This is a genomic window from Micromonospora sp. NPDC048169 (genome assembly GCF_040652815.1).
Lineage (GTDB): Bacteria > Actinomycetota > Actinomycetes > Mycobacteriales > Micromonosporaceae > Micromonospora.
The window spans coordinates 1-115,343 of record NZ_JBEZMS010000001.1 but is presented as its reverse complement, the minus strand read 5'-3'; the positions used below and the strand labels follow the sequence as shown (position 1 = coordinate 115,343).

General features: G+C 73.7%; 100 protein-coding genes and 1 pseudogene (1 of these 101 running past the window's edge). 50 read left to right on the top strand and 51 right to left on the bottom strand.

Annotated elements, in window-relative coordinates; translation table 11 throughout:
* Both AB0D28_RS00505 and AB0D28_RS00500 read right to left on the bottom strand, forming a co-directional pair.
* Positions 1-359, bottom strand: partial view of a pyridoxamine 5'-phosphate oxidase family protein gene (locus tag AB0D28_RS00505; protein ID WP_357380676.1) — the 5' portion only. Its footprint begins 145 nt before the window's first position; the window shows 359 of its 504 coding nt (coding positions 1-359); it begins with the start codon at positions 357-359; its stop codon lies beyond the left edge, outside the window.
* Positions 360-418: 59 nt separating this feature from the next.
* A complete protein-coding gene (locus AB0D28_RS00500) occupies positions 419-922 on the bottom strand; it encodes a polyadenylate-specific 3'-exoribonuclease AS (protein WP_357380674.1) in 504 nt (167 codons plus the stop codon).
* A 246-nt stretch (positions 923-1,168) separates the two neighbouring features.
* On the opposite strand from AB0D28_RS00500, the gene AB0D28_RS00495 reads away from it, so the two are divergent.
* Entirely contained in the window at positions 1,169-1,861 is a 693-nt protein-coding gene (locus AB0D28_RS00495; protein WP_013287664.1) for a Crp/Fnr family transcriptional regulator, read from the top strand.
* Between the two features lie 64 nt (positions 1,862-1,925).
* Here the strand turns inward: AB0D28_RS00495 and AB0D28_RS00490 are convergent, their stop codons facing one another.
* Positions 1,926-2,114, bottom strand: coding sequence for a hypothetical protein (locus AB0D28_RS00490; RefSeq protein ID WP_357380671.1), 189 nt, complete (start codon positions 2,112-2,114; stop codon positions 1,926-1,928).
* Between the two features lie 193 nt (positions 2,115-2,307).
* Between AB0D28_RS00490 and AB0D28_RS00485 the strand changes: the two genes are divergently transcribed.
* The 3 genes from AB0D28_RS00485 (at position 2,308) to AB0D28_RS00475 (ending at position 8,557) form a co-directional block, all read left to right on the top strand.
* Entirely contained in the window at positions 2,308-5,775 is a 3,468-nt protein-coding gene (locus tag AB0D28_RS00485) for an adenylate/guanylate cyclase domain-containing protein (protein ID WP_357381160.1), read from the top strand.
* Between the two features lie 348 nt (positions 5,776-6,123).
* Positions 6,124-6,963 carry a DUF308 domain-containing protein gene (locus AB0D28_RS00480; protein WP_357380669.1) on the top strand — a complete coding sequence of 280 codons (840 nt, stop codon included), beginning with the start codon at positions 6,124-6,126 and terminating at the stop codon, positions 6,961-6,963.
* Between the two features lie 175 nt (positions 6,964-7,138).
* On the top strand, positions 7,139-8,557 hold the full coding sequence (locus AB0D28_RS00475) for a trehalose-6-phosphate synthase (protein WP_357380667.1): 1,419 nt from the start codon (positions 7,139-7,141) through the stop codon (positions 8,555-8,557).
* 14 nt (positions 8,558-8,571) lie between these two features.
* On the opposite strand, the gene AB0D28_RS00470 is transcribed toward AB0D28_RS00475, so the two are convergent.
* From AB0D28_RS00470 to AB0D28_RS00445, 6 genes are all read right to left on the bottom strand, one after another.
* Positions 8,572-9,396, bottom strand: coding sequence for an alpha/beta fold hydrolase (locus tag AB0D28_RS00470; protein ID WP_357380665.1), 825 nt, complete (start codon positions 9,394-9,396; stop codon positions 8,572-8,574).
* Positions 9,393-10,805: an NAD(P)-binding domain-containing protein gene (locus tag AB0D28_RS00465; RefSeq protein WP_357380663.1), complete on the bottom strand. Its 1,413-nt coding sequence runs from the start codon at positions 10,803-10,805 to the stop codon at positions 9,393-9,395. The genes AB0D28_RS00470 and AB0D28_RS00465 overlap by 4 nt, the downstream gene beginning before the upstream one ends.
* A 362-nt stretch (positions 10,806-11,167) precedes the next feature.
* Complete coding sequence (locus AB0D28_RS00460) at positions 11,168-11,866, bottom strand: endonuclease/exonuclease/phosphatase family protein (protein WP_357380661.1); 699 nt, start codon at positions 11,864-11,866, stop codon at positions 11,168-11,170.
* A gap of 1 nt (position 11,867) precedes the next feature.
* Positions 11,868-12,815 carry an ROK family glucokinase gene (locus tag AB0D28_RS00455; RefSeq protein ID WP_357380658.1) on the bottom strand — a complete coding sequence of 316 codons (948 nt, stop codon included), beginning with the start codon at positions 12,813-12,815 and terminating at the stop codon, positions 11,868-11,870.
* A 73-nt stretch (positions 12,816-12,888) separates the two neighbouring features.
* A complete protein-coding gene (locus tag AB0D28_RS00450; RefSeq protein WP_357380656.1) occupies positions 12,889-13,518 on the bottom strand; it encodes a hypothetical protein in 630 nt (209 codons plus the stop codon).
* Between the two features lie 40 nt (positions 13,519-13,558).
* Positions 13,559-14,014, bottom strand: coding sequence for an SRPBCC family protein (locus tag AB0D28_RS00445; protein ID WP_357380654.1), 456 nt, complete (start codon positions 14,012-14,014; stop codon positions 13,559-13,561).
* 165 nt (positions 14,015-14,179) lie between these two features.
* Here AB0D28_RS00445 and AB0D28_RS00440 point away from each other — a divergent pair, with 165 nt between their 5' ends.
* The 5 genes from AB0D28_RS00440 (at position 14,180) to AB0D28_RS00420 (ending at position 21,128) form a co-directional block, all read left to right on the top strand.
* Positions 14,180-15,982 carry an AMP-dependent synthetase/ligase gene (locus tag AB0D28_RS00440; protein WP_357380652.1) on the top strand — a complete coding sequence of 601 codons (1,803 nt, stop codon included), beginning with the start codon at positions 14,180-14,182 and terminating at the stop codon, positions 15,980-15,982.
* A 14-nt stretch (positions 15,983-15,996) separates the two neighbouring features.
* Positions 15,997-17,691 carry a GAF domain-containing sensor histidine kinase gene (locus AB0D28_RS00435; protein ID WP_357380650.1) on the top strand — a complete coding sequence of 565 codons (1,695 nt, stop codon included), beginning with the start codon at positions 15,997-15,999 and terminating at the stop codon, positions 17,689-17,691.
* A gap of 7 nt (positions 17,692-17,698) precedes the next feature.
* Positions 17,699-18,367, top strand: a complete 669-nt coding sequence (locus AB0D28_RS00430; RefSeq protein ID WP_013287678.1) for a response regulator transcription factor — start codon at positions 17,699-17,701, stop codon at positions 18,365-18,367.
* Positions 18,368-18,562: 195 nt separating this feature from the next.
* Complete coding sequence (locus tag AB0D28_RS00425; RefSeq protein ID WP_357380647.1) at positions 18,563-19,375, top strand: SAM-dependent methyltransferase; 813 nt, start codon at positions 18,563-18,565, stop codon at positions 19,373-19,375.
* Positions 19,376-19,451: 76 nt separating this feature from the next.
* On the top strand, positions 19,452-21,128 hold the full coding sequence (locus tag AB0D28_RS00420) for a bifunctional diguanylate cyclase/phosphodiesterase (protein ID WP_357381158.1): 1,677 nt from the start codon (positions 19,452-19,454) through the stop codon (positions 21,126-21,128).
* A 94-nt stretch (positions 21,129-21,222) separates the two neighbouring features.
* On the opposite strand, the gene AB0D28_RS00415 is transcribed toward AB0D28_RS00420, so the two are convergent.
* From AB0D28_RS00415 to AB0D28_RS00405, 3 genes are all read right to left on the bottom strand, one after another.
* Positions 21,223-22,347 carry a glycosyltransferase family 4 protein gene (locus tag AB0D28_RS00415; RefSeq protein ID WP_357380645.1) on the bottom strand — a complete coding sequence of 375 codons (1,125 nt, stop codon included), beginning with the start codon at positions 22,345-22,347 and terminating at the stop codon, positions 21,223-21,225.
* The gene (locus tag AB0D28_RS00410) at positions 22,344-23,603 is read right to left on the bottom strand and encodes a M48 family metallopeptidase (RefSeq protein WP_357380643.1); all 1,260 of its coding nucleotides are present in this window, start codon (positions 23,601-23,603) and stop codon (positions 22,344-22,346) included. Before AB0D28_RS00410 ends, AB0D28_RS00415 begins: the two co-directional genes overlap by 4 nt.
* Before the next feature lie 93 nt (positions 23,604-23,696).
* Positions 23,697-24,767, bottom strand: coding sequence for a hypothetical protein (locus tag AB0D28_RS00405; RefSeq protein ID WP_357380641.1), 1,071 nt, complete (start codon positions 24,765-24,767; stop codon positions 23,697-23,699).
* 224 nt (positions 24,768-24,991) lie between these two features.
* Between AB0D28_RS00405 and AB0D28_RS00400 the strand changes: the two genes are divergently transcribed.
* Positions 24,992-25,249 carry a hypothetical protein gene (locus AB0D28_RS00400; RefSeq protein WP_357380639.1) on the top strand — a complete coding sequence of 86 codons (258 nt, stop codon included), beginning with the start codon at positions 24,992-24,994 and terminating at the stop codon, positions 25,247-25,249.
* 53 nt (positions 25,250-25,302) lie between these two features.
* On the opposite strand, the gene AB0D28_RS00395 is transcribed toward AB0D28_RS00400, so the two are convergent.
* Together AB0D28_RS00395 and AB0D28_RS00390 are read right to left on the bottom strand one after the other, a co-directional pair.
* Complete coding sequence (locus tag AB0D28_RS00395) at positions 25,303-25,542, bottom strand: hypothetical protein (RefSeq protein ID WP_357380637.1); 240 nt, start codon at positions 25,540-25,542, stop codon at positions 25,303-25,305.
* A 213-nt stretch (positions 25,543-25,755) separates the two neighbouring features.
* Positions 25,756-27,153: an NYN domain-containing protein gene (locus tag AB0D28_RS00390; protein WP_357380636.1), complete on the bottom strand. Its 1,398-nt coding sequence runs from the start codon at positions 27,151-27,153 to the stop codon at positions 25,756-25,758.
* A gap of 127 nt (positions 27,154-27,280) precedes the next feature.
* Here AB0D28_RS00390 and AB0D28_RS00385 point away from each other — a divergent pair, with 127 nt between their 5' ends.
* From AB0D28_RS00385 to AB0D28_RS00365, 5 genes are all read left to right on the top strand, one after another.
* Complete coding sequence (locus AB0D28_RS00385) at positions 27,281-29,035, top strand: DEDD exonuclease domain-containing protein (RefSeq protein ID WP_357380633.1); 1,755 nt, start codon at positions 27,281-27,283, stop codon at positions 29,033-29,035.
* A gap of 129 nt (positions 29,036-29,164) precedes the next feature.
* On the top strand, positions 29,165-30,952 hold the full coding sequence (locus AB0D28_RS00380; RefSeq protein ID WP_357381156.1) for an HD domain-containing protein: 1,788 nt from the start codon (positions 29,165-29,167) through the stop codon (positions 30,950-30,952).
* Between the two features lie 39 nt (positions 30,953-30,991).
* Positions 30,992-31,519 carry an NUDIX domain-containing protein gene (locus tag AB0D28_RS00375; protein WP_357380631.1) on the top strand — a complete coding sequence of 176 codons (528 nt, stop codon included), beginning with the start codon at positions 30,992-30,994 and terminating at the stop codon, positions 31,517-31,519.
* Complete coding sequence (locus AB0D28_RS00370; protein WP_357380629.1) at positions 31,516-32,394, top strand: sugar phosphate nucleotidyltransferase; 879 nt, start codon at positions 31,516-31,518, stop codon at positions 32,392-32,394. The genes AB0D28_RS00375 and AB0D28_RS00370 overlap by 4 nt, the downstream gene beginning before the upstream one ends.
* Before the next feature lie 52 nt (positions 32,395-32,446).
* Positions 32,447-32,734: an Lrp/AsnC ligand binding domain-containing protein gene (locus AB0D28_RS00365; RefSeq protein WP_354869952.1), complete on the top strand. Its 288-nt coding sequence runs from the start codon at positions 32,447-32,449 to the stop codon at positions 32,732-32,734.
* A gap of 62 nt (positions 32,735-32,796) precedes the next feature.
* On the opposite strand, the gene AB0D28_RS00360 is transcribed toward AB0D28_RS00365, so the two are convergent.
* The 5 genes from AB0D28_RS00360 to AB0D28_RS00340 form a co-directional block, all read right to left on the bottom strand.
* Entirely contained in the window at positions 32,797-33,465 is a 669-nt protein-coding gene (locus AB0D28_RS00360; RefSeq protein ID WP_357380627.1) for a DUF4142 domain-containing protein, read from the bottom strand.
* A gap of 210 nt (positions 33,466-33,675) precedes the next feature.
* Positions 33,676-35,307, bottom strand: coding sequence for a cytochrome b N-terminal domain-containing protein (locus tag AB0D28_RS00355; RefSeq protein WP_357380625.1), 1,632 nt, complete (start codon positions 35,305-35,307; stop codon positions 33,676-33,678).
* Positions 35,304-36,392 carry a Rieske 2Fe-2S domain-containing protein gene (locus AB0D28_RS00350; protein ID WP_357380623.1) on the bottom strand — a complete coding sequence of 363 codons (1,089 nt, stop codon included), beginning with the start codon at positions 36,390-36,392 and terminating at the stop codon, positions 35,304-35,306. The genes AB0D28_RS00355 and AB0D28_RS00350 overlap by 4 nt, the downstream gene beginning before the upstream one ends.
* A 67-nt stretch (positions 36,393-36,459) precedes the next feature.
* Positions 36,460-37,293, bottom strand: coding sequence for a cytochrome c (locus AB0D28_RS00345; protein ID WP_269704829.1), 834 nt, complete (start codon positions 37,291-37,293; stop codon positions 36,460-36,462).
* A 72-nt stretch (positions 37,294-37,365) separates the two neighbouring features.
* The gene (locus tag AB0D28_RS00340) at positions 37,366-37,965 is read right to left on the bottom strand and encodes a heme-copper oxidase subunit III (RefSeq protein ID WP_013287694.1); all 600 of its coding nucleotides are present in this window, start codon (positions 37,963-37,965) and stop codon (positions 37,366-37,368) included.
* A 126-nt stretch (positions 37,966-38,091) separates the two neighbouring features.
* On the opposite strand from AB0D28_RS00340, the gene AB0D28_RS00335 reads away from it, so the two are divergent.
* The 4 genes from AB0D28_RS00335 to AB0D28_RS00320 all read left to right on the top strand — a co-directional run bounded on the left by AB0D28_RS00335 (position 38,092) and on the right by AB0D28_RS00320 (position 41,013).
* Positions 38,092-39,027: a cytochrome c oxidase assembly protein gene (locus tag AB0D28_RS00335; protein WP_357381154.1), complete on the top strand. Its 936-nt coding sequence runs from the start codon at positions 38,092-38,094 to the stop codon at positions 39,025-39,027.
* A gap of 104 nt (positions 39,028-39,131) precedes the next feature.
* Complete coding sequence (locus AB0D28_RS00330; RefSeq protein ID WP_357380620.1) at positions 39,132-39,530, top strand: hypothetical protein; 399 nt, start codon at positions 39,132-39,134, stop codon at positions 39,528-39,530.
* Between the two features lie 78 nt (positions 39,531-39,608).
* Positions 39,609-40,655: an anthranilate phosphoribosyltransferase gene (gene trpD, locus AB0D28_RS00325; protein WP_357380618.1), complete on the top strand. Its 1,047-nt coding sequence runs from the start codon at positions 39,609-39,611 to the stop codon at positions 40,653-40,655.
* A 148-nt stretch (positions 40,656-40,803) separates the two neighbouring features.
* Positions 40,804-41,013 (top strand): hypothetical protein, encoded by a 210-nt coding sequence (locus AB0D28_RS00320; RefSeq protein ID WP_357380616.1) that lies wholly within the window; start codon positions 40,804-40,806, stop codon positions 41,011-41,013.
* 440 nt (positions 41,014-41,453) lie between these two features.
* On the opposite strand, the gene AB0D28_RS00315 is transcribed toward AB0D28_RS00320, so the two are convergent.
* Both AB0D28_RS00315 and coxB read right to left on the bottom strand, forming a co-directional pair.
* A complete protein-coding gene (locus AB0D28_RS00315) occupies positions 41,454-41,882 on the bottom strand; it encodes a cytochrome c oxidase subunit 4 (protein ID WP_357380614.1) in 429 nt (142 codons plus the stop codon).
* 10 nt (positions 41,883-41,892) lie between these two features.
* Positions 41,893-42,864: a cytochrome c oxidase subunit II gene (coxB, locus tag AB0D28_RS00310; protein ID WP_357380612.1), complete on the bottom strand. Its 972-nt coding sequence runs from the start codon at positions 42,862-42,864 to the stop codon at positions 41,893-41,895.
* A gap of 171 nt (positions 42,865-43,035) precedes the next feature.
* Between coxB and AB0D28_RS00305 the strand changes: the two genes are divergently transcribed.
* Together AB0D28_RS00305 and AB0D28_RS00300 are read left to right on the top strand one after the other, a co-directional pair.
* On the top strand, positions 43,036-44,187 hold the full coding sequence (locus tag AB0D28_RS00305; protein ID WP_357380610.1) for an aminotransferase class V-fold PLP-dependent enzyme: 1,152 nt from the start codon (positions 43,036-43,038) through the stop codon (positions 44,185-44,187).
* Positions 44,188-44,301: 114 nt separating this feature from the next.
* Complete coding sequence (locus tag AB0D28_RS00300) at positions 44,302-44,520, top strand: sulfurtransferase TusA family protein (RefSeq protein ID WP_073831489.1); 219 nt, start codon at positions 44,302-44,304, stop codon at positions 44,518-44,520.
* A 65-nt stretch (positions 44,521-44,585) separates the two neighbouring features.
* On the opposite strand, the gene AB0D28_RS00295 is transcribed toward AB0D28_RS00300, so the two are convergent.
* From AB0D28_RS00295 to AB0D28_RS00280, 4 genes are all read right to left on the bottom strand, one after another.
* Positions 44,586-45,128, bottom strand: coding sequence for an ATP-binding protein (locus tag AB0D28_RS00295; protein ID WP_357380608.1), 543 nt, complete (start codon positions 45,126-45,128; stop codon positions 44,586-44,588).
* Complete coding sequence (locus AB0D28_RS00290; protein ID WP_357380605.1) at positions 45,125-46,099, bottom strand: carbohydrate kinase family protein; 975 nt, start codon at positions 46,097-46,099, stop codon at positions 45,125-45,127. The genes AB0D28_RS00295 and AB0D28_RS00290 overlap by 4 nt, the downstream gene beginning before the upstream one ends.
* Before the next feature lie 178 nt (positions 46,100-46,277).
* Positions 46,278-46,646, bottom strand: coding sequence for an iron-sulfur cluster insertion protein ErpA (erpA, locus tag AB0D28_RS00285; protein ID WP_269704820.1), 369 nt, complete (start codon positions 46,644-46,646; stop codon positions 46,278-46,280).
* Positions 46,647-46,785: 139 nt separating this feature from the next.
* Positions 46,786-47,946, bottom strand: coding sequence for a glycerate kinase (locus AB0D28_RS00280; protein WP_357380603.1), 1,161 nt, complete (start codon positions 47,944-47,946; stop codon positions 46,786-46,788).
* Between the two features lie 44 nt (positions 47,947-47,990).
* Here AB0D28_RS00280 and nadA point away from each other — a divergent pair, with 44 nt between their 5' ends.
* From nadA to AB0D28_RS00265, 3 genes are all read left to right on the top strand, one after another.
* On the top strand, positions 47,991-49,166 hold the full coding sequence (gene nadA / locus AB0D28_RS00275) for a quinolinate synthase NadA (RefSeq protein ID WP_357380601.1): 1,176 nt from the start codon (positions 47,991-47,993) through the stop codon (positions 49,164-49,166).
* Positions 49,167-49,380: 214 nt separating this feature from the next.
* Positions 49,381-50,736, top strand: coding sequence for a UDP-N-acetylglucosamine 1-carboxyvinyltransferase (gene murA / locus AB0D28_RS00270; RefSeq protein ID WP_357380599.1), 1,356 nt, complete (start codon positions 49,381-49,383; stop codon positions 50,734-50,736).
* Positions 50,737-50,816: 80 nt separating this feature from the next.
* Positions 50,817-51,425 (top strand): DUF3043 domain-containing protein, encoded by a 609-nt coding sequence (locus tag AB0D28_RS00265; protein WP_357380596.1) that lies wholly within the window; start codon positions 50,817-50,819, stop codon positions 51,423-51,425.
* A 53-nt stretch (positions 51,426-51,478) separates the two neighbouring features.
* Here the strand turns inward: AB0D28_RS00265 and AB0D28_RS00260 are convergent, their stop codons facing one another.
* Positions 51,479-51,787 (bottom strand): AzlD domain-containing protein, encoded by a 309-nt coding sequence (locus AB0D28_RS00260; protein ID WP_357381152.1) that lies wholly within the window; start codon positions 51,785-51,787, stop codon positions 51,479-51,481.
* A complete protein-coding gene (locus tag AB0D28_RS00255; RefSeq protein WP_357380594.1) occupies positions 51,781-52,653 on the bottom strand; it encodes an AzlC family ABC transporter permease in 873 nt (290 codons plus the stop codon). Before AB0D28_RS00255 ends, AB0D28_RS00260 begins: the two co-directional genes overlap by 7 nt.
* A 67-nt stretch (positions 52,654-52,720) precedes the next feature.
* Here AB0D28_RS00255 and AB0D28_RS00250 point away from each other — a divergent pair, with 67 nt between their 5' ends.
* Entirely contained in the window at positions 52,721-53,281 is a 561-nt protein-coding gene (locus tag AB0D28_RS00250; RefSeq protein ID WP_357380592.1) for an XRE family transcriptional regulator, read from the top strand.
* Here AB0D28_RS00250 and AB0D28_RS00245 read toward each other — a convergent pair.
* From AB0D28_RS00245 to AB0D28_RS00230, 4 genes are all read right to left on the bottom strand, one after another.
* A complete protein-coding gene (locus tag AB0D28_RS00245) occupies positions 53,265-54,251 on the bottom strand; it encodes an ATP-binding cassette domain-containing protein (RefSeq protein ID WP_357380590.1) in 987 nt (328 codons plus the stop codon). The two genes, AB0D28_RS00250 and AB0D28_RS00245, sit on opposite strands and share 17 nt — an antisense overlap.
* Positions 54,248-55,048: an ABC-2 family transporter protein gene (locus tag AB0D28_RS00240; protein WP_357381150.1), complete on the bottom strand. Its 801-nt coding sequence runs from the start codon at positions 55,046-55,048 to the stop codon at positions 54,248-54,250. The genes AB0D28_RS00245 and AB0D28_RS00240 overlap by 4 nt, the downstream gene beginning before the upstream one ends.
* Positions 55,049-55,076: 28 nt before the next feature.
* Positions 55,077-55,928 carry an ABC-2 family transporter protein gene (locus tag AB0D28_RS00235; RefSeq protein WP_357380588.1) on the bottom strand — a complete coding sequence of 284 codons (852 nt, stop codon included), beginning with the start codon at positions 55,926-55,928 and terminating at the stop codon, positions 55,077-55,079.
* A gap of 2,422 nt (positions 55,929-58,350) precedes the next feature.
* Complete coding sequence (locus AB0D28_RS00230) at positions 58,351-58,590, bottom strand: hypothetical protein (protein ID WP_357380586.1); 240 nt, start codon at positions 58,588-58,590, stop codon at positions 58,351-58,353.
* Positions 58,591-59,449: 859 nt separating this feature from the next.
* Between AB0D28_RS00230 and AB0D28_RS00225 the strand changes: the two genes are divergently transcribed.
* Both AB0D28_RS00225 and AB0D28_RS00220 read left to right on the top strand, forming a co-directional pair.
* Positions 59,450-61,105 (top strand): WG repeat-containing protein, encoded by a 1,656-nt coding sequence (locus AB0D28_RS00225; protein WP_357380584.1) that lies wholly within the window; start codon positions 59,450-59,452, stop codon positions 61,103-61,105.
* Positions 61,106-61,129: 24 nt separating this feature from the next.
* The gene (locus AB0D28_RS00220; RefSeq protein ID WP_357380582.1) at positions 61,130-62,128 is read left to right on the top strand and encodes an aldo/keto reductase family protein; all 999 of its coding nucleotides are present in this window, start codon (positions 61,130-61,132) and stop codon (positions 62,126-62,128) included.
* A gap of 52 nt (positions 62,129-62,180) precedes the next feature.
* On the opposite strand, the gene AB0D28_RS00215 is transcribed toward AB0D28_RS00220, so the two are convergent.
* Complete coding sequence (locus AB0D28_RS00215) at positions 62,181-62,975, bottom strand: site-2 protease family protein (RefSeq protein WP_357380580.1); 795 nt, start codon at positions 62,973-62,975, stop codon at positions 62,181-62,183.
* Positions 62,972-63,172, bottom strand: a complete 201-nt coding sequence (locus AB0D28_RS00210) for a hypothetical protein (RefSeq protein WP_120568738.1) — start codon at positions 63,170-63,172, stop codon at positions 62,972-62,974. Before AB0D28_RS00210 ends, AB0D28_RS00215 begins: the two co-directional genes overlap by 4 nt.
* A gap of 175 nt (positions 63,173-63,347) precedes the next feature.
* Between AB0D28_RS00210 and AB0D28_RS00205 the strand changes: the two genes are divergently transcribed.
* The 4 genes from AB0D28_RS00205 to AB0D28_RS00190 all read left to right on the top strand — a co-directional run bounded on the left by AB0D28_RS00205 (position 63,348) and on the right by AB0D28_RS00190 (position 67,653).
* On the top strand, positions 63,348-63,557 hold the full coding sequence (locus AB0D28_RS00205) for a hypothetical protein (protein WP_030500114.1): 210 nt from the start codon (positions 63,348-63,350) through the stop codon (positions 63,555-63,557).
* Between the two features lie 48 nt (positions 63,558-63,605).
* A complete protein-coding gene (locus AB0D28_RS00200) occupies positions 63,606-65,537 on the top strand; it encodes a bifunctional adenosylcobinamide kinase/adenosylcobinamide-phosphate guanylyltransferase (protein ID WP_357380577.1) in 1,932 nt (643 codons plus the stop codon).
* Complete coding sequence (gene cobS / locus AB0D28_RS00195) at positions 65,527-66,300, top strand: adenosylcobinamide-GDP ribazoletransferase (protein WP_357380575.1); 774 nt, start codon at positions 65,527-65,529, stop codon at positions 66,298-66,300. Before AB0D28_RS00200 ends, cobS begins: the two co-directional genes overlap by 11 nt.
* 63 nt (positions 66,301-66,363) lie before the next feature.
* Positions 66,364-67,653: a DUF2314 domain-containing protein gene (locus AB0D28_RS00190; protein ID WP_357380573.1), complete on the top strand. Its 1,290-nt coding sequence runs from the start codon at positions 66,364-66,366 to the stop codon at positions 67,651-67,653.
* A gap of 10 nt (positions 67,654-67,663) precedes the next feature.
* Here AB0D28_RS00190 and gcvT read toward each other — a convergent pair whose 3' ends face one another.
* Positions 67,664-68,788 carry a glycine cleavage system aminomethyltransferase GcvT gene (gene gcvT, locus AB0D28_RS00185; RefSeq protein ID WP_357380571.1) on the bottom strand — a complete coding sequence of 375 codons (1,125 nt, stop codon included), beginning with the start codon at positions 68,786-68,788 and terminating at the stop codon, positions 67,664-67,666.
* A gap of 166 nt (positions 68,789-68,954) precedes the next feature.
* On the opposite strand from gcvT, the gene AB0D28_RS00180 reads away from it, so the two are divergent.
* Positions 68,955-70,523 carry a leucyl aminopeptidase gene (locus AB0D28_RS00180; RefSeq protein ID WP_357380569.1) on the top strand — a complete coding sequence of 523 codons (1,569 nt, stop codon included), beginning with the start codon at positions 68,955-68,957 and terminating at the stop codon, positions 70,521-70,523.
* 64 nt (positions 70,524-70,587) lie between these two features.
* On the opposite strand, the gene AB0D28_RS00175 is transcribed toward AB0D28_RS00180, so the two are convergent.
* Positions 70,588-70,917, bottom strand: coding sequence for a hypothetical protein (locus AB0D28_RS00175; protein WP_013287729.1), 330 nt, complete (start codon positions 70,915-70,917; stop codon positions 70,588-70,590).
* Between the two features lie 177 nt (positions 70,918-71,094).
* Between AB0D28_RS00175 and lpdA the strand changes: the two genes are divergently transcribed.
* The 6 genes from lpdA (at position 71,095) to AB0D28_RS00145 (ending at position 78,963) form a co-directional block, all read left to right on the top strand.
* Positions 71,095-72,486: a dihydrolipoyl dehydrogenase gene (lpdA, locus tag AB0D28_RS00170; protein ID WP_357380567.1), complete on the top strand. Its 1,392-nt coding sequence runs from the start codon at positions 71,095-71,097 to the stop codon at positions 72,484-72,486.
* Between the two features lie 66 nt (positions 72,487-72,552).
* Positions 72,553-74,406: a 2-oxoglutarate dehydrogenase, E2 component, dihydrolipoamide succinyltransferase gene (gene sucB / locus AB0D28_RS00165; RefSeq protein WP_357380565.1), complete on the top strand. Its 1,854-nt coding sequence runs from the start codon at positions 72,553-72,555 to the stop codon at positions 74,404-74,406.
* Between the two features lie 129 nt (positions 74,407-74,535).
* Entirely contained in the window at positions 74,536-75,861 is a 1,326-nt protein-coding gene (locus AB0D28_RS00160; RefSeq protein ID WP_357380563.1) for a low temperature requirement protein A, read from the top strand.
* Between the two features lie 139 nt (positions 75,862-76,000).
* The gene (locus AB0D28_RS00155) at positions 76,001-76,948 is read left to right on the top strand and encodes an LLM class flavin-dependent oxidoreductase (RefSeq protein WP_357380561.1); all 948 of its coding nucleotides are present in this window, start codon (positions 76,001-76,003) and stop codon (positions 76,946-76,948) included.
* Between the two features lie 12 nt (positions 76,949-76,960).
* Positions 76,961-77,971 carry an aldo/keto reductase gene (locus AB0D28_RS00150; RefSeq protein ID WP_357380559.1) on the top strand — a complete coding sequence of 337 codons (1,011 nt, stop codon included), beginning with the start codon at positions 76,961-76,963 and terminating at the stop codon, positions 77,969-77,971.
* A 92-nt stretch (positions 77,972-78,063) separates the two neighbouring features.
* Positions 78,064-78,963 carry a TIGR01777 family oxidoreductase gene (locus AB0D28_RS00145; protein ID WP_357380557.1) on the top strand — a complete coding sequence of 300 codons (900 nt, stop codon included), beginning with the start codon at positions 78,064-78,066 and terminating at the stop codon, positions 78,961-78,963.
* A 22-nt stretch (positions 78,964-78,985) separates the two neighbouring features.
* On the opposite strand, the gene AB0D28_RS00140 is transcribed toward AB0D28_RS00145, so the two are convergent.
* Positions 78,986-80,227, bottom strand: coding sequence for a PHB depolymerase family esterase (locus tag AB0D28_RS00140; protein ID WP_357380555.1), 1,242 nt, complete (start codon positions 80,225-80,227; stop codon positions 78,986-78,988).
* Between the two features lie 173 nt (positions 80,228-80,400).
* Here AB0D28_RS00140 and AB0D28_RS00135 point away from each other — a divergent pair, with 173 nt between their 5' ends.
* Genes AB0D28_RS00135 through AB0D28_RS00125 form a run of 3 tightly spaced genes read left to right on the top strand, consistent with a single transcriptional unit; the run spans position 80,401 to position 83,305 of the window.
* Positions 80,401-82,212: a DUF2079 domain-containing protein gene (locus AB0D28_RS00135; RefSeq protein ID WP_357380553.1), complete on the top strand. Its 1,812-nt coding sequence runs from the start codon at positions 80,401-80,403 to the stop codon at positions 82,210-82,212.
* A 52-nt stretch (positions 82,213-82,264) separates the two neighbouring features.
* A complete protein-coding gene (lipB, locus tag AB0D28_RS00130; RefSeq protein ID WP_357380551.1) occupies positions 82,265-82,906 on the top strand; it encodes a lipoyl(octanoyl) transferase LipB in 642 nt (213 codons plus the stop codon).
* A gap of 6 nt (positions 82,907-82,912) precedes the next feature.
* Positions 82,913-83,305: a VOC family protein gene (locus AB0D28_RS00125; RefSeq protein WP_357380549.1), complete on the top strand. Its 393-nt coding sequence runs from the start codon at positions 82,913-82,915 to the stop codon at positions 83,303-83,305.
* Between the two features lie 458 nt (positions 83,306-83,763).
* On the opposite strand, the gene aspS is transcribed toward AB0D28_RS00125, so the two are convergent.
* Positions 83,764-85,050 (bottom strand): aspartate--tRNA(Asn) ligase, encoded by a 1,287-nt coding sequence (gene aspS / locus AB0D28_RS00120; protein ID WP_357380547.1) that lies wholly within the window; start codon positions 85,048-85,050, stop codon positions 83,764-83,766.
* Between the two features lie 356 nt (positions 85,051-85,406).
* On the opposite strand from aspS, the gene lipA reads away from it, so the two are divergent.
* Complete coding sequence (gene lipA / locus AB0D28_RS00115; RefSeq protein ID WP_357380545.1) at positions 85,407-86,453, top strand: lipoyl synthase; 1,047 nt, start codon at positions 85,407-85,409, stop codon at positions 86,451-86,453.
* 107 nt (positions 86,454-86,560) lie between these two features.
* Positions 86,561-88,147 carry a DUF423 domain-containing protein gene (locus AB0D28_RS00110; RefSeq protein WP_357381148.1) on the top strand — a complete coding sequence of 529 codons (1,587 nt, stop codon included), beginning with the start codon at positions 86,561-86,563 and terminating at the stop codon, positions 88,145-88,147.
* Here the strand turns inward: AB0D28_RS00110 and AB0D28_RS00105 are convergent.
* On the bottom strand, positions 88,129-91,053 hold the full coding sequence (locus AB0D28_RS00105; RefSeq protein ID WP_357380543.1) for an AAA family ATPase: 2,925 nt from the start codon (positions 91,051-91,053) through the stop codon (positions 88,129-88,131). The genes AB0D28_RS00110 and AB0D28_RS00105 overlap by 19 nt on opposite strands.
* 152 nt (positions 91,054-91,205) lie before the next feature.
* Positions 91,206-91,376 carry a hypothetical protein gene (locus tag AB0D28_RS00100; RefSeq protein WP_354869832.1) on the bottom strand — a complete coding sequence of 57 codons (171 nt, stop codon included), beginning with the start codon at positions 91,374-91,376 and terminating at the stop codon, positions 91,206-91,208.
* A 212-nt stretch (positions 91,377-91,588) separates the two neighbouring features.
* On the opposite strand from AB0D28_RS00100, the gene AB0D28_RS00095 reads away from it, so the two are divergent.
* Positions 91,589-92,278, top strand: coding sequence for a DUF4191 domain-containing protein (locus tag AB0D28_RS00095; RefSeq protein WP_357380540.1), 690 nt, complete (start codon positions 91,589-91,591; stop codon positions 92,276-92,278).
* Positions 92,279-92,339: 61 nt separating this feature from the next.
* Here the strand turns inward: AB0D28_RS00095 and AB0D28_RS00090 are convergent, their stop codons facing one another.
* The gene (locus tag AB0D28_RS00090; protein ID WP_354870294.1) at positions 92,340-92,717 is read right to left on the bottom strand and encodes an RDD family protein; all 378 of its coding nucleotides are present in this window, start codon (positions 92,715-92,717) and stop codon (positions 92,340-92,342) included.
* Between the two features lie 207 nt (positions 92,718-92,924).
* Here AB0D28_RS00090 and glnA (AB0D28_RS00085) point away from each other — a divergent pair, with 207 nt between their 5' ends.
* Positions 92,925-94,349 carry a type I glutamate--ammonia ligase gene (gene glnA, locus AB0D28_RS00085; protein ID WP_013287749.1) on the top strand — a complete coding sequence of 475 codons (1,425 nt, stop codon included), beginning with the start codon at positions 92,925-92,927 and terminating at the stop codon, positions 94,347-94,349.
* Positions 94,350-94,409: 60 nt separating this feature from the next.
* Here glnA (AB0D28_RS00085) and mptB (AB0D28_RS00080) read toward each other — a convergent pair whose 3' ends face one another.
* Positions 94,410-95,894 (bottom strand): polyprenol phosphomannose-dependent alpha 1,6 mannosyltransferase MptB, encoded by a 1,485-nt coding sequence (gene mptB / locus AB0D28_RS00080; protein WP_357380538.1) that lies wholly within the window; start codon positions 95,892-95,894, stop codon positions 94,410-94,412.
* 11 nt (positions 95,895-95,905) lie between these two features.
* Positions 95,906-97,342, bottom strand: coding sequence for a polyprenol phosphomannose-dependent alpha 1,6 mannosyltransferase MptB (mptB, locus tag AB0D28_RS00075; protein WP_357381146.1), 1,437 nt, complete (start codon positions 97,340-97,342; stop codon positions 95,906-95,908).
* Between the two features lie 12 nt (positions 97,343-97,354).
* On the opposite strand from mptB (AB0D28_RS00075), the gene AB0D28_RS00070 reads away from it, so the two are divergent.
* Complete coding sequence (locus AB0D28_RS00070) at positions 97,355-99,148, top strand: hypothetical protein (RefSeq protein WP_357380536.1); 1,794 nt, start codon at positions 97,355-97,357, stop codon at positions 99,146-99,148.
* 211 nt (positions 99,149-99,359) lie between these two features.
* On the opposite strand, the gene AB0D28_RS00065 is transcribed toward AB0D28_RS00070, so the two are convergent.
* Together AB0D28_RS00065 and AB0D28_RS00060 are read right to left on the bottom strand one after the other, a co-directional pair.
* On the bottom strand, positions 99,360-102,383 hold the full coding sequence (locus AB0D28_RS00065) for a bifunctional [glutamine synthetase] adenylyltransferase/[glutamine synthetase]-adenylyl-L-tyrosine phosphorylase (protein WP_357380534.1): 3,024 nt from the start codon (positions 102,381-102,383) through the stop codon (positions 99,360-99,362).
* A gap of 2 nt (positions 102,384-102,385) precedes the next feature.
* Positions 102,386-103,153 (bottom strand): type 1 glutamine amidotransferase, encoded by a 768-nt coding sequence (locus AB0D28_RS00060; RefSeq protein WP_357380532.1) that lies wholly within the window; start codon positions 103,151-103,153, stop codon positions 102,386-102,388.
* 59 nt (positions 103,154-103,212) lie between these two features.
* Here AB0D28_RS00060 and AB0D28_RS00055 point away from each other — a divergent pair, with 59 nt between their 5' ends.
* On the top strand, positions 103,213-104,142 hold the full coding sequence (locus AB0D28_RS00055; RefSeq protein WP_357381143.1) for an LD-carboxypeptidase: 930 nt from the start codon (positions 103,213-103,215) through the stop codon (positions 104,140-104,142).
* A 67-nt stretch (positions 104,143-104,209) separates the two neighbouring features.
* On the opposite strand, the gene AB0D28_RS00050 is transcribed toward AB0D28_RS00055, so the two are convergent.
* A complete protein-coding gene (locus AB0D28_RS00050) occupies positions 104,210-105,103 on the bottom strand; it encodes a virginiamycin B lyase (protein ID WP_357380530.1) in 894 nt (297 codons plus the stop codon).
* Between the two features lie 181 nt (positions 105,104-105,284).
* Between AB0D28_RS00050 and AB0D28_RS00045 the strand changes: the two genes are divergently transcribed.
* Positions 105,285-105,818: a hypothetical protein gene (locus AB0D28_RS00045; protein WP_357380528.1), complete on the top strand. Its 534-nt coding sequence runs from the start codon at positions 105,285-105,287 to the stop codon at positions 105,816-105,818.
* A gap of 128 nt (positions 105,819-105,946) precedes the next feature.
* Here the strand turns inward: AB0D28_RS00045 and AB0D28_RS00040 are convergent, their stop codons facing one another.
* The 5 genes from AB0D28_RS00040 to glnA (AB0D28_RS00020) form a co-directional block, all read right to left on the bottom strand.
* Complete coding sequence (locus tag AB0D28_RS00040) at positions 105,947-108,979, bottom strand: carbohydrate binding domain-containing protein (protein ID WP_357380526.1); 3,033 nt, start codon at positions 108,977-108,979, stop codon at positions 105,947-105,949.
* A 206-nt stretch (positions 108,980-109,185) separates the two neighbouring features.
* The gene (locus AB0D28_RS00035; RefSeq protein WP_357380524.1) at positions 109,186-109,548 is read right to left on the bottom strand and encodes a VOC family protein; all 363 of its coding nucleotides are present in this window, start codon (positions 109,546-109,548) and stop codon (positions 109,186-109,188) included.
* Positions 109,549-109,670: 122 nt separating this feature from the next.
* Entirely contained in the window at positions 109,671-110,363 is a 693-nt protein-coding gene (locus tag AB0D28_RS00030; protein ID WP_357380522.1) for a WYL domain-containing protein, read from the bottom strand.
* A 32-nt stretch (positions 110,364-110,395) separates the two neighbouring features.
* A complete protein-coding gene (locus AB0D28_RS00025; protein WP_357380520.1) occupies positions 110,396-110,821 on the bottom strand; it encodes a DUF350 domain-containing protein in 426 nt (141 codons plus the stop codon).
* Between the two features lie 80 nt (positions 110,822-110,901).
* Positions 110,902-112,251, bottom strand: a complete 1,350-nt coding sequence (gene glnA, locus AB0D28_RS00020; protein ID WP_357380518.1) for a type I glutamate--ammonia ligase — start codon at positions 112,249-112,251, stop codon at positions 110,902-110,904.
* Between the two features lie 205 nt (positions 112,252-112,456).
* Here glnA (AB0D28_RS00020) and AB0D28_RS00015 point away from each other — a divergent pair, with 205 nt between their 5' ends.
* Positions 112,457-114,217 carry an NAD+ synthase gene (locus AB0D28_RS00015; protein ID WP_357380516.1) on the top strand — a complete coding sequence of 587 codons (1,761 nt, stop codon included), beginning with the start codon at positions 112,457-112,459 and terminating at the stop codon, positions 114,215-114,217.
* A gap of 118 nt (positions 114,218-114,335) precedes the next feature.
* Positions 114,336-115,181, top strand: coding sequence for a 3-methyl-2-oxobutanoate hydroxymethyltransferase (panB, locus tag AB0D28_RS00010; protein WP_047891539.1), 846 nt, complete (start codon positions 114,336-114,338; stop codon positions 115,179-115,181).
* Between the two features lie 62 nt (positions 115,182-115,243).
* Here panB and AB0D28_RS00005 read toward each other — a convergent pair.
* Positions 115,244-115,343: pseudogene (locus AB0D28_RS00005) on the bottom strand (IS5/IS1182 family transposase); the annotation flags it as partial.

Sequence of the window (115,343 nt, the reverse complement as noted above, 5' to 3'; positions counted from 1 at the left end):
CCGGGCGTGTCCAGCCCGTCCGGGAACCACGCCTTCAGCAACGGGTTCCACAGCTTCTTCGCCCGCTCGGCGTCCCACTCCTCCGTGGCGGTGCCGGCCACGGAGACCCAGGCGTGGTGCCGCTGGTCGGAGAAACCCACGTTCACCTGCGGGTTCACCCGGATCTGCCGCACCTTCGCCGAGTCGGCGTACGCGAAGAACCACAGGTCGCCGTCGAACTCCGCCTCCTGCAACCCCATCGGGCGGCTGACCAGACGCCCGTCCACGCCGGTGGTGGTGAGCAGGCAGATCCGGGCGTCCCGGATCAGTTCGGTGACCCGGCGACGGGCGTCCGCGGCGTTTGTCGGCTCCTTGCTCATGGGGCACTCCTGTCCTCGGATCGGCGTAGCTGCCGCTCCGGTGCCCTGGGCGGAACCGGTCAAACCTCCCGCGCGGTCATCGCCCGCCACCGCGCCAGGTTGTGCCGCGCGTCGACGAGCGCGTCGTGCCGGTCGGCCTCGGCGTCCGGCAGCCGGGGACGTCCCCGGTCGTCCCAGAGCTGACGCAGCTCCTTGGTGAAGCGGGGGATCTCCCGGGGCAGCGCCGGCATCGCGCCCCAGAGCTGGGCCAGCACGACGTGGTCGTACGCGGCGTACCAGGCCCACAGCTCCAGCTGCTCACCCGGCCGGTCCCGCACCGGCGCCAGCAGGAACTCGTGCAGGTCGTCACGGATGCGCTCGCGGGAGCGCCAGGCCCGGTCGGCCGGCGAGGGGAGCTTGTCCAGCACGTTGCGCCGCACCCAGGGCACCGCCCGGGAGTCGTCGAACTCGGTGGAGACCGCGTAGAACTCGCGGCCGTACTCGTCGACGACGCCGATCGACACCAGGTCGACGATGCGGCCGTCCTCGATGAATTCGCAGTCGTAGAAATAGCGGTAGACCATCGCACCCATCCTCGCCCATCGGTCGCGCGGACCGGTCGCCGGGGCGTCCGCCGAGGTCGGCGGCGTGCCGGCGGCGACCGGGCATGGTCACGGAAGTGTTTCCGGGGGTGTACAGCACGCGACGGGAGCGTCATGATCTGATGTGTACCGCCGTCGGGCGCCGAACCGGTTGAGCTGCTTCGTACCGGGACTGAGAGCTTCACCCGGTGTGCGAGTCGTGACTTCTGACCGGGGAGGGGTTGAGCCGTGGAGTCTCGCCTGCCGGAGCCGGGTGACGCGCTCACGGGTGTGGAGATGTTCGCCGGGCTTGAGCCGGAGGTGCGGCAGCGTGTCATCGCTGCGGCCGTACCGCGCACCTACCGCAAGGGCCAACTGCTCTTCGTCGAGAACGACCCCGGCGAGTCGTTGATCGTGCTGCGCCGCGGCGCGGTGGCGGTGTTCCGCACCGCCCCCACCGGTGAGCGCGCGGTGCTGTCGGTGATCCGACCGCCGGACGTGCTCGGCGAGGTGTCCCTGTTGGACGCCTCCACCCGCTCGGCGTCGGCCGAGGCGATCGAGGACTGTGCCGCGCTGGCGCTGTCCCGGCCCGCGTTCATGGAGCTCGTGCACTCCAACCCGCGCATCCTGGACGCGGTGATGCGCTCGCTGGGCCAGTTGATCCGCCGGCTCACCGAGCAGAACGCCGACCACGTCTTCCTCGACCTGCCCGGCCGGGTCGCGAAGACGCTGGTCCGGCTGGCCGGTGAGAGCCAGGCCCCGATGATCACGATCGAGCTGAACCAGAGCCAGCTCGCCGAGATGGCCGGCGGTTCCCGGCAGAGCGTCAACCAGGCCATCGGCTCGTTCGCCAGCCGGGGCTGGCTGCGTACCGAGGGACGCCGCATCGTGGTCACCGACGTGGCCGCGCTGCGCCGCCGGGCCGGCATGAACGACCGCTGACACGACGACGGCGGGGGCCGGCGGTCGTCCCGCCGGCCCCCGCCGCGTTCGTCGTACGCCCCGGTCAGTCGTCGTCGGTGTCGGCCGGGGGCGCGGTGGGCCCGGGGCCGATCTTCGACGGGTCGGTCTTCTTCGGCGGCGTGGTCGTGGTGGTCGTGGTCTCGGTCGATCCGCTACCGGCGGGCTGCTCCACCATGCCTTTTTCCTCCAGTTCGGCGAGCGTGACGGCGTCCACGTCGACAGTGTCGCCCACGGCCCACACCGTCCCCCGTGGATCGGTCCATGAGGTGGACAGCCGGACGTGCACGGCAAACTCCCTGTCGAAAGGACTTCCTGCTAGGGGAGACTAGACCCGGCCGAACAGCCGTGACGTCCCGCCGACCCGTCGGGTACCCGACTGCGCGGCCGCGCGGGACACTGGGGACCTCACGCGTACGGAGCCGGACATCGACCTCACCTGTGGACACTGCGCCCGGACCGCCGGGCCGGACGACCGCTTCTGCGGCGGGTGCGGGCGCCCGCTCGCGGCGGCCTGCCCGGGCTGTGGGCACGCCAACGACACCGGCGCCAACTTCTGCACCAACTGCGGGCAGCCGCTGCGCGACCACACCGTCGCGGTGCAGGAGGACCGCCGTCAGGTCAGCGTGCTCTTCATCGACATCGTCGACTTCACCACGTACGCCGAGCGGGCCGACCCGGAGCAGGCCCGCGGCCTGCAACAGGCCTACTTCTCCACCGTGCGCCGGCTGGTGCACCAGTACGGCGGCGTGGTGGAGAAGTACATCGGCGACGCCGTCATGGCGTTGTTCGGCGCGCCGGTGGCCACCGACAACGACGCGCTACGTTGCGTCCGCGCCGGGCTGGAGCTGCAACGCAGCCTGGCCAAGCAGCCGGCCGGACCGCATCCGCCACTCGGGTTCCGCGTCGGCATCGCCACCGGCGAGGCCCTGGTCGACCTGGCCGCGGCCCGCGACGGCGGCCAGGCGTTCGTCACCGGCGACGTGGTGAACACCGCCAGCCGGTTGCAGGGGCTGGCCCCGGTCGGCGGCGTGGTGGTCGACGAGAGCACCTGGGCGGCCACCCGGCGCGAGATGGAGTACGACGACCAGCCGCCGGTGACGTTGCGCGGCCGGTCCACGGTGAGCCGGATCTGGCTGGCCGTGCGGGCCCGGCCCCGGCGCGACGGGCAGACCGCCGAGCTGACCCCGATGGTCGACCGCGACCACGAGCGCGGCCTGCTGGTCAGCGCGTTGCACCGCACGCTGACCGAGCGCACCTCGCAGCTGCTCACCGTCTTCGGCCCGGCCGGGGTGGGCAAGAGCCGGCTGCTGCGCGAGCTGGCCCGGCACGCCGCCAGCCTGCCCGGCACGCACGTCACCTGGCTGACCGGCCAGTGCCCGCCGTTCGGCGAGAACGTCACCTACGCGGCGCTGGCCGACATCGTCCGGGGCTGGGCCGGGCTGACCGGCGTCGACGACCCGGCCACCGTCCGGGAACGGCTGCGCGAGCGGCTGGGCCGCCTCGCCGACCCGCACGCGGTACGGCTGGCCGAGGCGCTGGGCCCGCTCGTCGGCGTCTCCGGCGAACGGCTCACCTCGGCCGAGACCGAGGCGGCGTGGCGGCGTTTCCTGCTCACGCTGGCCACGACCGGCCCCACAGTGCTCGTCTTCGAGGACATGCACTGGGCCGACGAGGCGATGCTGTCCTTCGTCGAGCAGCTCGGCGCGGCGGCCCGCAACGTGCCGCTGCTCGTCGTCGCGACCGCCCGCCCGGAGCTGCGCGAGCGGCACCCCGCCTGGACCGGCACGATCAGCGGGGCGATGTCCATCTCGGTGCCGCCGATGCACGACGGGGACATCGACACGCTCTACTCGCTGCTGCTCGGCCAGGCCACGCTGCCGCAGGACGCACGGGCACCGCTGATCGAGTTCGCCGACGGCAACCCGCTCTACGCCCAGGAGTACGCGCGGATGCTGCTCGACGGCGGCCTGGCGGAGCGGACGGCCCCGCTCACGCTCGTCGACCCGTCCGGGGGCGCCGGGATGCCGCGTACCGTGCAGGCGGTCATCGCCAACCGGCTGGACCTGCTCGACCCGGCCGACCGCGCGGTGCTCCAGGCCGCCTCGGTGGTCGGCGTGCAGTTCTGGGCGGCGCCGGTGGCGCTGGCGCTCGGCCGCCCGGTGGAGTGGGTCGAGCGCGCGTTGCATCGCCTCCAGCGCCGTGACCTCGTCTACGAGCTGCCCGTCTCGACGATGCCCGACCAGGCGGAGTACCGGTTCCGGCACGTGCTGGTCCGGGACGTCTGCTATCAGCGGCTGCCCCGGGCCGAGCGGGTCGGCCGGCACCAGCGCACCGCCGACTGGCTGGAGCAGCTCGCCGACGGCCGGCAGCACGACCGGGCCGAGGTGCTGGCCAACCACAGATGGACGGCGCACGAGATCGCCCGCACCGTCGGGCTGGATCAGACCGCGCACGCCGGCGCGACCCGGTCCGCGCTGCACCGGGCCGCGCGCCGGGCGTACGAGCTGCACGCGCTGGAGACCGCGGCGACGCTGGTGGACCGCGCGCTGAGCGTGGAGTGCGGTCCGGACCCGGCACTGGAGCTGTTCCGGGCCGAGCTGGCGTTCTACCGGGACCGGGACGGCTTCCTCGACGGCGGCGGGACGGCGCTGCTCACCGACCTGGCCGGCCGGCTGGCCGACACCGGTGACCGGCAGGGCGCGGCGAAGGCGTGGCGGCTGCTGGCCACGGCGGCCTTCGCCCGGGCCGACCGCTCGGAGCTGATGCGCTGCCTGGACCGGGCCATCAGGCTGCACGCCACGCTGCCGGACAGCGAGGACAAGGTGGGCGTGCTGCTGGAGCTGGCCCGGGCGCACATGCTCGACGCGGAGACCGAGCCGGCGTGCATCGCCGCCCGCACCGCGGCCGAGCTGGCCGAGCGGCTGGGGATGCGGGAGGCCCGGGCGAACGCGCGCATCACGCTCGCCGTGGTCCGTTACCAGGCCGGCGCCGAGGAGGCGTACGCCGAGCTGGCCGAGGTGACCGAGGAGTGCCGGGTGGAGCGGCTGACCGGCCGTAGCCGCGCGGTGCAGAACCTGGCCTGGGTGCTGCAGGAGGAGGGCGACCTGGCCGGCTCGGCCCGGCTTGTCGACGAGCAGCGGTCACTGGACCTCGCCGGCGAGCACGCCCTGACGGTGAACTTCAGCGACCAGTGGGCCCGGTCGTACTACAGCGGGGACTGGACGGCGGCGCTGCGGATGGCCGAGGGGTCGACGCGGCGCCCGACCGACGAGTGGGACATGCACATCGTGGCCGTGTCCGGCTGGATCCGGGCGCTCAGCGACGACCCGGCCGGTCCGGGCACCGGCGAGGACCTGGTGGACCAGGCGCTCGTCGCGGCCCGGCGCAGCGGCTTCCAGCGGGTGCTGCGCTCCACGCTGGCGCACGCCGCGCTCTGCCGCGCGGTGCAGGGCCGCCGGGAGGAGGCGATGGCGCTGCTGACCGAGCTGGACGAGGACTGGCGGCAGACCCGGATGATCCCGTTCGCCGAGTGGGTGCCGGCGATCGGCCACGTCGCCGCGCTGCTCGGCGGCGACGCCGCGGTGCTGGTGCGCGACCTGCTGGCGAGGTCGCCGCGCACCACCCGCTGGGCGCGCTCGGCCGGGCGGTCGGCCGAGGCGGCCCTGGCCCGGGACGACGGCGACGCCGCGCGGGCGGGCCGGCTGCTCACCGCAGCGGCCGAGGGGTACGCGGAGATGACCGACGTGACCGACCAGATGATCGCGTCCGCGCTGGCTGTCGTGCCGCTGACCGAGGCGGATCCGCCGGCCGGCGCGGCGACGCTGGACCGGGTACGCGCGTTCGCCGGCCGGCACGCCGCAGCGGGCCTGCTGCGGATCGCCGGGGCGACCTGAGCCGGAGCGGCCTGCGGATCCGGCCGGGACCGGTGAGCGGGCCCTTGAGTCCCCTTACCGGGGAAGTATTCGGCTTTGGCGATGAATGTGACTTTTCGCTTGACGATCAGCGGAGTGAGGAGGGCATCCGAGGAAAAGAGGTGGCTGCTGGCCAGTACAGCACCGGCCTCCGTCCCGTGTCGGTGGCGGCGGACGGGTCGCCGCACGGCCCCGGAGCGCCGTCGGTGCCGGCGGGACACCGGGAAGAGAGCACGAACGACGAGCGGCACGCCACAACGCACTCCCGGAACCGGGTGCCGACGTGTCACGATTCAGGGCACGGGCAGGGATCGGCGAAGGGGGTGTCCGTTGTCAGGGGGCGGGCCCCGTCGGGGACGACGGGACAACGGGCTCGACGCGGCCGAGTACGCGGTCGCGGGCGACGTCGATCCACGCGTCGGCGAGCACCTGCTCGACGTGCTCGCCGCCGGTGGCATCGCGGCCTACCTCCAGCCCTCGGCCGACCTGAATCCGGTGACCCGCACCACCACCGTCCCGGCCCGCCCGGTCGACCGGCTCTACGTCGACAGGTCGCACCTGACCACCGCCCGCGACTACCTCACCCAGCTCGCCGACGAGGGCGGGGGTGACGCGCCGCGCGCCGACGAGCCGGACATCGAGGCCGAGTGGGCGAAGATCGTCGCCGGTTTCCACACCGCGCCGAGCGCCGGCAGCCACCCCTGGCCCGCCGCGGAGGACGTGGACGACCCGCCCGCGCCGGGCACCGTCGCCGGTGGCCGGGCCGAGGAGCCCGCCGGCCCGACCGCCACCGACGTACGCCGGCTGCCGTACGCGGCCGACGTCTCCGGCGTCTCGCTCAGCCGGGACCGGCACGACGAGCCCTCGCTGCTCGACGGCCTGGACACGTTCGGCGCGAACCTGCCCGACGAGGCGTCGGACGAGGAGCACTACACCCCGCCCCCGCCGCCCCCGCTGCCCCGCTTCTCCAAGTACGCGGTGCTCGGCGTGGCCTGCATCGTGCTCGGCTTCCTGCTGTTCCTCTCCCCCACCGTGGTGTCGCTGGTCGACCCGCAGGTGGTGACGCTGCTCGGCTTCACCGGCATCCTGGCCGGTTTCGTGATGCTGATCTGGCGGCTGCGTCCGGGCGACCGGGACGACCACGACCCGGACGACGGCGCGGTCGTCTGACCGCCGCGTCGCCGGGCGCTGCCCGGATGCCGGGACGCCGGGGGCCCTGGGCCGGGGCGTAACAAGCGTGTAACTTACAGTCAGTAGGAATAGGCTGAACGTCACGTCCCGCACCGGCTGTCCGGCTTGCGTCTCCTTCCGGGTCGCCGGTCCCCTGCTGAGCGGATTGCCCGAGATGCGACAGAGCCCCCTCGTGGTGGTGGCCAACCGCCTCCCCATCGACGACAGCGTGGCGCCCGACGGCGCCTTCGAGTGGCGCCGCAGCCCCGGCGGCCTGGTGAGTGCCCTGCACCCGCTGCTGCGGCACACGCCCGCGACCTGGGTGGGCTGGGCCGGCGGCACCGGCCCCGCACCCGAACTGCCGGACGTGGACGGCGTCCGGATGCACACGGTGCCGCTGAGCGCCGAGGACTTCCGCGACCACTACGAGGGCTTCGCCAACGCCACCCTCTGGCCGCTCTACCACGACGCCGTCGAACAGCCGGAGTACCACCGCCGCTGGTGGGAGGCGTACCAGCGGGTCAACCAGCGCTTCGCCGAGGCGGCGGCCCGGGTGGCCGAGCCGGGCGGTCTGGTCTGGGTGCAGGACTACCACCTCCAACTGGTGCCCGGCCTGCTCCGCGAGCTACGCCCCGACCTGCGGATCGGGTTCTTCCTGCACGTGCCGTTCCCGCCGCCGGAACTGTTCATGCAGTTGCCCCGCCGGGCCGAGTTGCTCCGCGGCATGCTCGGCGCCGACCTGGTCGGCTTCCAGCGGGCCCAGGCCGCGCACAACTTCGCCCAGCTCGCCACCAAGGTGCTCGGCCTGCCCGCCACCGACCGGCGGATCGGCGTGGACGGCCGGGTGGTGCGCGTGGGCGCCTTCCCGGTCGCCATCGACACCGCCGAGATGTCCGCGCTCGCGTCACGTCCCGAGGTCGCCGAGCGGGCCCGCCGGCTCCGGCAGGACCTCGGCCAGCCGGAGCAGGTGATCCTCAGCGTCGACCGGATGGACTACACGAAGGGCATCGAGCAGCGCCTCAAGGCGTACCGCGAGCTGCTCGCCAACGGCGACATCAAGGTCCGCGACACGGTGCTGGTCCAGGTGGCGGTGCCCAGCCGCGACCGGGTGGCGCAGTACCAGATCCTGCGCGACCGGGTGGAGCACCAGGTCGGCCGGATCAACGGCGAGTTCGGCCGGGTCGGCGAGCCAGCGATCCACTACCTCACCCAGCCGTTCGACCGTGCCGAGCTGGTGGCGCTCTACCGGGTCGCGGACGTGATGGCGGTGACGCCGCTGCGCGACGGCATGAACCTGGTCGCGAAGGAGTACGTGGCGGCCCGGGTCGACGGCACCGGCGCGCTGCTGCTGAGCGAGTTCGCCGGCGCCGCCGCCGAGCTGGAGCAGGCGTACCTGGTCAACCCGCACGACCTCGACGGCCTCAAGCAGGGGTTGCTGGCCGCGTTGCGCGCCGGTCCGGAGGACGTGACGGCCCGGATGCGCGCGATGCGCGAACACCTGGCCCACAACGACATCCACGCCTGGGCGGCGTCCTACCTCAGCGCGCTGGAGGAGAGCGGAACGCTCGTCGGCCGCCGCCCCGCCACCAGGTGACCGGCGCCCGGCGCTCACCCGCTGGTGGGCGCCGGGTCCTTCTCCAGCCAGTCCAGGATGGCGTCGATCGGCTCCCGCCAGCGGGCGTCGAGCATCAGGTCGTGGCCCATGCCGGGGAACAGCAGCGGCGCCGAGGCGTACCGCCGGGCCGCCTTGGTCAGCGCCGTCGCCGGCAGCACCCGGTCGTCCGGGCTGCCGAGCACCAGCACCGGTGGCCGGCCCACCGCGGGCTCCGGTGACCGGCCGGTCAGCAGCTGCCACTGCGCCCGCCGCCCGGCGCGGCCCAGCCGGGCCAGGTGCCGCCGCGCGTCGGCGTCCGGCAGCTCCGGGCTGAACAACTGCCGCCGGTTGAGCCGCAGCCCGCCGCCGAACACCGCCGGCACCGTGCCGACCGGGTTGCGCCGCAACGCCGTACCGAACGTCGCCCAGCCGCCGAGCACCGGCGCCACCAGCACCGCGGCCCGCGCCGGGTAGCGGGCCAGCGCGTGCGCCACGACCCGGGCGCCGGCGCCGTGCCCCACCAGCACCGCCTGCCGCGGCAGGCTCGCCGCCACCTGCGTCACATCATGGGTGTACGAGCGCAGCGTCGCCTCCGGCGCCGGCTCGCTGCCGCCGTGCCCGCGCAGGCTCAGCGCGTACGCCGGGAAGCCGCGACCGGCGGCATGCCCCAGCCAGTGCTCGGCGAACGCCCACGCGCCGTGCCCGAACCCGGGCACGAACAGCAGCGGCGGCTTCGCCTCCTCCCGGTCCGGTACGGCGGCGAGCACCTCGCGGCGGGCGGGCCGCTCCGGGCGGGCCCACTCCCACGACCGGACCACCCGCACCCGCTCGGTCGTCATTTGGAGCCCTCCAGCTCGTGCAGCGCCCGCTGGAGCGCGCGCAGGTAGTCGGCGTGCCCGACCTCGAACCAGTGCCGGGTGCTGTCCTTGACCTTCGCCGAGTACCGCTCACCGAGGCCGGCCCGGACCCTGCCGTCGAACGCGGCGGCCCGCTCCGGCCGGGTGGCGCGCAGCGTGAGCAGCCGGGCGAACAGCACGCTCTGCCAGTGCGAGATCGCGAAGATGCCGGAGTCCGGCTGCACCAGGCCGACCACGGCGAGCGTGGGATGACCGGCGGTGAACGCGTTGAGCCACAGCCGGGGCCGCCCGGAGCCGTCCTCGTCGCCGAGCACCCGGCCCTTGAGGAACTCGAAGCGCGGCAGGTAGCCGGTGGCGAAGACGACAAGCTCCGGGTCGATGCGCCGGCCGTCGGTCAGCTCCACCGCGCGGTCGTCGAACCGGGCCACGTCCGGCACCGGGGTGACCTCGCCGTGGCCGACGTAGTAGACGAGCTGGCTGTTGGCGATCGGGTGCGTCTCGTAGACCCGGTGGTCCGGCTTGGGCATGCCGAACCGGGTCAGGTCGCCGACGGTCAGCCGCAGCGTCCAGTGGTAGAGCCACTGCCGCACCCGCAGCGGCACCCGCAACGCCAGCAGCGTGTCGTTGACCTGGTCGGCGGGGCGGCCGAGGACGTACTTCGGGGCGTACCAGTAGCCACGTCTTGTGGAGTGCCAGCACTGCGACGCCTGCTGGGCGGCCTCCACCGCGATGTCGCAGCCGGTGTTGCCGGCGCCGACCACGAGCACCCGCTTGCCGCGCAACTGAGCCGGGTCCTTGTAGGACGAGGCGTGCATGACCTCGCCGCGGAACTCCTCAAGCCCTTCGTAGCGAGGCAGCTTCGGCGACCAGTTGTGGCCGTTGGCGAGCACCACGGCGGCGTACCGGGAGGTGCGCTCGGGGCCGTAGCCGCCGGTGCTGCGCGTGGTCACGTCCCAGCGGTCCCCCTCGACCGGCTCGACGCGGACCACCTCGGTGCCGAACCAGATGTGCTGGCGCAGGTCGAAGTGGTCGGCGTACCGCTCGAAATAGGACAGCAGCTGACTGTGGTGCGGGTAGTCCGGCCAGTCGTCGGGCATCGGGAAGTCGGGGAACTGGGTGAACGGCCGGGACGAGATCAGGTGCGTGCTGGCGTACACCGGACTGCGGTCGTGCCGCCAGTTCCAGGCGCCGCCGACACCCGTCTCCCGCTCGTAGCAGTCCACGCCGAAGCCGGCCTCGCGCAGGTTCTTGACGGCGGTCAGACCGCTGGCGCCGGCGCCGATGACGCAGACCGTTTCGCCCCGGTCGGAGACCGGGCGCTCGTCACGGCTCGGTGCGACCGTCCGGTCCGGATCGGGGCGGCCGGGGTCGGGGTCGGTGGAGGAGGACACCGCGAAATCCTGCCGAGAATGCCCGCCGTTGTCCAGCCACCGATTCGGCACCGCCCGCCCGCCCGGTGCCGTTGACAGAGCGTCACCGCAGAGCCGGTGACCGAGCGTGAGTGGACCGGCCGCGCCGAAGGCGTACACTCGTCGGCCCTTTGCTCTGCCGCCACTGACGCAGCACCGTCTTTAGCTGCGCGGATGTCTCGCGGCCGTCTGGCCGGACGCGACCCGCCGGTCACGGCGGGTAGCTGGTGCGTATGTGGCGGCAGAGCAAAGGCGGCGAAGCGGTACGCCTTCCGGCAGCCGATCACCTGACTGTGCGTAACGGCAGTCGCCCCGGCTGGGGCGCGCTCGGCGGTCCGCGCCGGTCAGGCGGTGGGCAGCAGCAGGTCGACCAGGACCGGGAAGTGGTCGCTGGCGCGGCGGGTCAGCGGTGTGTCCACCACGTCGTAATCCACGACGGTGATCCGGGGGTCGACGAACAGCGCGTCGATGCGGCGACGCGGGTCGGCGCAGGAGAACGTGTGCCGGTCGGCCCGGTCGGCGGCGAGCGCCGTGTCGGTCAGCCCTTCGGCGAGGGTCTGCCAGGCCGGGCCGTCCGGGCCCTCGTTGAGGTCCGCGCCGGCCACCACGGGCAGCGTGGACGCGGCCAGCTCCCGCTTGAACGCCGCCGCCTGGGCGGGCCGTTCGGCCGGGTCGGTGGACAGGTGCGAGCCGGCCAGCAGCACCTCGACGCCGCCGACGCGGCACTGCGCGTACGCGGCGCCGCGCATGTGCCGCCCGGGCGTCAGCGGGTACTGCTGGCACCTGGTGTCGGTGACCCGCACCCGCAGGCTGGTCAGCAGCACGTTGCCCAGCGACGGCAGGCCACCGGCGGCCACCACCATGCCGAACGACTCGGCCAACGCGGCGCACTTCTGCCGCCACCGGAACCGGCGCGGTCCCTCCTGGACGATCACCACGTCCGGCGCCGCCGTCCGGACCACCTCGGCCAGGGCGGCGGTGTCGTCGCGCTGGCTGTGGATGTTGTACGACACCACCCGCAGCGGCACACCCGCGTCAGTCATGTCAGATCCGCCGGGCCAGGTCGGCGGCGCCGATGACGCCTGCGGTGTTGCCCAGCTCGGCCGGGCGCACCTCGGCGACGGGCAGGCGGCTGCGCTGGGCCAGTGCGTCGGCGAACGACCGCCGGGTCGGGCCGAGCAGCAGGTCACCGGCGTCGATCACGCCGCCGCCCACCACCAGCACCTGCGGGTCGAGGATCTGCGCCATGTCGGCGAGGCTGGTGCCGAGCCAGCGGCCGACCTGGGCGAACGCCTCGGTGGAGACCGGGTCGCCGCCCTTGGCCGCGGCGGTCACCATCGGGCCGGTGATCGTCTCGGCCTCGCCTCCGGCCAGCTCCAGCAACGCGGTGGCCCGGTGCGGCTCCTGCCGGGCGGCGGCGCGTGCGAAGCGGACCAGGGCGCTGCCGCTGGCGTACTGCTCGATGCAGCCCAGCCGGCCGCAGCCGCACTGGTGGCCGTCCGGCACGGTGAGCATGTGGCCCAGTTCGGCGGCGATGCCGTTGGCGCCGCGGACCAGGTCACCGCCGAGCACGATGCCGCCGCCCACGCCGGTGCCGATGGTGAACATGACCATCGAGTCGTCGGCGTCGCGGGCCGCGCCGTAGCGGAACTCCGCCCAGGCGGCCACGTTCCCGTCGTTCTCCACGATCACCGGCAGGCCGGTGGCGTCGCCGACGTACGTGCGCAGCGGCTCGTCCCGCCAGGCCAGGTTCGGCGCGAACAGCACTGTGGAGCGGGAGGCGTCGATCCAGCCGGCGGCGCCGATGCCGACCGCCTCCACGGCGTGACCGGCGGCCAGCTCGGTGACCACCTCGATGATGACGTCGCGGGTCTTCGCCACGTCGTCGGCGGGGGTGTCCCGTCGCGTCTGCACGAGTACCGTGCCGGCGTCGTCCACGACACCGCCGGCCACCTTCGTGCCACCGACGTCGACTCCGATGGTCAGCGTCACCGCTGCCACTCCCCTCTGCTGTGCTGCCCGCGAACCGGCCGAACCGGCCGTACGGTCCCGGGATGTCCGGTGGTCAGGCCCCGTCGCCTGGTGCGTCCGCGCCCACCTCGCCGGACGCCCGCGAGGCGGGCACCACGGGACGGCCGGCCGGTGACCGGCTCGTGTCCGGCTCCGGCGGCCCGGCGGCGTCGGCACCCGAATCGGCCGCGCCCTCCCCCCGGGTGGCGGCGGACCACACGTCCTGCTCGGGTGCCGGCTGAGAATCATGCCCGGTACGGGTCGCCTCGCGCCACACGTGGTCCCCGGATCCGGCCGGAGCGGCAGGGCCGTCGTCGGCCGTTCGCTCCGGCTCGGCCGGGTTGAACGCGCGCAGCAGGCTGGCCACCCCGGCCGCCAGGTCCCCGGCGCCGGTGGCGAGCCGCTCGGTGAATTCCGGACTCGGGTCGCGCAACGCGGCGATACCGCGACAGACAGGACAGACACAGCATTCCGGGGAGCCGGTGGCGAAACCAGCACTGCCGGACGGCTCCGGGGCGGGACCGGCGCCGGGCGGGGTGTGACCGAGGACACCGGAGAGGATCCCACCGAGCGGACCCCAGGCGCCGGAGCCGGGTGCGGCGGCGGCCAGCTTCGCACCGGCGAGCAGGGTGGCGACGAGGCGCTCGGCCTCTTCCCGGGCCGAACCCGGATCAGTGGTGCCCATGGTTCGGCTCCTTCAGCGTGACTACCGGGACGACGATCGGTCAGTGCGCCGCACCGGGTGCTTCTACCCGGCGCTTGAGCTGCTTCAACGCCGCGTCCATGATCATTTTCTCGGCCTTGCGGCGGAACATGCCGAGCATCGCCACGGACAGCTCCACCTCGAGCGTGTACGTCACCGTGGTCGTCCCGTCCGGGTTGCCCACCAGATCGTACGAGCCGCGCTGGGAGCGCTGCATCTTCGACGGGGCGACCAGGTGCCACTCGATCCGGGAGATGTCCTCGGCGTACTCGTAGGCCAGCACGTACTCGTCGGCCATCACGCCCGCGTCGAGGGTGAACCGGACCTGGCTGGCGTAGCCGTCCTCGTACTCCTCGATCACCTCGGCCCGGCGTACCGCCTCGGCCCACTCGGGATAGCTCGGGAAGTCGCAGATGACGGCCGCCACCCGGTCCGGTGACGCGCCGACGATGATCGACTGGGTGGAGGAGTCCGCCATGGGGGGAGGCTACCCGGCCGCGTCCCGGCCGGTCCCGCTCCACCCGCCGGACGGCGTCCCACCAGCCGGGCGGGCAACCTCCCTGGCAGACCCCCCGGGGTGTGCGGGTAGGTTTCGACAGAGCCGACCAGGCCGGCCCCGCCGGTAGAGCACGAGGGAGTGCAGGTGCGCGAGTTCTCCGTCCCGCCGATCGTCACCGTCGGCGACGCGGCCAACCTGACCGACCCGGTCTGGGAAAACGCCGAGGTCGCCCCGGACACCGTGCAGTTCGTCCGCCCCGGCGCGGGGACGGCGGTGCGCGAGGAGGTGACCTGCCGCCAGTTCCGCGACGAGGTGGTGGCGCTGGCGCAGGGCCTGATCGCCGCGGGTGTCTCCCCCGGTGACCGGGTCGGCCTGATGAGCCGCACCCGCTACGAGTGGACGCTGTTCGACTACGCGATCTGGGCGGCCGGCGCGGTGACCGTGCCGATCTACGAGACGTCCAGCGCCGAGCAGGCCGCCTGGATCCTCGGCGACTCCGGCGCCGTCGCCGTGGTGGTGGAGAGCACCGCGCACGCCACCCTGGTCGCCGGTGTCCGGGACCGGCTGCCGGACCTGCGCGAGGTCTGGCAGATCGAGCTGGGCGCGGTCGACGAGCTGGTCGCCTCCGGCGCGTCGGTGGACCCGGCCGAGGTGGCGACCCGCCGCTCGCTGCTCAAGGCCGACGACGTCGCCACGATCATCTACACCAGCGGCACCACCGGCCGGCCCAAGGGCTGCGTGCTGACCCACCGCAACATCTACACCGACATCGCCAACGCGGTGCCGGTGCTGCCGAACCTGTTCCGGCAGGGCGCCTCGACGCTGCTGTTCCTGCCGCTCGCGCACGCCTTCGCCCGGCTCATCCAGGTCGGCGTGGTGCACGCCCGCGCCACCATGGCGCACTGCGCGGACACCAAGAACCTGGTCGCCGAGCTCCAGGACTTCAAGCCGACGTTCGTGCTCTCCGTACCCCGGGTCTTCGAGAAGGTCTACAACGGCGCGCGGCAGAAGGCCGAGGCCGAGGGAAAGGGCAAGATCTTCGACCGGGCGGAGAAGGTCGCCATCGCGTGGAGCGAGGCGCAGGAGCTGCCCGGCGGCCCCGGCCTGGGCCTGCGCGCGCAGCACGCCCTCTTCGACAAGCTGGTCTACCGCAAGCTGCGGGCGGCGATGGGCGGCCGGTGCCGCGACGCCATCTCCGGCGGCGCACCGCTCGGCGCGCGGCTCGGGCACTTCTTCCGCGGCGTCGGGGTGACCATCTGCGAGGGGTACGGGCTCACCGAGACCTCGCCGGCCGCCGCCGCCAACCTGCCCACCGGCACCCGGATCGGCACCGTCGGCCGGCCGCTGCCCGGCGTCACCATCCGGATCGACGACGACGGCGAGGTCCTGATCGCCGGCGACATCGTCTTCCAGGGCTACTGGCACAACGACGCGGCCACCGCCGAGGCGATCACCACCGACGGCTGGTTCCGCACCGGCGACCTCGGGCATCTCGACGACGACGGCTACCTGAGCATCACCGGCCGCAAGAAGGAGATCATTGTGACCGCCGGCGGCAAGAACGTCGCCCCGGCGGTGCTGGAGGACCAGGTACGGGCGCACCCGCTGATCAGCCAGTGCGTGGTGGTCGGCGACCGGCAGCCGTTCATCGCCGCCCTGGTCACCATCGACGAGGAGGCGCTGCCGAAGTGGCTGGCCGGGCATGGGCTCCCGGAGACCACCAGCATCGCCGAGCTGCGCGATGACGCGGCGCTTCGCGCCGAGGTGCAGTCCGCGATCGACCAGGCCAACCAGGCGGTCTCCAAGGCCGAGGCGATCAAGGTGTTCCGGATCCTGCCGCAGGACTTCACCGAGACCACCGGTGAGCTGACCCCGTCGTTGAAGGTCAAGCGTCAGGTCGTGCACAAGACGTACGCCTCGGAGATCGCCGAGATCTACCGGGGCTGACTACCATCCGTCACGTGCCCGCCTCCACATCCCGCCAGCCGTCGACGCAGCCCCTCGCGGTAGCGGCTCGCGCGGTCCTCCTCGCGCTGGTCGCCGCCCTGACCCTGTTCGCCACCCGTGACGCCGCCCAGCTCTGGTGGATCGCGCTGCTGGGCGTCGCGGGCCTGCCCGCCGTGCTCGCACCGCAACACCGGCTGCTCGCCCCGTTCAGCCGCTTCGCCGAGGTGGTGGTGCTCGGGCTGGCCGCCAGCCAGGTCGCCGCCGACACCCACCTCACCGGCGTGACCGGCGGGCTGGGCGCCTCGGCGGTGCTGCCGTACCTCGCCGTGCCGGTCACCGTGACCGCGCTGAGCCGCCGGTTCCGCGAGGGCGCCGCGCTGCTCGTGGTCGCGGCGGCGACGCTGCTGGCCAGTGCCGCGTTCACCAAGGTCGACGGCGGGCCGCAGCTCGGCCAGGTCGGCTACCTCGCGGTCTGCGCCCAGTGGCTGATCCTGGCCGGGCTCGGCCTCTACACCGCGGGCACGCTCCAGCGCGTCATGCGGGTGCGCGGCGAGGGCAAACCCCAGCCGTACGCCGAGGCGACCCGACTGCTCACCCAGCTCCGTACGGTGGCCCGGCAGTTGCCCGGCGCGACCCTGGACCCGGGTGGCATCTCCGAGCACCTGCTGGAGGAGCTGCGGGTGGTGGCCAAGACCGACCGGGGCGCGGTGCTGTCCGCCAGCGGCGGCGGCCGGCTCGTGGTGCTCGCGCAGATCGGCGCGGACCGGGTGGACTGGGAGACCACGCTCGACGCCGACTCGGCCATCGCCGACGCCTGGGCCAGCCAGCAGCCGACCGTCTCGTCGCGCTCGCAGGCCCGGTCGCGGCGCTCCGGCGAGGTGTCCGCGCTGATCGTCCCGCTGGTGGCGGGCGTACGCACTGTCGGCCTGGTGGTGATCGAGGCGGACACCGCCGCCGCGTACCCGCCGCCGGTGGTGTCCCGGGTGACGGCGCTGACCGGCCCGGCGGCGCTGCGGCTGGAGGCGGCGCTGCTCTTCGACGAGGTGCGCTCGCTGGCCACGAACGAGGAGCGGCAGCGGCTGGCCCGGGAGATCCACGACGGGGTCGCCCAGGAGCTGGTCATGGTGGGCTACGGCATCGACAACGCGCTGGCCACCGTGCACGAGGACGCGGACGAGACCGCCGACTCGCTGCGTACGCTGCGCCAGGAGGTCACCCGGGTGATCACCGAGCTGCGGCTGAGCCTGTTCGAGCTGCGCAGCGAGGTGGACCGGCACGGCGGCCTGGCCGCCGCCATCGCCGAGTACGCCCGCACCGTCGGCGCCTCCGGTGGCCTGCGGGTGCACCTGTCACTCGACGAGTCCACCGCCCGGCTGCCCGCCGCCACCGAGGCCGAGTTGCTGCGGATCGCGCAGGAGGCGGTGACGAACGCCCGCAAGCACGCCGGCGCCTCGAACCTGTGGGTCACATGCGAGGTGGATCCCCCGTTCGCCCGAATCGAAGTGTCGGATGACGGTCACGGCATCGGTGACCAGCGCCCGGACGGGCACTATGGCCTTGCGATCATGGCGGAGAGGGCGGAACGTATCCGAGGCCGGTTGGAGATCAGGCCGCGGCAGCCGAGTGGGACGACTGTGGCGGTGGTGCTCGGTTCGTCGCCCCGGCGCGATAAGGTGCGCGGCAGCGCCGCAGCAGCAGAAGGGGAGTAACCCGAGGATGACCAGCAGTCCGACACCGGCCACCCGTACCAAGGTTCTCCTGGTCGACGACCACGACCTCATCCGCAAGGGGCTGCGTCACGCGTTCGAGCGCGACCGTCAGTTCGAGGTCGTGGGCGAGGCCGCCACCGCCGCGGAGGGCGTGCGCCAGGCCGGCGCGCTCCAGCCCGACGTGGTGATCATGGATCTGCGCCTGCCCGACGGCAGCGGCCTGGAGGCCACCCGCGCCCTGCGCAAGTCCAGCGCGTCAATGGGCATCGTCGTGCTCACCATGTACGCCGGCGACGACCAGCTCTTCGGCGCCCTGGAGGCGGGTGCGAGCGCGTTCGTGCCGAAGACCGCCCCGGCCGACGAGGTGGTGGCCGCCGCCCGGCACGCCGCCTCCTCCCCCAGCGCGTTCACCGCCGCCGACCTGGCCGAGGCGATGAAGCGCCGGCTGGCGCCGTCCGGCCCGCAGCTGTCCCCCCGCGAGGGCCAGGTGCTGCGCCTGCTCGCCGACGGCATGAGCGTGGCCGGCATCGCCAAGCAGCTGTTCGTCAGCGAGTCGACGGCCAAGACCCACATCTCCAAGCTCTACGAGAAGCTGGGCGCGGCCAACCGGGCGCAGGCGCTGATGACCGCGCTGCGGCTGGGGCTGCTGGAGGCCCCGGACGCCCCGAAGTTCTGACGCACCGCCGCGAGAGGCCCCGTCCGCCACGGACGCGGGCCTCTCGCGGCGTTCACGCCATGCGTGGTCGCGTACGGTGAACGGCCGGACGCGTAGCGACGGCGGTCTTTGCACCGCGACGGCGGAGGGGCAGAATACCCGGGTGGTCCACGCGGCGGCGGGGACCGCGTGTCGCCGACACCCGAGGGGCAGGACATGCAGCGGCCGGACTGGGCACCCGAGACGATCGACATCGAGCGCCCCAGCGTCGCCCGGATGTACGACTACTACCTCGGCGGCTCGCACAACTTCGCGGCCGACCGGGCGGCCGCCCGCGCGATGGTGGAGGCGGTGCCGGAGGCGCCGCTGATGGCCCAGGCCAACCGCGCGTTCCTGCGCCGGGCGGTGCAATACCTGGCCCAGGCCGGCGTCCGCCAGTTCCTGGACATCGGCTCGGGCATCCCGACCGTCGGCAACGTGCACGAGATCGCCCAGCGGATCGATCCGGAGTCGCGCGTGGTCTACGTCGACGTGGATCCGGTGGCGGTGGCGCACAGCCAGGAGATCCTGGCCGGCAACGGGAACGCCGCCGTGCTCCAGGAGGATCTGCGCAGGCCGGAGGCGATCCTGGCGCACCCGGAGGTCACCCGGCTGCTGGACTTCACCGAGCCGGTCGCCGTGATGATCGTGGCGGTGCTGCACTTCATCCCGGACGCCGACCGCCCCGAGGAGATCCTCCGGACGCTGCGCTCGGCGCTGGCGCCCGGCAGTCACCTGGTGCTCTCCCAGGCGAGCGAGGACGGCCGCGCCGGCACCGGCGAGCGGGCCGAGGCGGAACGGGTCTACCGACGCACCGACAGCCGGCTCTGGATCCGCAGCCGGGCCGAGCTGACCGCGCTGTTCGACGGCTTCGAGCTGGTCGACCCGGGCGTGGTGTGGGTGCCGCAGTGGCGGCCGGACTCCCCCGACCAGGCGGAGAACGCCGAGCGGGCCGTCTTCATGGGCGGGGTGGGGCGGCTCGGTGCGTGACGACGCGGCCCCCTGCCGCCCGGGCGTCTTCGCCCGGGCCTGGGCCAAGGCGGTCTCCGGCACCAGCTACCTGCCGATGACCCAGTCGCAGCTCGAGGAGATGCTGCAACGGCTCACCGAGCGGCTGGCCGAGGCGCTGCTGGCCGAGCCGTTCGACCTGCGGATCGGCCAGCAGGTCGGCGCGGAGCTGGTGCAGGCGCACATCGCCTCCGCGGAAGGGCTGGGCCGCACCGTCGAGGTGATCCAGCTGCGCCTGGTCCGCGACCTCGACCTGGTCGTCGACGACGTCGAGGACCGGATGGCGCGGCTGCTCGCCACGGTGGCCACCGGGTACGCCCGCGCCCTGCGCGACCGCACGCTCGACGAGCAGGAGTCCATCCGCCGGGCCGCCATGATGGCCCGGGCGCAGGCGGAACGGGCACTGCGCGACAGCGAGGCCCGGTTCCGGCACCAGGCCACCCACGACCCGCTCACCGGCCTGCCGAACCGCACGCTGTTCACCGAACGGCTGACCGACGCGATCACCGCGCCCGGGCGGGGCGCCGACCGGGTCGGTGTCTGCTTCCTCGACCTGGACCGGTTCAAGGTCGTCAACGACTCCCTCGGCCACCAGGTCGGCGACTCACTGCTGGTGACGGTGGCCCAGCGTCTGCACCGGGCGCTCGGTGAACACCTGGTGGCCCGGCTCGGCGGCGACGAGTTCGTGATCCTCGTGGAACGCACCGCCGGCACCGACGACGCGGTGAAGGTCGCCGAGGCGGCGCTGGCGACGGTACGCGAGCCGGCGCTCGTCGAGGGCCACGAGCTGACCGTGTCCGCGAGCATCGGCATCGTGGAGCGGCCGGTCGCGGGCACCTCGCCGATGGATCTGATGCGCGCGGCCGACAGCACGCTGCACTGGGCCAAGGCCGCCGGCGGGGCCCGCTGGTCGTTGTTCGACGCCGACCGCAACCGCCGGGAGCTGGCCCGGTACGCGCTGTCCGCGGCGATTCCCGCCGCGCTGGACCGGGGCGAGTTCTACCTCGACTACCAGCCGCTGACGTCGTTGCGGGACGGGCGGGTGCTCGGCATGGAGGCGCTGGTGCGCTGGCGTCACCCGGAGCTGGGTGTGCTGCGGCCGGACAGCTTCATCCCGCTGGCCGAGGAGACCGGGTTGATCGTCCGGCTCGGCAGCTGGGTGCTGGCCGAGGCGTGCCGCGAGGCGGGCAGCTGGCCGGGCGTGGACGGGGACGCGCCGTTCGTCAGCGTCAACCTCGCCGTCCGGCAGTTGCACCGCAGCGACCTGGTGACCGAGGTACGCGGCGTGCTCGGGCACACCGGCCTGCCGCCGCACCGCCTGCAACTGGAGATCACCGAGAGCACCATGATGAGCACTGTGGTCGAGCCGGTGCGGGCCCTGCGGGTGCTCCGCGACCTCGGTGTCCGGATCGCCATAGACGACTTCGGCACCGGGTACTGCAACCTCGCGTACCTGCGGGACCTGCCGGTCGACGAGTTGAAGGTGGCGGGCGAGTTCGTGACCGGCCTGCGCGCGCCGGGCAGCCGCACCGACGAGCGGATCCTCGCCTCGCTCGTCTCGCTGGCCCACGCGCTGGACCTCACCGTCACCGCCGAGGGCGTGGAGACGGCCGACCAGGCCGACCGGCTGCGCGCGATCGGCTGCGACGCCGGTCAGGGCTGGCACTTCGGCCGTCCCGGCGCGGCCGCGCCGCACCTGGGCCGGGTACCCGCCCACGTAGACGCCGCCTCCTGACCCGGCCGGCGCCGCTCCTGACCGGCCGGCCCGCCGCCTGATCCGGCCCGCGCCGCCTGATCCAGCCGGCGCGCGGGATCCGGCCAGCGCGCGGTCAGCCGGCCAGCAGGGCGGCCATCCGCTGCGCCTGCGTCTCCCAGCGCCATTCCCGCTCCACCCAGGCACGGCCGGCGGCGCCGAACTGCCGGGCCAGATCCCGGTCGGCGAGCAGCGTGGCCACCCGGTCGGCGAGCTGCGCCACGTCCCGGCCGCCGACGACGTACCCGGTCTCCCCCTCGCGGACCGCGTCCGGGGCGCCACCGGAGTCGCCGGCCACCACCGGCAGTCCGGTAGCGCTCGCCTCCAGGTAGACGATCCCGAGACCCTCCACGTCCAGGCCCCGGTTGCGGGTGCGGCACGGCATCGCGTAGACGTCTCCGGCCGCGTAGTGGGCGGGCAGCTCGGCCGAGGGCACCGACCCGGTGAAGACCACGTCGCGTTCCAGCCCGGTCTGCCGGGCCAGCTTCTCCAGCGTCGAGCGGTACGGTCCGCCGCCGACCACGAGCAGCGCGGCGTCGGGCACCCGGCGGCGGATCGCCGGCAGCGCGCGGATCAGCATGTCCTGGCCCTTGCGGGGCACCAGCCGTGACACGCACACCACCACCGGGCGGTCGGCCAGCCCGAGCCGCGATCGGACCTGCCGGCCGTCGACGTCCGGGTGGTAGGTGTCCACGTCCACGCCGGGTGCGAGCCGCCGCAGCTCGGTCAGCCCGTCCAGCACGCGGGCCAGCCGCTCCCGGGTGTACTCGCCGAGGTAGGTGGTCACGTCCACGCCCCGGCCGATCCGGCGCAGCGCCGACCGGGCGCCGGGCAGCGCCGCCCAGCCGACCTCGTGCCCGTGGGTCAGCGCCACCGCCCGGCGGATCCCGGCCCGCCGCCGCAGGCCCGCGGCGAGCAGCCCCAGCGGGGCCGCCGCGCCGAACCAGACGGTGTCGCAGTCGTACGCGCGGGCCAGCCGCGCCGCCCGCCGGGCGATCAGCGGGGTGGGCAGCAGCACCCGGGTCCGCTCCCGGACCACCTCGAACGGCTGGTCGGCGTCGAACTTCTCCGCACCGCGCCAGCTCGACGCGTACACCACGACCGAGCCGGGCGGCTGGCGCACCGCCAGGTTGTGGACGAACGACTGGATGCCGCCGGGGCGCGGCGGGAAGTCGTTGGTGATCAGCAAGGTGCGGCTCATCGGCCGTGCTCCCTGGCGTAGGCGCGGGCGGCGGCCATCCGCTCCACGGTGGACGGGTGGGTCGCCGACCAGAGGCGCTCCCAGCGCGGCGGGTCGGGGTCGGCCAGGTTGACCCCGGCCAGCCGCCGCTGCATCGCCTCGAACGTCGCGGGGTCGCCGGTGAGCGCCAGCGCGTGGGCGTCGGCCCGGGACTCGATCCGGCGGGAGACGAGCGCCTGTGCCGGCGTGGCGAGCAGGCCGGCGACCGTGACCAGCGCGATCAGCAGCGGGAACGCCCGGGGCTGGGCGATCGAGTCGACGCCCGCGAGCCGCAGCAGCGGCGTCCAGGACCCGATCAGGTAGAGCGCCACCACCGCGGCGGCGGCACCGAGCGCGCCGAGCAGCGTGCCGGTCCACACGTCCCGGTCCTTGGCGTGCCCCAGCTCGTGGGCGACCACGCTGGTCACCTCCGCCGGCTCGGCCTCGCGCAGCAGCGTGTCGTAGACGACCACCCGGCGCGTCGGGCCGAGCCCGGAGACGTAGGCGTTCACCGCGCTGGTACGCCGGGACGCGTCGGCGACGAGCACGTCGCGCACCGGCACGCCGTCCCGGGCGGCCATCGCGGTCAGCTCGCTGCGCAGCGGGCCCGGCTCCATCGGGGTGAACCGGTTGAACACCGGCTCGACGAGCACCGGCAGCACGAACGACAGCACCACCACGAGGACGGCCGCGCCGGCCGCGCCGAACGCCCACCACCAGCGCGGGGCGAGCCGGACCACGGTGTAGAAGCCGAGCAGGACCAACGCGCCGATCACCGCGCTGACCGCGTACGACTTGAGCAGGTCGACCGCCCAGCCACCCCAGCTCTGGGTGCTCAGCCCGTAGCGAACCAGCACGGTACGGCGCCAGGCCGCGAACGGCAGCGTGAGCAGGTCGGCGAGGAACATGACGGCCAGCCCGCCGAGCACCGCCTGCGCGACCCAGTGCCCGCCGAAGGGCCGGCCGACCAGTTCGACCAGGCGGCCGCCCAGCGGGGTCAGCCCGAGCAGCAGCGCCACCACCAGCCCGACCGCGAGCGCCGACCAGGCCGCCGGACGCAGCGCGCCGTGGAACTCCCGGCCCCGGGCCACCTGCCCGGCCGGAAGGTCCCGCAGCGCCGCGAGCTGGTCGGCCCGGGGCGCCGGCGGCCGGCTCCACGGCACCAGCAGCACCACCGCCACGAGCAGCGCGACCGCCAGGCCGCCCAGGGTCAGCAGCGCCCAGGCACGCGGGGTCACCGAATCACCCCGCCGTGGTACCCCGTCCGCGTCATGCCGCTCCCCTCCCGCCGTGACCGCCCATCATATTGACCGGCGGCGCACCGCCCCGCCTCAGTCCCGACGGGCGTGCGCCGCCGCCGCGACGAAGGCCGCCGCCGCATGGATCACCACGAGTCCCGCGACGGCCCAGACGGGTGTGGGGGCGCCGGCGCAGATGAGGCCCACGGTGACGGGGATTCCCAGCAGCACCAGAAGGATCGCGCCGCCGAGGTAGCCGCTGCGCGGTGGGTCGTACCGGGCGCGGTCCACCGCTGCGGCCGGAACGAGGTCGGCCTTGGCTTCCAGGTATGCGCTTGCCCGCGCAAGCTGTGAAGCCCTGCGGCCGGCCTCGGCGCGTACACGGGCGAATTCATCCCCGTACGCCGCGAGACCGGTGTGCTGAGGATCGACCGCGTACCAGCCGGTGTGCTGGGCGAGGTCGTAGGCGGCACGGATCTGGGCGGCGAGTGTCTGCCATTCCCTGACGCCGGTCCGTGTTCCGAGTTCGGAGAGCCGGTTCAGGACGACGGTGAGATCCGCGTCGCCACGGTTGCCGGCCGGGATCGGGTCGTTGGTGAAGAGCAGGACGAGCCGCCTCAGGTAATCGGTGAGATCGGCCCAGCACTCCGCCGCGTTCCGCCCGTTCTTCTCCGTCGCCGTCGGCAGCTCCTCGTCGAGTTCGGCCAGCAGTGGCTCGGCTTTGAGCAGAGCGAGCCGGCGCTGTTCCAACTGCCTGACGCCAATGGCACGCAGCAGTGTCTCCGCGTCCGCGGCCGCCTCCCTCAGCGCCGCGCGGTCCGGCGACTCACCGCGTTTGGGGAGCAGGTCCTGCCGCCCCGCCGCTTCCAGGTGCAGGTAGGCCAGTCCCCACCTGAGATTCCACTCTTCTTCGTCACCGCCGCAGTACTTGGCCACGGCCACCACGACGGCACGCGACTTGAGCACCTCACCCCGGCAGGCACCTGCCACGCCCTCGACAGAGCGGTAGATCGCCCGGGCGACCTCGTCGAACGACCGGTCGCCCACCAACGCGCGGAGGTCTTCCGCGAGCACTCGCAGGTGCGGATCGAGACCCGCGCGGTCGAGTGGCTTGCGCGGGCGCCCGCGCTTCCCGCCGTGCTGCACCGCCATCTGCTGACCCATCGAGGCAGGAGGAACGGATGCCCTGTCGGCCTCAGGCTACGCGCGGGAGCAATCGGCCGGCGTTCCGGAGCGCCGGCCGCCGCTCCGTGGAAAATTCCTGACCTGCGCTTTCTGCGCGCTCGCGCAGGCGTGGAAAAAGCTCGGCTCTCAGCCCGTCCGGCTGCGGCTACAACCGAATCACACCCCCCGAGCGGCGGGGCAGAGGACTCTCGAAAGGTAAGGCCATGAGCACGGACCGGACGCTGCACCGCAGCCGCCATCTCGACGTGATCGTCTTCCTGGCCGTTCTGGCCACCGGCATCCTGCTGACTCTCATCGGCACCCCGACCAGCGACCTGGTGACGATCGCCACCGCCCTCTCCGGGCTCTATCACACCTGGAACACCAGGCGGCTCGCCCCGCTTCCGTCGGCGAAGCAGACCCGAGACCGGACGGTGCCGGCTGACCCGAAGGGGCCGCGGCCGGACCCGCGCCGACGGTGACCCGCGGACCCTCGCCTCGGCGTACGCGGCGGCGGCAGCGGGCAGCGGGCGTGTCAGGCGATCCGGCGACGGCCGGGACGGCGGGGTGCCGGCGCCCGTGTCGCGGCGGGCACGGGCGCCGCGACCGGCGCGGGTGGCAGCACCTCGACCTCGAATCCGGCCCGGGCGAACACCTCGATCGCCCGGTGCTCGGCCGGACCCAGGTCGGCCGGGTCGGAGTCGAGCAGTGCGGTCACCAGGCAGCCGGAGCAGCCGGCGCCGCGGTTGCCGCAGGTGTCGCAGTCGATCAGCATCAACGCCTCCTGACGGGTCGCCGGTGGCGGTCGGGGAAGGAGCCACCACCGTCGGTCACCACGACGCTAACGCTCGGGTACGACAGAACCGGACAACGAGGCAGCAGCCGCCGCGAACACGAACCAGTACACCGAAGTGGCGCGATCGGCACGCACGCGACCCCGCCACCGCACCGAGCTGGAGCCGATCAGGCAGCGGGAGGAGGAGCGGGCTCAGGACCGGGCGAGGCGCCGCAGCAGCGAGTCGGCGCCCAGCGGGTACGCGCCGTGCCGGCGTACCCCGTCGGCGACCTCGCGGTCGGAGGACACCACGACCACCGGCCGCCCGGACGGCTCGGCACGCACCAGACGGCGGATCAGCTCGTCGGCGGTCTCGCCCTTGCGGGAGAACAGCACCCGCACGCCGCGCGGCGCCGGGGGCAGGCCGTGCATCCGCTCCGCACCGTCGAAGACGACAGTGACCTCGTCCCCGGTCTGCGCGGCGATCCCGCCCAGCCCGGTGATCAGCCGCTTGCGCTGCTGCTCCAGCGACATCTCGCCGAAGCCGCGCTTCGTCACGTTGTAGCCGTCCACCACCAGGTGCGCCCGCGGCAGCGCGAGCAACTGGTCGAGGCGGGCCGGGTCGTCGGTGTCGCGGGCCCGCGTCGACGGCCCGGCCGGCGCGGTGCCCGGCTGCTCGGCGAACGCGTCGGCGACGAAGTCGGCCGGGAGCTTGTCCACCGGGTCGAGCGCCAGCTCCCGGCGCAGCCCCACGGCGGCCTGACCGATGGTCTCCAGCAGCAGCCACAGCCGCGCGTCGTCGACCGAGCGGGCCTCCTTGGCGCTGGCCCGGGCCACCCCGGCGGCGGCCTCCGCCTCGGCCAGCCGGGCCCGGGCGCGGCGCAGCTCGGCGTCCGCGTCGGCGGCGGCGCGGGCCGCCCGCCCCCGCTCGGTGGCGAGCAGCTCGGTGGCCTTGCGCTCGCGGGCCTGGGTCTCCCGCAGGGTACGTGTCAACTGGCGGGCCTCCTCGCGGAGCTGACCCAGCTCCTCCCGGACCCGGGCCAGCTCGTCGCGCAGCTTCTCCGCCTCGACCCGGGCCACGGCCCGGTCGTGCTCAGCGCGGGCGGCCCGCTGCTCGGCCTCGCGGACCAGCTCGGCCACGACCGCGCTGTCGGCCTCGGCGCGTACCGCCTCGCCGCTGGCCTCGATCAGTTCCCGCCAGCCCCGGGGCCGGGCCAGGTAGGCCAGGGCGGCCACCTCGACCGGGTCGGCGGCGGCCGGCGCGGTGCCCTCGACCACCGCAGCGCCCAGGTCACCGGCGTCGGCGAGCACCCGGGCGGTGATCCGCTGCCGGAACAGCGGGTCGGCGGTGAGCTGGGCGGCGATCGCTGGCGCGCCGAGGCGGGCCCGGCGGTTGGGGGCGAACTTCGCGACCCGCCGCAGTGGCACCGGCACCTCGTCGGCGGGCAGGCCGGGCAGCACGGCGGCGGTGAGCGTGACGATCCGCTGCCGGACCGGCTCGGGCAGCACGGGCTCGGGTTCGGCAGCGGGCGGTGTGCCCTCGTCAGCGGGCACGCCGACCACCGGCTCCTCCGCGGAGGAGTGGTCGTCGTACGGCTCGGTGAGGGGCATGAGGCAAGTCTCCCACCCCGAACGGGCCCACCGCCCGGTGAGTGAGCCGATCTCTCATCGTACCCCCGTGGTATCTCCTGGGGCCGCAGTGACAGGAGTGTCGGACCGTGCCGCTAGCGTCCCGCGGGTGACACGAGCGGAGTACGTCCAGGAGTCGCTGGCCGGCCTGGACCCGGCGGGCAGCGGTGTCGACCCGGCGCTGCCGCTCTACGCGACCACCTTCGTCGTGGTCGACCTGGAGACCACCGGGGGCGCGCCCGACGGCGGCGGGATCACCGAGATCGGCGCGGTGAAGGTCCGTGGCGGGGAGGAGCTGGGCGTGCTCGCCACACTCGTCAACCCGGGCGTGCCGATCCCGCCGTTCATCACCGTGCTCACCGGCATCACCCAGGCCATGCTGCTGCCCGCCCCGCCGATCGAGCAGGTGCTGCCGAGTTTCCTGGAGTTCATCAGCGACGCCGTGCTCGTCGCCCACAACGCGCCGTACGACGTGGGTTTCCTCAAGGCGGCCTGCGCGAAGCACGGCTACCGCTGGCCCAACCCCCGGGTGCTGGACACGGCCGCGCTGGCCCGGCGGGTGCTCACCCGCGACGAGGTGCCCAACCGCAAGCTGGGCACGCTCGCCGCCTACTTCCGCACCGCCACCCAGCCCAACCACCGGGCGCTGGACGACGCAAAGGCCACCGTCGACGTGCTGCACGGGCTGATCGGCCGCCTCGGCGGGCACCGGGTCGACACGGTCGGCGAGGCGATCGAGTTCGCCCGCGCGGTCACCCCGACCCAGCGCCGCAAGCGGCACCTCGCCGACGGGCTGCCCAAGGTGCCGGGCGTCTACATCTTCCGGGCCGCCGACGACCGGCCGCTCTACGTCGGCACGTCCGGCGACATCGCCACCCGGGTCCGCAGCTACTTCACCGCCGCCGAGAAGCGGGCCCGGATCTCCGAGATGCTCGCCGCAGCCGAACGGGTGGAGGCGGTCGAGTGCGCCCACTCACTGGAGGCGGAGGTCCGCGAGCTGCGGCTGATCGCGGCGCACGCGCCGCCGTACAACCGCCGGTCGAAGTATCCGGAGCGCCAGGTGTGGCTGAAGCTCACCGACGAGGCGTACCCCCGGTTGTCGATCGTGCGCGACATCGCGCCCACCGACACGGCCTACCTGGGGCCGTTCCGGTCCCGGCAGGCCGCGGAGCTGGCCGCCGCCGGCTTCCACGACGCGGTGCCGCTGCGGCAGTGCACGCACCGGCTCTCCCGGCGCACCACCCTGCCGGCCTGCGCGCTGGCCGAGCTGGGTCGCTGCCCGGCGCCCTGCGAGCACCGGATCACCCCCGAGGAGTACGACGACCGCGCGGCGACCCCGTTCCGCACCGCCACCAGCGACGACCCCGGTGTGGTGGTGGACGCGCTGCTCGCCCGCATCGAGGTGCTGTCGGCCGCCCAGCGCTACGAGGAGGCGGCGGTGGTACGCGGCCGGCTGGTGGCGGTGCTGCGCGCGGCGGTCCGGATGCAGCGGCTGGCCGCGTTGACAGGCATCGCCGAGCTGGCCGCCGCCCGCCCGGCCGCCCGGGGCGGCTGGGAGCTGGCGCTGGTGCGGCACGGCCGGCTCGCCGGGGCCGGGGTGTCCCCGCCCGGTGTCCACCCGCGACCCACGATCACCGCGATCCGGGCCACCGCCGAGACGGTGCTGCCCGGGCACGGTCCGGTGCCGGCCGCGACCGCCGAGGAGACCGAGCGGATCCTGTCCTGGTTGGAGCGACCGGAGACAAGGCTGGTCGAGACGACCGCCGGATGGGCCTCGCCGGTGGCCGGCGCGGGGCGTTTCCGCGACCTGCTGGCGAAGGCGGAGGGTGGCGGATCCGCCAAACTCTCGACCGAACGCTCATGACCAACTGACCGATCGGACTACCTCGCCTCCCTTAGTCTGTTAAAGGAGTGCAGACCTGCCCGATTCGCGGGCTCTGCTCCCGGCCGCCGGTTCCCGGTGGCCGAGGGCCGGGGTGAGGAGGTGTCCCAGGTGGACGTCGACGCCGGACACGGCGCCGCCCTGGGTGGCGCGCTCCCGACCCAGGGCGAGTTGCCGCTCACCCGCCGCCTGCGTTCCCTGCTCACCTGGCCCACCGCTGACGGCGACCCGGTCACCACACTGGTCCGCGCCCATCGCGGCATCCATTCGAGCGCCGACGCCTCGGTGCTGCGCCGGGCCTACACGATCGCCGAGAACATGCACCGCGGCCAGTTCCGCAAGAGCGGCGAGCCGTACATCACCCATCCGCTGGCGGTGGCGCAGATCTGCGCCGACCTCGGCATGGACACCATCACGCTGGTCGCCGCCCTGCTGCACGACACGGTGGAGGACACCCGCTACACGCTCCAGGCGCTCCAGGAGGACTTCGGCCGCGAGGTCGCCCACCTGGTCGACGGCGTGACCAAGTTCGACAAGGCGTTCTACGGCAAGGCCGCCGAGGCGGAGACCGTCCGCAAGATGATCGTGGCGGCCGGCAAGGACGTCCGGGTGCTGGTGATCAAGCTGGCCGACCGGCTGCACAACATGCGTACGCTCGGCGTCCGTTCGGCGGCGTCCCGGGAGCGGATCGCCCGCAAGACCCAGGAGGTGCTGGTCCCGCTCTGTGACCGGCTGGGCATCCAGACGCTCAAGCGCGAGCTGGACGACGTGGTGCTGCTGCACCTGCGGCCGGAGGAGCACGCGCGGATCGCCCGGTTCGTGCACGACCGGCCCGGCTGGGACGCCTACCTCGCCGACGTGGTGGCCCGCACCCGGGTGGCGCTGCGCCGCAACCGGGTCGACGCCGAGGTCTCCCCCCGCCCCCGGCACCTCTACTCGATCTGGAAGGACACCGTCGCCGGCGACCACGCCGCCCCGTACGACCTGCCCCGCATCGCGATCGTGGTGGACGGTCCGGCGACCGACTGCTATGCCGCGCTGGGCGCCGTGCACGGGCTATGGCGTCCGGTTCCGGGCCGCTTCAAGGACTTCATCGCCTCCCCGAAGAACAACCTCTACCGGTCGCTGCACACGAGTGTCTGCGGGCCGCAGGACCGCACCGTCGAGGTGCTGATCCGCACCGCCGAGATGCACCGCTCGGCGGAGTACGGCGTGGCCGCCCACTACCGTTTCCCCCGCACCGCGGGCCGGGCCGTCGACCGGACGGACGAACTGGCCTGGCTGCGCCGGGTGCTCGACTGGGAACAGGAGACGGTCGACCCGACACAGTTCATGGAGTCGCTGCGCTGCGACCTGTCCGAGGCGCAGATCCAGGTGGTCGCCGACGGGCGGCAGGTGGTGCTGCCGGCCGGCGCGACCCCTGTCGACCTCGCGTACGAGCTGGGCACCGAGCGCGGCGACCACTGCCTGGCGGCCCGGATCAACGGCCGGCTCGCGCCGCTCGCCTCCGAACTGGAGGAGGGCGACGTGGTGGAGATCTTCACCGAGAACGACGCGGAGAGCGGATTCGAGGCGGACGTGGCCCCGCGCGGCCCGCGCCGGGAGTGGCTGGGCTTCGTCAAGTCCCCGCACGCCCAGATGCAGATCAACCGCTGGTTCGCCGAGCACACCGAGCCGGGCATCTCGATCGCCGACAAGGTCCGGCTCGGCCGGGCCTCGATCGGCCTGGCGTTGCGCAAGCACAACCGGGGGCTGGCCAACGACCTTCCGCTGCTGCGGCTGTCCGAGGAACTGGGCTACCCCGACCTGGAGACGCTGCTGGTGGCGGTCTTCGACCGCACCGTCGAGCCGGACACGGTGGTCCAGCAGCTGATCGATCTGGTCGACCACAGGCAGTAGACGGAGCCGGCCCGCGCCCGGACCACTAGCCTGAACGGCATGATCCCCCGCGCGCGTGCCACCGGACGGGCCCTCGGCTACAAGTTCTTCTACCGGCTTCCGGTCCCGCTGCGGCGGCGGCTGGTCCGGCTGGCCGTACCGAAGTACATCGTCGGCGCGGTCACCCTGCTGCGGGACGCGGAGGCCACCGGCGCGGGCCGTCTCCTGCTGCTGCGCCAGCCGCCGGGGTACAGCTGGACGCTGCCCGCCGGGCTGCTGCAACGCGGCGAGGCCCCGGTCGTCGGCGCCGCCCGCGAGCTGTACGAGGAGTCCGGCGTCCGCCTGTCCCCCGACGCGCTGCGCCCGGCGGTGCCGAACGCGGTGGTGCACGCCAAGGGCTGGGTCGACGTGGTCTTCGAGGCGGAGGTGCCGGCGTCGCGCACCGAGCTGAAGGTGGACGGGGCCGAGGTCATCGAGGCGGCCTTCCATCCGCTCGACGACCTGCCCCGGCTCAGCCGCGCCACCGCCAACCTGCTCGGGTACTACGGCATCGGCCCCCGCGCCGGCGAGCACCCGCCGGCCCCGTGAGCACCCCGGTCCCGTACGCGGGTGTCGCGGCCCCGGCCGTCGTGTGCGCCGTGGTGCTGGCCGCGGGCGAGGGCACCCGGCTGCGTCCGCTCACCGAGCGGGTGCCGAAGGCGCTCTGCCCGGTCGGCAACGTCCCGCTGTTGGACCGGGCGCTGGCCCGGCTGGCCGGGCTCGGCCTGACCGGCCCACGCCGGGTCGCGGTGAACGCCTGCTACCTGGGTGACCAGGTGGTCGCACGGGTGGGCGGGCGGGCGCACCTGTCCGTCGAGCCGGGCGCCCCGCTGGGCACCGCCGGTGGTGTGGGCCGGCTGCGGGACTGGATCGACGGCCGGGGCGTGCTGGTCGGCAACGCCGACGCTTACCTGGCCGATCCGCAGGCGCCACCCGGCGAGGACATCGCCGCGCTGCTGGACGGGTGGGACGGGCATGGCGTACGCCTGCTCGGCCGGCCCGCCGGCGACCCGGACGCCGTCGGGACCTTCGGCGGCCACGACTTCGTGGGTTTCTCGCTGCTGCCCTGGCGGCTGGTCCGCGACCTGCCGGCCACGTTCGGCGACCTGGTCCGGGCCGTGTGGCGGCCGGCGGAGGCAGCCGGCGAGCTGACCGTGGTGCCCTACCGGGGCACGTTCTACGACACCGGCACCCCGGCCGACTACCTGGCCGCCAACCTGCACGCGGCCGGCCCGGACGGGCTGGTCGACCCGACCGCGACGGTGACCGGCCGGGTCACCGGCTCGGTGGTCGGCGCCGGGGCGGTGGTGCACGGCGACGTGGACCGGTCGGTGGTGTGGCCGGGCGCGCGTGTCGCGGCCGGGGAACGCCTGCGCGAGGTGATCCGGGCCGGGGACGACCTGACCGTCCCGGCGGCGCGGTGAGGGTCACTGGCTCTAGCATTGGCCTCGTCGCCGACGAACGGAGAAACGTCCCGTGATCACCGCGATCGTGCTGATCGACTGCGCCACCGACTCCATCCCCGAGGTGGCCGAGGCCCTGGCCGACCTGCCCGGCGTCAGCGAGGTCTACTCGGTGGCCGGGCACGTCGACCTGATCGCCATGGTCCGGGTCCGGGAGTTCGAGCAGATCGCGCAGGTCATCGCCGGCAGCATCTCGAAGGTGCCGGGCGTGCTGAACACCGAGTCGCACATCGCGTTCCGCGCCTACTCGCAGCACGACCTGGAGTCGGCGTTCGCGATCGGGCTGGCGAACGCCGACTGACACGAGCCGGTGACCGGCCCACCCTGGCGGGGCGGACCGGTCACCGTCGACCGTGCGGTACGTCAGCTCTGGCTGGGCACCGGGGTCTCCGTGGTGCCCGGAGCGGGCGCCTCGGTCTCGGTGCCGCCCGGAGCCGGCGACTCGGTGCCACCCGGGGACGTGGTGCCGCCCGGGCTGGGCGTGCCGCTGGCGCTGGTCTGCGGCACCGGGACGCCCAGGGTCTGCGCCAGGGCCACAAGCGCGTCGTAGTGCGCCTGGAGGACCGGCAGCGCGTCCTGCGCGATCTGCACCACCGACTGTTCCGAGCCCTGCGAGATCTCGGTCTGGGTGGCCTGGATCGCCTGGACGTGACCGGCGAGCTGCGCGGTCACCCACGCCTTGTCGAACTCGGCGCCGCTGAGGTTGTTCAGCTTGTCCAGGACCTTCTGCTGGTCGGCGGTCGGATCGGCCGGCAACTGCACGTTGAGCTGCTGCGCGGTCGACTGCACCGTCTGGTCCAGCTGGGTGTGGTCCGTAACGAACATCTTGCCCAGGTCCTTGACCTGCTGGTTCTGGCCCTTCTGCTGGGCCAGGTTACCGGCGGTGATCTCGAACAGGTTGACCTGGTGCACCGCCTGCAGGTACTGCGTGTCCTGCGTCGACGGCTGTGCCGCCGCCTGCACCGCGGCGGCGGGCGCCAGCCCCACGACCACCAGCGCGGCCAGCAGGCCCAGGCGTTTGATTCCCAACATTCGTTCCTCCCCCATGAGACGTCGGACCGCACGGATACCCGGCTGACCGGGGTTATTCCTGCGATTCCACCCGTCCGTGTCGGGGGCGACGGCGGTCGGCGCACCGGCCTCCGGGCGTGCTCGGGAGGCAACCGGACGTCCGGGCCGGAAACGGCAGTGGCACCCGCCGGATGATCCGGCGGGCGCCACTGTCGGTCGTACCGGGGAGGGTCAGCGACGGCTCTCGCCGCTGCCGATCTCCTCCCGCTCCGGCCGTGCCTCGACCGGCGGGTGCCCCGGCGAGACCGGCGCCTCGGCCGGCTTCTCGATCGGGTAGAAGAAGCCCCGGATCGCCGGGCCGAGGGCACCGAGCCGGTTCATCTTCTTCGGCACCACCCAGCCGACGTAGTCCAGCGCCGGCGGGTGACCGTCGTGGCCCTCGGCCGAGGTGAGCGGCTGGTGGACCTCGACGAACCGGCCGTCGGGCAGCCGCTTGATGATGCCGGTCTCCACGCCGTGGGCCAGCACCTCCCGGTCGTGCTGCTGCAGACCCAGGCAGATCCGGTACGTGATGTAGTACGCGATCGGCGGGAGGATCAGCAGGCCGATCCGGCCGCCCCAGGTCATCGCGTTCAGGCTGATGTGGAACTTGTCCGCGATGACGTCGTTGGCGCCGGAGAGGGTCAGCACGATGTAGAAGGCGAGCGCCATGGCGCCGACGGCGGTCCGGGCCGGAACGTCCCGGGGCCGCTGGAGCAGGTTGTGGTGCTTGTAGTCCTTGAGGCGGCGTGCCTCCAGGAACGGATACATCGTGGACAGGCCGACCAGGATTCCGGGTAGCACCACCGTCGGCCAGAACAACGGTGGGATGACGTACCCGTTGCCGATCGGGATGTGGATCTCCCAGCCCGGCATGAGCCGGGTCGAGCCGTCGAGGAACATGACGTACCAGTCGGGCTGGCTGGCCGCCGAGACGACCCACGCCTCGTACGGGCCGAACAGCCAGATCGGGTTGATCTGGAACAGGCCGCCCAGCAGCGCGATCACGCCGAAGACGACCATGAAGAAGCCGCCCTGCTTGAGCGCGTAGCGCGGGAACATCCGCTCGCCGACCACGTTGTCGTTGGTCCGGCCGGGGCCGGGCCACTGGGTGTGCTTCTGCTTGAACACCAGACCCAGGTGGACGCTGATCAGCGCCACCAGCAGGCCCGGGACGAGCAGCACGTGGGCGATGAAGAAGCGGCTGATGATGATGGTGCCGGGGAACTCCCCGCCGAAGATCGACGAGCTGACCCAGGAACCGATCACCGGGATCGACAGGATGATCGCGGAGGCGATCCGCAGGCCGGTGCCGGACAGGCCGTCGTCCGGCAGCGAGTAGCCGGTGAAGCCGGCCAGGAAGCCGACCCAGAACAGCAGCGAGCCGATGATCCAGTTGGTCTCACGCGGCTTGCGGAACGCGCCGGTGAAGAAGACCCGCAGCATGTGGACCACGATCGCGGCCATGAACAGCAGGGCCGACCAGTGGTGCATCTGCCGCATGATCAGACCACCGCGGACATCGAACGAGATGTCCAGGCTGGAGGCGTAGGCGGCCGACATCGGGGTGCCCCGCAGCGGGGCGTAGCTGCCGTTGTAGATGACCTCGGTCATCGCCGGCTCGAAGAAGAACGTCAGGAAGACGCCGGTGAGCAGCAGGACGATGAACGAGAACAGCGCGATCTCGCCCAGCAGGAAGGACCAGTGGTCGGGGAAGACCTTGTTCAGCAGCTTGCGCAGGGGCGTGGCCACCTGGAAGCGGTCGTCCACCGCCCGCGCGCTCTTGGCCGGCAGCGCTGCTGCATCAAACTTTCGGCGCTTCATGGCCGCTCCCAGAAGTCGGGACCGATGGTCTCGGTGTAGTCGGACTTCGCCACGAAGAAGCCCTCCTCGTCCACCTCGATCGGCAGCTGCGGCAGCGGCCGGTTCGCCGGGCCGAAGATCGGCTTGGCGTTGTCGGTGATGAGGAACTGGGACTGGTGGCAGGGGCAGAGCAGGCGGTTGGTCTGCTGCTCGTAGAGGCTGGCCGGGCAGCCGGCGTGCGTACAGATCTTGGAGTACGCGACGTAGTTGCCCCACATGTAGTCGCCGTGGCCCTTGCGCTCGTTCGCGGCGCGCGACTTCTGCGCGTCGTCCTCCCGCAGGTGGATGAGCAGGGTGGGCGAGTCGGCGTGCAGGTTGCTCACGCCGCCGTCGATGCCCGGGAACACGGTGAGCTGGCCGCCGACGCTGACGTCGGCCGGGCGGATCGGGCGGCCGTCCTCACGGATCAGCCGGATCTTCTTGCCGCCCTCGCCCGGCTGGAAGCCGGTGGTGAACATCTGGTTGTTCTTGTGCGGCTGCTCGATCAGGCCGCCGATCAGCGGGGCCGCGGCCACCGCGCCCACCGGTGCCAGACCGGCGAGCAGCGAGATGCCGAGCAGCGGCCGGCGGCGCACGCCCATCTCGTCGGCGAGGTAGAGCATGGTCTCACCGGTGATCTTGCGACCCTCCGGGTCGTCGGCCTGGTCGTGCCGGTCCTGGATCGAGACCTCCTTGGGCAGCAGCTTCTTGCCCCAGGTCAGGATGCCGAAACCGATGCCCAGCAGGGCCAGGCCCAGCGTCAGGCCGAGCAGCGGCGTGTAGAGCTTGTCGCCGCCGCGACCCGGCTCCCACTGCCACGGCCACCAGATGTAGACCACCAGGAAGGCGGTCGCGAAGACGCCGGTCAGCAGGAACATCAGGGCGACCGTACGGGTCAGCCGGCGCTCGGCCTTGCTGCCCGGGACGACCTGCGCCTCGTAGTGGACGATCTCGATGTCGTCGCGCCGCGCGCCCTCCTGGACGATGTCGAACCGGGAGAGCCGGGGGTCGTTCACGTCGAGCGGCTCCGGGCCCTGCTGAGCCTGGTGCTCGGTGTGGGTGCTCATGCCGTCACCTCGCTACGGGTGACGCCGGGGGTCGGCGCCACAGCACTGAAAGCATTGATCCGTCCGGTCACGACTTGCCCGCGATCCACAGGCTCGCGAAGACCAGCGCGACGATGCCGACCAGGAAGATCGCCAGACCCTCGGTCGACGGGCCGTACCGGCCCAGGTTGAAACCGCCCGGGTCGCCGTCGTGCTTCAGCGTCTCCTGGATGTAGGCGATGATGTCCGCCTTCTCCTCGGGCGTGATCTGGTTGTCGCCGAACACCGGCATGTTCTGCGGGCCGCTCAGCATGGCGGCGTAGATCTGCCGGTCGCTCGCCGGGGCGAGGCTCGGGGCGTACTTGCCGGAGGACAGCGCGCCGCCGCCGCCGCCGAAGGCGTGGCACTGCGAGCAGTTGATCCGGAACAGCTCACCACCGGTGGACAGGTTGGCGCCCTCACGCAGGTCGCCGTTGGGCACCTCCGGGCCGCCACCGAGCTCCTGGATGTACTGCCCGAGCTGGCGCACCTGCTCGTCGGTGAACTGCGGGGGCTTGCGCATGGCCTGGGCCTCCTGCCGGGCCATCGGCATGCGACCGCTGCTGACCTGGAACTCCACCGAGGCCGACCCGACGCCGATCAGGCTCGGACCGCGGCCCTCGACGCCCTGGGCGTTGCGACCGTGACAGGTCACACAGCTCACGTCGAACAGCGCCTTACCCTCGTTGCCTGCGGCGGTCAACGGAGGGTTGTCCTGCGCCTGCACGCCGGGGGCGAAGACGGTGTAGGCACCGCCGGCCAGCATCAGCGCGGCGAACAGCCGGACCGCGGCGCCCAGCCGGCGGCGGCCCCTGCTGCGCGCCACGGGCCGCCCGCGCAGCCGCGCGAGCAGACCGCGTCGGCGGTCGTTGTCAGAAGTCATGACCTGTGTCCTTAACCGGTTGGACCTTGTCTCAGGGGACGGAGCAGCGGCGCGGTTCGTGACGCGCCAAGATCACTGGAGCCAGTAGATCATGGCGTAGAGCCCGATCCACACGACGTCCACGAAGTGCCAGTAGTAGGACACGACGATCGCCGAGGTCGCCTGGGCGGGGGTGAACCGGCCCATCGTGGTACGGATCATGAAGATCACGAAGGCGATGAGACCGCCGGTCACGTGCAGACCGTGGAAGCCGGTGGTGAGGTAGAACATCGACCCGTAACCGTCTTCGTTGATCTTCACACCCTCGTGCACCAGGGTCCGGTACTCGTTCAGCTGACCGAGCACGAAGATCAGACCCATCACGAAGGTGATCGTGAACCACCGGCGCAGGGCGTGGACGTCGCCGCGCTCGGCCGCGAACACGCCGATCTGGCAGGTGATCGAGGAGAGCACCAGGATCACCGTGAACGTGGTCGCGTACGGGATGTTCAGCACCTCGGTGTGCTTCTCCCACTGCTCCGGCGCCGCAGCGCGGATGGAGAAGTACATGGCGAACAGCGCCGCGAAGAACATGAGTTCGCTGGAGAGCCACACGATCGTCCCGACGCTGACCATGTTGGGTCGGGTCAGGGAGTGGATCCGGCTCTTGTCAATGGCTGGGGCCGCAGTCACGCGGTCATTATTGCCCCTGACCGGGACCGACGATCAGCGGGGTGCCAAACCCGGCCCTTTCGTGGCCCGATCGTGGTGGTCCGCTTCGCCTGACCTACCCTGAAAAGCGTGCTGAACGTCGATCAGATCCGCGCCGTCACCTCGGCTGTTCCGGCGACGCTGGCGGCGGGAGGCGAGGGCGCCCCGCCGCCGTTCACCGTGACCCGGGTGTTCACCGAGACCCGGCTGGACAGCTGGCTCACGCTGGGCATCGTCCTGGCCGCCGGCCTCTACCTCTACGGGGTGCACCGGCTGCGGCTGCGCGGCGACCGGTGGCCGGTCATCCGTACCGTGTCGTTCCTCGGCCCCGGCCTCGGCGGCATCGCGCTGGTCACGCTCACCGGACTCGGCGCGTACGACACCGCGCTGCTCTCGGTGCACATGGTCCAGCACATGGTGCTGTCCATGGTCGCGCCGATCTTCCTGGCGCTTGGCGCCCCGGTGACGCTGGCGCTGCGCACGCTGCCGGTGCGGCCCCGCAAGCGGCTGCTCGCGATCGTGCACAGCAAGGTGATCCGGGTCTACAGCTTCCCGCTTGTGGCGTTCGCCATCTTCGTGGTGAACCCGTTCGCGCTGTACTTCACCGACCTCTACGAGTTCACCCTGCGCCACGAGTGGGCGCACGAGCTGGTCCACGCGCACTTCATCGCCACCGGCTGCGTCTTCTTCTGGCCGCTGCTCGGCCTGGACCCGCTGCCCGGCCGCTGGCCGTACCCCGGTCGCGCGCTGCTCATGCTGCTCTCGGTGCCGTTCCACACGGTCCTCGGGCTGACCATCATGCAGAGCACCACGCTGTTCGGCGGCGACTGGTACCCGTCGCTCAACCTGTCCTGGTCCGACCCCTGGAACGACCAGGTGGTGGCCGGCGGCATCCTGTGGGCCGGCGGCGAGTTCGTCAGCGTCACCATGCTCGCTGTCCTGGTCGTCCAGTGGGTCAAGCAGTCCGAGCGCGAGGCCCGCCGGCTCGACCGCGAACTGGACCGCCAGGAGGCCCGCCAGCGCGCCGCGGAGGCGAGCGCCTGAGGCCCGTTCCGGGGTACGCCCCGAGCCCGGCCGGGCGGGCCGACGGCCCGGATGTGACAACGGCTACGATCAGCGGGCAGCTACGAGGTGGGAGCCACGTCACGATGAGCGATCGTCTTTGCACCGTCCTGCTCTACAGCGACGACCCGAAGGTCCGCGACCGGATGCGACTCGCCGTGGGCACCCGGCCGGCACCGGGAATCGAGATCGAGTTCGTCGAGGCCGACGACTACAACGCGTGCATCCGGCTGGTCGACGACTACGAGATCGACCTGCTCCTGCTCGACGGTGAGGCGAGCCCGGGCGGCGGCATCGGCATCGCCCGCCAGATCAAGGACGACCGAGACGACGCGCCGCCGACCTGCGTGGTGCTGGCCCGCGCCGCCGACCGCTGGCTGGCCGCGTACGCCGAGGTCGACGCCACTCTCACCCACCCGCTGGACCCGGTGGTCGCCGGCAGCACCGTGGCGGAGCTGCTGCGCCGCACCCACGCCGCGGCCTGACCCCGGCCTTCGCGCGCCACGGCGACGCGGCCGTGGCGTGCCCCAACCGCTTTCCTCACGCCGCTCGGGAGGCCCGTCATGGGCGAACGGACCTGGCCGCTTCTGCTCAACGCGCTGCTGCGCGGCGAGGAGCTCTCCACCGCCGACACGGCGTGGGCGATGGGCGAGATCATGGCCGGCTCGGCCACCCCGGCGCAGATCGCCGGGTTCGCCGTGGCGCTGCGCACCAAGGGCGAGACGCCCGCCGAGCTGGGCGGCCTGGTCGAGACCATGCTGACCCGCGCGGTGCCGGTGCACCTGCCCGAGGACGTACGCGCGAGCGCGCTGGACGTGGTCGGCACCGGCGGCGACCTCGCGCACACGGTGAACATCTCCACCATGGCGGCGCTCGTGGTCGCCGGGGCCGGGGTGCGCGTGGTCAAGCACGGCAACCGGGCCGCCTCCTCCTCCTGCGGCACCGCCGACGTGCTGGAGCAACTCGGCGTCCCCCTTGATCTGGCGCCCGAGCAGGTGGCCCGCTGCGTCACCGAGGCCGGCATCGGTTTCTGCTTCGCCGCCCGCTTCCACCCCGGCATGCGCCACACCGGCCCGGTCCGCCGCGAGATCGGCGTACCCACCGCGTTCAACTTCCTCGGCCCGCTGACCAACCCGGCGCGGCCCCGCGCGGGTGCCGTGGGCTGCTTCGACAAGCGGATGGCCCCGGTGATGGCCGCCGTCTTCGCGGCCCGTGGCGACTCCGCGATCGTGGTACGCGGCGAGGACGGCCTGGACGAGTTCAGCACCGGCGCCCCCACCCGGGTCTGGGTGGCCCAGCAGGGCACCGTCACGGAGGCCCTGCTGGACGCCGCGGAGCTCGGGGTGCCCCGGGCCACCCTGGCCGACCTGCGCGGCGGCGACGCGGTCTACAACGCCGACGTGGTACGCCGGCTGCTGGCGGGTGAGACCGGCCCGGTACGGGACGCGGTGCTGGTCAACGCGGCTGTGGCGCTGGCGACCCAGGGCCCGCTCGACGGCGATCTGCACGAGGCGCTGCGGGCCAACCTGGACCGCGCCGCCGAGGCGGTCGACTCGGGCGCCGCAGCGGCAGCGCTGGAGCGCTGGCTCGAGGTGGCGCGCGCCGCCTGACGGCGGCCTGACGCGGGTGTTGTCATACCCGCGTGCCAAACTACACGGGAGTTATTTTCCGTTTTGGACCTGCGATCCAGCCGAGCCTTTGGTCCACCGGCCGGCGGCTTCCCGCCCCGACCGGTGCCCGGAGCGAGAGGAGCCACCCGTGTCTGACCGCGAGCTGCACTGTGACACCTGCGAGGGCGTCGTGCTGTTCGAGGCGCCGCCGTGCGGCGACGGGCACGGCGCCGACTGCCCGGAGCTGATCTGCACCGGTTGCGGCGCGGCAGTGGTGATCGCCACCTTCACGTTCCGTCCGACCCGCTTGTCCAGCCGCCGCGCCCCTCGCCGGCCGTCCCACCCCAAGGCCGCCTGACCTCCACTCGCCCCCCACCCCCTCCCCTCCCCGCCACGCCCGACAGCCCCACCGTCCGCCGCTCGTGATCAAGGAGTTTGTGTCACCCACGGTCGTCCAACGGACACAAACTCCTTGATCACCGCTTACTGGCCGGCAGGTGGCGGGCGGGCACCCCCTCCGAAGCGGTGATCAAGGGGTTTGTGTCACCGGCCGCGCGTGAAAGTGCCGCAAAATCCTTGGTCAACGGGGACGGGCGGCGCGGGAGCGCACGGTGACCGACGCTCGCCGGGGGGCGCAGGGGGGTGTGGGGCCTTGGGCGGGAGTGCCGGCGGTGGGCCGTCACGGCACCCGGCGTTGGGAGCGGACTGCGGTTCCGCCCATCGGACGAGCCGCGCGGCGAAGGGAAAGCGGCAGGCCCGCCGCCCCGGTGGGGTGGCGGGCCTGCTGTGGTGCTCGGGTCAGTGCTCGGCGGTACGGCGGGTGCCCGAGTAGTACTCGAACAGGAGCCCGCAGCTGGCGAAGACGACCGCCACCAGGCCCAGTCCCAGCAGCCAGAACTGCCAGAACACCAGGCCCAGGCCGGCGATCGCGGCGGCCAGCGCCAGGCCGAACGGCCAGTAGCTACCGGGGCTGAAGAAGCCGACCTCGCCGGCGCCGTCGGCGATCTCGCCGTCCGGCCGGTCCTCGGGGCGCAGGTCGATACGGCGGGAGACGAACCAGAAGAAGCCGCCGCACATCGCGCAGAGCAGGAAGGACAGGAGCAGCGCCACAGTGCCGATCCACTCGATGTGGCCGCCGCTGTCGCCGTACGTCCAGGCGCCGTAGAGGATCGTCGCGCCGAGGAGGAACGTGGCGATGGTCAGGAAGATCTTCCACTCGGTCTTCATGCCGAACCCCTCAGCTTCCCGCGCCGGCCGACGCGTCGGACGGGTTGAAGTTGTTCACGTCGCGCCGGGTGTCGAACGGCTTCGTCTCGGTGGCGTACTCTTCCTCACCGATCTCGCCGAGCGCCTCCTGGGTCGACTTGCCGGCCTTCTTGGCCGCCAGGAACTGGTCGTACTTCTCCGGCGAGACGACCCGCAGCTCGAAGTTCATGAAGGCGTGGTAGCTGCCGCACAGCTCGGCGCAGCGGCCGACGAACGCGCCCTCCTGGTCGATGCTGGAGACCTCGAACGTGTTGCGCACGTTGCCCGGCATGACGTCACGCTTGAACAGCAGCTCCGGCACCCAGAACGAGTGGATGACGTCGCGGCTGGTCTCCTCGAAGCGGATCGAGCGCCCGCTGGGCAGCACCAGGATCGGGATGACCTCGCTGGTGCCGAGCACCGAGGCGACGGTGTTGGCCTCCGGGCCCTGGCCGTCGCGGTAGTTGAACTGCCAGTTCCACTTGAACGCGACGACCTCGACGGTGACGTCCGGGTTCCTCGACTGCTTGTTCACGTCGGTCTGCACGACCGCCGTGTAGTAGAAGAGCACGGAGACCACGAGGATCGGCGCGATGGTGTAGAGGAACTCCATCGGCAGGTTGTAGCGGGTCTGCACCGGCAGCTCGTTGCCGCGCTTGCGGTAGCGGACCACGCACCAGAAGATCAGGCCCCACACGAACACGCCGACGGCGAGCGCCGCGATGCAGGACGCGATCCACAGGTCGTACATGCGCTGCGACTCGGGCGTGATGCCGCCCTGCGGCCAGCCGAACCCGCCGAACGCCTTGCCGACGTCACAGCCGGTGAGCGAGACCAGCAGCACCGCCGCGCCGAGACCGAGCCCGGCGATTCGACCAGCACCACGCCGCCGACGCACACCGGCCCCCGGGGAAGCGCTGTCCCGTACGGCCGAGCGCCGTACCTCCGAACTCCTTGCGACCACCTGGTCCTGCCTCCCTAGCGCGCCGCGGCGGTTGTTCTCCCTGACACCGACGGCAAAGGCGTCACCGACGGTCGCAGATTACTCGACCATGACCGGCCAGGCCGTCTTGGGGTCGCTGTCCACCCCCTTCGGGGGGATCTTGGGCGTAACCGGGCGATAGCGTGGAACCTCATGAGCGCCTCCCCGGTCTACCTGGACGCCGCCACCGCGGCCCCGCTGCATCCGGTCGCGCGGCAGGCGATGCTGGCCGCCCTGGACGACGGCTGGGCCGACCCGGCCCGGCTCTACTCGGCGGCCCGCCGCGCCCGCCAGCTCCTCGACGCCGCCCGGGAGGCCGCCGCGCAGACGCTCGGCGTCCGCGCCGACGAGCTGTCCTTCACCCCCAGCGGTACGGCGGCAGCACACGCCGCGGTGCTCGGTGGCCTGGCCGGGCGGCGGCGGGCCGGCGCGACCCTGGTGCACTCTGCGATCGAGCACTCGGCGGTGCTGCACGCCGCGCAGCGGCACACCGCAGGTGGCGGCGCGGCGGTGTCCGTACCCGTGGACCGCTCTGGCCGGCTGGACCTGGACGCCTGGGCGGCGGCGGTGGCCGAGCCCGGAGTGGCCCTCGCGGCGCTGATCGGGGCCAGTCACGAGGTGGGCACTGTGCAGCCGGTGCCCGCCGCGGCAGAGCTGTGCGCGGATGCGGGCGTGCCGCTGTACGTGGACGCGGCACAGCTGGCCGGCCGGGTGCCGCTGCCGGCGGGCTGGTCGGTGCTGACCGCCAGCGCGCACAAATGGGGCGGGCCGCCCGGTGTGGGGCTGCTCGTGGTGCGCAAGGGCACCCGCTGGGAGTCGCCGTACCCGGACGACGAGCGGGAGTCGGGGCGTACCCCCGGGGTGGTGAACCTGCCGGCGGTGGTCGCGGCGGCGGCTAGCCTGCGCGCGGCGGCGGCCGACGCGGCGGCCGAGGCGGCCCGGCTGGGCCCGCTGGTGGACCGGATCCGGGCGCGGGTGGCGGCCGAGGTGCCGGACGTGGAGGTGGTCGGCGACCCGGTGGACCGGCTGCCGCACCTGGTGACGTTCTCCTGCCTGTACGTCGACGGCGAGGCGCTGCTGCACGCGCTGGACCGGCGCGGGTTCGCGGTGTCCTCCGGGTCGTCCTGCACGTCCTCGACGCTGCGCCCGTCACACGTGCTGGAGGCGATGGGGGTGCTGTCGCACGGCAACGTACGGGTGTCGCTGCACCGGGAGACCACCGAGGCGGACGTGGACCGGTTCCTGGCCGAGCTGCCCGGGATCGTGGCGGACCTGCGGGCGGAGGCCGGGGTGACGGACCTGTGAGCGCGAGGAGTGAGCCGCTCCTGCGAGCCCCGCAGTCGGGAACGGAGATGGCACTGTGAGCGCGAGGAGTGAGCCGCTCCTGCGAGCACCGCAGTCGGGAACGGAGATGGCACTGTGAGCGAGCCGGACGAGGTGCTGGACTGCCGGGGGCAGCGCTGCCCGCTGCCGGTGATCAATCTCGCCCGGCTGGTGCCCGGCCTGCCGGCCGGCGCGGTGGTGCGGGTGCTGGCCGACGACCCGGCGGCGGCCGTCGACATCCCGGCGTGGTGCCGGATGCGCGGCCACGAGTTCCTGGCGGCGCACGAGGGGCCCGCCTACGACGTCCGCGTGTAAGGAAGGGCCCCTTCTTAACGCCTCCGGTAGAGGAAGGGCCCCTTGTTAACGCACGCCGCCGGCAGTCAGCGCAGGTAGGCGAGGATGCCGGGCAGGGGGTCGGCCTCCACCGCGGTGTCGACCACCAGACGCGGGCCGATCAGCGGCTCGTACTCGGCCCGGCGGCGCAACGTCAGCTCCCAGGTGCCGTCCTCGGACGGGCGCGCCTCGACCCGGCGGCGGTGCTCCGCCTCGTCGCCGCAGTGCACCTCGATCACCCGCAGCGGCACCCCGGCCCGTTCGGCCACGTCGTGCCAGAGGCCCCGGGCACTGGCGACCGGGTTCACCGCGTCGACGACAACGCTGAACCCCAGGCCGAGCTGTACCTCGGCCAGCCCGGCGACAGCGCCGTAGGCGGCCATCCCGGGCACGTCACCGGTGAGCCCGTAGCGGTGCAGGGCGCGCTCGACCGGGTCGACCGGCAGGACCGGGGCGCGCAGCGCGGCGCCGACCCGGGCGGCCAGGGTGCTCTTTCCCACACCCGGCAGCCCGGCGAACGCGACGAGCACCGGCTGGCCGGAGCCGGGGCGGGCCGCGTTCGGGTCCAGCCCGCCGGCCGGGCCGGTCACAGCAGGTGCGGCCGGACGTCCTCGGCGGCCGCGTCCCCGTACGACTCGGCGAGTCGCTTCACGAACAGGTCCCGGCGGACCTCGTACTCCTGACCGCCGAAGTTCTCCAGCACGAGCGCGGCGAGCAGGCAGCCGACCTGGGCCGCCCGCTCCAGGCCGACGCCCCAGTCGAGCGCGGCGAAGAAGCCGGCCCGGAAACCGTCGCCGACACCTGTCGGGTCGACCGCCTGGATCTCCCGCGCGATCGGCACCCGGAACGAGCCGATCTCCCGGCCGGCGATCTCCACGCCCTGCTTGCCGAGCGTGGTGACCCGCACCTTGACCCGGTCGAGCAGCTGCTCGTCGGTCAGGCCGGCCTTGCTCTGCAGCAGCGACTTCTCGTACTCGTTCGTCATCAGGTAGTCGGCGCCCTCGACCAGGCCGAGCACGTCCGCGCCGTCCATCCGGGCGAGCTGCTGCGACGGGTCGGCGACGAAGGAGTAGCCGCGGTCCCGGCACTCGCCCGAGTGCCGGATCATCGCGGCCGGGTCGTTGGCGCTGACCAGCACCAGGTCCAGGCCGCCGAGGCGCTGCGCCACCGGAGCGAGCTCGATGTTGCGGGCCTCGCTCATCGCCCCGGCGTAGAAGGAGGCGATCTGGCACATGTCGGTGTCGGTGGTGCAGACGAAGCGTGCCGTGTGCGCGACCTCGCTGACGTGCACCGAGTCACAGTCGACGCCGTGGCGCTCCAGCCAGGAGCGGTAGTCGGCGAAGTCGGCGCCGACCGCGCCGAGCAGCACCGGGCGCAGCCCGAGCTGGGCCATGCCGAAGGCGATGTTCGCCGCGGTGCCGCCGCGCCGGAGCACCAGCTCGTCGACGAGGAAGGACAGCGAGACCTTGTCGAGCTGGTCGGCGATGAGCTGGTCGGCGAACCGGCCGGGGAAGCTCATCAGGTGGTCGGTCGCGATCGAGCCGGTCACGGCGATCTTCATGTCAGCCCTCGGGGTCGGGAGCACGGCGCGGTCAGCCTACCGGCCCCCGGGCCGTGCGGACGGCCGTCGGTCGCCAACCGGTCGATCAGCGCACATCCGAAGTCGCGCGCGGGAGGTACGACGCAGCGGCGGGCCGCCCCGTTCGGGGGCGGCCCGCCGCTGCGGTCGGTCAGTCGACTCAGCTGAAGGAGTCGCCGCAGGCGCAGGAGTTGCCCGCGTTCGGGTTGTCGATGGTGAAGCCCTGGGCGTCGATCCGGTCGGCGAAGTCGATGGTGGCGCCGGTCAGGTAGGGGGCGCTCATCCGGTCGACGACGACCTCGACACCGTCGTAGTCGGTGACGACGTCACCGTCGAGCGAGCGCTCGTCGAAGAACAGCTGGTACCGCAGGCCGGAGCAGCCACCCGGCTGCACCGCGACCCGGAGCCGCAGGTCGTCGCGGCCCTCCTGCTCGATCAGGGCCTTGACCTTCTGCGCCGCGACGTCGGTGAGGACGACGGTGCTGGGGGCCTTGGCCTCGGTCGACTCGGTCTGCGCTGGCGTGGTCACGTGGAAGTCTCCCTGCGCGGTATAGGTCCGGACGTCCTGGCCAACGCCGCACGTCCGCCAGTGATTCCCGGTGTGGTCCGTCTTTCGATCGTACGCCGCCTCCGGCGCCACCACCCGGCGGCGTGAGCAGCGGAACCGGTCAGCGGCTCCATTGCCGGGCCAGCCGGGCGCCGAGCGCGCGCAGCCCCTCGGCCGGGCGGGTCATCGCCGCGTCCACTCCCCCGTGCTCCTCGCCGCCGAAGTGCTCGACCAGGCTGTGTGCCTCGGTCACCCCGGCCGCGGCGGCCTCCCGCCGCCCGGTGCTCACCCGTCCCGCCAGCACCACGCAGGGCACGCCCCGGTCCCGGGCGGCCCCGGCCACGCCGGCCACCACCTTGCCGCGCAGCGACTGGTGGTCGAACGAGCCCTCGCCGGTGATCACCAGGTCGGCGGCGTCGAGCGCGGCGTCCAGCCTCACCGCGCGGGTGACCAGCCCGATGCCGGACTCGCACCGGCCGCCCAGCGCCAGGACCGCCGCGCCGAGACCGCCGGCCGCACCGCCGGACGGCAACGCGCCCAGCCCGGACGGGCAGCCCGGCAGCCGCTCGGTGAGCACCTGCGCCCAGCGGGTCAGCGCGGCGTCCAGCAGCAGCACGTCGGCCCGGTCGGCACCCTTCTGCGGGCCGAAGACGCTGCTCGCGCCGTGCAGCCCGAGCAGCGGGTTGTCCACGTCGGTGGCGGCGACGAGCGTCACGCCGCGCAGCCGGGGCTCGCCGTCGAGCGCGGCCACCTCGGCCAGCGCCGCGCCGCCGTACGGCAGGGCCCGGCCCGCGCCGTCCAGCGGCGTGACACCCAGCGGTACGAGCATCCCCGCGCCGCCGTCGTTGGTGGCCGAGCCGCCCAGCCCCACCACCACAGTCCGCGCGCCCGCCTCGACCGCGGCGGCGACGAGCAGCCCCAGCCCGTAGGAGGTGGTGGCCTTCGGGTCACGTTCGGCGGCGGCGAGCAGGTGCAGTCCGCACGCCTGCGCGCTCTCCAGGTACGCCGTGCCGTCGTCGGTGAGCAGGATCTCACCGGCGGCCGGGCGGCCCAGCGGGTCGACGGTGGGCACCGGCAGCCGGCGTCCGCGCAGTGCCCCGGCGAGCACGTCGACGAACCCCGGCCCTCCGTCGGCCAGCGGCCGGACCAGCAGTTCGTCGCCGGGGGCGACGTCCCGCCAGCCCTCGGCCACCGCGGCGGCCACGTCGGGGGCCGGCAGCGTGCCGGCGAACTTGTCCGGGCAGAGCAGCACGCGCATGCGCAGCAGTGTGGCAGGCCACATCCGACGCGGCTGCGGCGCGGGCGCGCTGTGCGACCATGGGGGGCGTGACTTCGACCTGGGTTGAGCCGTCCAACACCGCCACGGCGCTGCTGCTCCTCGGCCGCGGCAGCGACCCCGCCACCGAGCGTGGCGTGGAGTGTCCGGGTGATCTCCCCGCTCCGAGCGACCCCGGCCTGGTGGCCCGCGCCGCCGCCGCGAAGGCCGCGCTCGGCACCAAGGTGTTCGTCCTGGGCCACCACTACCAGCGCGACGAGGTGATCCAGTTCGCCGACGTGACAGGCGACTCGTTCAAGCTGGCCCGGGAGGCGGCGGCCCGCCCGGACGCGGAGTACATCGTCTTCTGCGGCGTGCACTTCATGGCCGAGAGCGCGGACATCCTCACCTCGGACGCGCAGAAGGTGATCCTGCCCGACCTCGCGGCCGGCTGCTCGATGGCCGACATGGCGGTGCTGTCGCAGGTCGAGGCCGCGTGGGACACGCTCACCGATCTGGGCATCGCGGCGGACACCGTCCCGGTGACGTACATGAACTCCTCGGCCGACATCAAGGGCTTCGTCGGCCGCAACGGCGGCGTGGTCTGCACCTCGTCGAACGCCAAGCGGGCCCTGGACTGGGCCTTCGAGCAGGGCCGCAAGGTGCTGTTCCTGCCCGACCAGCACCTGGGTCGCAACACCGCGGTGCTGGAGATGGGCTTCTCGCTCGACGACTGCGTGCTCTACGACCCGCACAAGCCGAACGGCGGGCTGACCCCGGAGCAGCTGCGCGACGCGAAGATGATCCTGTGGCGCGGCCACTGCTCGGTGCACGGACGGTTCACGCTCGACAGCGTCAACGACGTGCGCGAGCGGGTGCCGGGCGTGAACGTGCTGGTGCACCCGGAGTGCCGCCACGAGGTGGTGAACGCCGCCGACCTGGTCGGCTCGACCGAGTTCATCATCCGGACCATCGAGGCGGCCCCGGCCGGCTCGGCGTGGGCGGTGGGCACCGAACTGAATCTGGTCCGCCGGCTCGCGCTGGCCCACCCGGACAAGCAGATCATGTTCCTCGACCGGGCGGTCTGCTACTGCTCGACGATGAACCGCATCGACCTGCCGCATCTGGTCTGGGCACTGGAGGAGCTGGTCGCCGGTCGGGTGGTGAACCAGATCACCGTCGATCCGGCGACCGCTCGACACGCCCGGTCGGCGCTGGACCAGATGCTCGCGCTCCCGGGAGCTTGATCACCGTCGGTGACGCAGCTGGCACGGAAACGCACCTGACACCCCGGTTCGTGCCCTCGCTGGCGATGTGACCGATTCCATTTCCGTCACGGAGGGCTATGCTGCCGGGGCGACGACACACGCGGCCCGTTTTCCCATGACCGCGTTCCGGGTAGCGATGAACTTCGTGCACCCATCACTAGACACGGCAGCACCCAACGCGCTGGAGGTTGCGTTGACCGACGACGTCCTGGTCGTACACGGAGGTACTCCGCTCGAAGGGCGGATCCGCGTGCGCGGCGCGAAGAACCTGGTGTCCAAGGCGATGGTGGCCGCCCTGCTGGGCGACACACCCAGCCGGCTGTTCGACGTGCCACGCATCCGTGACGTCGAGGTCGTCCGCGGCCTGCTCGGCCTGCACGGCGTCAAGGTCAGCGACGGCGACGAGGAGGGCGAGCTCGTCTTCGACCCCTCGAACGTCGAGAGCGCCAGCACCGACCAGATCAACGTGCACGCCGGGTCCAGCCGGATCCCGATCCTGTTCTGCGGCCCGCTGCTGCACCGGCTCGGCCACGCCTTCATCCCCGACCTGGGCGGCTGCCACATCGGCCCGCGCCCGATCGACTTCCACCTCCAGGCGCTGCGTGAGTTCGGCGCCACCGTCGAGAAGACGCCGGAGGGACTGCACCTGTCCGCGCCCAACGGGCTGCACGGCACGAAGTTCTCGCTGCCGTACCCGAGCGTGGGCGCCACCGAGCAGGTGCTGCTCACCGCGGTGATGGCCGAGGGCGTCACCGAGCTGCGCAACGCGGCGGTCGAGCCGGAGATCGTCGACCTCATCTGCGTGCTGCAGAAGATGGGCGCGATCATCAAGGTGCACACCGACCGGGTGATCGAGATCCAGGGCGTCAAGAAGCTGCACGGCTACACCCACCGGCCGATCCCGGACCGGATCGAGGCGGCGAGCTGGGCGGCGGCGGCGCTGGCCACCCGCGGCCACGTCGAGGTGCTGGGCGCCCAGCAGGCCGACATGATGACCTTCCTGAACATCTTCCGGTCGGTCGGCGGCGAGTACGAGGTCACCGACCTGCGCCCGCCGCGCGGCGGCAGCCCCGGCCAGGAGGGCGGCATCCGGTTCTGGCACCCGGGCGGCGAGCTGAACGCGGTGGCGCTGGAGACCGACGTGCACCCGGGTTTCATGACCGACTGGCAGCAGCCGCTGGTGGTCGCGCTCACCCAGGCCCGTGGCCTGTCGATCGTCCACGAGACGGTCTACGAACAGCGGCTCGGCTACACCGAGGCGCTGAACACGATGGGCGCCAACATCCAGGTCTACCGGGACTGCCTCGGCGGCACCCCGTGCCGCTTCGGCCGGCGCAACTTCAAGCACTCCGCGGTGATCGCCGGGCCGAGCAAGCTGCACGCGGCCGACCTGGTCATCCCGGACCTGCGGGCCGGTTTCAGCCACCTGATCGCGGCGCTGGCCGCCGAGGGCACCTCCCGGGTGTACGGCGTGGACCTGATCAACCGGGGCTACGAGGACTTCGAGGCCAAACTGGCCGACCTCGGCGCGCACGTCGAGCGTCCCTGACCGTCCCGCCCGCCCGACCCGGCCGCGTCCGGTGCACCCGTGATGTGCACCTGGCGCGGCCGGTTGGCTACCCTTGCCGCGTGCCGTCGCTGTTTCGCCGCAAGTCCGCCGACCTCGTCGAGGATTCCGTCACCACTGTGACGGCCGACGAGGAGTCCGCCGCCGCCCGCCCCCGGGGCTACACGCCCAGCAAGAAGGAGCTCGGGCAGGTCACGCCGAAGCGTCCGGTCGCCGGCCGCCGGCCGACCGCGCCGGCCAAGCCGCTGACCAAGGAGGAGGCCCGCGCGCAGCGTCGCGCCGCCCGCGCCGAGGCGGCGGCCGAGTTCCGCCGCGAGGGCGGCCCGCGTGACAGGGGCCCGGAGCGGCTGCTGGCCCGCAACGTGGTCGACTCCCGGCGCACGATCGGCACATGGTTCTTCGGCGGCGCGCTGATCGTGCTGTTCGGCTCCAACCAGGCCATGCCGCCGATCGTGCGGCTGCTGTCGAACGTGCTCTGGGGCGCGCTGGCCCTCGGCGTGCTGATCGACTCGGTGCTGATCTCCCGGAAGATCAAGCGGCTGGTCCGCGAGCGCTTCCCCAAGAGCACCGAGAAGCTCGGCTCGCTCTACTTCTACGCGATCATGCGGTCGATCACGTTCCGCCGGATGCGTGCGCCCGCACCCCGGGTGAACATCGGCGACAAGGTCTGACCGACCCCGGACCGGCCCTTTCCCGCCCCGGCGGGGAGGGGCCGTCGTCGTTGTCAGGCCACCCCGAGCAGGCGCAACACCCCGGTGGTGGCCGCCGCCGCGACCACGACCAGCACGAACGGGGCCCGGCGCCAGGCGAGCAGCAGGCCGACGAGCACTCCGGCGGGCCGGGCGTAGCCGGCGAAGCCGCCGGCCTCGGTGAGCGCCGCGGTGGCGGCGAGCGCGGCCAGCAGCGTCGCGGCGCCGACCGGCAGCAGGTGGCGGGCCCATTCGGGCAGGTCCAGCCGGTCCCGCAGCAGCACACCGGCGACCCGGAAACCGTAGGTGCCGGCGGCCAGCGCGAGGATCACCGCGATCAGCACGAGACCTCCCACGCCCGCACGCTCCGGCCGTCAGCCGCCTCGCCGGCGGTCCCGTCCGGGGCGGCGTCCCGGTCGGACGGCACGGCATCCGCGTCCAGCAGCGCGGCATCCGCGCCGGGCCGTGCGGCATCCGCGCCGGGCCGTGCGGCGTTCGCGCCGGGCGGTGCGGCATCCGCGTCGTCCGCCGCGGCGGGTGAGCGGCGGCGGGCCAGCAGCGGCAGGGCCAGCGCGGCGAGCGCGAGCAGCACCGGCAGCCCGGCCGGCAGCAGCGGGGTCGCCAGCACGGCGAGTACGGCGCCGAGAATCGCCACCCGGCGGGTCTCCCGGTCGCGCAGGCTGGGCAGCAGCAGGGCGGCCAGTCCGGCCGGGAACGCGGCGTCGAGTCCCAGGGCGGCCGGGTCGCCGGCCGCGCCACCGGCGAGCACGCCGAGCGCGGTGCCGGCGTTCCAGGCGAGGAACAGCAGCACCCCGGCGAGCCAGAACGCCCGGCGCCGCTGCGGCCCGGCCGGACGGGCCAGCGCGAACGCCGTCGCCTCGTCGGTCATCAGGTGGCTGCCGAGCAGCCGCTGCGTCCGCCGGGTGCCCAGCGCGCCGCCGAGAGCCAGGCCGAACGGCAGGTGCCGGGCGTTCAGGAGCAGGCCGGCGAGGACGGCCGCGAGCGGGCTGCCGGCCGCGACGAGCCCGACGGCCATGAACTGGGCGCCCCCGGCGTAGACCAGCACCGACATGGCCAGCGTGGCCCAGACCGGCAGGCCGGCGGCCACCGCCATGGCACCGAACGACGCGCCGACGGCGAGCATCGCCGCGCCGATGGCGGCGACGTCGCGGAGCACCCGGGCGTCGCCCGTTCGGTATGCCGTACGCATGTCCATTATCCTGAACGGGAACACGCTTGTTCGTCAAACCGAACAAACCGACCGATGGAGCGAACACATGGCGATAGACCCCGCTCCCCCGCTCGCCACCATCGCCGCCGCGCTGCGCCGCGAGCGCGAGCGGGCGGGCCTGTCGCTGACCGAGCTGGCCCGCCGCGCCGGGATCGCCAAGTCCACCCTGTCCCAGTTGGAGTCCGGCGCCGGCAACCCCAGCGTGGAGACGCTCTGGGCGCTCGGCGTCGCGCTGGACGTACCGTTCAGCCGCCTGGTCGAACCGCCCACCGCCGCCGTCCGGGTGGTACGCGCCGGGCAGGGGCCCCGGATCCGGTCCGAGCACGCTGACTTCTCGGCCACCCTGCTCGCCGCCGGAGCGCCGCACGCCCGGCGCGACGTCTACGTGATGGAGCTAGAACCCGGCGCGGTACGGATCGCCGAGGCGCACACCCCGCGCAGCGTCGAGCACGTCGTGGTCGCCGCCGGCCGGATGCGCGTCGGCCCGGAGGCCGACCCGGTCGAGCTGGGACCCGGCGACTACGCCGCCTTCCCCGGTGACATCCCGCACCGGTACGAGGCGCTGGCCCCCGGTACCTTCGCCGTACTCGTCATGGAGCACCCGTGACCGCTGACGTCTCGGCCGGCGCCCGGTAGAGCCGCGTCACCACCTCCTCGATGTCCGGCTCCACGATCGAGATGTCCCGCAGCGTGGTCAGGCCGGCCAGCCCGGCCACCACCTCGGCGACGCTCGCCCGCTCCAGCGCGAAGACCAGCCGCCGCCCGTCCGCCTCCACCCGCTGCACCGGGGCGCCGGGCAGCACCGGCGGCTCGGGCAGCGCCGCGTCCAGCTCGGCGACCACCATCCGGCGCGAGCCGTACCGGCGGTGCAGCTCGGCGATCGACCCGTCGTGCACCACCCGACCGTGGTCGATCACCACGAGCCGCCGGCACAGCCGCTCGATGTCGGCCAGGTCGTGCGTGGTGAGCACGAGCGTGGTGTCCCCGGCCCGGCCCAGCTCGGCCAGGAAGCCGCGTACCGCCTGCTTGCTGACCACGTCCAGGCCGATCGTCGGCTCGTCCAGGAACAGCACCTCCGGGCCGTGCAGCAGCGCCGCGGTCAGCTCGCCGCGCATCCGCTGACCCAGCGAGAGCTGCCGGACCGGAGTGTCCAGGAACCCGTCCAGGTCGAGCAGTTCCCGGCAGCGCGCCAGCCGGGCCGCGTGCTCGCCGGCCGGCACCCGGTAGACGTGCCGCAGCAGGTCGAACGAGTCCCGCAGCGGCAGGTCCCACCAGAGCTGCGAGCGCTGCCCGAACACCACACCGATGCGCAGCGCCAGCCGGGTCCGGTCGGCCACCGGGCGCAGCCCGCACACCCGGGCCCGCCCCGCCGACGGTGTCAGCACGCCGGTGAGCATCTTCAGCGTGGTCGACTTCCCGGCGCCGTTCGGGCCGATGTAGCCGAGCATCTCGCCGCGCTCCACCCGCAGGTCGACCCCGTCGACGGCGGTCACCGTCCGCTTCTCGCGCCGCAGCGGCCCGGCCTTCACCCGGACCGTGAACTCCTTGCGCAGACCGTCCATCTCGATGACGCTCATGACCCCGTACTCCGGTAGTGACGGACCCCGACGCGCCAGGCCAGGGCGGCCAGCGCCGCGGCGACCACCGCGACGCCCGGCGCGGCCCAGCCCGTCCAGGGCGGCAGGCCGAGCGGGTCGGCGCGGCCCAGCAGCGCCAGCGCCGGGTGGTAGCTGACGAAGGCGAACCCCAATCCGTACGCGAACAGCGCGCGGAACCACCCGCCGTACACGGTGACCGGGTACGAGGTGAAGTCGCGCCCGCCGTAGGTGACAGCGTTCGCCAGCTCACCCGAGTCGACCCAGTAGAACGACACGGTCGCGGTCAGCACGAAGACCGACCCGAAGAAGACCACGGCGGCCAGCGGGGCGACCACCGCCAGCGCGACCCGCCCCGGCGTCCAGTCGATGCCGGCCGAGGCGAGCGCGAACAGCAGCACGGCGAGCCCGAACACGGCCCGGGACAGCTTGCGCAGCGGCAGGTCCATCAGCAGCAGTTGCGGCAGCGCCCCGAGCGGGCGTACCAGCACGGCGTCGAAGAGGCCGGTGCGCACGTACCGGGGAAGCCGTTCGATGTTGCCGACCAGCAGATCGGCGGTGGCGAAGCCGCACGACGACAGGCCGACCACGACGAGCGTCTCGCGCAGCGTGAAGCCGCCCAGCTCCCGCGTCACGCCGAAGATCACCAGGACGGTGACCACGTCGAACACGGTGGCGCCCACGTTGCCGACCAGGTCCACCACGAACGAGGTGCGGTACGACGCCTGCGACCGCGCCTGCGCACCGAGCAGCGCCCGGTACGCCCTCAGTTCAGCCAGGTCAGCCACCCTGGGCGCGCTGCCGCGCTCAGCCACCCTGGACCACCAGACGGCGTTCGGCGCGGCGCTGCACCAGCCGGCACAGCGCCAGCAGCAGCACCGCCCAGCCGGCCTGCACCGCGACCAGGGTGAGACCGGTGGCCATCGGCTCCCGCTCGACCAGCACGTCCAGCGGCACCTGGAGGATGCTGGGGAACGGCGTGGCGTACCGCAGGACCGTCTCCAGCGGGCCCGGCAGGAAGCCGAGCGGGAAGTAGAGCCCGGCCAGCACACCGGAGCCGAGCGTCCACAGGATCATCGGGCCCCGGACGTCCTGCAGCCAGTACGCGGTGGCGTTCACCAGGTAGCGGCAACCGAAGCAGACCACCACCGCGAGCAGCGCGGAGAGCAGGAACAGCGGCACCGTGGCCCAGTGCCGGGGCACGTACACGGCGAAGAAGAACGGGCCGACCACCAGCGGCGGCACCATCCGGACCAGCGACGCGAACCCGGCCCGGCCCAGGTCGGTGGCGAGGTAGCTGGTCACCGGGTGCACCGGCCGCAGCAGGTCGGCGGCCACCTCACCGGTACGGATCCGGTCGGCCAGATCGGTCCAGCCCCAGATGGCGATCACCGCGAGCAGTCCCTGACCGGCCCAGACGAACGTGGCGAGCTGCGCCCGGTCGTAGCCGGCCACGGTGCCCGCCGCGCCGGTGGCGGCGAGGAAGATGTAGCAGCGCAGGAAGCCGAACACGGTGTTCGTGCACAACCCCGCCACGGCCGCCTGACGGTAGGTCGCGTGCCGCCGGAACCCGGCCGCCGCGATCGCGCCGAATGTCCGAAACCATGGGGTAACGTGTGCGCCGGTGGGTGGTGCCACAGTGGCGGTGACCGAGCCCACGCCGTTACCCTCCTTCCGCAGCCACGACGTGCTGGACCGGGCGACTGTACCGGCATGTCCGGGCCCCAGCGCGAGAATTTCCAATGAGGTGACACCGCCGTGAGCGAGCGACGCGAGCCGGCCCCGGGGCCGTCCCGCGCGAGCGGCGGGAGGGGTTGCCGATGAGCGGCTGGGGCAGCTGGCGCGAGCCGGCCGAACCGGCCTGGGCCGCCGAGCCCACCCACGAATGGCAGCCGCAGTTCCCCGGGCAGCGCTACCCGGGTGACATCGGCATCGAGAACCTGACGCCGCGCCCCCGCGCCGTGGTCGGCCGGGCCGAGGTACGCCCGGTCAATCCCGCCGCCGACCCGGTCAGCCCGGCCGCTCCCCGTGACGCGTACCCGGTCAGCCCGGCCGGTCCACACGGCCCCTACCCGGTCAGCCCGGCTGCGCCGCACGACTCGTATCCCGTCAGCCCGGCCGGCCCGCACGGTACGCACCCGGTCAACCCGGCCGGGCCGCACGGCACGCATCCGGTCAGCCCGGCCGGTCCGCGCCGGGCCGATCCGGTCAGTCCGGCCGGCGCACATGGGCCATACCCCGTCAGTCCGGCCGGCGTTCACGGCACGTACCCCGTCAGTCCGGCCGATCCGTACGGCACGTACCCGACGAGTCCGGCGGGCCCGCGCGGGGCCGAGTCGAACGGTCCGGCGGCTTCCCGCGGGGCGTACCCGGCGGGTCGCGGCGGGTACGCACCGGACGACCGGCGTGGGCACCCGGACGGACCCGGCGCGGACGGACGGCGGCCCTGGCCGGAGGACCGGCATCGACCCGGACCGCCGGTGCCGCCCGAGCGTCTCGACCAACGCTGGACGCGCCCCGACGCCGCGCCGCGCCGGCCGTCCCAGCAAGGCTGGATGCCGGAGCCGAACGAGTTCCCGCACGCCGCCGAGCGCCGGGCCGATCGCCCGCACCCGGCCGACGGCCGGCCGGCCGCGTCGGGACAGCGGTGGGGTGCCGCGCCCGACGCGCGGCAGCCCGACCACTCCCCCACCGGGCGTCGCGAGTCTCCGTCCGACGGACGCCGTGGCGTCTTCCCGGACGACCGCCGGGAATCCCCGTCGGACGGACGGCGTGACCACGGCACCGGGCGCTCCGTCGACCGGCGCGACGGCACTGTGACTCCGCCGGTGCGGGACGCGGCGGGATGGGCCGGACCGGCGCGCGACGGCTGGCGTGAACCGCACCGTGACGGCCGGCGCGAGCCGGACCGGCGCCCTCCGGCGGACGGGCATGAGCCGGTGGACCGGCGGGAGCCGGTGGACCGGCGGGAGCCGGTGGACGGCCGCGCGCCGGGCCGGGAGGCTGCCGCGTACTCCGAGGCCCAGCGTCGCGCGCCGGAGAACGGCCGGGCGCAGACCGAGCCCGACCGCTACGGCGCCTCGCGTCCCGCTGCCGACCAGCGGTGGCACGATCAGCGTCAACCGGCCGACCGCCCCCGCCCGCACCAGGGCGAGTGGCCGATCGTCGGGCCACGTTCCCGCCCGGAGGCGGATCCACGGCAGCCGGACGAACGCCGGCGCCCGACCACGGACCGGCCGGCGGCGCAGCGGTACCCGATGCCGCCGTCCGAAGCCGCCCGCGCCGACGTACGCCACCCGGAGCAGGGCGGTTCCGGCCGTCCGGCCACCCGTCCAGCCGGCCCGGGCGACCAGCCCGACCTCGCCGGTTCCCGCGACGAGCCGCGCTCCCGGCCCTCCGCCACCCGGCCGCCCACCGCCCCGCCCCGCGCCGAGCCCGACCGGCCGCAGCCGGACCTCACCGCCCGTCCCGAGGCCCGTGCCCCGCAGTGGCCGGCACGCCCGGACGGGCACCGGCCGGGACCCGATCGGGGTCCGGCACCGCCGGCCGACCACCGTACGCCGCCGGCACCGCCGCACGACCGGCTGGCGGCGCCGGGCGATCCCCAGGCGGCACCGGGCGTACGCAGGCCGGCACCGCCGGATTCGCCCAGGTCCTCGCCGCCGGCGCAGTGGCCGGTACGGCCTGCCGCGCACCCGCCTGCCCCGGTCGGTGACGGCCGGGAGACGGCACCCGTCGAACCGGCCGCACACACGCGCCCCGACGCCCGTCCCCGGTTCAACCCGGAACGACCCGGCCCCGTGCCGCCGCCGGCTGCGCCCGTCCGCCCCGGTGACGGCCCGGCCCTGCCCCGAACCGGCGACGCCCCACGACCCACGTCTCCTGCGCCGGGGTCCGGCGTGCCTGTCGCGGGCGCCCCGGCTCCCGGCACGGGCACCCCCGTGGCGCCGTCGGCAGACCGGAGCGAAGGCGCGACCCGGCCGGGACCACAGCAGGACCGGACCGGCGATCGTCACGGCCCGCCTCCCGTCGATCGGGCGAACCCGGTTCCGGCCGCGCCGGCTCGTCCGGCACCGCCGGCCTACCCCGGCGCCACACCTGCCGGGGCGCCCGCCGACCAGTCGGCCGTACCCGCGCCGGCCGGTCCGGCCGAGCCGGCCATGCCCACGCCCACCGACCCGGTGGAGCGCCAGGTCACCCCACCGGTTCCGATCGTCTCCCGAGCCGCCGCCGAGGCGGGCGTGGCCAGCCGGCCCAACGCCGAGGCGGGCGCGACCAGCCGGCCCGAGGCCACTGTGGACGGCGCGGTCACGCCGGGCACGGCTGCCGATCGTCGTCAGTCCGAAGTAGCCGCCCTGCCCACACCGGCCACCGAGGCCGACCGTCAGGAGGGCGTCGTGGACGCCGCAACGACGGCCGGCACAGCACGGCGTGAGGCCGGGGAGACCACCGCCCGCACCGTCGAGCCGGCGGAACGGGCAGAACGGGCAGAGCACGGCCCGACGGACAAGACCTCCCCGGTCACGGCCTCCGGCGCCGAGGCGTGGTTCCGCCCGAACCAGCCCGTCCCCCCACCCTCGCAGAACGCGGAACCGTCAGAGATCTTGGAAGATTCCGGCCCTTCCGGGGGCCCTTTCGTACCAAGATCTTCGACGGACGGGGCCGAGCCGGCGACCGGCGATGCCACGCGGGGGCCAACCAACGTGGCGGCGCAACCCGTCGGCGCACCCGCCACGGCCGCCGCCACGCCGTCCGAAAGGAAGCCCGGCTCCGGGGAGTCCACAAGCAGCGTCGGCGCAGCGACATCCACCGCTGGTGGGCCGACCGGCCCCGCCCCGGAGGCGACGACCGAGCCCGCGCCCACCACCGAGCCACCGCGCGTTTCCGCACCGGCCGCCGGCACACAGGTGGACGCCGCGACGACCACCGGTCCGGCGGCCGGGCACCCGCGCACGCCCGCCCGCGCCGCTGACGACGAGCAGGGCACGCCAGGCGGGGCGCCCACGGACCCTGGAAACGCAGACCTCGGCAACGCGCATCCCGGGGACGCTGACCGCGCACCGGCAGGCGGCACGCCGATATCGGCCGACGCCGATCGTGCGGAGGTCACGCCCACCGCACCCGCAACCGGCGACAGTCCCGGCAGCACGGCGGATCCGGTCGACGCCGGCCACACCGACGTGACGCCGGCCCGGCAGGCGGCCGACGACGAACCCGCGCCCAGCCGCACCACGACCGGCGCCACCGCAACCGCCGAAGCCGACACCACGGGACCTGCCGAGGGCGGCCACACCGGCATCGCGCCCACCGAGCCCGCACCGGCAGACGAGCCTGCCACCGACACGGCCGAAACCGCCGGCACGCCGCAGGACACCCCGGTGACGCCCGCCGGGACGGCGACCGACGAGCCCGCCACCGAACCCGCCGAACCGGAGCACGACAGCGAGCCGGCAGCACGACCCGACCCGGCCGGCCGGACCGACGACGCGCCGTCTCCGCGTACCCCCGAACCGGCGGCGCCGCCCCCGGCGGACCCGGAGCAGGCCCTCGCCGCTGTCGCCTGGCGGCTGGACCCGCGGACGCTGCGCGAGGAGGCGCCCGATCCGGCGCGGCTGCGGGTCATCCGGGACGGGCTGACCGGCAAGCTGGACACGGCGCTCGACAACCGCAGCCGGGCCCGGCTGCTCAGCCTGCGCGCGGTGGCGTCCCGGGTCCTCGGTGACCTCGACGACGCGCTGGACGACGCGCGGCTGGCCGTCACGTATGCCGAGGCTACCGGCGAGTTTCGGCGGACCGCGCTGGCCCGCGCGCGGCTCGCCGAGGCGCTGCGGTGGCGGGGTGACCACGCGGAGGCGGACCGGTTGTTCGCCGAGGCGAACTCGCCGGAGCTGCCGGACCGGCTGCGCGCGCTGCTGCACGAGCACGCCGGGCGTTGCTGCTACGACCAGGGCCGGCTGACCGAGGCGTGCCTGCACTTCGAGCGGGCGCTGGACCTGCGTCACGGCGAGGACGCGCAGCTCAACGCCCGGGTCGAGGTCGCGCTGGACGCGGTCGCCGAACGGGCCGCCGCCGACGGGTTCGGGCCCGCGCCGCGCCGGCCCGAGGAGGTGCTCGGCACGCCACGTCCGCCGGTGGCGACGTTCGACGAGGAACAGCGGCTCTGGGGGTACGCGGACGCCGACGGCGAGATGGTCATCGCGCACCGGTACGCCGAGGCGCAGCCGTTCCACGAGGGACTGGCCTGGGTACGGCGACCGGAGGCGTCCCGCTGGGCGCTGATCGACACGTCCGGCGCGGCGCTGATCGAGGCGAACAACGGCTACCGGTCGGTGCTGCCCTTCTCCGACGGGCTGTCCTGGGTGTCGATGGACGGCAAGAGCCGGTGGATGGCCGTCGACCGGATGAACATCGTGAAGATCCCGCCCGGCTACGAGGAGGCCCGGCCGTTCCGCAACGGCCTGGCGGCGGTACGGCAGAACGGCGGCTGGGGCGCGGTGGACCTCGCCGGCGAGGTGGTGGTGCCGACCCGCTACCACCGGATCGGCACGCCGCTGGCGGACGGGCGGGAGGCCGACGGGTTCACCGCCGACGGACTGGCGGTGGTCGAGCTGGCCGGCCGCCGGGGCGTGGTGGACCGGACCGGACGGGTGGTGGTGACGCCCGCGTACCCGACGGTGGTGGTGCACCCGGTGGCGTTCCTGTTCGCCGCCGAGTCGGGCCGGTGGGGGGCGCTGGACCGGCGCGGCGAGCCGCTCATCGACCCGGTGCACCCGGGCCGCTCGGCGGTGGTCGCGGAGATCGACAGACTGCTGGCCGACGCCAGCCCGGTGCTCTGACCCGGGCGGGTCTAGGGTCGGAGCATGGAATTCCGTCACCTGGGCCGCTCCGGCCTGATGGTCAGCGAGATCTCGTACGGCAACTGGATCACCCACGGCTCGCAGGTGGAGGAGGACGCGGCGGTCGCCTGCGTCCGGGCCGCCCTCGACAGCGGCATCACCACCTTCGACACCGCCGACGTGTACGCGGGCACCCGCGCCGAGTCGGTGCTCGGCCGCGCGCTCAAGGGCGAGCGTCGCGAAGGGCTGGAGATCTTCACCAAGGTCTACTGGCCGACCGGTCCCGGCCGCAACGACAGGGGTCTGTCCCGTAAGCACATCATGGAGTCGATCGACGGTTCGCTGCGTCGTCTCCAGACCGACCACGTGGACCTCTACCAGGCCCACCGCTACGACTACAGCACGCCGCTGGAGGAGACGATGGAGGCGTTCGCCGACGTCGTCCACTCCGGCAAGGCGCACTACATCGGCGTCTCCGAGTGGAAGGCGTCCCAGCTGCGCGAGGCGCACGCGCTGGCCCGCGAGCTGCGCATCCCGCTGATCTCGAACCAGCCGCAGTACTCGATGCTGTGGCGGGTCATCGAGACCGAGGTCGTCCCCACCAGCGAGGAGCTGGGCATCGGCCAGATCGTCTGGTCGCCGATGGCCCAGGGGGTGCTGTCCGGCAAGTACCTGCCGGGCCAGCCGCCGCCGGCCGGCTCCCGCGCCACCGACGAGAAGTCCGGCGCGGGGTTCATCGCCCGGTTCATGACCGACGACGTGCTCACCCGGGTGCAGCGGCTCAAGCCGCTGGCCGAGCAGGCCGGGCTGACCATGCCGCAGCTCGCCGTCGCGTGGGTGCTGCAGAACCCGAACGTCGCCTCGGCGATCGTCGGCGCGTCCCGGCCGGAGCAGGTGCACGACAACGTGAAGGCGGCGGGCGTGAAGCTCGACGCCGACCTGCTCAAGGCGATCGACGAGATCGTCGAGCCGGTCACCGAGCGGGACCCGGCGAAGACCGAGAGCCCGGCCCAGCGCCCGTGACGTCGCGTCGTTCCCGGGCCGGTTCGCGCCGGCCCGGGGACGACCGGTCCGGCTACTCCCAGAAGCGGATCAGGGCGTAGCCGATCTGGTACAGCTCGCGCGGCAGGCCGAGCGCGTCGCCGACCGCGAAGACCGCGCCGAAGAACACCCTGTTGATCTGCGGGCTCCACAGCAGCGCGAACAGCAGGATGAAGCCGTACGGGGCGAACAGGTCGTACATCCGCCGGTAGGCGGGACTGAGCCAGGGCTGGAGCATGTTGCCGCCGTCCAGGCCCGGCACCGGCAGCAGGTTGAGCACGCTGGCGGTGAGCTGGAGGAACGCGAGCAGTCCGACGCCGGCCCAGAACTCCAGCGGCCCGCCCAGTTCCGGCCCCCACGCCACGGCCGCCACCAGCACCAGCGTGAACAGCACGTTCGTGGCGGGCCCGGCCAGGCTGACGAGCGTGTGCCGCAGCCGGCCGGGGATGGAGTGCCGGTCGACCCAGACCGCGCCGCCGGGCAGGCCGATGCCGCCGAGCAGCACCACGACGACCGGCAGCACGATGGACAGCAGCGGGCTGGTGTACTTCAGCGGGTTGAGCGTGAGATAGCCGCGGTGCGCGATGTCCCGGTCGCCGGCCCGGTACGCGACCACGGCATGCGCGTACTCGTGCAGGCAGAGCGAGACCAGCCAGCCGGAGACGACGAAGAGGAACACGTCGAAGCCGACGTTGCCGTACCGGTTCCAGGTCATCACCCCGGAGGCGACGAAGAGCGCCACCAGGGCCAGGAAGATCGGGCTCGGCCGGAACGCCGCCCGGGGCACGCCGAGGACCAGCGGCTCACCCGGGCGGTCGTAGCCGGTCATTCGGCCGGGGGTTGCAGGCTCATCCGGTAGTCCACCCGGTCGTCCTCGACGAGCACGACTGTGGTGACGCCGGATGCCGCGAGCTCCCGCCAGGTCTGGCCGATCCACGACTCGGCGTCCGCCTGGCTCGTGAACGATTCGGCGGGTCCGTCGACCGCGTCGCCGTTCGTGCCCTCGTACCGCCAGCTCCACGCCATGCCGCGTCTCCCCTCGCCGCCGTCGTCCCGCAGGACGCCAAACCTCCGCAAGCCTAGTCGCCCGCCCACGACGCTTCACCCCTCGACCGGCGCGGGCCGACGCGCGGGTGCCCGCAAGGTTCGGCCGTCACCAACGGGGTATCCACGCCCGACGTCGTCAGCGAGGGAGGACACCATGCGGCCGTTGCGGGAGATGGACACCGAGGAGGTGCGGGCGATGGCGGTACGCGGCGGCATCGAGGCGGCCCACGAGATGGACCGGGAGGAGCTGCTCGACGCGCTCCTCGCCCGCCCCGGCGAGGGAGCCTGGCAGGAGGATCCGAAGCCGGTTGACGTGAATCCCAACGACTATCGCTTCGAGGCCCCCGAGCGCCGACCGCGATGAGCCACCTCTCACTGCCCCGCCCGGGCGGCGGCATCTAAGGTACGGGGCATGTCCGTTGACGGGTGGCACACCCTCCTCGTGCTCGGCGGTATCCGCTCCGGCAAGTCCGAGTTCGCCGAGTCACTGGTCGCCGACGCGCCCACGGTCCGGTACGTGGCCACCGCCCCCGCCGGGGACCCGGAGGACACCGAGTGGGCGACCCGCCTCGCGGCGCACCGCGCCCGCCGGCCGGGAAGCTGGACCACCGAGGAGACGGCCGCGAACCCGGGCCGGCTGGTCGAGGTGATCGCCAGCGCCGGACCGAACGAGACGCTGCTCGTGGACGACCTGGGCGGCTGGGTGACGGTGCTGCTCGATCCGGCCCACCAGCCGGCCGACGACACCGCCACGATCACCGAGCTGGCCACGGCGGTGCGCTCCACCGCGGCCCGGGTGGTGCTGGTCAGCCCGGAGGTGGGCCTGTCCCTGGTGCCCACCACGCCGCTGGGCCGGGCGTTCACCGACGCGCTCGGCGCGACGAACCGCGCGGTCGCCGACGCCTGCGACGCGGTCGCGCTCGTGGTCGCCGGGCAGACCGCGTGGCTCAAGCCGGCCACCCCGGCGCACGCCGTGCCGCCCGCCGCCACGTCGCCCGAGGCCGCGTCGATCCACACCGCGCCGGCCTGGGCCACCACGAACCAGACCGTGTCGGCCCAGGCCGTACCGGCCGACCTCGGCGCCGGGGACGTGACGCTGCCCGAGGTGCTCACCCCCGCCGCCGCCCCCGTGCCCGCACCGGCCACCCCCGAAGCACCGGATACCGGCGACTGGGCCGCACCGACCATGGCGCTGCCGATGATCGCCACCGGCCTGGTCATCCAGCCGGGCATGGAACTGCCGATGCCCGACGACTACACCGGGCCGCAGGCCGTCGACCGGCTCGCCACCCTCGACCTCCCCGGCGCCGGCCTCGGCGTGCTGGAACAGGTGGTCGGTTTCGCCGCCGCCACCCAGGGCACCTCGACGCCGCGTCCGTGGGACTCGGTTCGCGTACTGCTGATCCAGGGCGACCACGCGGGCGGCGCGTCGGCCGGCGCGACGCCCGGTGAGTCGGGCCGCCGCGCCCGGCAGGCCCGCGCCGGCCGGGGCGCGCTGGCCCGGCTCGCCGCCGAGAACCGCGCCGGCCTCCAGATCGTCGAGGCGCCCGCCTCGGCGCCGATCGAGGACGGTCCGGCGCTGTCCGCCGACGAGGTGGAGGCGGCGCTGCGCTACGGCTGGCGGCTCGCCGAGCAGGCCGCCGACGCGGGCGTGCGGTTGCTGGTGCTCGCCGCGTGCGGCGCGGGCGCCGAGACCGCCGCCGCGGCGGTGCTCGCGGCCACCGCGGGCGCGGAGCCGCCGACGGTGCTCGGCCGGGTGGTCACCGAGCAGGGCGAGATCGACGACGCCGCCTGGATGGTCCGCTGCGCGGCGGTGCGGGACGCGCTGCACCGCACCCGGCGCTCCGCCCGCGAGGCCAAGGACGTGCTGGCCGAGCTGGGCGGCGGCGACATCGCGCTGGCCACCGGCGTGCTGCTGGGCGCCACCGCCCGCAAGGTGCCGGTGCTGCTGGACGGTCCGGTGGGCACCGCCGCCGCCATGGTCAGCCGCGACCTGGCCGGCCAGGCCCGGCACTGGTGCCTGCTGCCCGACCACGGCGGCCGTCCGGGCGTACGCCTCGCCGCCGACGTGCTCGGCCTGACCCCGCTGGTGGACCTGCGGCTCGACCTGGGCGAGGGGGCGACCGCGCTGGCCGCGCTGCCGCTGCTGCGCTCCGCGCTGACGCTCGCCGCCACGCTGCCGGTGCACCCGTCGCTGGGCGGCCCCGACGACGACACCGACACCGACACCGACGACGGCCGGACCGGCGACGAACCGGACTTCGCCGAGCCGGAGCCGGCCGGCCCGGGCCCGGCCACGACCGGGTCCGACGAACCGGTCTCCCCCGGCCGACGTGCCGACTGAGGCACGGCTCGCCGACGGCATCCGGCTGGCGCTCACCACGTTCACCACCGCACCGGTACGCGCCGGACGCGTCGACCGGGCCGCCGCGGGCACCGCGATGGCGCTCGCCCCGCTGGTCGGGGCGCTGCTCGGCGCCGTACTCGGCGGGGTGCTGCTGCTCACCGGCGCGCTCGCGCCACCACTCGTCGCCGCCGTGGTCACCGTGGGACTGGGCGCGCTGCTCACCCGGGGCCTGCACCTGGACGGGCTGGCCGACACCGTGGACGCACTCGGCTCGTACCGGCGCGGGCCGGCCGCGCTGGAGATCATGAAGCAGCCGGACGTCGGCCCGTTCGGGGTGGTCGCGCTGGTGGTCGTACTCCTGCTCCAGAGCGCGGTGCTCGCGGAGCTGGCCGGCCGGGGGGCGCTCGCCGCGTTCGCCGCCGTGGTCGCGGCCACCGCGGCCGGGCGGCTCGCCGTCGGCCTGGCCTGCCGGCGCGGCGTGCCGGCGGCCCGGCCCGAGGGCCTGGGCGCGCTGGTCGCAGGCACGCTCGGGTGGGGCGCGCCGGCGCTCGGCGCGCTCGCCGTCGCGCTGGCGGCCGTGCCCGCCGTCCCGGACCGTCCGTGGCAGGGGCCGCTCGCCGTGCTCGGCGCGCTCGCCGTCGCGGCCGGGCTGCTCCGGCACCTGGTACGCCGCTTCGGCGGCATCACCGGCGACGTGCTCGGGGCGCTCGTGGAGGTCGTCACCACGCTGTCCTACCTGGGACTGGTGCTGACCGGCTGAGCGTGACCGGTCCGGGCGGGTAGCGTTCGGGGCGAGTGCACCGGCGCGGTCGAGGGGGACGGCATGCTCATCACGGACGACTTCCTGCCGGTACCGGTGCCCGAGTCGCTCGACGCGACCTACCTGGTGCCGATCACCGGGCTGCCGAAGGTGAGCCCGAAGACGGCTGTGGAAGGGCTGGCCGGACGGCTCGCCGAGCCGGTGCACGGGCTGGCCCGGCAGATGCTCGACAGCCCGCTGATGACCGTTGACACCCGTACCGTCGACGAGTTCCCCGAGCTGCCGCCGGACCTGCTCACCGCGTTCGGCGCCACCGAGGAGCAGCTCGCCCGGCTGGCCGCCGCCACCCACCTGGTGGTGGTGCAGGCCGAGTACCGGCCGGGCTGGCCGCCCGCGCACGAGTGGGCGGCCCGCGCGGTGGCCGCGGCGGTCGCCGAGACGGTCGGCGGGGACGTGGTGGACGTCTTCGGGCTCCAGTTCCTCGACCCGGCCACGGCGTTGCGTTCCCTGCCCGACGAGCAGGGCCGGATCCGGCTCGTCGACTGGGTGCTGGTGCCCTACTCCTCCGACGCCGACGGGTTGTGGTTCACCACGAAGGGGCTGCGCCGGTTCGGGCTGCTGGAGTTGCAGGCCCAGGGCGTACCGGACCACCTGACCCGGGCGTGGGGCGCGGTGATGACGGGCGCGGCCCGGCGGTTGCTGCGGGACTGGACCGACGGGCTCACCGGCGAGGAGGTGCCGGCGTTCGTGCAGCTGCCGGTGCTGGCCACGGTGACCGGGCACGACATCGCCGTCGCGTACGGCAATCCGGAGCAGCACGGCGCGACCGCGCCGGTGCTGCTGCGGCTGGAACTGGACCCGGCCACCGACCCGGACGCGGACTCGTTCCTGAGCCTCAGCCCGCCGCCCGGGCATCCGGGGCCGCCCGGCCGCTACTTCGCCGCCGCCTGCGCGACGCTGTTCAACGGCATCCAGCCGGACGTGCGCTACACCCGCACCGGTGACGCGATGAGCCGCGCGGTGGAGACCGCCCGCGCGGCGCTCGGCGACATCCGGGCCCGGTTCCTGGCCGGGCGGCTGCCCGACGAGAGCCAGCTCGTGGTCAAGTACGGGCTGCCCGGCGACGACGGCCCCGAGTACGTCTGGGCCGGGGTGACCTCGTGGGACACGCCGGAACGGATCGTCGCGGCCAGCGCCAGCGACGCCAACACCGACCCGAGCGTGCGGATCGGCTCGCCCGTGGTGGTGGAGGCGTCGGACGTGGTCGACTGGGCGGTGCTGGACGGCACCGGCGTGCTGGAGGGCGGCTGGACGCAGGCGGTCCTCGACGCCGGGGAGCGCGGCGAGGGCTGACCCGCGCTGCTCAGCGCACCGACGGCTCGACGAACGGCGGCCTGGTCAGGCGCATCCGGGCCCGGCGGCCCCGGATGTCCACCTCCAGCTCGTCCCCGTCGGGCAGCTTCGGGTCGGTGTCGACCAGCGCCAGCGCGATGCCGTGCTTGAGCGTCGGGCTGAACGTGCCGCTGGTGACGGTGCCGACCCGCCGGTCGCCCGCGTACACGGCCATGCCGGGTCGCGGGATGGCCCGGTCGACGGCGGCGAGGCCGCGCAGCGTACGGGCCGGGCCGGCGGCCTTCTCGGCGCGCAGCGCGTCGCGGCCCCAGAACGCCGGCTTGTCCCAGCCCACCGCCCAGCCGGAACGGCCCTGCACCGGGGTGATCTCCGGGGAGAGGTCCTGTCCGTGCAGCGGGTAGCCCATCTCGGTGCGCAGCGTGTCCCGGGCGGCCAGGCCGCAGGCGCGTACGTCGCCTGCCGCCGCGAAGAGCGCGTCCCAGACGGCGACCGCGTGCTCGGACGCCACGACCAGCTCGAAGCCCAGCTCGCCGGTGTAGCCGGTGCGGCAGACGGTCAGCTCCACACCGTCCAGCGTGGCGGTGGAGAAGCTCATGTAGTCGTGCCCGGTGGGCAGCCCGAGCGCGCCCAGCAGGTCGGCGGAGCGCGGCCCCTGGACGGCGAGCACCGCGTACGCCTCGTGCTCGTCGGTGACGGTGACGCCCTCGGGCGCGGCGGCGCGCAACCGGCGGGCGACCTCGGCGGTGTTCGCGGCGTTGGGGATCAGGAAGACGTGGTCGTCGGCGTGCAGGTAGGCGATGATGTCGTCCACCACGCCGCCGGTCGCGTCGTCGCAGCAGAGCGTGTACTGCGCCTGGCCGGGGCCGATCCGGCCGAGGTCGTTGCTGAGGCAGGCGTTGACGAAGTCCGCGGCGCCCGGCCCGGTGACCCGGATCTTGCCCAGGTGGGAGACGTCGAACACGCCGACGCCCTCGCGGACGGCCGTGTGTTCCTTGAGCACGCCGCCACCGGCGTACTCGAGCGGCATCTGCCAGCCCCCGAAGGGGGCGAACTTCGCGCCGAGCGCGGTGTGCCGCTCGTGCAGCGGGGAGCGGCGCAGCCGGGTCTCGGCGGCGTCGGAGGTCACCTCGGTCATGGGTGGCAACTTACCGGCCGGGGCCGCTGTGGATAGCATCGGCGGGATCCCGTCGGCACGCATCGGCGGGACAGCCACGCCTCCCGGCGGGTAGGTTGCCGCCGGAGACACCTTCATCGCCGGTACGCGACGACGCGGCCGGCCCGGCCCGCCCGGAGTAGCTTTCGTGACATCGCCCCGCACCACCCTCAGCCTGGTCGACACCGACCCCGCCGAACTCGCCGTCGACGCGATCGTGATCGGCGTGCACAGCCAGACCACGGAGCCGGGCAGCGGCGCACCCGCCCGCGCCCTGCTGCTGGCCACCGGCGGGGAGAGCATCGCCGCCGCGTTCGACGGAAAGCTGACCGAGACGCTGGCCCTGCTGGGCGCGACCGGTGGCCCGGGCGAGGTGATCAAGCTGGCCACGCTGGGCACGGTGACCGCGCCGCTGGTCGTGGCGGTCGGCCTCGGCCCCGAGCCGTCGGGCGCCGCTCCGGCGCCGGAGTCGCTGCGCCGGGCCGCCGGCGCGGCGGTGCGGGCGCTGGCCGGCGCCTCGCGCGTCGCCCTGGCCCTGCCGCTGCCCGACGACGCCGACGCCCCGGCCGCGCTGCGCGCGGTCGCCGAGGGCGCGCTGCTGGGCGGCTACCGGTTCGCCGGCTACAAGACCAAGCCGCAGCCGGCCCGGCGGGAGCCGGTGGCCGAGGTGCTGGTGGCGGTGCCGGACGCGGCCGACGCGACCGCGCAGGCCGAGGTCGCGCGGGCGCAGGCGGTGGCCGGCGCGGTGCGGACCAGCCGGGACTGGGTGAACACCGCGCCGAACGAGCTGCGTCCCCCGGCGTTCGCCGACGTCGTCTCCGCCGCCGCCCGCGAGGCGGGGCTGGAGGTCGAGGTGCTGGACGAGGCGGCGCTGGCCGCCGGCGGCTACGGCGGCATCCTGGCCGTCGGGCAGGGCTCCGAGGCCCCGCCGCGGCTGGTGAAGCTCACCTACACCCCCGAGGGCGGCGGCAACGGCAAGCGGGTCGCGCTGGTCGGCAAGGGCATCACGTTCGACACCGGCGGCATCTCGATCAAGCCGGCGCAGGGCATGTGGGAGATGAAGTCGGACATGGCCGGCGCGGCGGCGGTGGGCGCGGCCATGCTGGCGGTCGCGGCGCTGAAGCCGTCGGTCACGGTCACCGGCTACCTGCCGATGGCGGAGAACATGCCGTCGGGCACCAGCTACCGGCCGGGCGACGTGATCAGCATGTTCAACGGCAAGAAGGTGGAGGTGCTCAACACCGACGCCGAGGGCCGCATGGTGCTTGCCGACGCGATGGCGCGGGCCTGCGCGGACGGCGCGGACTACCTGTTCGAGACCTCGACGCTGACCGGCGGGCAGGTGATCGCGCTGGGCAAGCGGATCGCCGGCGTGATGGGCACCCCGGAGCTGTGCGAGCGGGTGCGGTTGGCCGGTGACGCGACCGGCGAGCCGGCCTGGCCGATGCCGCTGCCGGACGACGTGCGCAAGGGCATGGAGTCCGACGTCGCGGACATCTCGCAGGTGAACGCCGGGATGGACCGGGCCGGGCACATGCTCCAGGGCGGCGTGTTCCTGCGCGAGTTCGTCACCGACGACGTGGCGTGGGCGCACATCGACATCGCCGGTCCGGGCTACCACTCGGGCGAGGCGACCGGCTACTGGACCAAGGGCGGCACCGGCGTGCCGGTGCGTACGCTCGTGCACCTGGTCGAGGACGTCGCCACCAACGGCTGACGTGTAAGGAAGGGCCCCTTCTTAACGCCTCGCGTTGTAGAAGGGGCCCTTTTTAACACCCGCGTCAGAACAGCTCGGGACGGCGCTTGCGGCGCTCGTTGTAGTCGCGCATGCGCTGCGGGTAGCCCATCAGCCGCACGTCGTAGATCGGGATGGCGATCCGGTGCGCCCACCGGCGAGCCTCGTCCGGCCCGCCGACGCGGCGCCGGGTCCACTCGCCGTCGTCGGCGATCAGCATGATCGTGGTCTCGGTGACAGTCGTCCGGGGCTCGATGTACGCCTCGACACCCTTGCGGGTCCGGACGAAGTTCTCCAAATGGTCCAGATCGGCGCGGTCGGCAGCGCGATCGCGGCTCGCCGGGGCCGCCCGCTTGCGTCGTCGGAACAGCCCCACCGAATCCACTCCTCCCCCACGCGTGATCGAAGACGGTGCCAAGGGTACGTGTCACCGACGTGTCGTTGGGCACCTCGGTACGCGCCCGGTCCGTGGTGGTGACAAGATGACCGAGGTGGGGTGTGCCTGTTACTCCGCCGTAACCCCCGATGCAGTGACGCGACCTGGGAGTTGGATGTGAGCGAGCCGAACGACACGACCTTCGACATCGTCATCCTCGGAGGTGGTAGCGGCGGCTACGCGGCGGCGCTGCGTGCCGCCCAGCTGGATCTCTCCGTCGCCCTCATCGAGAAGGGCAAGCTGGGCGGGACCTGCCTGCACAACGGGTGCATCCCGACCAAGGCGCTGCTGCACGCCGCCGAGATCGCCGACCAGACCCGCGAGTCCGAGCAGTTCGGCGTGAAGGCCGAGCTGGTGGGCATCGACATCAAGGCGGTCAACTCGTACAAGGACGGCGTGATCTCCCGCCTGTACAAGGGCCTGCAGGGCCTGGTGGGCAGCAGCAAGAAGATCACCTTCGTGGCCGGCGAGGGCAAGCTGGTCGGCAAGAACGTGGTCGAGGTGGACGGCAAGCGCTACACCGGCCGCAACGTCGTGCTGGCCTCCGGCTCGTACGCGAAGACGCTGCCCGGCCTGGAGGTCGACGGCGAGCGGATCATCACCAGCGACCACGCGCTCACCATGGACCGCATCCCGTCTTCGGCGATCGTGCTCGGCGGCGGCGTGATCGGCGTCGAGTTCGCCAGCGTCTGGAAGTCCTTCGGCGTGGACGTGACCATCGTCGAGGCGCTGCCCCGCCTGGTCGCCGCCGAGGACGAGGAGTCGTCGAAGGCGCTGGAGCGGGCGTTCCGCAAGCGGAAGATCAACTTCAAGGTCGGCAAGCCGTTCGAGAAGGTCGAGAAGACCGACAAGGGCGTGAAGCTGACCATCTCCGGCGGCGACACGGTCGAGGCCGAGCTGCTGCTGGTCGCCGTGGGCCGCGGCCCGAACACCGCCGGCCTCGGCTACGAGGAGCAGGGCGTCAAGATGGACCGCGGCTACGTGCTGACCGACGAGCGGCTGCGCACCAGCGTGCCGAACGTCTACGCGGTCGGCGACATCGTGCCCGGCCTGCAGCTCGCGCACCGCGGCTTCCAGCAGGGCATCTTCGTCGCCGAGGAGATCGCCGGGAAGAACCCGGCCGTCATCGACGAGGCCGGCATCCCGCGCGTCACCTACTGCGACCCGGAGCTGGCGTCGGTCGGCCTGACCGAGGCGAAGGCCAAGGAGCAGTACGGCGCCGACAAGGTCAAGACCTACAACTACAACCTGGGCGGCAACGGCAAGAGCCAGATCCTCAAGACCGCCGGCCACGTGAAGCTGGTCCGGGTGGACGACGGCCCGGTGGTCGGCGTGCACATGGTCGGCGCCCGGGTCGGTGAGCTGATCGGCGAGGCGCAGCTCATCTACAACTGGGAGGCGTACCCGGCCGAGGTGGCGCAGCTCGTGCACGCCCACCCGACGCAGAACGAGGCTCTGGGCGAGGCGCACCTGGCCCTGGCTGGCAAGCCGCTGCACGCGCACGCCTGACACGACAACCGCGGCGTCCGGCGACGGGCGATGATCCCACCAGGGGAATGAAGGAGTCTGGAGAACATGCCGGTATCGGTCACCATGCCCCGGCTCGGCGAGAGCGTCACCGAGGGCACCGTCACGCGCTGGCTCAAGCAGGAGGGCGACACCGTCGAGGTCGACGAGCCCCTGCTCGAGGTGTCGACCGACAAGGTCGACACCGAGATCCCGTCCCCCGCGGCGGGCGTGCTGAGCCGGATCGTGGTCGGCGAGGACGAGACCGCCGAGGTCGGCAGCGAACTGGCGGTCATCGCCGGCGAGGGCGAGGACGCCGGCGCGGCGCCCACCCAGGAGGCCGAGCCGGCCACCGAGCCGACGGCCGCCGCCGAGGGCACCGGCCCCGAGCCGGAGCAGGCCGAGGAGGCCGACGAGGCCGCCGCCGAGCCGGGCGCCGAGGCCGAGCAGCCGGCCGTCGAGGAGCCGGCCGAGGCCGCCGCGCCATCGGGCGAGGGCACGCCGGTGACCATGCCGGCCCTGGGCGAGAGCGTCACCGAGGGAACTGTCACCCGCTGGCTCAAGCAGGTCGGCGAGACCGTCGAGGTGGACGAGCCGCTGCTGGAGGTCTCCACCGACAAGGTCGACACCGAGATCCCGTCGCCGGTCGCCGGCACCCTGCAGGAGATCAAGGTCGCCGAGGACGAGACCGCCGACGTCGGCGCCGTGCTGGCGATCGTCGGGGTGGCCGGCGCCGCGCCCGCGAAGGCGGAGCCGAAGCCCGAGCCCAAGCCGGAGCCGAAGGCCGAGGCGAAGCCCGCGCCCAAGGCCGAGCCGAAGCCGGAGCCGAAGGTCGAGGAGCCCACCCCTGGCGCTTCCTACAACGAGCCGGCCGCCGAGGCGGAGCAGTCCGCCCAGCCGGTCAAGGCCGAGGAGGCCGCGCAGCCGGCAGCGCCGGCCGCCGCGCAGCGCCGGAGCGTTCCGGCCGAGCACGGCGAGGACGCCGCCGGGTACGTGACGCCGCTGGTGCGCAAGCTCGCCGCCGAGCACGGCGTGGACCTGGGCTCACTCAAGGGCACCGGCGTGGGTGGCCGCATCCGCAAGCAGGACGTGCTGGAGGCGGCCGAGAAGGCGAAGGCCGCCAAGCCCGCGCCGGCCGCCGCCGCTGCCCCGTCCGCACCGGCCCCGGCCCAGCCGGCTGCCAAGCCGGAGCCGAGCGTCAAGCGGGGCACCACGGAGAAGCTGCCGCGGATCCGTTCGATCATCGCGAAGCGTCTTCAGCAGTCCCTGCACGAGACGGCGCAGCTGACCACCGTCGTCGAGGTCGACGTCACCAAGGTCGCCAAGCTGCGGGCGCGGGCCAAGGACTCGTTCCAGGCCAAGCACGGCGTGAAGCTGTCCTTCCTGCCGTTCTTCGCGGTGGCCGCGATCGAGGCGCTCCAGACGTACCCGATCATCCAGGCCAGCATGGACCTGGACGGCGGGACGATCACCTACCCGGGCGCCGAGCACCTGGGCATCGCGGTGGACACCGAGCGCGGGCTGCTCACGCCGGTCATCCACAACGCCGGTGACCTCAACATGGGTGGCCTGGCCAAGCGGATCGCCGACCTGGCCGAGCGCACCCGGGCCAACAAGATCACCCCGGACGAGATGGCCGGGGCGACGTTCACGCTCACAAACACCGGCAGCCGGGGCGCGCTGTTCGACACCCCGATCGTGCCGTCGCCGCAGTCGGCGATGCTCGGCACGGGTGCCGTGGTGAAGCGCCCGGTCGTGGTCAACGACGCGGAGCTGGGCGAGGTCGTGGCGATCCGGTCGATGGTCTACCTGGCTCTGTCGTACGACCACCGGCTGATCGACGGCGCCGACGCGGCCCGCTTCCTCACCGCGGTGAAGGAGCGGCTGGAGGGCGGCAACTTCGAGGCCGAGCTGGGTCTGTAGATCCGAGACGGATCGAGGGGCGCGCGGCGACACGCCGCGCGCCCCTTCTCGTGCCGGGACGGGTTACGCCGCCGGCCGGGCTGACCGGAATCGCCCCGCGGCCCGGACGCGCGCTGACAGACTCGGCCGGTGGGCTCGTACGGGTGGCGGGGACGCCTGGGGCCGGCCGTGCCGGTGGCCCCGGGCGCCCGGGTCGACCGGTTCGAGATCTTCTTCGACCTGGTCTTCGTCTTCTCGTTCTTCATCATCACCCGGGCCACCGCGCTCCAGGTGACCGGCGGGGCGCTGCTGCACGCCCTGCTGGTCCTCGCCGTGCTCTGGTGGTCGTGGGTGGTGCACAGCGTGGTCGCCACCCGGGTACGCCTCGGCGAGGGCTTCGTCCCGGTGCTCATGACGGTCGGCATGGCCGCGCTGTTCACGTTCGCGCTGTCGCTGCCGAACGCGTTCCGCGACCCGCGCGGCAACGCGGCCGGGCCGATGGTCGCGGCGCTCAGCTACACCGTCCTGCGGCTGGTGCACCTGCTGCTCTACCGGCACGCCGTCCGGGACAGCCCGAACGAGCGCCGGCAGCTGATCCGGTTCGCCCCGGAGCTGATCGGCAGCACCGCGCTGCTGCTGATCGCCGCACTGCTGCCGCCGAGGATCGACGACCTGTTCTCGGCGGCCGTGCTCCGGGACGTGCTGTGGGGCGCCGCCATCCTGCTCCAGTACGGCACCGGCATACTCGCCGGCACCTGGGGCTGGGGCGTCGCGTCGGCCGAACACTGGACCGAGCGGTACGACCTCATCCTGATCATCGCGCTGGGCGAGTCGGTCATCTCGGTCGGCGTGGGCAGCAACCTGCTCGGGCAGCCGCCCACCTGGCCGGCCGTGGCGGCGTCGGTGCTCGGCATCTTCTTCACCGCCGCGCTCTGGTGGGCGCACTACGACATGGTCGGGCCGGCCGCCCGGATCGCGTTGCACGCCGCGCAGGACGGCCCCCGGGTGGCGATGGCCCGGGACGCGTACGCGTACCTGTTCCTGCCCATGATCGCGGGCATCATCCTGTTCGCGCTCGGCGCCGAGACGATCGTGCACGACATCGCCGACCCGAACGTGCCGCCGAGCGAGCCGGCACACGGTCCCGGCGTGCCGCTGCTGTTCGGCGGCGTCATCTGCTACCTCTGCGGCAACATGCTGTTCCAGCTGCGTACCCTGCACACGCTGAGCTGGACCCGGGTCGGCACGGCGCTGCTGCTCGGCGTGACCATCCCGGTCGCGGAGCGGGTGCCGGGGCTGGCGGCGCTGGGCCTGCTGACGGCCGTCACGGTGGGCATGGTGGCCGTCGAGGTGATCGTCTTCGCCGAGGGCCGGCACGCGCTGCGGAAGCTGGTGTTCGAGGAACGCGCCAGCCACGAGGCGCACGAGGCGGCCTGGCGGGCCCGCTGGCACGACCGGCCCGACGAGGGCGAGTGAACCCCGGTGCCCGGCTGTTAAGAAGGGGCCCTTTCACCTCCTCAGGCGTTAAGAAGGGGCCCTTCCTTACGGTTCGGCCGTCGGCAGAATCGGCGCGCGCGGGGTGGCCCGCGGCCCGGCGCGCGCCGATGCTGGGGCGATGGCGACCTTCTCCGTACAGGCCCACCCCACAGACGCGGCGAGCTGGACCGAGCTGGCCCGTACCGTCGAGGCGGCCGGCTTCGACGCGCTGTTCGCGGCCGACCACCCCGGCTCCTGCGCGTCGCCGTTCGTCGCGCTGGCCGCCGCCGCGGCGGTGACCAGCACGCTGGGCCTGGGCTCGTACGTCTCCAACGCCGGCGTCCGGGAGCCGATCCTGCTCGCCGCCGACGTGGCCACCCTGGACGTGGTCTCCGGCGGGCGGGCCCGGTTCGGCGTCGGCGCGGGCCACACGCCGGCCGAGTGGCGGGCCGTCGGGCGCGAGCGCCCGGACGTCGCCGGCCGGGTCCGCCGCTGCGTCGAGGTGACCGAGGCGGTACGGGCGCTGCTGGCCGGCGACGAGGTCACCGTGGACACCGAGGAGTTGACCGCGTACGCGGCACGTCTCGACCGGCCACGGCCGGTGCGGGACCGGATCCCGCTGACCGTCGGCGCCTCCAACTCGACGTTGCTGCGCTGGGCCGGCAGGCACGCCGACGTGGTCGGCCTGGCCGGCCTGGGCCGGACGCTGCCCGACGGCCACCAGCACACCGTCCGTTGGCGGGCCGACCAGATCGAGGCGCAGCTCGCGCAGGTGGCGGCCGGTGCGGCTGGCCGGGAGACGCCGCCGGTCCTGGAGGCGCTGGTCCAGCACGTCGCCGTGACCGACGACGCCGAGGCGGCCGCCGCCGGCACGGCCGCCGAGACCGGGCTCACCCCGGCGGAGGTGCTGGCCACCCCGTTCGTGCTAGCCGGCACGCCCGACGAGATCGTCTCGGCGGTGGCCGGGCACCGGCGCCGCTGGGGCGTCACCCGTTTCGTGGTACGCGCCGGAGCCGTCGACGCGCTCGCCCCGATCCTGCCCCGGCTGGCGGGAAAAGAGCTGGACTTCGAGCCCACTCGAACGTGAACACTGTGGCGCATGACGACGACACGACGGCTGGGCCGCAGCGGCATCGAGGTCAGCGCGATCGGCATGGGCTGCTGGGCGATCGGCGGCCCGCTCTGGGACGGCAGCCAACCGCTCGGCTGGGGTGAGGTGGACGACGACGAGTCGGTGCGTACCGTGCACCGGGCCCTCGACCTGGGCGCGACGCTGTTCGACACGTCCAGCAACTACGGCGCGGGGCACAGCGAACGGGTGTTGGGGCGCGCGCTCGCCGGCCGCCGGGACCGGGCGGTCATCGCCACCAAGTTCGGCTACCCCACCGACGAGGAGACCCGCCAGGCGCTCGGCGAGGACGCCAGCGCCGAGTACGCGCGGCGCAGCCTGGAGGGTTCGCTGCGCCGGCTCGGCACCGACCACGTCGACCTCTACCAGCTCCACCTGGGCGGCCTGCCGGTGCCGCGGGCGATCGACCTTGTCGGCACACTGGAGGATCTGGTCGCCGAGGGCAAGATCCGGGCGTACGGCTGGAGCACCGACGACCCCGCCTCGGCGCGCGCCTTCGCCGAGGCCGGACCGCACTGCGCGGCGATCCAGCACGACCAGTCGGTGCTGCGGGACAACGCCGCGATGCTCGCGGTGTGCGCGGAGTTCGACCTGGCCGCCCTGAACCGGGGGCCACTGGCGATGGGCCTGCTCACCGCGAAGTACCAGGACGCGCCGGCCGCCCGGGGCGGCGACGACGTGCGCGGCGTGGCACCGGAGTGGCTGGACTGGTTCACCGGCGGCGTACCGCGCGCCGAGTGGGCGCAGCGGGTGGCCCGGGTCCGCGAGGCGCTGACCTCCGACGGCCGGAGCCTCGCCCAGGGCGCGCTGGGCTGGCTGCTCGCGCGCAGCCCGCACACGCTGCCGATCCCCGGCTGCCGGACCGTGGCGCAGGCCGAGGAGAACATCGGCGCGCTGGCGTACGGGCCGTTGCCGGAGGCGGCCTTCGCCGAGGTGGAACGTCTGCTCGCCGACCTGCGCACCGCCCCGGCCGACGCCTGACCCGCCCGAAGAACTACTGCGCACGCGGGTGTGACGAGTGAGTGATTTCGCTCCACGCATCCGAATCGCGCTCCGTACTCGAAGATGGAAGCATGCGGATCCTCATGGCCGGCGTGTCCGGCTTCCTCGGCACCCGACTTGTCGACTGCCTCGCCGCGGACGGCCACCAGGTCACCCGCCTGGTCCGCCGCCCACCACGCACACCCGCCGAGCGGCAGTGGAACCCGTCCGCCGCGCAACTGGACCCGCAGTGCGTCGCCGAGGCCGACGCGGTGGTGAACCTGGCCGGTGCCGGGGTGGGCGACAAGCGGTGGAACGACGAGTACCGGAGGCTGATCCGGACCAGCCGGGTGGACAGCACCACCACGCTCGCCATCACGATCGCCGGCCTGCCCGCCGCCGACCGGCCCGCGGTGCTGCTGAACTCCTCCGCCGTCGGCTGGTACGGCGACACCGGCGACCGGACGGTCACCGAGGAGGCGCCGGCCGGTGAGGGCTTCCTCGCCGACGTCTGCCGGGTCTGGGAGGCGGCGACCCGCCCGGCCGAGGATGCCGGGGTACGGGTGGTGCGCCTGCGTACCGGACTGCCGCTGCACCGCGACGGTGGCATGCTCAAGCCGCAGTTGCTGCCGTTCCGCCTCGGCGTCGGCGGCAAGCTGGGCAACGGGCGGCAGTGGGTGCCGTGGATCTCGATGCGGGACTGGCTCGACGCCGCGAAGTTCCTGCTGCACCGCGACGACCTGGCCGGCCCGGTCAACACGGTCGGCCCGGCGCCGGTCACCAACGCCGAGTTCACCAGGGAACTGGCCGCTCAACTGCACCGCCCGGCGATCATGCCGATCCCGGCACTGGCGCTGAAGGTCGCGCTCGGCGGCTTCGCGCAGGAGGCGCTGACCAGCACGCGGGTGCTGCCGGGGGTGCTGGACCGGGCCGGTTTCCCGTGGACGCATCCGGACCTGCCGGGCGCGCTGCGCGCCGCCCTCACCGGCTGAGCGGCGAGGGCGGCGCGGCGGTTCAGCAGCCGATCACCCAGTACGCGGGCCCGGTCTGCTTGAGCGTGCTCGTGTAGAAGGTGTTGTAGAGGCCCATCCGCTGCCCGCTGCCCAGCGCGTAGGCGTACCCGCCGGACTGGTACGCCCGTCCGGCCACCACGTGCGCGTAGTTGCTGGCGGTGACGCAGACCGGCGCGGCAGTGGGCGTGGGTGACGCGGTCGGCGTGGGCGAGGCGGTCGGCCTGGGCGACGCGGTCGCCGTCGGGGCCGGGCTCGGCGAGGCGCCACCGCCGCCGAGCCCGAAGAAGACCGCGTCCCGGTACGTCGAGCAGATGGTGTCCAGGAAGTACGCCCCGGCGGTGCCGCACTGGTCCGCGCCCGTGCCCGGGTCGACGGGGGTGCCGTGGCCCATCCCGGAGACCCGGTAGAGGCGTACCTGGTCGGCGCCGTAGACCTCCAGGCCCGTGCCGGCCGGGAGCGTGGACGTGCTGGTGGGGGTCGTCGACACGCCCAGCACGTTCGTCCACTGGTCCCGCGACTCGGCGGCGTTGGCGGTCGCCACAGTGGTGTCGCTGGTGCCGTGCCAGATCGCCACCCGGGGCCGCTTGCCGGAGTAGCCGGCGTACGCGCCCCGGACCAGGTCGCCCCACTGCGCCGGGGTCTTGTCCACGCCCGGGTTCATGCAGCTGAACGCGGTGACGGTGCTGGTGGCGCAGCGGTACGGGACGCCGGCGATGATCGAGCCGGCGGCGAAGACGTCCGGGTAGGCGGCGAGCATGGCCGCGCTCATCGCGCCGCCGGCGGAGAGGCCGCTGACGTAGACCCGGGTGCCGTCGGTGCCGTACGTGGTCTTCGCGTAGTCGACCATCTGCTTGATCGACAGCGCCTCGCCCTGGCCGCGCGCGGTGTCGCCGGTCTCGAACCAGTTGAAGCAGGAGTTGGCGTTGTTGCCGCTGGGCTGCTGCGGCGCGATGAGCGTGAACTTCCACTGGTCGGCGTACTTCTGCCAGCCGGAGTTGGCGACGTAGGTGGAGGCGTTCTGCACGCAGCCGTGCAGCAGCACCACGGCGGGCGCGCCGGCCGGCAGGCCGTCCGGGCGGTACGCGTACATGGCCAGGTTTCCGGGGTTGGAGCCGAAGCCGGTGACCTGGGTGAGCGTGGCGGCCTGGGCGGGGAGGGCGGCGACCAGCGCGGTGGCCGCGGCCAGCACGACCCCGGCCGCCGCCCCGGCGACGCGGGCGATGAGGGATGAGGAGCGGGGCACGGGACCTCCCGATCGTGGAATGTGAACTGAGTCACCTCCGGGTTGCCGAGACGTTACGGCTGCGTTTCGTCACACCGGAATGGCCGCCGCTCACACATTCACGACCGCCGAAGTGTGCGGGCGAGTTCCGCGTCCGGGCGGTCTGCCCAGGTCCGGTTGGTAACGTCCGCTGCGTGCCCTCCTCCCCGTCCCCGGCCACCGGCCCGGCGCCGACACGCGTCCGCGACCGGCGTGCCGACCTGCTGGTCACGCTCGCCGCGCTGGCCCTCGCCCTCTGGGTGACAAGTGGCATGTGGCGGGATCCGAACAGCCGCGCCATCACCGTCAACTCCAGCGACCAGGCATTGTTCGAGTGGCTGCTGGCGTTCGGCGGGCACGCGCTCACCCACGGGCAGAACCCGCTGTACACCACGTTGATCAACGTCCCGGACGGGGTGAACCTCGCGGTGAACACCTCGATCACCGTGTACGCGGCGGTCTTCGCGCCGCTGACCTACCTGATCGGGCCGCCCGCGACGTTCCTGGTGATCCTGACGCTCAACCTGGCCGCGACGGCGGTGGCCTGGTACTGGCTGCTCAGCCGCCACCTGGTGCGCAGCCGGCTGGCCGCCGCGGTGGGCGCGCTGTTCATCGCCTTCTGCCCGGCGATGGTGTCGCACGCGAACGCGCACCTGAACTGGACCGCCGGATGGCTGGTGCCGCTGCTGATCTGGGGCGTGTTCCGGCTGCGCCGGCCCGGCCGGGCGGTCACCGGCGGCATCGTGCTGGGCCTGCTGGTGGCTGTCGCGTTCTCGATCGCCGCAGAAGGGCTGTTCTTCACCGCGCTGGCGCTCGGCGTGTTCCTCGCCGTCTGGGCGCTGCACCCGGCCCGCCGGTCCGAGGCGCGTGCCGCACTGCCCCGGATGGCGGCCGGGCTGGGCGTGACCGCGCTCGTCGCGGGGGCGCTGCTGGCGTACCCGCTCTGGCTGCACTTCCTCGGACCGCAACGGTTCCACGGCACCGGGTTCGACCCGCTGATCCACTCCGAGGACATCGCCGCGTACGGGTCGTTCCCGCGCCGCTCGCTCGCCGGCTGGGCCGGGTGGGGCACCTCGCTGGCGCCCAACCCGACCGAGGAGAACTCGTTCTTCGGCGTACCGCTGCTCCTGCTCGCCGTGGCCTGCTTCGCGCTGCTGTGGCGGCGCGCGGACCGCGCGTTCCGGGCCACGCTCGCGGCGCTCGGCGTGACCGCGGTGGTCTTCGCGGTGCTGTCCTGGGGCCCGTCGGTCAAGTGGAACGGCCGCCGCTTCGACCAGACGCTGCCGTTCGGGGTGCTGGACAACCTGCCGGTGATAAACGCGGCCCTGCCGTCCCGGCTGGCGCTGGTGGTCGCGCCGGTCATCGGCCTGCTGCTGGCGTACGCGATCGACTCGCTGCGCGCCCGCCCGCCCCGGCACCGGGTGAGCGGGTTCGCCTGGGCGCTCGGCTTCGTCTCGGCGCTGCTGCCGCTGGTGCCCACGCCGCTGCTGACAAGCGTCCGGGAACCGGTCCCGGCGTTCGTCACCACCGGTGCCTGGCAGCGCTACGTCCCGCCCGACGGGGTGCTCACCCCGCTGCCGCTGACCGTCGACGTCTACCCGGACGGGCAGCGCTGGCAGGCGTACGCGCTCGCCCACCGGCAGGGTGAGTTCCGGATCCCGTCCGGGTTCTTCCTGGGGCCGGGCGGGCCGGAGGGCCGGGGCCGGATCGGTCCGGTGCCGCGCACCTTCGACTCGCTGATGGACCAGGCCGGCCGGACCGGGCTGGTGCCGATCATCACCGACGGCAGCATCCGCGAGTCCCGGGCGGACCTGCGCTACTGGGGCGTCCAGGCGGTGGTGCTGCCGGACCGGGTGCACGGCGCCAAGTTCGACGTCGACGAGGAGGCGCTGCGGCGCACCGCCACCGCGCTGCTGGGCCCGCCCGAGCGGGTGGAGGACGTCTGGCTGTGGCGGGTGCCGGACTGACGCGACGAGGCTCACGGGTCCGGTTCCCGGACGGCGGGACTAGGCTGGACGGGTGAGCGTGACGACTTCCGGGTTGACCGCCGTCCACGCCGGCCTGCTCGACTACCAGGCCGCCTGGGACGAACAGCGCCGGCTGCACGAGGCGGTGGTGGCCGGCGAGCGGGGCGATACCGTGCTGCTGCTGGAGCACCCCAGCGTCTACACCGCCGGCAAGCGCACCGAGCCGTGGGACCGGCCGATGGACGGCACCCCGGTGGTGGACGTGGACCGCGGCGGGAAGATCACCTGGCACGGCCCGGGGCAGCTCGTCGGCTACCCGATCGTCCGGCTGCCCGACCCGGTCGACGTGGTCGCCTACGTCCGCCGCACCGAGCAGTTGCTGATCGACGTCTGCGCCGAGTTCGGGCTGGCCGCCGGCCGGGTCGAGGGCCGCAGCGGCGTGTGGGTGCCGGAGGACGACAGGGGCCCGGCCCGCAAGGTGGCCGCGATCGGCATCCGGGTGGCCCGCGGCGTCACGCTGCACGGCTTCTCCATCAACTGCGACTGCGACCTGGGCTTCTTCGACCGGATCGTGCCCTGCGGCATCCGCGACGCCGGGGTCACCTCGCTGACCGCCGAGCTGGGCCGGCCGATCACCGTCGCCGACGTGCTGCCGGTGGTCGAACGGCACCTGCCGACGCTGACCCGGGTCTGAGCCCCCGTGCGGCTCGACCTGGTCACGCTCGTCGTGACCGAGTACGACCCGGCGATCTCCTTCTTCACCGAGGTGCTCGGCTTCGAACTGACCGAGGACACGCCCTCTCTGACGAACGACGGCCGGCCCAAACGCTGGGTGGTGGTACGCCCGCCCGGCGGCGGCACCGGCCTGCTGCTGGCCCGCGCCGACGGCGAGCACCAGTCCGGTGCGGTCGGCGACCAGACCCACGGCCGGGTGGGCTTCTTCCTCCGGGTCGACGACTTCGAGGCGGTGTATCGCCGGATGCTCGACGCGGGCGTCGAGTTCGTCCGGCCACCCCGCACCGAGCCGTACGGCCGCGTCGCCGTCTTCCGGGACATCGCCGGCAACCCCTGGGACCTGCTCGGCCCGGCCTGACCGCCCTCTCTCCCCCGCCCTCGGCCACCGCGCGTCCGCTCGACGCGCGGTGGCCGACCGGTCCGGCTCGCCGCCCTCCGGATCCGATCTGACGGTCGTCACCGTGAGCGACGTTCCGGCACCCGAGGCATACGTCCTCCTGGCGACTTTGCTCTGCAGCCGGATACGCAGCGGTAACTCATGGTCGATCATTGCGCCCGCGGCTGCAGAGCAAAGGGCGCAGAAACCCATCCCTCCCGCTCGGCCGCCGTTCGTCATAACCCCTGTTCAGCGCGATCCGTCAGCCACCAGGGCCTCCCGGCGACCCCGGACACGCCATCACCGAACGTGACAATCGACGACGCGCCCCTTCCTCACTCTCAGTCGCCACTGAGCCGCCCTCCGCCAACCAGGGCGCCGGCGAAACGCCGACGAGCAAGCCCCCCGGCCGGCAGGGAGCAGGCCGCACCGGCCCGTCGTCAGGGCGTGAGGCGGTGCAGGTCGCGCGGGAAGGCGGTCACCTCGCGGACGTTCGCCGCGCCGGTGAGCCGGGCGACGAACCGCTCCAGCCCGATCGCGAAGCCGCCGTGCGGCGGCATGCCCTGCCGGAACGCGTCCACGTACCCGGCGTACGGCTCCACCGGTTCGCCCCGCGCCGCGAGCGCGGCCAGGTAGTCGGCGTGCCGGTGCAGCCGCTGCCCGCCGGTGACCAGCTCGACGCCCCGGAACAACAGGTCGAAACCGTTTGAGTACGCGGGCCGGGCCGGGTCCGGGTGGGTGTAGAAGGGGCGTTTCGCCATCGGATAGCCGGTGACGAAGAGGAAGTCGCTGCCGTGCTCGCGCAGCGCCCACTCCCCCAGCGCCCGCTCGTGCGCCGGCGCCAGGTCGGGTTCGTCGGCCGGCGCTCCGGCGATCTTCAGCGCGTCGGTGAAGTGCACCGCCGGGATCTCGGCCGGTGCCGCCGGCACCGTCACGCCCAGCGTGGCCAGCGCACCGCCGGCCCGGTCGGCCACGGCGTCGAGCATCCCGGCCAGGGTGTCCCGCAGCACCGCCATCACGTCCCGGTGGTCGGCCACGAACCCCAGCTCGACGTCGAGCGACGTGTACTGGGCCAGGTGGCGGACCGTGTCGTGCGGCTCGGCGCGGAACACCGGCCCCACCTCGTAGACCCGCTCGAAGACGCCGACCATGAGCTGCTTGTAGAACTGCGGCGACTGGGCCAGATAGGCGGGCCGCCCGAACCAGTCCAGCGCGAACACGTTCGCCCCGCTCTCGGTGGACGAGGCGACCACCTTCGGCGTGTGCACCTCGACGAAGCCCTCGCGGTCGAGCGTGGCCCGGAAGCCGGACACGGCCGCCGCCGAGATCCGCAGCGCGGCGGAGCGGACCGGGTGCCGCAGCGCGACCGGCGCGTGGTCGAGCTGGGTGGGCAGGGTGGCGGTGAGCACCGGCCGGTACAGGTCGAACGGGGGCGGGACGGCGGGCGGCCCGAGCAGACGTACCGTCGGCTCGACGACCTCGACCCCGGCGGGCGCGGCGGGGTTCGCGACCACCGTGCCGACGACCTCGACGACCGTCTCCTCGGTGAGCGCCTCGACCTGCTCGCGCACGGCGGGTGCGGCGACCACCACCTGGGCGAGCCCCGCGGCGTCCCGCAGGATCAGGAAGGCCACCGACTTGAGCAGCCGGCGGCGGTGGACCCACCCGGCGAGCCGCACGACGGCGCCCACCTGGGCGGGGAGTTCTGTGGACAGGATGCGTTGCACGACGACTACCTCCTTGACCAATCGCAACGCGATCCCCAGGGAGGTGTGGGCGAGCGGGAACCTCGCGGTGCCACCACACCTTCGCCCCCGCCAGGGCGGGAGCCTCGTTCGTCGCCTTTTCACCGGGGCCGGCCGGGCGGGCTCTACTGGGCGCGACGCGCCGTTCTTCCCGCAGCTCGGGAGGGTCTTCGCGGACCGGCGCCAGACCGCCTCGCAGCAACCGGCGGCTCTCTCGACTGACGGATCGGTCCGTTACTCGGCTCCGTCACAGCTCTGCCCGGCACGCTAGCACCGCGCAGGCGTCGCTGTGACCGGGTTTTTTCGCCCTTGGTGTCCGGTGTCACAGCGATTCGGGCGTGACGGCCGTCGCCCGCCGTTCATCGACCGGCGCCGACCGGCGTACGCTCGGTTTTGTGACGATCGAGCAATCCGCGCCGACGACTGAGCAGCCAGCGCGCACCGCGACTGTCGCCCCCGAGGGGCGGCGGATGCTGCGGATCGAGGCGCGCAACGCCGAGACGCCGATCGAGCGCAAGCCGCCGTGGATCAAGGTGAAGGCCAAGATGGGCCCGGAGTACACCCAGCTGCGCGGGCTCGTCTCGCGCGAAGGGCTGCACACGGTGTGCCAGGAGGCCGGCTGCCCCAACATCTACGAGTGCTGGGAGGACCGGGAGGCCACCTTCCTCATCGGTGGTGACCAGTGCACCCGGCGCTGCGACTTCTGCCAGATCGACACCGGCAAGCCGGCCGAGTTCGACGCCGACGAGCCCCGGCGCGTCGCCGAGTCGGTGGCGGCGATGGGCCTGCGGTACGCGACCATCACCGGTGTCGCCCGCGACGACCTGCCCGACGGCGGCGCCTGGCTCTACGCCGAGACGGTCCGGCAGATCCACGCGCTGCAGTCCGGCTGCGGTGTCGAGCTGCTGATCCCCGACTTCAACGCGGTGCCCGAGCAGCTCGCCGAGGTCTTCGGCTCGCGGCCCGAGGTGCTGGCGCACAACGTGGAGACGGTGCCGCGCATCTTCAAGCGCATCCGGCCGGCGTTCCGCTACGAGCGTTCGCTGGACGTGATCCGCCAGGCCCGCGCGGACGGCCTGGTCACCAAGAGCAACCTGATCCTGGGCATGGGCGAGGAACGCGCCGAGGTGTCCCAGGCGCTGCGCGACCTGCACGAGGCGGGCTGCGAGCTGATCACCATCACGCAGTACCTGCGCCCCTCCCCCCGGCACCACCCGGTGACCCGCTGGGTGAAGCCGGAGGAGTTCGTCGAGCTGCGCGAGGAGGCCGAGGAGATCGGCTTCGCGGGCGTGATGAGCGGCCCGCTGGTCCGCTCGTCGTACCGCGCGGGCCGCCTCTACCAGCAGGCGCTCGCCGCCCGCGAGCAGGTCGCCGTCGCCGGCTGAGGCCGGCCGGTCACCGCGTCGCCCACCACCGCCGCGCGCCGGATGTCATGATCACAGGCATGACCGCCGGGGTACGCGAGGAGCCACGCGAGACCGTGCGCCCTCGTATGCCCCGGCGGCTGCCGTCTCCGACGCTGCTCGCGGTGCTCGTCGGGTTCGCCGCTGTGGGCTACCGGCTGGCGCTGCTGTTCGCCGACGTGCCGCCCGCGAACAGCGACGAGGCGACGATGGGGCTGGCCGCCCTGCACATCGCCGATGGTGACGGCTTCCCGGTGTGGTTCTACGGCCAGGCGTACATGGGCACGCTGGAGGCGTACCTGGCCGCGCCGCTGGTAGCGCTCGCCGGGCCGTCGGTGCTCGTACTGCGGCTGCCCACGCTGGCGTTGTACGCGTTGTTCCTGCTGCTGTCCTGGCGGCTGACCCGGCGACTCGGCGGTGACCGCTGGTACGCGCTGCTCGTCGTCGCCGTGCTGGCGCTCGGCTCCGACCGGGTGGTGAAGAACCAGCTCATCGCCGGTGGCGGCTACCCGGAGCTGAACCCGGCCGGCGCCGCGCTGGCGCTGCTGACGGTCGGCCTCTGTGTGACCAGGGCGGACGCGCGGCTGCCCCGCTGGGCGGCCTGGGGGCTGATCGCCGGGGTGCTGCTCTGGGTGGACCCGCTGATCCTGCCGTACGTGCTGACGCTCGGCGCGCTGCTCGTGGCGTGGCGGTGGCGGGAACTGGCCGGACGGGCCGGGATGGTGCTGGCCGGTGCGCTGCTGCTGGGCGCGGCGCCGATGCTCGCCGACAGCATCCGGCACGGCCGCAACCCGGTGGCCGCGGTGCTGGCGGCAGGTGGCACGGGCGCACCGGCGGACTGGGTGGACCGGCTGCACGGCGGGCTGGTCCTCGGGCCGCCGCTGGCGATGGGTTTCTGCTCGCCCGGCCGGTGCGCCACCTGGCAGCTCTGGTGGGCCGTCGCGTTCCCGGTGCTGCTGGTGCTCGCCGTGCTCGCCGCGTGGCACACGCTCCGCCATGCTCCCGGCGGCCCGCCCTCGCCGGAGCGGGTGTCGGCCGGGGTACGGCTGGCGCTGCTCGGCGGCGCGGCGGGCGTCCTCGCCGCGTACGCGGTGAGCAACGCGGCCGGGCGGACGCCGATCGAGAGCAGCCGCTACCTGTCGTGCCTGGCGGTCGCCGTGCCCGCCCTGCTCTGGCCACTGTGGCGGGCCGCCCGCCCGCTCGCCGCCCGCCGGACGGCCCGCCCCGCTGCCCGGCGGCGCGGGATGGCCCGGGTGGCGGGGGCCGGGGCGCTGGCGGTGCTCGCGGGCGTGCTCGGCACCGGTGCGGCGGCCACTGTGGACGTGATCCGTACCGCGCCCGACGTGCACGCCGAGGCCGACCGGCACCGGTCGCTCGTGGACACGCTCGGCGCGCTCGACGTCCGGCACGTACGCGGCGGCTACTGGACGTGCAACCGGCTCACCTACGCGACGGGCGAGAACGTGCTCTGTGCCGTGGTCGACGACGACCTGAGCCCTGGGTTCGACAGGCTGCCCGCGTACCGGCGGGAGGTGGCGGCCGACCCGGACGCCGCGTGGGTGGCACCGGCCGGCTCACCGCTGGCCGCGCGGCTGGACCAGCGCGTCGGCACCGCACCGGGCATGCTCGACGTGGTCACGGTGCCCGGCTGGCGCATCTACCTGCCGCGCCGCTGACGCAGGCCCGGCGGCGCAGCTTCGAGCAGGCCGAGGCGGTGGGCCAGCGCGGCGGCCTCCACCCGGTTGGTCACGTCGAGCTTGGCGATGATCCGGGACACGTGCACGCTCGCCGTCTTCGGCGAGATGAAGAGCCGCTCGGCGATCCGGCTGTTGCTGTGCCCCTCGGCGACCAGCCGCAGCACCTCCCGCTCCCGGCTGGTCAGCAGGTCCGGACCCGGTCGCCCGGTGCCCCGCAGCCCGACCCGGCGGGCCAGCGTCGCCGCCTGCTCGCCCAGCGGGGTGGCGCCCAGCCGGGCGGCCAGCTCGGCCGTCTCCCGCACCCGGGCGGCCACCTCGTCGCGCTCACCGGCCGCCGCTGCCGCCTCGGCCAGCCCCAGCAGCGCCCGGCCCAGCGGGTACGGCTGCCCGGCCGTACGCCACGCCGCCACCGCCGCCCGCCACGCGGCGAGCCCGCCGGCCGGACCGGCGGGCGTCATCCCGCCGAGGATCGCCGTGACGTGGGCGGCGTGGGCGTGCTCGGCCGGATGCCGGGCGGGCAGCGCGGCGGCCACCGCCGACACGTCGGCGGCGAGCGTCGCGTCCCCGGTCAACGCGGCGGTACGCGCCACCGCGTTCAGCACCGGCCAGCCCTCGCGGGGCAGGTCGGTCAGGTGCGCGTCGGCCAGGGCGGCGCGCGCCGCGCGTACCGCCTCCGGCCGGTCGCCGGCGGCGAGCGCGGCCTCGACGCGCAGCTCGTGCAGCGGCAGCCGGTGGTTCGGCCAGAGGTACGGCCGGCCGAGGAACGCCAGCGCCCGCCCGACGACCTCGTCCGCGCCGGGGTGGGCGCGGGCCAGGTGGAGCCCCGCGCGCAGTTGCAGCCAGTGCAGCCCGGACACACCGGGCGGGTCGATCCGGGCCGCCTCGGCGCAGGTGGCGTCCGCCTCGTCCCAGCGGCCCAGCGCGATCAGCGCCTCGGCCCGGTTCGACAGCAGGTACGCCCCGATCGAGCGGCTGATGCCGACCCGGCGTGCCTCGCTCACCCCGGCCGCGGCCGCCTGTTCGGACTCGTCGTAGCGGCCCAGCTCGTAGAGCACGTCGGAGAGGAAGACCAGGGCGCTGACCAGAGCCCACGAGTCGCCTGCGGCCCGGGCCCGCGCCTCCACCCGGCGCAGCTCGGCCAGCCCGCGCTCCGGCGTGCCGTCGATGCGGTGCAGCAGGGCGATCCGGGTGGGCAGCAGCACCAGGTCGGTGCCGACCTCGGACGCGCCGGCGGCGGCCTCGGCGGCGACCGAGGCGGCCTCCCGGGGGTCGACCTTCATCAGGTGCGACGCGATGTCGGCGAGCACGCCGAGGCGTTCCGGGCCGTGCGGCGCGCCCGCCGCCAGCCGGTACGCCTCGCGCAGCTCGGCCGCGCCGTCGCTCTTGCCGAGCAGCGCGAACAGCCGGCCCCGGTGGTCGAGCAGGCGCGCGGCGCGCAGCGGTTCGGCGTCGGGGTCGACCTCGGCCAGCGCGGCCCGGGTGAGCGTGAGTGCCCGGCTGAGGTCCCCGGCGGTGACCGCCGCGGTCAGCGTGTCCTCCAGCACCCGCAGGTGGTCCATGCCGAGCCGGTCGGCGGCATCGGGCACCTGCTCCCACAGCTCCAGGACGCGCTCCAGCAGCCGGCTCTGCTCGGCGTACGCGTACCGGTCGGCCGCCGCCTCGGCGGCGAGCCGGGCCGCGGTGAGCGCACGCGCATGGTCGTGTGCCGCGTACCAGTGGTGGGCGATCTCGGCCGGCGCGCGACCGGCGGCGACCAGGTGCGGATGGGCCTCGATCGCGGCGGCGTACCGGGCGTGCAGCCGCGCGTGCTCGCCCGGCAGCAGGTCGTCGTGCACCGCCTCGCGGACCAGCGCGTGCCGGAACTCGTAGTCGCCGTCCGGGTCGGCCACCACGAGCTGCCCGGCGACGGCGGCGCGCAGCGCGTCCTCCAGTTCGGCCTCGGGCAGGCCGGCCACCTCGGCGAGGAGCTGGTGGGCGAAGCGGGTCCCCCCGGCGGCGGCGATCCGCAGCACCCGCTGAGCCGGCTCGGGCAGCCGGTCGACGCGGGCCAGCAGCAGATCACGCAGCGTCTCCGGGATGGCCGCGCAGCCGACCGGGCCACCGGCGGCGGCCAGCTCCTCGATGAAGAACGGGTTGCCCTGGGTCCGTTCGTGCACCTCGTCCACCGTCCGGGCGATCTGCTCGACGCCGAGCAGGTCGGCCAGCACGGTGGCGGTGCCCTCCCGGTCGAGGCGGCCCAGCTCGATCCGGTCCACGCCGCGAACCCGGTCCAGCTCGGCGAGGAACGGCCGCAGCGGATGCCCTCGGTGCAGCTCGTCGGTGCGGTAGGTGCAGACGACGAGCAGGCGGGTGGCGCGGGCGGCCCGCACCAGGAAGCCGATCAGATCGCGGGTGGACCGGTCGGCCCAGTGCAGGTCCTCGATCACCAGCACCAGCGGGCGTTCCTCGGCGAGCCGCCGGAACAGGTCGGCGACCAGGTCGAACAGGTAGCCGCGCGGGGTGTCGGCGAGGGCCGGCCCGGCGGGCGCGGCCACACCGGCCGGCATCCGCGCCAGCTCGGGCAGCAGCCGGGCGAACTCCGCCTCGTAGCCGGCGAAGGCGGCCGGCCCGTCGTGGCGCAGCACGTCGCGCAGCGCGGCGGCGAACGGAGCGAACGGCAGGCCGGCCTCACCGAGCTCCAGGCACTGGCCCACCAGCAGTCGCGCGCCGGCCGCGTCCACCTGTGTGCCGAACTCCTCCAGCAGCCGGGTCTTGCCGACGCCCGCCTCACCGCCGACGAGCACCGTCGCCGGGTCGCCGGACCGGCACCGGGCGAGCGCGTCGCCGAGCGCGGCCAGCTCGGGCCGGCGGCCGACGAGGACGGTGCTGGCGGCGCGTACGGTCACGCCGTCGAGCATGCCACGGCGCCCCGACGACCCGACCGGCCCGACCGGGCCGACAGAAGCCGCTGGTCCGGCCGCCCCCGTGACGGCCGGACCGGCGTACGCCCTCGCGGCCATGCCCACGAGAGCGGCGACGGCCGGTGGCGCCGGTGCGGTCACCGGCGGGCGTCGGTGGTACGGGCGTGGTGCTGGCGGCGGCCGAGCCATCCGCGCGGGTGCCGGCGCGGCAACGACCGGGCCAGCCGGTCCTGCGCCGCGTCGGCCTGCAACTCGGCGGCGTGGCTGCGGTGGATGCTGAGGATGAGGTCTGCGTCGTTGCCGAACATCTCGGATCTCCCTGTCGTGCGGTGTCTCCCTGTCGAGATCGACTCTCCGCGCGAAGGTGCCCCCGGTGCATGGGTACGCCGCCTGATCTTCGCCCGCCCGGCCTCCTTACCGGCGGGCCGATCCGGGCCGCCGCGGCGGTAAGGTACTCAGCCCTCGGCGCAGGGGCGGCCACGGATCAACGGGGTGCGCGCCGACCACTAGACTCTGCGGTATGGCAAAGCCCCAGGAGAAGGTCTCGTTCGGCCAGCGGCTGAAGCAGATCGGGATGGTGTTCCGGTTCACCGCCAAGCAGGACAAGTGGTTCGCGCCGCTGACCGCGGCGGCGGTGCTGATCCCGCTCGCGCTCACCGTGGTCGCGGTGCTCGCCTGGGGTTGGCTCTGGTTGCCGATCGGCATCCTGCTCGCCCTGCTGGCCGTGCTGATCGTGCTCAACCTGCGCTCGAACAAGGCGATGATGAACGCCGCCGAGGGGCAGCCGGGCGCGGCGGCGCAGATCATGGAGAGCATGCGCGGCGACTGGCGGGTCACCCCGGCGGTCAGCTCCACCACCCAGATGGACATGGTGCACCTGGTGGTGGGCCGGCAGGGCGTGATCCTGCTGGCCGAGGGCAACCCGCAGCGCGTACGCGGCCTGCTCGGCCAGGAGAAGCGCCGCCTGGCGAAGGTGATCGGCACCGCTCCGCTGCACGACTACGTGATCGGGCAGGGCGAGGGTGAGCTGCCGGTCCGCAAGCTGCGGATGACGCTGATGCGGCTGCCCCGCGCCCTGTCCCCGAAGGACGTCAACGCCCTCGACAAGCGGCTCAAGGCGCTCACGGCGCGACCGCAGATGCCCAAGGGCGCGATCCCGAAGAACATGCGGCCGGCGCGTGGCGCGTTCCGGCAGACCCGGGGTCGCTGACTTCCGGCGTACGCGAGAAGGAGCCGCTCCCCGTGCGGGGCCGGCTCCTTCTTCGTGCGGGTCAGCGGCGCGGGGCGTCGGTGACGACCGACCCGGCGAGCCGGTCGTGCAGGCCGCGCCGGTGCTCGTCCATGAGCAGGGCCGGCACCACCAGGGCCAGCAGGAAGCCGCGCAGCAGTCCGCGCAGCACCCCGATCCGGCCGCCGTCGGCCCAGGAGACGCAGCGCAGCCGGGTCAGGTACATGCCGGGGGTCTGGGCGAACAGGCCGATGAAGAAGCCGTACTCCAGGATCAGCACCAGGACCGGCGGCCAGCCGTCGCGGACCGGGTCGGAGAAGGCCCGGGCGACCATCAGGCACAGCACCCAGTCGATGATCAGGGCGCCGAAGCGGCGGCCGAGGCTGGGCGGGGTGAAGGCGGGGTCGGTGGCGGGCGGCACCGGTGTGGCGGCGGTATCGGTCACAGCGGCCAGGGTAACGCCGCCTCGACCGTCGACGAAAATTCCGACATTCCGCACCAGAGAGCGCTAGGATGACGCTCCGCAAGCGACGTAACACGGCGGAAACAGACGAGACACGGCAGGGCAACCCCCCGGCCATAGCGTCGCCAGTAGTTAGCTACCGGAGTGGACCTGCCAGGAGGACGTGTGTTCGCCAATTCCGAGGAACTCCTGCGATACCTCGCCAACGAGGACGTGAAGTTCGTCGACGTACGTTTCTGTGACCTGCCCGGCGTGATGCAGCACTTCAACCTGCCGGTCGAGTCGTTCGACGACAGCGTGTTCACCGACGGCCTCGCCTTCGACGGCTCCTCGATCCGCGGGTTCCAGGCCATCCACGAGTCCGACATGCTGCTGCTGCCGGACGTCGCCACCGCGTTCATCGACCCGTTCCGGGCCCAGAAGACCCTCGCGCTGAACTTCTTCATCCACGACCCGTTCACCCGCGAGGCCTACTCCCGCGACCCGCGCAATGTCGCGAAGAAGGCCGAGGCCTACCTCGCCGCCAGCGGCATCGCCGACACCGCCTACTTCGGCGCGGAGGCGGAGTTCTACATCTTCGACTCCATCCGCCACGAGACCTCGGCGCACCAGTCGTTCTACTACATCGACTCGATCGAGGGCGCCTGGAACAGCGGCCGGATCGAGGAGGGCGGCAACCGGGGTTACAAAACCGCCTACAAGGGCGGCTACTTCCCGGTTCCCCCGGTGGACCACTACGCCGACCTGCGCGACCGGATCGTGCGGCGCCTCGTCGACGGCGGCTTCACCGTCGAGCGGTCGCACCACGAGGTGGGCACCGCCGGCCAGTCGGAGATCAACTACAAGTTCTCCACGCTGCTGCACGCCGCCGACCAGCTCCAGCTGTTCAAGTACATCGTCAAGAACGAGACCTGGGCCGCCGGCAAGACCGCCACGTTCATGCCCAAGCCGCTCTTCGGCGACAACGGCTCCGGCATGCACACCCACCAGAGCCTCTGGCGGGGCGGCGAGCCGCTGTTCTACGACGAGACCGGCTACGCCGGGCTGTCGGACACCGCCCGCTGGTACATCGGCGGCCTGCTGCACCACGCCCCCTCGCTGCTGGCCTTCACCAACCCGACGGTGAACTCCTACCGCCGTCTGGTGCCCGGCTTCGAGGCGCCGGTCAACCTGGTCTACTCGCAGCGCAACCGCTCCGCCTGCACCCGCATCCCGGTGACCGGCAGCAACCCCAAGGCCAAGCGCGTCGAGTTCCGCGTCCCGGACCCGTCCAGCAACCCGTACCTGGCGTTCTCGGCCATGATGATGGCCGGCCTGGACGGCATCAAGAACAAGATCGAGCCCCCGGCGCCGATCGACAAGGACCTCTACGACCTCCCGCCGGAGGAGTGGGGCGACGTCAAGCAGGTCCCGGGCTCGCTGCCGGAGGTGCTCAACGCGCTCGAGGCCGACCACGACTACCTGCTCGACGGCGGCGTGTTCACGCCGGACCTGATCTCCACCTGGGTCGACTGGAAGCGGGCCAACGAGGTCGACCCGGTGCGTCTGCGCCCGACCCCGCACGAGTTCGCGATGTACTTCGACTGCTGAGCACGCTCGTCAGCACCGGCCGGGCCGGCTCCGCGATGGCGGAGCCGGCCCGGCCGTTCATCAAGCACGGCGGCGCAGCGCGGCCCGGACGCCGGCCACCGCGACGACCACCACCAGCACCGTCATCAGCACCGCGCCCGGCGCCTTGCTGAACCGGGCCAGGTTGGATCCGTCCGGCAGGGTGAGCGCCGAGGCGACAGCGCAGGGCGCCACGAACCAGACCTGGCGGGCCAGCGGCACCGCCGCTACCGCGAGCACTGTCAGCGGCCAGATCGCGTACCAGGGGTGGAAGACCGGGGCGAGCAGCACCGTGGCGGCGAGCGCCAGCCCCGCGCCGAGCAGCGCCACCCGGTGCCGGGCCAGCGTCAGCCGGGCCACCCGCTGCCGGGCGTCGTTGAGCCGCCGCAGCGCCGTCCACGCCCGCCACCAGAGCGCCACCAGCAGTCCGGCCAGCAGCACCAGCGCGACCGCCCGGACCACAGGCACCGCCCGTGGCCGCTGCCCGGCCAGCTCCCCGGCGTAGTCGATGACGAAACCGACAGCCGTGGGCGGGGAGGTCCACTGCTGCGAGTCGCCGCTGTGGCCGAGCCCTCCCACCCAGCCCAGCCCGAGGCCGGTGGCGAGCGACACGACGAGCAGCGTGCCGAGCACCGACGCGGCCAGCTGCCCGCCGTCGCGCAGCAGCGCCCGCCAGGTGTAGCGGCCGTGCACGGCGGCGAGCGCCGCGAACGGCAGCGCCACGACCGCTACCGCCTTCACCGCCACGGCCAGGCCCAGCAGCACGCCGGCCACCAGCAACGCGCGTGGCCTGCCCGGCAGGCGGACCAGCACCAGCAGGCCGAGCAGCAGCAGCCCGAGCGCGAGCGCGTCGTTGTGCGCGCCCGCGACCAGGTGGATCCCGACGAGCGGGCACGCGAGCACCAGCCAGGCGGCCCGGCGGGTGGGCACCCCGGCGGCGCGGGCCAGGCCGGGCAGGCACAGCGCGGCCAGCAGCACCCCGGCCACCGCGACCAGCCGCAACGCCACTATCGTCCCGATCAGGCCGCCGCCGGCCAGCACGGCCAGCCCGGCCAGCAGCACGAAGAACGGCCCGTACGGCGCCGGGGTGTCCCGCCAGATCGGCGACACCGACCCGGTCCACGGGCAGCCGGCCGCGGCGACACCCACCCGGTACGGGCTGAGCCCCTGCGTCCACGTCCAGCCCTGGCAGGCGTACGAGTAGACGTCGCGGCTGCCCAGCGGCGGCGCGGCGAGCAGCGGCAGCGACCAGAGCCCGGCCGTCAGGTACGCCCACCGGCCGGACGGCGCGCCCCACCGCAGCGACCACCAGGCGCCGACCAGCAGCAGCGTCCCGGCCAGCCAGCAGCCGAGCGTCACCGGCCCGTGCGGTGCGGCCCAGATCGCGGCGAGCGTGCCGCGCGGGGGCGTGCCGGGCAGCGCGCCGCCGAGCCACCCGGCGACTGTGAGCAGCACCGCACCGGCGAAACCGGTGTATCGGGCGAGACCGGCGGCGACCGGCCGGACGGGTCCGTCGGGCTCGCTCACCGGCACACTCCTCAGTCCACGGGAACCGGCTGCCGACCCTTGCGAGCCGACCGTACCAACCACACGACCACCCCGATCACGAACAGGGTCATCAGCGGCGCACCGGGCATCTTGGAGTACCGGGCCAGACCGGTGCCGTCGGTCAGCACCAGGAACGACGACACCACAGTCACGATCGAGAACCACAGCGTGCGGTGCGCGGTGGCGGCGAGCACCGCCAGCGGCCACAGCCAGTACCAGGGGTGGAACAGCGGGGACAGCGCGACGGTGGCGGTCAGCGCCAGCCCGGCGTGCCAGAACGGCTCACCGCGACGCAGCGAGCGGAACCAGAGCCAGATCAGCACCCCGACCAGCACCACCATGCCGATCGCCCGGGTCACCGGCAGCGCGTCGACGTGCACCCCGAACGGCGCCAGCAGGTAGCCGACGGTCTGCCCCACCGCCGTCGGCGGCGAGGTCCAGGCCACCACCAGCCCGCCCTGTTCCAGGCCGCTGATGAACCCCAGCCCCAGGCCGGAGACGACGGTCACCCCGGCGAGCGCCGCGAGCGAACCGCCGACCACCCACCCGCCGTCGCGCACCAGCGTCCTGATCCGGTACGCCCCGACGATCGCGGCCAGCGCGGCGAACGGCATCACCACCAACGCGGTGACCTTGACGGCGGCGGCCAGTCCGAGCAGCGCCCCACCGGCGAGCAACGGTCCGGGCCGGCCCGGCCGGGCCGCGACCACCGCCAGCCCGGCCACGAGCAGGCCGATCATCAGCGCGTCGTTGTGCGCGCCGGAGACCAGGTGCACGGGCACCAGCGGGCTCGCCAGCGCCAGCCAGAGCGCGCGCCGCGGCGGCACCCCGCAGCGGCGGGCCAGCACCGGCAGCGCCCACGCGGTCAGCGCCACGCCGGCCACGGCGAGCACCCGGAACAGCGCGACGGCGGCGAGCAGCGAGCCGGTGGCCTCCACCACCGCGCCGGCGAGCAGCACGAACAGCGGCCCGTAGGGTGCCGGGGTGTCCCGCCAGATGTAGGAGATGGTGTCCAGCCAGGGACAGGGCAGCGCCGAGACGCCCTGCTCGTAGGGGTTGATCCCGGCCGAGAAGCTGGCGCCCTGGCACGCGTACGCGTACACGTCCCGGCTGCCCAGCGGCGGCGCGACAAGCATCGGCAGCAGCCAGAGCGCGACGGTGACCAGCACCCACCGGGACGACGGCACCCGGTCCCGCAGCGACCACCAGGCCCACGCCAGCAGCCCGGTGCCGACCAGCCACAACCCGATGATCAGCGGCCCGTTCGAGCCCTGCCAGATGCTGACCGGGGTGGGACGCAACTCGCCGTCGGGCAGGGCGCCGCCGAGGAACGCGGCCACGGCGAGCAGCACCGAGCCCGCCAGGCCGATCCAACGCGAGAGGTGGTGAGACACGCCCGACATGCTGCCAGTACGGTGGTTCGCGATCAGGAGGTGGGCATGCGGGGCGGTCGGGTGGTGGCGGTCTCCGCCGTGTCCGCGCTCGTCCTCGCCGTGCTCCAGCTCATCCTGCCGGCCACCGGCTCGGACCTGTCCGCGCAGGTCGCCCGCGCCGGCTTCTTCGCCGACCACGGTGCCGCCCTGGTCGACCTGCGCTGGTACGGCGGCGTGCACCCGTGGGGCTACAGCCTCGTCTCGCCGCCGCTGATGGCGCTGCTCGGGGTACGCCTCACCGGCGCGCTCACCCTGCTCGCCTCCGCCACCGCGTTCGCCGCCCTGCTGGTGCGTACCGGGGTGCCCCGCCCGCTGCTGGGCAGCCTGGTCGGCGTGGTCACGATCGCCGGCAACCTGGTCTCCGGCCGGGTCACCTACGCCCTCGGCGTCGCGTTCGGCCTGGCCGCGCTGCTGGCGCTCACCATCCCCGCCCGCCGCACCCGCCTCGCCGCCGCCGCTGATCCCGCTGCCGAGCCGGCCGGTCCCAGCGGTGCCGCTGCCGAGCCAGTCATTCCCGGCGCTGCCGCTGCCGAGCCGGCCGGTCCCGGCGCTGCCGGTGGCGGCCGGAGCGTCTGGGCGGCCGTCGCCGCTGCCCTCGCCGCGCTGCTCGCCTCGGCGGCCAGCCCGGTGGCCGGACTGTTCGTCGGGCTCGCCGGTGTCGCGCTGCTGCTGACCCGGCGGTACGCCGGCGGCCTGCTGCTCGCCGTACCGGCCGCCGTACCGCTCGCCGTCACCGGGCTGCTGTTCGGCGAGGGCGGCTGGATGAACATCAGCACGGCCGACACAGTGCACGCCGTGGTGACGAGCCTGGTGGTGGCGGCCCTCGTGGCGTACCGGCCGGTGCGGGTGGGCGCGTTGCTGTCCGCGGCCGGAGTGCTGGCGTCGGCGCTGCTGCACACGCCGGTCGGGCTGAACGCCACCCGCCTGGTGGTGATGTTCGCGCTGCCGGTGCTGGCCGCCGCCGCGACGCCACCCGCATGGCTCACCGCGAACCGCCTCGGAGGCCGACTCGGCGCGGGCCGGGACGGCGCGGGCCCGGACAGCGAGGGCCGTCCCGACATCGGCCCGCGTGGCACGGGCCGACCCGGAGAGCGTCGACTCCGTCGGGTTCTCAGCGCGTTCGGGCTGGCCGCGCTGCTCGCGGTCGTCTGCTGGTGGCAGCCGCCGGTGGTCACCGCGGACCTGCGCAGCGCCGACGACCCGACGGCCGACCCGGCGTACTTCGCGCCGCTGCGCGCGGAACTGGACCGGCGCGGGCTCACCGGACGGGTGGAGGTGCCGCCGACCCGCAACTACTGGGAGGCGGCCCACATGGGGGACGTGCCGCTGGCCCGGGGCTGGCTACGCCAGGCCGACATCGACCGCAACCCGCTGTTCTTCACCACGGTGCCCGGGGCGTCCGGCACCGGCGTTCCGCTGACCCCTGTCACCTACCGGGACTGGCTGGCCGACAACGCGGTGCAGTACGTGGCGGTGCCCGACGCCGAGTTCTCCTGGGTGGGACGGTCGGAGGCGAAACTGGTGGAGCTGGGTCAGCCGTACCTGACCGAGGTCTGGTCGGACCGGCACTGGAAGCTGTACGCGGTGGCCGACCCCACCCCGCTGGTCGGCGCACCGGGTGAGCTGGTCCGCCAGGACGGCGCCTCGATCACGTTCCGCGCCCCCGCCGCCGGCCCGGTCCCGATCCGGGTACGCCACGACCGCTGGCTGACCGCCTCCAACGGAGCCACGGTCACCCCGAACGGCAAGTGGACCACGGTGACGGTCCCCCAAGCGGGCACCTACACCCTCACAAGCTGACCCAGACTAGAGATCTTGGTACAAAACGGCCCCCATAAGGGCCGTTCCCTTCCAAGATCTCCCGGCGGACCGCCTCGCTCCGTGACCACCCTCCCCTGTCCGTCGATCTTGAAGTTGCGGCCCCCAGGAAGCCGGATTCGTACCATTCGCCGGGGCGGAAAGTGCAAGATCGACGCCGAGGGAAGGTGGGGAGGGAGAGGGCGGGCCGGGGTCAGAGGGGGGACTCCAGGATTTGCTGGACGACTGTGCGGGAGTGGCGGCCGGTGCGCAGGTACTCGTCCAGGAACTCGCCCTGGTCCTCTCGCCCCAGCAGCCGCACCACGCCGGCCAGCTCCACCCCGTGCCGGGGCAACTGGTCCCCGGCCCGGCCGCGTACCAGCATCAGCGCGTCCCGTACCTCGGCGGCGAGCGTCCAGCCGGCGGCCAGCTCGGCGGCGTCGGTGGGATCGAGCAGGCCGGCGTCGCGGGCGGCGGCAAGGGCGTCGAGCGTACGGGTGCCGCGCAGCGCGGGCACCTGACCGGCGTACCGGAGCTGGAGCAACTGCACCGCCCACTCGACGTCGGCCAGCCCGCCCCGGCCCAGCTTGGTGTGGGTGGCCGGGTCGGCGCCGCGGGGCAGCCGCTCGGTCTCGACCCGCGCCTTGATCCGGCGGATCTCGATGACCTGCTCGCGGGTCAGCCCCTCGGCCGGGTAGCGCACCGGCTCAATCATCGCCTCGAACTCGGCACCCAGGTCGGCGTCACCGCAGACGTGCCGGGCGCGCAGCAGCGCCTGCGCCTCCCACACCCGGGACCAGCGCGCGTAGTACTGCGCGTACGCGGCCAGGCTGCGGACGAGCGGGCCCTGCCGGCCCTCCGGGCGCAGGTCGGCGTCGACACCGAGCGGCGGGTCGGGGGCGGGCGCGGACAGCAGCCGGCGCAGTTCCTCGGCGATGGCGTGCGCGGCGGCGCTCGCCGCGCTCTCCTCCACCCCGGGCGGCGGGTCGTAGACGAACAGCACGTCGGCGTCGGACAGGTAGTTCGACTCGTACCCGCCGAGCCGGCCCATGCCGATCACCGCGAAGCGCAGGCCGGGCGGTCCGGGGTGGACGGTACGGGCGGCTTGCAGCGCGGCGGCCAGCGTGGCGTCGGCGACGTGCGACAGCGCGGTGCCGACCGCCGTCACGTCCACCACTGTGGGGCGGCGTTCCCCGCCGCCGACCGGACGGGGGTTGAGCGGGGCGAGCGAACCGGCGCGGCTGAGCACGTCGGCGGCGGCGATCCGGACCAGCTCCCGGCGGCGCAGCGCGCGGACCGCCCGGATCGCCTCGACCGGGTCGTCGTGCCGGGCGGCGGCGGCGGCGAAGCCCTCGACGAGCGTCTCCCGTGGACGCGGGGTCAGTTCGCTGTCCTCGGCGAGCAGCCGCAGCGCCTCCGGTTCGCGGGCCAGCATGTCGGCCGCGTACCGGGAGGACGACAGCACCCGGGCCAGCCGGCGGGCCACCGGGCCGGAGTCGCGCAGCAGGCGCAGGTACCACGGAGTGCTGCCGAGCTTGTCGGACACCTGCCGGTAGTTGAGCAGACCGCGGTCCGGTTCGGGGGCGTCGGCGAACTCGTCGAGCAGCACCGGCAGCAGCGTGCGCTGGATGGCCGCGGTACGGCTGACCCCGCCGGTGAGCGCCTGGAGGTGCCGCAGGGCGCCGGCCGGGTCGGCGAAGCCGAGCACCTCCAGCCGGTGCCGGGCCGCCTCGGGCGTGAGGCGCAGCCCTTCGGCCGGCACCCGGGCCACGGATTCCAGCAGCGGCCGGTAGAGCAGTTTGGCGTGCAGCCGGCGTACCTCGGTGGCGTGGGTGACCCACTCGGCGCGGAACTCCTCGACGGCGCTGCGGCCCGGCCTGGCCACGTAGCCGAGCGCGGCGGCGAGCCAGCGCAGCGCGGCCGGTTCGGTCGGCACGGTGTGGGTACGGCGCAGGGCCTGGAGCTGGAGCCGGTGCTCGACGGCGCGCAGGAAGCGGTAGCCGCGCAGCAGCGCCTCCCCGTCGGCGCGGCCCACGTAGCCGCCCGCGACGAGCGCGCGCAGCGCCGGCACGGTGCCCGGTACCCGCAGCGACTCGTCGCCCCTGCCGTGCACGAGCTGGAGCAGCTGGACGGCGAACTCGATGTCGCGCAGCCCGCCCGGCCCGCGCTTGATCTCGCGTTCCAGCTCCTTCGGCGGCACGTTGTCGAGGATCTTGCGGCGCATGGACCGGACGTCCTCGACCGCCTCGGGGCGTTCGGCGGCGGTCCACACGAGCGGAGCCAGCGCGTCGGTCCACTCCTTTGCCAGCTCCAGGTCCCCGGCGGCCGGGCGGGCCTTGAGCAGCGCCTGGAACTCCCAGGTGCGGGCCCAGCGCTTGTAGTAGGCGAGGTGGCTGGCGAGCGTACGCACCAGCGGACCCCGGTTGCCCTCCGGCCGCAGTGCCGCGTCGACCGGCCAGGCCACCAGCCCGCAGATCTGGATGAGCCGGGTGGCGACCTGGGTCGCGGCGGGCAGATCGTCGTCGGCCGCGGCGACGAAGATGACGTCGACGTCGGAGACGTAGTTCAGCTCGTCGCCACCGCACTTGCCCATCGCCACCACGGCCAGCCGGGGGCGCGGCGTGCCGTCGGGCAGCTCGTCGGCGGCGATGTCGTAGGCGGCGGCCAGCGTCGCGTCGGCCAGCCCGGACAGCGCCGCCATGGTCTGCTCCAGGCCGCGCCCGCCGGTCAGGTCGGCCGCCGCGATGCGCAGCAGCGCAAGACGGTACGCCTGCCGCAGCAGCGGGACCGCGCCGGTCATCGTGGTGAGCCGGGCGGCGACGCCCAGGTCGAGCCGGCCGTCCGCGGCGGGGGCGAGCCCGTCCGGCTCGGTAGCCAGCACCGCCCACTGCCCGGGGTTGGCGACCAGATGGTCACCGAGCGCGGAGGAGGCGCCGAGCACCGCGATCAGCCGGCGGCGCAGCCCGGCGTCGGCGGCCAGGGCGTCGCGTATCGCCGCCTCGTCGCCGGAGCGCCGCTCGGACTCGACCAGCCGGTGCAACTGGCGCAGGGCCAGGTCCGGGTCGGCGGCGCGGGACAGCGCGGCGAGCAGTTCGGCGGCACGCTCGTCGGCGGGTTCCTGGGTGTCGGGCCGCCACAGGGCGAGCCCGTCCGGGCCGAGCAGGTCCTCCGCCCGGCTGGCCCCGTCACCCTCGGCGAATCCGTAGCGGGCCAGGCGCCCGCGGGCCGGCCGGGTCACCGTCAGGCCCCGAGCAGCGGCAGGCTGCGGCGCGGGTTGTCGTCGCCGAGTTCGCCGAGCGCGAGCGCGGCGAACCGGATCGCGAACGGCTGCCACGCCTCCTCGACGTCGGCCATCACCCGGTCGCAGGCGGCCACCACCAGCTCCGGGTCGTAGCCCAGCTCGGCCAGCACGGCCGAGTCGCGGGACCACTCGGCGATCATCGCGGTGTCGCACTCGATGTGGAACTGCAACCCCCAGGCCCGGTCGCCGAGGCGGAACGCCTGGTGCGGGTAGCGGGTGGACGCGGCGAGCAGCGTCGCGCCGTGCGGCAGCTCGGTGATCTCGTCGGCGTGCCACTGGAGCACGTCGGGCATCAACGGCACGTACCGGAACAGGGGATCGTCCTCGGCGGCGTCGCGCCGCCCGACGAGCGCCGGCCCGACCTCCGGGCCGGACGGGCTGCGCTCGACCCGGCCGGCGTGCGCGGTGGCGAGCAGTTGCGCGCCGAGGCAGACGGCGAGCGTGGGCACGCGCTGGCGGACGGCCTTGCGCAGCAGCCCTTCCAGCGCCGGGAACCAGGGCGCGCCGTGAGCGCCGTCGGGCCCCGGGTAGGCCTGCTGGTCGCCGCCGAGCACCACGAGCGCGGCGTATCCCTCCAGGTCGGCGGGGAGCGCGTCGCCGGCGTGCGGACGCAGCACACGCAGCTCAAGACCCCCTTCGGTGAGCCACTCCCCCAGGCGGCGGAGGTCGTCGGTCGGGTCGTTCTCGATCACCAGCGCGGTCGCCACGACGTCGAGGCTAGCCGGTGCGCACGACACCGGCCGGTCCGGCAGGCCCTAGGCTCGCGATCGTGCCTGACGACTGCGTGCGCCCACCGGCTCTGCGTCCCGGCGACGCGGTGATGCTGGTGTCCCCGTCCGGGCCGACCCGTCCCGAGCGGGTGGCCCGCGGCATCGAGCTGCTCACCGGCTGGGGGCTGCGGCCGGTGCCCGCGCCGAACGCGTACGCCCGGCGGGGTTATCTGGCCGGCGACGACGCGCTGCGGGCCGCGGACCTGAACGCGGCGTTCGCCGACCCGGAGATCCGCGGGGTGATCTGCACCCGGGGCGGTTACGGCGCGCAGCGGGTGGTCGACCTGATCGACATGGCGGCGGTACGCCGGGATCCGAAGGTGGTGGCCGGCTTCTCCGACATCACCGCGTTGCAGTTCGCGCTCTGGCGGGGCGCCCGGCTGGCCGGGGTGCACGGGCCGGGCGCGGCGTGGCGCGACGAGCGCACGCCGATCCGCTCGGCGGAGTCGCTGCACGCCGCGCTGACCAGCACCGAGCCGGTGACGGTGACGGCGGTCGAGGCGGAGGAGACGTACCCGGTGCGGGTGCCCGGGCGGGCCGAGGGCCGGCTGATCGGCGGCAACCTGTGCCTGATCACCGCGTCGATCGGCACGCCGGACATGCCGGACCTGACCGGGGCGGTCCTGCTGGTCGAGGAGGTGCAGGAGCCGCCGTACAAGATCGACCGGATGCTCACCCACCTGCGCCGCTGCGGCGCGCTGGACGGGATCGCCGGGGTGGCTGTGGGTCAGTTCACCGAGTGCGCGGACGGCTGGGACACCACAGTCGTGGACGTGCTCACCGACCGCCTGGGCGACCTGGGCGTGCCGGTCCTCGGCGGCCTGCCGATCGGCCACGGCCCCGGCCAGCTGACCGTCCCGGTGAACACCCCCGCGGTCCTGAACGCCACAGACGGCACCCTCACTGTGACGTCCGCCGTCCGCTGACGCCGAGGCCCGGCGATCATGAGGTTGGCGGCAGTTCAGAGATCCACAACTGCCGCCAACCTCATGATCAATGCTGACTCGGGGTGAGGTGGGCCACGGCGCCGATCTCCAGGGCGGCCCAGACGGTGGCGTCGGGGGTGACGGTCAGGCCGTGGGGTTCCGACGCGGGGGTGGGCAGATCGTGGCCGGTGATGTGGCCGTCGGGGTCGATGTGGCCGATGCGGTTGGCGCCCCACTCGGTGAACCAGCAGCCGCCGGCCGGGTCGGCGACGATCGCGTGCGGGCGGGCCGCCCGGTCCGGCAACGGGAACTCGTCGATCCGCCCGTCCGGCGTGATCCGCCCGATCTGCCCCGCGACGATCTCCACGAACCAGAGCGCGCCGTCGCCACCCCGGGTGATGCCGACCGGCCCGGCCGCCTCGGTGGGCAGCGGATGCACTGTGACCCTCCCGTCCAGGCCGACCCGGGCGATCGCGTCGGCCTGGTTGAGCGTGAGCCAGAGCGCGTCGTCCGGCCCGGCCGCGAGCATCGACGGGAAGCCCTTCGTCACCGGCAGCGGGAAGGAGGTCACCTCCCCGGCGGCGGTCACCCGGCCGGCCGTGTCGTCGTTCATGCCGGCGTACCAGAGCGCGCCGTCCGCGCCGACCGCCAGCCCGCAGGGGCCGCAGCCGGGCGGCAGCGCCACCGAGCCGGCCTCGCCGTCGACGGTGACCCGGCCCAGCCGGTCGTCGCCCGAGCGGGTGTACCAGAGTGCGCCGTCGGGGCCGCCGACGATGATCAGCGGACGGCTGCCGGGCGGGTCGTCGCGGTGGATCCGCACCTCACCGTCGAGGCCGAGCCGGGCGACGCCGCCGGAGCCGGCCAGCGTCAGCCAGAGCGCGCCGTCGGGCCCGACCGTGATCGAGTACGGCCCGGAGCCCGGCCCGGTGAGCGGGATCTCGCGGATGGCGGGCTGTGTCATAGAGTGGCCTTTCGTCGGGTTTCGCCCAGCCTCTCGGGCGCTCACCGCCCCCGGCAACACGAATAATTCGGGCCTTCCGGGCGAGATTGCCAGCTCGCTGACAGGTTCGCCACGGGTGGCCCTCAGTTCCGGCGACCACTGTCGGTGACGTCATCGCACCACCACCGAACAGGAGAATCGCATGATCCGCACGATGTCGAAGAAGCACCTGCTGGCCGGCCTGGCCGCTGCCGGCGTGCTCGGCGTCGGGATCGCCGCCCCGACGGTGGCGCTCGCCGACGACAAGAGCCCGAAGCCGTCCTCCAGCGCCAGCACCACCGACCAGGGTGACGACCGCCGCCAGAAGCACGCCGACCGGCAGGCCGAGTTCGCCGAGGCGCTCGCCAAGGAGCTGGGCGTCCCGGCCGACAAGGTCACCGCGGCGCTGGAGAAGCTGCACGAGCAGCGCCAGGGCGACCGCCCGGAGCGGCCGGAGCGGCCCTCGACCGAGGACCGGCAGGCCGCGCTGAAGGAGCGCCTGGACCAGGCCGTCACCGACGGCAAGCTCACCCAGGAGCAGGCCGACGCGGTGCTCAAGGCCGCCGAGGCGGGCGTGTTCCCGGGCCCGGGCAAGCGCGGCCACGACGGCATGCCCGGCCACCACGGCAAGGGCGGCCCGGAGGGCAAGGCCGACAAGGGCGCCGAGGCCGAGCAGGAGGGCCAGGGCGGCAAGTGACGTGGTGGCCCCGCCGCCCCTCACCGGCCGTTCCCTCCTCCTGGCCGGCGCCCGGCGGGGCCACCCACGCTCCCTCGGGCCGCGGCGGGGTGGTGGTGCACTCGCACCGCCACCCCGCCGCGCGCGTGTCAGCGCAGGTACGGCCCGTCCGCGCCGATCTTGCCCGGCGCCGGGTTGCCGGGCAGGTTCAGCACGTAGACCCGGAGGTTGCCCTTGCCGCCGACCGCGGCGGTGAGCGTGCCGTCGGTGACCGTCTTCACGTCACCGGTGACCGCGTCCACGTACCGGCCGTTCGGCACCCCGCGGAAGGTGGCGCCGCCGGACACGGTGACCAGCGCGAAGCTGTCCACCGCGCCCTGGGTGAAGCGCCGCTTGTAGGCCATCGCGCCGCTCACGCCCTCGGTCGAGTACTGCCCCTTCTGCAAGGCCGGCACTGCCCGCCGGATCAGGTTGAGCCGTTGCACGTGCTTCACCAGCGGCTGGGCGAGCGTGGTGGCGACCGTCCCAGCGGCCGAGCCGACCACCCCGAAGTCGCTGGCCGTGACGGTGCCGGCCAGGTGGTCGCCGTAGTAGGCCCGGCCGGTCGTGTCGAGCGGGCAGCTCGGCCCGCAGTCGATCCGGGCGCCCTTGCGGAACTCGATCTCCGAGCCGTAGTAGAGCGTCGGGATGCCGCGGAACGTCCACATCAGGCTCATGTTCTCCGCCCAGGCGTCGGTGCCGCCGGTGTACCGGGTGGAGGACTTGTTCGGCCCGTAGTCGTGACTGTCGACGTAAACGACGTTGTACGTGGCGTCGTTGTAGCTGTCGTCGGAGTCCTTCCCGTTGCCGAACGCGTTGCCGGCGTCGGAGAAGTTCATGTGCATCCGCATGTCGATCACGTTCATGCCGGAGAACCGCGAGCGGTCCGGCGCGTGGTACGCGTTGCCGCGCAGGAACGCGTTGTCGGTGGTGGGCTGCCCGTTCGGGCCGATCAGCTGCTCGTGGTCGTACTGCTCGATCGCGGCGCGTACGTCGTCCGGGCTGTACTCCTTGCGCTCGGACCAGGTGAAGAACTGCGCGGAGTGGTTGACCGAGCCGCGGTTCCACTTGTCGTTGACGAACGCGGCGACCTCGCCGAAGACGTAGAAGTCCTTGCCCTTCTCGCCGAAGCGGGCGACCGCGTGCTCCTGGATGGCGGGCAGGAAGCGCCGGTTCCAGGTGACCCGGGGGATGTGCACGGCGGTGTCGATCCGGAAGCCGTCCACGCCCATGTCGATGAACCTGTTGTACGCGTCGATCAGGTACTGCTGCACGGCGGCGTTCTCGGTGTTGAAGTCGGCCAGGTCCTCGTGCAGCCAGCAGCTGCGCGAGTCCTCGCCCTCCCAGTTGCCGATCCAGCACTGGTGGTACTTGTCGGCGGGGAAGAGCTTGCTGGTCGGGACCGGCCACTGGCACTGGTAGAGCGTGTAGCCCTCGGGGCTGCGCCCGCCGGTCGGCGTACCCCAGTTCAGGCACTGGTTGCCGGCGGGCGCGGCGGACGACCACACGTCGCCGTTGTACGGCCGGCCCTTGGCCTTGGCGTTCTGCGCCGGGGTGAGCGCCGGGTCGTTCCCCGTCGCCTCGACCGTTGGGTCGTACTCCCGGCCGGCCTGCGGCTGGTCGTAGTACCACCTCCACTGGTCGTCGCGGGTGCCGTAGACGGTGGGCGTGAACAGGCCTTTCGCGCCCCACCGGGAGCTGTGGTTGTAGACCACGTCCTGGAAGATCTTGATGCCCTTGGCGTGCGCCGCGTTGATCAGGTCCTGGTAGGAGGCGCCGGCGCTCTCCAACCGCGGGTCCACCCGGTAGAAGTCCCAGCCGTGGTAACCGTGGTAGTCGTAGTCGGAGCGGTTGAGCACCACCGGGGTGATCCAGAGCGCCGAGAAGCCCAGCGCCTTGATGTAGTCGAGCTTGTCGACCAGGCCCTTGAAGTCGCCCCGGAACATCGGGTCGTCGTTCGCCGCGTTGCCGGAGGCGACGTGCTGGCTGCCGCCGCGGTTGTTCGCAGGATCACCGTCGGCGAACCGGGCGGTCATCACGAAGTAGATGGTGTCCTCGCGCGGGTCGCCGCCCAGCGGGACGCCGCCGGTCTGCGGGGCGCCGGTGGTCGCGGAGGCGGGCGCACTCGCCGCCGACCGGTTGCCGGCCGCGTCGAGGGCCCGCACGGTCCAGGTGTACGCGGTATCGGGCCGCAGGTCGTACGCGACGTGCCGGGTGGTGGTGCTGGTGACCGTGGTGCCGCCGGCTCCCCCGGTGCGGCTCACCTCGTACCCGGTGACGCCCCGGTCGTCGGTGGCGGCGGTCCAGGTCAGGGTGACCGCCAAGCCGTCGGCGACGGCGGTGAGGCCACCGGGCGTGGACGGCGGCGTGGTGTCCGGGGTGGCGGGCGCGCACGGGTCCGCGGCGGCGGCGGTGACCCGGCCGTTGTCGACGACGCTGCGCCCCGCGCCCAGGGTGTAGTCCGCGCCGCCGTTGTTGTCCCAGGCCCCGGCGGTGTTGTTGAACGCGGCGGTCAGGCCGGTGGCCGTGCCGAGGTCGACGACCCGGCGGGCCCAGCCGGCGCAGCGCGTCTCCATGGCGACGCCCGGGGCGGTGCTCCAGGCGCCGCCGGTGGGCCGGTAGTGCAGGTTCGCGGCGGTCCAGCCGCGCGGCGTGAGGTGGTACCAGACCTCGGCGGTGTTCCCGGCGGCGCCGGACGGCGTCGGGCTCGGCGCGACCGTGGCGGACGGGCTCGGCGTCGGGGATGCGGTGCCGCACGGGTCGCCCGTGCCGACCCGGCCGCCGGCGACTGTCACGGTGCCGGTGCCGAGGCGGTAGTTGGCGCCGTCGTTGTTGTCCCAGACGCCGCTGCCGTTTGTGAACACGACCTGGAGGCCGGCGGCGCCGCCCAGGTCGACGACCTTGCGGCGCCAGCCGGCGCAGGCACCGTCCATGGGCACACCGGGCACCGGCGTCCAGCCCTGCCCGTCCACGCCGTAGTGGATGTTGACGGACGTGCCCCAGGCGGCCGGTGGCTGGTAGTAGACGGTGACGGTGTTCGCCGCCGCGGCGGCGGTGTACGGCAGCAGCGCGGCGAGCATGCCGGCGGCGAGCGCGAGCGCTCCCCAGCGGCGGCGGTTGGTGGTGGTGGTGGTGCCCCTCATGGCGCTCTCCTGACACCCACGCCCGCACGATGGGCGCAAGGGGATGAAGGCGTTGCAAGAACTTGCGACGCGTGGTGCCAGGAAGTTACCAGCTTCGATCACCCGAAACCAGAGGTTCACAGTAGACACGGGCGCAACGGATTGCACCGCCCGCAACGACTTGCTCCCGGCCGGCGACCGGCCGGACCGGGAGCAAGGGCGCGCGCTCAGCCCTCGGCGGGCGGGCTGAAGATGCCGAACAGGTTGCCCGACGGGTCACGCAGCATGGCACGCACCAGGCCGGCCGGCGTGGTCACCGGCGCCGTCAGCACGGTGCCACCGGCCTTCTCCGCCCGGCGGCAGGTCTCCGCGACGTCGGCCACCTGGGCGTAGAAGGTCGCGTAGTTGCCGTCGTCGGTGCCCCGGATCGCGCCGCCGATCCCCCGCTCACCGCCGGCCGTCGTCTGCCGGTACGACCCACCCGGGCCGCCCCGCTCGAAGCTCCAGCCGAACATCTCGGCGTAGAACCGCTGCGCCTCGTCGGGGCGGTCGGAGCCGATCTCGAACCAGGTCACGGGCGTACTGGACATGCTTCCTCCTGGGATTCGCGCCGGCGGTCGGCCGACGTCGTCAGGATTCAGCCTGAGGCCGGGCCACGACAGCGTCCTGTCGGTGTTTCCACCGGATCGGACCTGTCGGTGTTTCCACCGGATCAGACCAGGGTGAGCGGGCGCACCCGGTCGACCGGCACATCGAGATCGCCGGGACGCCACTCCCGGGTCACCGGCTCGGCCAGCGGACGCACCGACACGATCCGGTCGGTGCGGAAGCAGCGCACGCCGTCACGCAGCCGGCACCAGGCGACGAGGTACCAGTGCACGGAGTTGCCCAGGTAGGCCAGCGGCTCCACGTCGCGCAGCGAATCCGTGCCGCCGCGGTCGGCGTACCGCAGGCGCAGCACCCGCCCGGCGGGGACCGCGTCGGCGACGGCGGCCGGGACGGGCGTGCCCGGCCCGTCGCCGACCAGGTGGACCCGGCCGGCGAGCCGGTGCGCCTCGGCCACCGCGGCGGGCGGCATCACCGCGACCAGCTTGCGCAGCGCGGCCCCGGCCGCCGGGGCGAACGGGGAACCACCGAGCCGGTGCAACGCGACAGCCATCGCCACCGCCTCGGCCGCTGTCAGGTTGACCGGCGGGAGCGTGCGCGCCCGGTCGACCACGTAGCCGCCGGTGCGGCCCGGCTCGGCCCAGATCGGCACCCCGGCGCCCTGCAACGCGGAGATGTCGCGCTCGACGGTGCGGGTGCTCACCTCGAAGCGGCGGGCCAGCCAGCTCGCGCTACGCGGGCGCGGCGAGACCGCCCGCAGCTCCTCGACCAGGGCGTAGAGGCGGTCGGTACGGTTCACCCCCGGACGCTAACCCGGGGGTACGACACCGCTCAGGCGATGCAGGCGCAGACGATCAGCGCGGCGCCGAAGTGGGTGGCGGCGCTGACCCGGGCCGCCGGGTGCGGCTCGTCGGCGGCGATGACGTCGCCCAGCCGGCCGGGGGTGAGCAGGTCCAGCACCAGGAACGCGAGCGCCATCACCAGCAGGCCGATCAGCCCGAAGACCACTGTGGACGCGATCCCCTTGGTGAACGAGCTGTAGCTGGTCAGGATGGCGGTGAAGACGATGCCGGCGATGCCGAGCTGGTTGGCGGCGAGCAGCAGCGCGGCGTTGCCGTTGCGGCGTACCCAGATCAGCTCCCGCAGCTTGCCCGGGGTGAGCAGGTCGACGAGCAGGAACCCGGCCGCCATCAGGGCGACCCCGACGATCCCGAACACGATGCTCTGCCACGCCCCGTCGAGCAGATCTCCCAGCACCAACGCCTCCCCGGCTCACGCCGCCCGGCGGGGGTGCCGGTGCGGTGCCGCAGACGATAGCGGCACCGCGCCACAACGATCTAGAGCGAGAGGTAGCGCTGCCGCTCGTACGGGGTGACCTCGCGGCGGTACTGCTCCCACTCGGAGCGCTTGTTGCGCAGGAAGAAGTCGAACACGTGCTCGCCGAGCACCTCGGCCACCAGCTCGGACTCGGCCATCACGTCGATCGCCTCGGACAGGTTCTCCGGCAGCGTCTCGTAGCCCATGGCCCGGCGCTCGGCGCCGCTCAGCGACCAGACGTCGTCCTCGGCGCCGGGGGGCAGCTCGTAGCCCTCCTCGATGCCCTTGAGGCCGGCGCCGAGCATGACCGCGAACGCGAGGTAGGGGTTGGTCGCGGAGTCCAGCGAGCGGACCTCGACCCGGGCCGAGTTCGGCTTGCCGTACGCGGGCACCCGCACCAGCGCGGACCGGTTCAGGTGACCCCAGCAGACGTACGCGGGGCTCTCGGTGATCCGGTCCGGCAGCGCCTGCGGGAACAGCCGCTTGTACGAGTTGACCCACTGGTTGGTGACCGCCGTGTACTCCCGGGCGTGGGTGAGCAGCCCGGCGATGAACGACTTCGCCACCTTCGACAGCTTCATCGGGTCGCCGGCGTCGTGGAACGCGTTGCGCTCCCCCTCGAACAGCGACAGGTGCGTGTGCATGCCGCTGCCCGGCTGGTCGGTGAACGGCTTCGGCATGAAGCTGGCCTGCACGCCGGTGGAGAGCGCGACCTCCTTCACCACGTGCCGGAACGTCATGATGTTGTCGGCGGTGGTGAGCGCGTCGGCGTAGCGCAGGTCGATCTCCTGCTGGCCGGGGGCGACCTCGTGGTGGCTGTACTCCACCGAGATGCCGATGCGCTCCAGCGCCAGCACGGCCTGGCGGCGGAAGTCCCGCGCGACGGCGTGCGTGGTGTGCTCGAAGTAGCCGCCGGTGTCCACCGGGATCGGCACCGAGCCGTCCTGCGGACCGTTCTCCAGCAGGAAGAACTCGATCTCGGGGTGGGTGTAGAAGGTGAAGCCCTTGTCGGCCGCCCGGGACAGCATCCGGCGCAGCACGTGCCGCGGGTCGGCCCAGGACGGGCTGCCGTCGGGCAGCATGATGTCGCAGAACATCCGGGCGCTCTCGCCGCTGACGCCGCCCTCGAACGGGAAGACCTGGAACGTGGTCGGGTCCGGCATGGCGACCATGTCCGACTCGAAGACCCGGGCGAAACCCTCGATCGCTGAACCGTCGAAGCCGATGCCCTCCTCGAAGGCGGCTTCCAGCTCCGCCGGGGCCACCGAGACGCTCTTGAGCGTGCCGAGCACATCGGTGAACCACAGCCGGACGAAACGGATGTCCCGCTCTTCCAGCGTGCGGAGGACGAACTCCTGCTGACGGTCCACTTCCACCCCTCGTGACACTTACGTCCGCACCGGTCGGGCCGGCCCGGCCTGACCGCCCAGTCTCCACCGGGCTCGTTACGCCGACGTTACGCCCTCCCCCGGCCGGCCGTCCCGCCGTGTCCGGTCGGCCGGGACACGCGCGGCGCCGCCCCGGTCTCCCGCGACCTGTCGGATTCGGCCCGGAGGGCTGGGGGAAGATGGAGACATGCCCACCCTGCGTCTCGCCCTGTGCCAGGTCAACCCGACGGTAGGCGACCTCGCCGGCAACGCCGGCCTGGTCCGCACGTGGACCCGCCGGGCCGCCGACGCCGGTGCCCAGCTCGTCCTGTTCCCCGAGCTGATGCTCACCGGTTACCCGGTCGAGGACCTGGTGTTCCGCCGTTCGTTCGTGGCCGCGTCCCGGGCCGCGCTGCACCGGCTCGCCGCCGATCTGGCCGCCGACGGTCTCGGTGACCTGCCGGTGGTGGTCGGCTATCTGGACGCGGACGGGCCCCCGCAGGTCAGCTCCGACGCCGAGCCGGGCCGGGGCGCCCGCAACGCGGCGGCGGTGCTGCACCGGGGCGAGGTGGTCGCCACCTACTTCAAGCACCACCTGCCCAACTACGGCGTCTTCGACGAGGACCGCTACTTCGTCCCCGGCGACACGCTCACCGTGGTGCGCGTCGGCGGCGTGGACGTGGCGCTGACCATCTGCGAGGACCTGTGGCAGGCCGGCGGCCCGTTCGCGGTCGCCCGGCAGGCGGGCGTCGGGCTGGTGCTGAGCATCAACGGCTCGCCGTACGAGCTGAACAAGGACGACGTACGGCTGCCGCTGGTCGGCCGGCGTGCCGCCGAGGCCGGGGCCGCCGTCGCGTACGTGAACATGGTCGGCGGCCAGGACGAGCTGGTCTACGACGGCGACTCGATGATCGTCGCCGCGGACGGCACGCTGCTGACCCGGGCGCCGCAGTTCGTCGAACACCTGCTGGTGCACGACCTGGAACTGCCGGCGGCGGCCGGCACGCCCGGCGGGACCGGTCCGCTGACCGACGGGATGCGCGTGGCCCGGCACGAGATCCCCACGATCCCGGCCGCGCCGTCCGGCCCGGCGGCGGACGGCGGCATCATCGAGCCGGTCGCCGACGAGGCCGAGGTGTGGCACGCGCTGGTGCTGGGCCTGCGCGACTACATCGACAAGAACCGCTTCCCCTCGGTGGTGCTCGGCCTGTCCGGCGGCATCGACTCGGCGGTGGCGGCCGCGATCGCCGTGGACGCGGTCGGCCCGGAGCGGGTCGTCGGCGTCTCGATGCCCAGCCAGCACTCCTCCGAGCACTCCCGCACCGACGCCGAGGACCTGGCGAAGCGCACCGGCCTGGACTACCGGGTCGAGCCGATCCAGCCGATGGTGGACACGTTCCTGGCGAACATGTCGCTGTCCGGGGTGGCGGTGGAGAACCTCCAGGCCCGGGTACGCGGCGTGATCCTCATGGCGCTGTCGAACCAGGAGGGCCACCTGGTGCTCACCACCGGCAACAAGAGCGAGCTGGCGGTGGGCTACTCGACGCTGTACGGCGACTCGGTGGGCGGCTACAACCCGGTCAAGGACGTCTGGAAGACGCTGGTGTGGCGGCTGGCGAAGTGGCGCAACGCGGACGCGGCCCGGCGCGGGCAGACCCCGCCGATCCCGGAGAACTCGATCGGCAAGCCGCCGTCGGCCGAGCTGAGCCCCGGCCAGCTCGACAGCGACACGCTGCCCGACTACGACGTGCTCGACCCGATCCTGATCGGCTATGTCGACGGCGACCTGGGCCGCGACGGCCTGGTCGAGTCCGGCCACGACCCGGCGGTGGTGGACAAGGTGCTGCGGATGGTGGATACCGCCGAGTACAAGCGGCGGCAGTCCGCGCCCGGCACCAAGATCTCCATGAAGGCGTTCGGGCGGGACCGGCGGCTGCCGATCACCAACCGGTGGCGCGAGGACGGCTGATCGCTGCCCGGCCGGGGAGTGACATCCTCCACTGCGACCTGCCCGCGGCCCGCCGCCCGGTGCGACGATCGCGGGGAACCCGGGGACCGCGTGCGCGGCCTCGAGGAAGGAGATTGTCATGGTGGAGTCCACCCCGGCCGAGGTGACCGCCCTCTACGGCGGGCCGGCCACCCGGCGGGTACGCACCCGCGACCTGATCGCCGCCAAGGAGCGCGGCGAGCGGTGGGCGATGCTCACCTCGTACGACCAGTACACGGCCTCGATCTTCGACCAGGCGGGGATCCCGGTGCTGCTGGTCGGCGACTCGGCGGCGAACAACGTCTTCGGCTACGAGACCACGCTGCCGGTGACCGCCGAGGAGCTGTTGCCGCTGGTGCGCGCCGTGGTGCGGGCCACGAAGCACTCGCTGATCGTCGGCGACCTGCCGTTCGGCTCGTACGAGGAGGGCCCGGCGCAGGCGCTGCGCACCGCCGTGCGGTTCATGAAGGAGGGCGGCTGCCACGCGGTGAAGCTGGAGGGCGGGCGGCGCTGCGCCGCCCAGATCGAGGCCATCACCGGCGCGGGCATCCCGGTGATGGCGCACATCGGCTTCACCCCGCAGAGCGAGCACACGCTCGGCGGCTACCGGGTGCAGGGCCGGGGCGAGGCGGCCGAGGAGGTGCTCGCCGACGCGCGCGCGGTGGCCGAGGCGGGCGCGTTCGCGGTGGTGCTGGAGATGGTGCCGGGCGAGGTGGCCAAGCGGGTCACCGCCGAGCTGCCCATCCCCACCGTCGGCATCGGGGCCGGGCCCGACACCGACGGGCAGGTGCTGGTCTGGCAGGACATGGCCGGGTTGCGGACCGGCCGGGCGCCGCGCTTCGTGAAGCGCTACGCCGACCTGGCCGGCGCGCTCACCGACGCCACCCGCCGGTTCGCCGACGAGGTACGCGGCGGGGAGTTCCCGGCGGCCGAGCACACGTTCTGAGGGTGTAAGGAAGGGCCCCTTCTTAACGCCTCGCGTAGAGGAGGGGCCCCTTCTTAGAACTCCTAACGTTGGAGTTGGCGCCAGCAGATGAGGGCGCAGGCGAGGCTGAGGAAGGCTTCGTGGATGTCGTCGCGGATTTCCCAGCGGATGCGTAGGCGGCGG

Bases quoted from the DNA above. Each gene is read 5' to 3' on its own strand.
- AB0D28_RS00425 (WP_357380647.1), top strand. From the start codon at position 18,563: ATGCAGCGGCCGGACTGGGCACCCGAGACGATCGACATCGAGCGCCCC.
- AB0D28_RS00350 (WP_357380623.1), bottom strand. From the start codon at position 36,392: ATGAGCACCCACACCGAGCACCAGGCTCAGCAGGGCCCGGAGCCGCTC.
- AB0D28_RS00415 (WP_357380645.1), bottom strand. From the start codon at position 22,347: ATGAGCCGCACCTTGCTGATCACCAACGACTTCCCGCCGCGCCCCGGC.
- AB0D28_RS00070 (WP_357380536.1), top strand. From the start codon at position 97,355: ATGCGGGGCGGTCGGGTGGTGGCGGTCTCCGCCGTGTCCGCGCTCGTC.
- AB0D28_RS00475 (WP_357380667.1), top strand. From the start codon at position 7,139: ATGCGACAGAGCCCCCTCGTGGTGGTGGCCAACCGCCTCCCCATCGAC.
- AB0D28_RS00360 (WP_357380627.1), bottom strand. From the start codon at position 33,465: ATGTTGGGAATCAAACGCCTGGGCCTGCTGGCCGCGCTGGTGGTCGTG.
- AB0D28_RS00255 (WP_357380594.1), bottom strand. From the start codon at position 52,653: ATGCGTACGGCATACCGAACGGGCGACGCCCGGGTGCTCCGCGACGTC.
- AB0D28_RS00095 (WP_357380540.1), top strand. From the start codon at position 91,589: ATGGCAAAGCCCCAGGAGAAGGTCTCGTTCGGCCAGCGGCTGAAGCAG.
- AB0D28_RS00420 (WP_357381158.1), top strand. From the start codon at position 19,452: ATGACCCAGTCGCAGCTCGAGGAGATGCTGCAACGGCTCACCGAGCGG.
- AB0D28_RS00210 (WP_120568738.1), bottom strand. From the start codon at position 63,172: ATGGCGTGGAGCTGGCGGTACGAGGGCACGAACGGCGACGCGGTCGAC.
- AB0D28_RS00470 (WP_357380665.1), bottom strand. From the start codon at position 9,396: ATGACGACCGAGCGGGTGCGGGTGGTCCGGTCGTGGGAGTGGGCCCGC.
- AB0D28_RS00040 (WP_357380526.1), bottom strand. From the start codon at position 108,979: ATGAGGGGCACCACCACCACCACCAACCGCCGCCGCTGGGGAGCGCTC.
- AB0D28_RS00015 (WP_357380516.1), top strand. From the start codon at position 112,457: ATGCCCACCCTGCGTCTCGCCCTGTGCCAGGTCAACCCGACGGTAGGC.
- AB0D28_RS00110 (WP_357381148.1), top strand. From the start codon at position 86,561: ATGCCCCGGCGGCTGCCGTCTCCGACGCTGCTCGCGGTGCTCGTCGGG.
- AB0D28_RS00305 (WP_357380610.1), top strand. From the start codon at position 43,036: ATGAGCGCCTCCCCGGTCTACCTGGACGCCGCCACCGCGGCCCCGCTG.
- AB0D28_RS00150 (WP_357380559.1), top strand. From the start codon at position 76,961: ATGACGACGACACGACGGCTGGGCCGCAGCGGCATCGAGGTCAGCGCG.
- panB (WP_047891539.1), top strand. From the start codon at position 114,336: ATGGTGGAGTCCACCCCGGCCGAGGTGACCGCCCTCTACGGCGGGCCG.
- AB0D28_RS00200 (WP_357380577.1), top strand. From the start codon at position 63,606: ATGTCCGTTGACGGGTGGCACACCCTCCTCGTGCTCGGCGGTATCCGC.
- gcvT (WP_357380571.1), bottom strand. From the start codon at position 68,788: ATGACCGAGGTGACCTCCGACGCCGCCGAGACCCGGCTGCGCCGCTCC.
- AB0D28_RS00355 (WP_357380625.1), bottom strand. From the start codon at position 35,307: ATGAAGCGCCGAAAGTTTGATGCAGCAGCGCTGCCGGCCAAGAGCGCG.
- AB0D28_RS00100 (WP_354869832.1), bottom strand. From the start codon at position 91,376: ATGTTCGGCAACGACGCAGACCTCATCCTCAGCATCCACCGCAGCCAC.
- AB0D28_RS00220 (WP_357380582.1), top strand. From the start codon at position 61,130: ATGGAATTCCGTCACCTGGGCCGCTCCGGCCTGATGGTCAGCGAGATC.
- AB0D28_RS00215 (WP_357380580.1), bottom strand. From the start codon at position 62,975: ATGACCGGCTACGACCGCCCGGGTGAGCCGCTGGTCCTCGGCGTGCCC.
- AB0D28_RS00500 (WP_357380674.1), bottom strand. From the start codon at position 922: ATGGTCTACCGCTATTTCTACGACTGCGAATTCATCGAGGACGGCCGC.
- AB0D28_RS00405 (WP_357380641.1), bottom strand. From the start codon at position 24,767: ATGGGTCAGCAGATGGCGGTGCAGCACGGCGGGAAGCGCGGGCGCCCG.
- AB0D28_RS00445 (WP_357380654.1), bottom strand. From the start codon at position 14,014: ATGGCGGACTCCTCCACCCAGTCGATCATCGTCGGCGCGTCACCGGAC.
- AB0D28_RS00450 (WP_357380656.1), bottom strand. From the start codon at position 13,518: ATGGGCACCACTGATCCGGGTTCGGCCCGGGAAGAGGCCGAGCGCCTC.
- AB0D28_RS00390 (WP_357380636.1), bottom strand. From the start codon at position 27,153: ATGCCCCTCACCGAGCCGTACGACGACCACTCCTCCGCGGAGGAGCCG.
- AB0D28_RS00400 (WP_357380639.1), top strand. From the start codon at position 24,992: ATGAGCACGGACCGGACGCTGCACCGCAGCCGCCATCTCGACGTGATC.
- AB0D28_RS00395 (WP_357380637.1), bottom strand. From the start codon at position 25,542: ATGCTGATCGACTGCGACACCTGCGGCAACCGCGGCGCCGGCTGCTCC.
- AB0D28_RS00430 (WP_013287678.1), top strand. From the start codon at position 17,699: ATGACCAGCAGTCCGACACCGGCCACCCGTACCAAGGTTCTCCTGGTC.
- sucB (WP_357380565.1), top strand. From the start codon at position 72,553: ATGCCGGTATCGGTCACCATGCCCCGGCTCGGCGAGAGCGTCACCGAG.
- AB0D28_RS00190 (WP_357380573.1), top strand. From the start codon at position 66,364: ATGCTCATCACGGACGACTTCCTGCCGGTACCGGTGCCCGAGTCGCTC.
- AB0D28_RS00250 (WP_357380592.1), top strand. From the start codon at position 52,721: ATGGCGATAGACCCCGCTCCCCCGCTCGCCACCATCGCCGCCGCGCTG.
- AB0D28_RS00460 (WP_357380661.1), bottom strand. From the start codon at position 11,866: ATGACTGACGCGGGTGTGCCGCTGCGGGTGGTGTCGTACAACATCCAC.
- AB0D28_RS00330 (WP_357380620.1), top strand. From the start codon at position 39,132: ATGAGCGATCGTCTTTGCACCGTCCTGCTCTACAGCGACGACCCGAAG.
- AB0D28_RS00045 (WP_357380528.1), top strand. From the start codon at position 105,285: ATGATCCGCACGATGTCGAAGAAGCACCTGCTGGCCGGCCTGGCCGCT.
- AB0D28_RS00375 (WP_357380631.1), top strand. From the start codon at position 30,992: ATGATCCCCCGCGCGCGTGCCACCGGACGGGCCCTCGGCTACAAGTTC.
- AB0D28_RS00290 (WP_357380605.1), bottom strand. From the start codon at position 46,099: ATGAAGATCGCCGTGACCGGCTCGATCGCGACCGACCACCTGATGAGC.
- AB0D28_RS00155 (WP_357380561.1), top strand. From the start codon at position 76,001: ATGGCGACCTTCTCCGTACAGGCCCACCCCACAGACGCGGCGAGCTGG.
- AB0D28_RS00345 (WP_269704829.1), bottom strand. From the start codon at position 37,293: ATGACTTCTGACAACGACCGCCGACGCGGTCTGCTCGCGCGGCTGCGC.
- AB0D28_RS00245 (WP_357380590.1), bottom strand. From the start codon at position 54,251: ATGAGCGTCATCGAGATGGACGGTCTGCGCAAGGAGTTCACGGTCCGG.
- AB0D28_RS00205 (WP_030500114.1), top strand. From the start codon at position 63,348: ATGCGGCCGTTGCGGGAGATGGACACCGAGGAGGTGCGGGCGATGGCG.
- AB0D28_RS00315 (WP_357380614.1), bottom strand. From the start codon at position 41,882: ATGAAGACCGAGTGGAAGATCTTCCTGACCATCGCCACGTTCCTCCTC.
- AB0D28_RS00035 (WP_357380524.1), bottom strand. From the start codon at position 109,548: ATGTCCAGTACGCCCGTGACCTGGTTCGAGATCGGCTCCGACCGCCCC.
- AB0D28_RS00280 (WP_357380603.1), bottom strand. From the start codon at position 47,946: ATGTGGCCTGCCACACTGCTGCGCATGCGCGTGCTGCTCTGCCCGGAC.
- AB0D28_RS00050 (WP_357380530.1), bottom strand. From the start codon at position 105,103: ATGACACAGCCCGCCATCCGCGAGATCCCGCTCACCGGGCCGGGCTCC.
- AB0D28_RS00145 (WP_357380557.1), top strand. From the start codon at position 78,064: ATGCGGATCCTCATGGCCGGCGTGTCCGGCTTCCTCGGCACCCGACTT.
- trpD (WP_357380618.1), top strand. From the start codon at position 39,609: ATGGGCGAACGGACCTGGCCGCTTCTGCTCAACGCGCTGCTGCGCGGC.